The organism is uncultured Rikenella sp., assembly GCF_948810725.1.
GTDB lineage: Bacteria > Bacteroidota > Bacteroidia > Bacteroidales > Rikenellaceae > Rikenella.
In genome coordinates this window covers 1-112,057 of sequence record NZ_CAQIVA010000003.1, presented here as the reverse complement: position 1 = coordinate 112,057, position 112,057 = coordinate 1, and the positions used below count along the sequence as shown (strand labels likewise).

88 protein-coding genes, 2 tRNA genes and 2 pseudogenes are annotated in these 112,057 nt (G+C 56.3%); 45 read left to right on the top strand and 47 right to left on the bottom strand.

Translation table 11 applies throughout. From position 1 onward, the window contains the following. Nucleotides 1–816 precede the first annotated feature (816 nt). Complete coding sequence (locus Q9S52_RS02965; protein ID WP_297831567.1) at nt 817–1,044, bottom strand: hypothetical protein; 228 nt, start codon at nt 1,042–1,044, stop codon at nt 817–819. A 155-nt stretch (nt 1,045–1,199) separates the two neighbouring features. Then, nucleotides 1,200–2,354: a Wzz/FepE/Etk N-terminal domain-containing protein gene (locus tag Q9S52_RS02960; protein ID WP_294592214.1), complete on the bottom strand. Its 1,155-nt coding sequence runs from the start codon at nt 2,352–2,354 to the stop codon at nt 1,200–1,202. A 170-nt stretch (nt 2,355–2,524) separates the two neighbouring features. Between Q9S52_RS02960 and Q9S52_RS02955 the strand changes: the two genes are divergently transcribed. The 4 genes from Q9S52_RS02955 to recO all read left to right on the top strand — a co-directional run bounded on the left by Q9S52_RS02955 (nt 2,525) and on the right by recO (nt 6,464). Beyond that, complete coding sequence (locus Q9S52_RS02955; protein WP_304708112.1) at nt 2,525–2,800, top strand: hypothetical protein; 276 nt, start codon at nt 2,525–2,527, stop codon at nt 2,798–2,800. Further along, nucleotides 2,797–4,656, top strand: coding sequence for an amidophosphoribosyltransferase (locus tag Q9S52_RS02950; RefSeq protein ID WP_304708111.1), 1,860 nt, complete (start codon nt 2,797–2,799; stop codon nt 4,654–4,656). The genes Q9S52_RS02955 and Q9S52_RS02950 overlap by 4 nt, the downstream gene beginning before the upstream one ends. Before the next feature lie 76 nt (nt 4,657–4,732). Beyond that, on the top strand, nt 4,733–5,623 hold the full coding sequence (rfbA, locus tag Q9S52_RS02945; RefSeq protein ID WP_297623539.1) for a glucose-1-phosphate thymidylyltransferase RfbA: 891 nt from the start codon (nt 4,733–4,735) through the stop codon (nt 5,621–5,623). Nucleotides 5,624–5,669: 46 nt separating this feature from the next. Then, entirely contained in the window at nt 5,670–6,464 is a 795-nt protein-coding gene (gene recO, locus Q9S52_RS02940) for a DNA repair protein RecO (RefSeq protein ID WP_300828549.1), read from the top strand. Nucleotides 6,465–6,548: 84 nt separating this feature from the next. Here the strand turns inward: recO and Q9S52_RS02935 are convergent, their stop codons facing one another. Beyond that, nucleotides 6,549–7,064, bottom strand: coding sequence for a peroxiredoxin family protein (locus Q9S52_RS02935; protein ID WP_370648983.1), 516 nt, complete (start codon nt 7,062–7,064; stop codon nt 6,549–6,551). A 598-nt stretch (nt 7,065–7,662) separates the two neighbouring features. On the opposite strand from Q9S52_RS02935, the gene Q9S52_RS02930 reads away from it, so the two are divergent. Beyond that, the gene (locus Q9S52_RS02930; RefSeq protein ID WP_304708110.1) at nt 7,663–10,737 is read left to right on the top strand and encodes a protein O-mannosyl-transferase family; all 3,075 of its coding nucleotides are present in this window, start codon (nt 7,663–7,665) and stop codon (nt 10,735–10,737) included. 1,221 nt (nt 10,738–11,958) lie between these two features. Here the strand turns inward: Q9S52_RS02930 and Q9S52_RS02925 are convergent. The 7 genes from Q9S52_RS02925 to dprA form a co-directional block, all read right to left on the bottom strand. After that, nucleotides 11,959–12,156: a hypothetical protein gene (locus tag Q9S52_RS02925; RefSeq protein WP_297830897.1), complete on the bottom strand. Its 198-nt coding sequence runs from the start codon at nt 12,154–12,156 to the stop codon at nt 11,959–11,961. A 73-nt stretch (nt 12,157–12,229) separates the two neighbouring features. Next, on the bottom strand, nt 12,230–12,427 hold the full coding sequence (locus Q9S52_RS02920; RefSeq protein WP_304708109.1) for a hypothetical protein: 198 nt from the start codon (nt 12,425–12,427) through the stop codon (nt 12,230–12,232). A 526-nt stretch (nt 12,428–12,953) separates the two neighbouring features. Further along, the gene (locus Q9S52_RS02915) at nt 12,954–13,112 is read right to left on the bottom strand and encodes a DUF4295 domain-containing protein (protein ID WP_083377613.1); all 159 of its coding nucleotides are present in this window, start codon (nt 13,110–13,112) and stop codon (nt 12,954–12,956) included. Between the two features lie 5 nt (nt 13,113–13,117). Continuing rightward, entirely contained in the window at nt 13,118–13,300 is a 183-nt protein-coding gene (gene rpmG / locus Q9S52_RS02910) for a 50S ribosomal protein L33 (protein ID WP_294591950.1), read from the bottom strand. 25 nt (nt 13,301–13,325) lie between these two features. Continuing rightward, on the bottom strand, nt 13,326–13,559 hold the full coding sequence (rpmB, locus tag Q9S52_RS02905; RefSeq protein WP_294591952.1) for a 50S ribosomal protein L28: 234 nt from the start codon (nt 13,557–13,559) through the stop codon (nt 13,326–13,328). A gap of 63 nt (nt 13,560–13,622) precedes the next feature. Further along, nucleotides 13,623–14,639 (bottom strand): NAD-dependent epimerase/dehydratase family protein, encoded by a 1,017-nt coding sequence (locus Q9S52_RS02900; protein ID WP_304708108.1) that lies wholly within the window; start codon nt 14,637–14,639, stop codon nt 13,623–13,625. A gap of 5 nt (nt 14,640–14,644) precedes the next feature. Then, nucleotides 14,645–15,736, bottom strand: a complete 1,092-nt coding sequence (gene dprA, locus Q9S52_RS02895; protein ID WP_304708107.1) for a DNA-processing protein DprA — start codon at nt 15,734–15,736, stop codon at nt 14,645–14,647. Between the two features lie 225 nt (nt 15,737–15,961). Here dprA and Q9S52_RS02890 point away from each other — a divergent pair, with 225 nt between their 5' ends. Next, on the top strand, nt 15,962–16,663 hold the full coding sequence (locus Q9S52_RS02890; protein WP_304708106.1) for a helix-turn-helix transcriptional regulator: 702 nt from the start codon (nt 15,962–15,964) through the stop codon (nt 16,661–16,663). Continuing rightward, nucleotides 16,651–17,214 (top strand): response regulator transcription factor, encoded by a 564-nt coding sequence (locus Q9S52_RS02885; protein WP_304708105.1) that lies wholly within the window; start codon nt 16,651–16,653, stop codon nt 17,212–17,214. The genes Q9S52_RS02890 and Q9S52_RS02885 overlap by 13 nt, the downstream gene beginning before the upstream one ends. Before the next feature lie 73 nt (nt 17,215–17,287). Here the strand turns inward: Q9S52_RS02885 and Q9S52_RS02880 are convergent, their stop codons facing one another. The 3 genes from Q9S52_RS02880 to dxs all read right to left on the bottom strand — a co-directional run bounded on the left by Q9S52_RS02880 (nt 17,288) and on the right by dxs (nt 20,454). Further along, complete coding sequence (locus tag Q9S52_RS02880; protein ID WP_304708104.1) at nt 17,288–17,698, bottom strand: D-Ala-D-Ala carboxypeptidase family metallohydrolase; 411 nt, start codon at nt 17,696–17,698, stop codon at nt 17,288–17,290. Between the two features lie 12 nt (nt 17,699–17,710). Continuing rightward, on the bottom strand, nt 17,711–18,103 hold the full coding sequence (locus tag Q9S52_RS02875) for a hypothetical protein (RefSeq protein ID WP_304708103.1): 393 nt from the start codon (nt 18,101–18,103) through the stop codon (nt 17,711–17,713). 404 nt (nt 18,104–18,507) lie between these two features. Continuing rightward, nucleotides 18,508–20,454, bottom strand: coding sequence for a 1-deoxy-D-xylulose-5-phosphate synthase (gene dxs, locus Q9S52_RS02870; protein WP_304708113.1), 1,947 nt, complete (start codon nt 20,452–20,454; stop codon nt 18,508–18,510). Between the two features lie 34 nt (nt 20,455–20,488). Here dxs and Q9S52_RS02865 point away from each other — a divergent pair, with 34 nt between their 5' ends. The 10 genes from Q9S52_RS02865 (at nt 20,489) to Q9S52_RS02820 (ending at nt 36,473) form a co-directional block, all read left to right on the top strand. Beyond that, nucleotides 20,489–21,274, top strand: a complete 786-nt coding sequence (locus tag Q9S52_RS02865) for an OmpA family protein (RefSeq protein WP_304708102.1) — start codon at nt 20,489–20,491, stop codon at nt 21,272–21,274. 389 nt (nt 21,275–21,663) lie between these two features. Beyond that, complete coding sequence (gene mfd, locus Q9S52_RS02860) at nt 21,664–24,981, top strand: transcription-repair coupling factor (protein WP_304708101.1); 3,318 nt, start codon at nt 21,664–21,666, stop codon at nt 24,979–24,981. 299 nt (nt 24,982–25,280) lie between these two features. Further along, nucleotides 25,281–26,021: a type III pantothenate kinase gene (locus Q9S52_RS02855; protein ID WP_304708100.1), complete on the top strand. Its 741-nt coding sequence runs from the start codon at nt 25,281–25,283 to the stop codon at nt 26,019–26,021. Then, nucleotides 26,002–27,327 (top strand): hypothetical protein, encoded by a 1,326-nt coding sequence (locus Q9S52_RS02850; protein WP_300730478.1) that lies wholly within the window; start codon nt 26,002–26,004, stop codon nt 27,325–27,327. Before Q9S52_RS02855 ends, Q9S52_RS02850 begins: the two co-directional genes overlap by 20 nt. 168 nt (nt 27,328–27,495) lie before the next feature. Continuing rightward, entirely contained in the window at nt 27,496–28,824 is a 1,329-nt protein-coding gene (locus Q9S52_RS02845; protein ID WP_297626439.1) for a lipopolysaccharide assembly protein LapB, read from the top strand. Between the two features lie 50 nt (nt 28,825–28,874). Continuing rightward, a complete protein-coding gene (gene lptC / locus Q9S52_RS02840; RefSeq protein WP_297626442.1) occupies nt 28,875–29,531 on the top strand; it encodes an LPS export ABC transporter periplasmic protein LptC in 657 nt (218 codons plus the stop codon). Between the two features lie 9 nt (nt 29,532–29,540). Beyond that, the gene (locus Q9S52_RS02835; RefSeq protein ID WP_297626445.1) at nt 29,541–30,803 is read left to right on the top strand and encodes a hemolysin family protein; all 1,263 of its coding nucleotides are present in this window, start codon (nt 29,541–29,543) and stop codon (nt 30,801–30,803) included. Between the two features lie 133 nt (nt 30,804–30,936). Then, entirely contained in the window at nt 30,937–33,003 is a 2,067-nt protein-coding gene (locus tag Q9S52_RS02830) for a SurA N-terminal domain-containing protein (protein ID WP_304708099.1), read from the top strand. Between the two features lie 134 nt (nt 33,004–33,137). Beyond that, nucleotides 33,138–34,406 (top strand): dicarboxylate/amino acid:cation symporter, encoded by a 1,269-nt coding sequence (locus Q9S52_RS02825; protein ID WP_304708098.1) that lies wholly within the window; start codon nt 33,138–33,140, stop codon nt 34,404–34,406. Between the two features lie 12 nt (nt 34,407–34,418). Next, the gene (locus tag Q9S52_RS02820) at nt 34,419–36,473 is read left to right on the top strand and encodes an alpha-L-fucosidase (protein ID WP_304708097.1); all 2,055 of its coding nucleotides are present in this window, start codon (nt 34,419–34,421) and stop codon (nt 36,471–36,473) included. A 76-nt stretch (nt 36,474–36,549) separates the two neighbouring features. On the opposite strand, the gene Q9S52_RS02815 is transcribed toward Q9S52_RS02820, so the two are convergent. The 5 genes from Q9S52_RS02815 to Q9S52_RS02795 all read right to left on the bottom strand — a co-directional run bounded on the left by Q9S52_RS02815 (nt 36,550) and on the right by Q9S52_RS02795 (nt 42,334). Then, nucleotides 36,550–39,483 carry a hypothetical protein gene (locus Q9S52_RS02815; protein ID WP_304708096.1) on the bottom strand — a complete coding sequence of 978 codons (2,934 nt, stop codon included), beginning with the start codon at nt 39,481–39,483 and terminating at the stop codon, nt 36,550–36,552. Between the two features lie 21 nt (nt 39,484–39,504). After that, nucleotides 39,505–39,846 (bottom strand): translation initiation factor, encoded by a 342-nt coding sequence (locus Q9S52_RS02810; RefSeq protein WP_304708095.1) that lies wholly within the window; start codon nt 39,844–39,846, stop codon nt 39,505–39,507. Between the two features lie 20 nt (nt 39,847–39,866). Continuing rightward, a complete protein-coding gene (pheS, locus tag Q9S52_RS02805; protein ID WP_297831030.1) occupies nt 39,867–40,901 on the bottom strand; it encodes a phenylalanine--tRNA ligase subunit alpha in 1,035 nt (344 codons plus the stop codon). Nucleotides 40,902–40,927: 26 nt separating this feature from the next. Further along, the gene (gene panC / locus Q9S52_RS02800) at nt 40,928–41,752 is read right to left on the bottom strand and encodes a pantoate--beta-alanine ligase (RefSeq protein WP_300726553.1); all 825 of its coding nucleotides are present in this window, start codon (nt 41,750–41,752) and stop codon (nt 40,928–40,930) included. A 195-nt stretch (nt 41,753–41,947) separates the two neighbouring features. Continuing rightward, complete coding sequence (locus tag Q9S52_RS02795) at nt 41,948–42,334, bottom strand: DUF805 domain-containing protein (protein WP_304708094.1); 387 nt, start codon at nt 42,332–42,334, stop codon at nt 41,948–41,950. Between the two features lie 212 nt (nt 42,335–42,546). On the opposite strand from Q9S52_RS02795, the gene rnr reads away from it, so the two are divergent. The 3 genes from rnr to Q9S52_RS02780 are packed head-to-tail and all read left to right on the top strand — an operon-like array spanning nt 42,547 to nt 46,223. Further along, a complete protein-coding gene (rnr, locus tag Q9S52_RS02790; RefSeq protein ID WP_304708093.1) occupies nt 42,547–44,967 on the top strand; it encodes a ribonuclease R in 2,421 nt (806 codons plus the stop codon). Between the two features lie 24 nt (nt 44,968–44,991). After that, nucleotides 44,992–45,939, top strand: a complete 948-nt coding sequence (locus tag Q9S52_RS02785) for a tyrosine-type recombinase/integrase (RefSeq protein ID WP_304708092.1) — start codon at nt 44,992–44,994, stop codon at nt 45,937–45,939. Next, a complete protein-coding gene (locus tag Q9S52_RS02780) occupies nt 45,936–46,223 on the top strand; it encodes an HPF/RaiA family ribosome-associated protein (RefSeq protein WP_294592002.1) in 288 nt (95 codons plus the stop codon). Before Q9S52_RS02785 ends, Q9S52_RS02780 begins: the two co-directional genes overlap by 4 nt. 1,432 nt (nt 46,224–47,655) lie before the next feature. Here Q9S52_RS02780 and Q9S52_RS02775 read toward each other — a convergent pair. Beyond that, entirely contained in the window at nt 47,656–47,805 is a 150-nt protein-coding gene (locus tag Q9S52_RS02775) for a hypothetical protein (protein ID WP_300726561.1), read from the bottom strand. A 143-nt stretch (nt 47,806–47,948) separates the two neighbouring features. Here Q9S52_RS02775 and Q9S52_RS02770 point away from each other — a divergent pair, with 143 nt between their 5' ends. The 8 genes from Q9S52_RS02770 to Q9S52_RS02735 all read left to right on the top strand — a co-directional run bounded on the left by Q9S52_RS02770 (nt 47,949) and on the right by Q9S52_RS02735 (nt 57,043). After that, nucleotides 47,949–48,401 carry a dCMP deaminase family protein gene (locus tag Q9S52_RS02770; protein WP_294592469.1) on the top strand — a complete coding sequence of 151 codons (453 nt, stop codon included), beginning with the start codon at nt 47,949–47,951 and terminating at the stop codon, nt 48,399–48,401. 71 nt (nt 48,402–48,472) lie between these two features. Further along, nucleotides 48,473–49,486, top strand: coding sequence for an aldehyde dehydrogenase family protein (locus Q9S52_RS02765; protein WP_304708091.1), 1,014 nt, complete (start codon nt 48,473–48,475; stop codon nt 49,484–49,486). A 434-nt stretch (nt 49,487–49,920) separates the two neighbouring features. After that, nucleotides 49,921–51,465 carry an acyl-CoA carboxylase subunit beta gene (locus Q9S52_RS02760; protein ID WP_304708090.1) on the top strand — a complete coding sequence of 515 codons (1,545 nt, stop codon included), beginning with the start codon at nt 49,921–49,923 and terminating at the stop codon, nt 51,463–51,465. Between the two features lie 475 nt (nt 51,466–51,940). Next, nucleotides 51,941–53,425 carry an acetyl/propionyl/methylcrotonyl-CoA carboxylase subunit alpha gene (locus tag Q9S52_RS02755; RefSeq protein WP_304708089.1) on the top strand — a complete coding sequence of 495 codons (1,485 nt, stop codon included), beginning with the start codon at nt 51,941–51,943 and terminating at the stop codon, nt 53,423–53,425. Between the two features lie 33 nt (nt 53,426–53,458). Then, nucleotides 53,459–53,998, top strand: coding sequence for a biotin/lipoyl-containing protein (locus Q9S52_RS02750; protein ID WP_294592477.1), 540 nt, complete (start codon nt 53,459–53,461; stop codon nt 53,996–53,998). A gap of 78 nt (nt 53,999–54,076) precedes the next feature. Continuing rightward, nucleotides 54,077–55,981 carry an excinuclease ABC subunit UvrC gene (gene uvrC, locus Q9S52_RS02745; RefSeq protein WP_304708088.1) on the top strand — a complete coding sequence of 635 codons (1,905 nt, stop codon included), beginning with the start codon at nt 54,077–54,079 and terminating at the stop codon, nt 55,979–55,981. 55 nt (nt 55,982–56,036) lie between these two features. Then, nucleotides 56,037–56,110, top strand: a tRNA-Ile gene (locus tag Q9S52_RS02740). Between the two features lie 522 nt (nt 56,111–56,632). Then, entirely contained in the window at nt 56,633–57,043 is a 411-nt protein-coding gene (locus tag Q9S52_RS02735) for a lipocalin family protein (RefSeq protein ID WP_304708087.1), read from the top strand. Between the two features lie 483 nt (nt 57,044–57,526). Here the strand turns inward: Q9S52_RS02735 and Q9S52_RS02730 are convergent. From Q9S52_RS02730 to Q9S52_RS02655, 16 genes and pseudogenes are all read right to left on the bottom strand, one after another. Continuing rightward, nucleotides 57,527–57,604: transfer RNA gene (locus Q9S52_RS02730), tRNA-Val, on the bottom strand. A 118-nt stretch (nt 57,605–57,722) separates the two neighbouring features. Next, nucleotides 57,723–61,208 (bottom strand): AsmA-like C-terminal region-containing protein, encoded by a 3,486-nt coding sequence (locus Q9S52_RS02725; protein ID WP_304708086.1) that lies wholly within the window; start codon nt 61,206–61,208, stop codon nt 57,723–57,725. Between the two features lie 486 nt (nt 61,209–61,694). Beyond that, on the bottom strand, nt 61,695–61,979 hold the full coding sequence (locus Q9S52_RS02720; RefSeq protein ID WP_304708085.1) for a helix-turn-helix domain-containing protein: 285 nt from the start codon (nt 61,977–61,979) through the stop codon (nt 61,695–61,697). Nucleotides 61,980–61,995: 16 nt separating this feature from the next. Further along, the gene (locus tag Q9S52_RS02715; RefSeq protein WP_304708084.1) at nt 61,996–63,588 is read right to left on the bottom strand and encodes an RNA-binding domain-containing protein; all 1,593 of its coding nucleotides are present in this window, start codon (nt 63,586–63,588) and stop codon (nt 61,996–61,998) included. 33 nt (nt 63,589–63,621) lie between these two features. Further along, nucleotides 63,622–64,587 (bottom strand): DNA-processing protein DprA, encoded by a 966-nt coding sequence (locus Q9S52_RS02710; protein ID WP_304708083.1) that lies wholly within the window; start codon nt 64,585–64,587, stop codon nt 63,622–63,624. Nucleotide 64,588: 1 nt separating this feature from the next. Further along, nucleotides 64,589–65,266, bottom strand: coding sequence for a phosphoribosyltransferase (locus Q9S52_RS02705; RefSeq protein ID WP_304708082.1), 678 nt, complete (start codon nt 65,264–65,266; stop codon nt 64,589–64,591). Between the two features lie 153 nt (nt 65,267–65,419). Beyond that, complete coding sequence (locus tag Q9S52_RS02700) at nt 65,420–65,872, bottom strand: HAD family hydrolase (RefSeq protein ID WP_304708081.1); 453 nt, start codon at nt 65,870–65,872, stop codon at nt 65,420–65,422. A 14-nt stretch (nt 65,873–65,886) separates the two neighbouring features. Next, complete coding sequence (locus tag Q9S52_RS02695) at nt 65,887–67,671, bottom strand: AAA domain-containing protein (protein ID WP_304708080.1); 1,785 nt, start codon at nt 67,669–67,671, stop codon at nt 65,887–65,889. 7 nt (nt 67,672–67,678) lie between these two features. Then, nucleotides 67,679–71,905, bottom strand: a complete 4,227-nt coding sequence (locus Q9S52_RS02690) for a sacsin N-terminal ATP-binding-like domain-containing protein (RefSeq protein ID WP_304708079.1) — start codon at nt 71,903–71,905, stop codon at nt 67,679–67,681. A gap of 137 nt (nt 71,906–72,042) precedes the next feature. Beyond that, nucleotides 72,043–73,446, bottom strand: coding sequence for a MobV family relaxase (gene mobV / locus Q9S52_RS02685; RefSeq protein ID WP_304708078.1), 1,404 nt, complete (start codon nt 73,444–73,446; stop codon nt 72,043–72,045). Between the two features lie 206 nt (nt 73,447–73,652). Further along, nucleotides 73,653–74,714, bottom strand: coding sequence for a DUF6371 domain-containing protein (locus Q9S52_RS02680; RefSeq protein WP_304708077.1), 1,062 nt, complete (start codon nt 74,712–74,714; stop codon nt 73,653–73,655). Between the two features lie 134 nt (nt 74,715–74,848). Further along, a pseudogene (locus tag Q9S52_RS02675) lies at nt 74,849–76,275 on the bottom strand (DUF3987 domain-containing protein). Then, nucleotides 76,268–76,621: a helix-turn-helix domain-containing protein gene (locus Q9S52_RS02670; protein ID WP_304708076.1), complete on the bottom strand. Its 354-nt coding sequence runs from the start codon at nt 76,619–76,621 to the stop codon at nt 76,268–76,270. Before Q9S52_RS02670 ends, Q9S52_RS02675 begins: the two are co-directional and overlap by 8 nt. 216 nt (nt 76,622–76,837) lie before the next feature. Beyond that, nucleotides 76,838–77,986 (bottom strand): annotated as a pseudogene (locus Q9S52_RS02665) (DUF6043 family protein). 55 nt (nt 77,987–78,041) lie between these two features. Further along, nucleotides 78,042–79,373 carry a site-specific integrase gene (locus tag Q9S52_RS02660; RefSeq protein ID WP_304708075.1) on the bottom strand — a complete coding sequence of 444 codons (1,332 nt, stop codon included), beginning with the start codon at nt 79,371–79,373 and terminating at the stop codon, nt 78,042–78,044. 13 nt (nt 79,374–79,386) lie between these two features. Continuing rightward, nucleotides 79,387–80,685 (bottom strand): site-specific integrase, encoded by a 1,299-nt coding sequence (locus tag Q9S52_RS02655; RefSeq protein WP_304708074.1) that lies wholly within the window; start codon nt 80,683–80,685, stop codon nt 79,387–79,389. 290 nt (nt 80,686–80,975) lie between these two features. On the opposite strand from Q9S52_RS02655, the gene Q9S52_RS02650 reads away from it, so the two are divergent. Further along, nucleotides 80,976–81,788 carry a hypothetical protein gene (locus Q9S52_RS02650; protein ID WP_304708073.1) on the top strand — a complete coding sequence of 271 codons (813 nt, stop codon included), beginning with the start codon at nt 80,976–80,978 and terminating at the stop codon, nt 81,786–81,788. 126 nt (nt 81,789–81,914) lie between these two features. Here Q9S52_RS02650 and pgk read toward each other — a convergent pair whose 3' ends face one another. Next, entirely contained in the window at nt 81,915–83,174 is a 1,260-nt protein-coding gene (gene pgk, locus Q9S52_RS02645; RefSeq protein WP_304708072.1) for a phosphoglycerate kinase, read from the bottom strand. A 150-nt stretch (nt 83,175–83,324) separates the two neighbouring features. Between pgk and Q9S52_RS02640 the strand changes: the two genes are divergently transcribed. Genes Q9S52_RS02640 through rfbC form a run of 3 tightly spaced genes read left to right on the top strand, consistent with a single transcriptional unit; the run spans nt 83,325 to nt 87,240 of the window. Next, nucleotides 83,325–84,389 (top strand): acyltransferase, encoded by a 1,065-nt coding sequence (locus tag Q9S52_RS02640; protein ID WP_304708071.1) that lies wholly within the window; start codon nt 83,325–83,327, stop codon nt 84,387–84,389. A 52-nt stretch (nt 84,390–84,441) separates the two neighbouring features. Further along, nucleotides 84,442–86,664: a GDSL-type esterase/lipase family protein gene (locus Q9S52_RS02635; RefSeq protein WP_304708070.1), complete on the top strand. Its 2,223-nt coding sequence runs from the start codon at nt 84,442–84,444 to the stop codon at nt 86,662–86,664. Between the two features lie 9 nt (nt 86,665–86,673). Continuing rightward, entirely contained in the window at nt 86,674–87,240 is a 567-nt protein-coding gene (gene rfbC / locus Q9S52_RS02630) for a dTDP-4-dehydrorhamnose 3,5-epimerase (RefSeq protein ID WP_304708069.1), read from the top strand. Between the two features lie 88 nt (nt 87,241–87,328). Here rfbC and Q9S52_RS02625 read toward each other — a convergent pair whose 3' ends face one another. Beyond that, nucleotides 87,329–87,778, bottom strand: a complete 450-nt coding sequence (locus Q9S52_RS02625; protein ID WP_304708068.1) for a cupin domain-containing protein — start codon at nt 87,776–87,778, stop codon at nt 87,329–87,331. Nucleotides 87,779–87,991: 213 nt separating this feature from the next. Here Q9S52_RS02625 and Q9S52_RS02620 point away from each other — a divergent pair, with 213 nt between their 5' ends. Then, nucleotides 87,992–88,372 (top strand): helix-turn-helix domain-containing protein, encoded by a 381-nt coding sequence (locus tag Q9S52_RS02620; protein ID WP_304708067.1) that lies wholly within the window; start codon nt 87,992–87,994, stop codon nt 88,370–88,372. Nucleotides 88,373–88,993: 621 nt separating this feature from the next. On the opposite strand, the gene Q9S52_RS02615 is transcribed toward Q9S52_RS02620, so the two are convergent. The 5 genes from Q9S52_RS02615 to Q9S52_RS02595 all read right to left on the bottom strand — a co-directional run bounded on the left by Q9S52_RS02615 (nt 88,994) and on the right by Q9S52_RS02595 (nt 94,293). After that, nucleotides 88,994–89,152 (bottom strand): hypothetical protein, encoded by a 159-nt coding sequence (locus tag Q9S52_RS02615; protein WP_297626546.1) that lies wholly within the window; start codon nt 89,150–89,152, stop codon nt 88,994–88,996. Nucleotides 89,153–89,334: 182 nt separating this feature from the next. Continuing rightward, nucleotides 89,335–91,572 carry a DUF4838 domain-containing protein gene (locus Q9S52_RS02610; RefSeq protein ID WP_304708066.1) on the bottom strand — a complete coding sequence of 746 codons (2,238 nt, stop codon included), beginning with the start codon at nt 91,570–91,572 and terminating at the stop codon, nt 89,335–89,337. Between the two features lie 28 nt (nt 91,573–91,600). Further along, on the bottom strand, nt 91,601–92,251 hold the full coding sequence (locus Q9S52_RS02605; RefSeq protein ID WP_304708065.1) for a WbqC family protein: 651 nt from the start codon (nt 92,249–92,251) through the stop codon (nt 91,601–91,603). A gap of 8 nt (nt 92,252–92,259) precedes the next feature. Continuing rightward, nucleotides 92,260–92,586: a hypothetical protein gene (locus Q9S52_RS02600; protein WP_304708064.1), complete on the bottom strand. Its 327-nt coding sequence runs from the start codon at nt 92,584–92,586 to the stop codon at nt 92,260–92,262. Nucleotides 92,587–92,850: 264 nt separating this feature from the next. Beyond that, complete coding sequence (locus tag Q9S52_RS02595; RefSeq protein ID WP_304708063.1) at nt 92,851–94,293, bottom strand: arylsulfatase; 1,443 nt, start codon at nt 94,291–94,293, stop codon at nt 92,851–92,853. 74 nt (nt 94,294–94,367) lie between these two features. Here Q9S52_RS02595 and rdgB point away from each other — a divergent pair, with 74 nt between their 5' ends. Genes rdgB through frr form a run of 3 tightly spaced genes read left to right on the top strand, consistent with a single transcriptional unit; the run spans nt 94,368 to nt 96,312 of the window. Continuing rightward, the gene (rdgB, locus tag Q9S52_RS02590) at nt 94,368–94,967 is read left to right on the top strand and encodes an RdgB/HAM1 family non-canonical purine NTP pyrophosphatase (protein ID WP_304708062.1); all 600 of its coding nucleotides are present in this window, start codon (nt 94,368–94,370) and stop codon (nt 94,965–94,967) included. 27 nt (nt 94,968–94,994) lie between these two features. Next, a complete protein-coding gene (gene pyrH, locus Q9S52_RS02585; protein ID WP_297626563.1) occupies nt 94,995–95,720 on the top strand; it encodes a UMP kinase in 726 nt (241 codons plus the stop codon). A gap of 28 nt (nt 95,721–95,748) precedes the next feature. Further along, nucleotides 95,749–96,312 carry a ribosome recycling factor gene (gene frr, locus Q9S52_RS02580; protein WP_294592504.1) on the top strand — a complete coding sequence of 188 codons (564 nt, stop codon included), beginning with the start codon at nt 95,749–95,751 and terminating at the stop codon, nt 96,310–96,312. A gap of 370 nt (nt 96,313–96,682) precedes the next feature. Here the strand turns inward: frr and Q9S52_RS02575 are convergent, their stop codons facing one another. Then, nucleotides 96,683–98,983 carry a patatin-like phospholipase family protein gene (locus Q9S52_RS02575; protein WP_304708061.1) on the bottom strand — a complete coding sequence of 767 codons (2,301 nt, stop codon included), beginning with the start codon at nt 98,981–98,983 and terminating at the stop codon, nt 96,683–96,685. A gap of 84 nt (nt 98,984–99,067) precedes the next feature. On the opposite strand from Q9S52_RS02575, the gene Q9S52_RS02570 reads away from it, so the two are divergent. The 4 genes from Q9S52_RS02570 to Q9S52_RS02555 all read left to right on the top strand — a co-directional run bounded on the left by Q9S52_RS02570 (nt 99,068) and on the right by Q9S52_RS02555 (nt 102,185). Continuing rightward, nucleotides 99,068–99,805, top strand: coding sequence for a peptidylprolyl isomerase (locus tag Q9S52_RS02570; RefSeq protein ID WP_304708060.1), 738 nt, complete (start codon nt 99,068–99,070; stop codon nt 99,803–99,805). Between the two features lie 27 nt (nt 99,806–99,832). Further along, on the top strand, nt 99,833–100,186 hold the full coding sequence (gene panD, locus Q9S52_RS02565) for an aspartate 1-decarboxylase (protein ID WP_297626569.1): 354 nt from the start codon (nt 99,833–99,835) through the stop codon (nt 100,184–100,186). A gap of 144 nt (nt 100,187–100,330) precedes the next feature. Further along, nucleotides 100,331–101,269 carry an NAD-dependent epimerase/dehydratase family protein gene (locus Q9S52_RS02560; RefSeq protein ID WP_304708059.1) on the top strand — a complete coding sequence of 313 codons (939 nt, stop codon included), beginning with the start codon at nt 100,331–100,333 and terminating at the stop codon, nt 101,267–101,269. A gap of 31 nt (nt 101,270–101,300) precedes the next feature. Then, a complete protein-coding gene (locus Q9S52_RS02555; protein WP_304708058.1) occupies nt 101,301–102,185 on the top strand; it encodes a hypothetical protein in 885 nt (294 codons plus the stop codon). Here Q9S52_RS02555 and murF read toward each other — a convergent pair. From murF to Q9S52_RS02535, 4 genes are read right to left on the bottom strand one after another with little or no spacing between them, the layout of a single operon-like run. Beyond that, nucleotides 102,180–103,586, bottom strand: a complete 1,407-nt coding sequence (gene murF, locus Q9S52_RS02550) for a UDP-N-acetylmuramoyl-tripeptide--D-alanyl-D-alanine ligase (protein WP_304708057.1) — start codon at nt 103,584–103,586, stop codon at nt 102,180–102,182. The two genes, Q9S52_RS02555 and murF, sit on opposite strands and share 6 nt — an antisense overlap. Beyond that, complete coding sequence (locus tag Q9S52_RS02545) at nt 103,552–104,655, bottom strand: mannose-1-phosphate guanylyltransferase (protein WP_304708056.1); 1,104 nt, start codon at nt 104,653–104,655, stop codon at nt 103,552–103,554. The genes murF and Q9S52_RS02545 overlap by 35 nt, the downstream gene beginning before the upstream one ends. A 55-nt stretch (nt 104,656–104,710) precedes the next feature. Then, complete coding sequence (gene ung / locus Q9S52_RS02540; RefSeq protein ID WP_304708055.1) at nt 104,711–105,376, bottom strand: uracil-DNA glycosylase; 666 nt, start codon at nt 105,374–105,376, stop codon at nt 104,711–104,713. A gap of 11 nt (nt 105,377–105,387) precedes the next feature. Continuing rightward, a complete protein-coding gene (locus Q9S52_RS02535; protein ID WP_294592659.1) occupies nt 105,388–105,561 on the bottom strand; it encodes a helix-turn-helix domain-containing protein in 174 nt (57 codons plus the stop codon). A 118-nt stretch (nt 105,562–105,679) separates the two neighbouring features. On the opposite strand from Q9S52_RS02535, the gene Q9S52_RS02530 reads away from it, so the two are divergent. The 5 genes from Q9S52_RS02530 to Q9S52_RS02510 all read left to right on the top strand — a co-directional run. Further along, on the top strand, nt 105,680–108,523 hold the full coding sequence (locus tag Q9S52_RS02530; protein WP_304708054.1) for a pitrilysin family protein: 2,844 nt from the start codon (nt 105,680–105,682) through the stop codon (nt 108,521–108,523). A 10-nt stretch (nt 108,524–108,533) separates the two neighbouring features. After that, nucleotides 108,534–110,336 (top strand): U32 family peptidase, encoded by a 1,803-nt coding sequence (locus Q9S52_RS02525; protein ID WP_304708053.1) that lies wholly within the window; start codon nt 108,534–108,536, stop codon nt 110,334–110,336. Nucleotides 110,337–110,508: 172 nt separating this feature from the next. Continuing rightward, nucleotides 110,509–110,898 carry a 30S ribosomal protein S12 gene (gene rpsL / locus Q9S52_RS02520; RefSeq protein WP_294592653.1) on the top strand — a complete coding sequence of 130 codons (390 nt, stop codon included), beginning with the start codon at nt 110,509–110,511 and terminating at the stop codon, nt 110,896–110,898. A 119-nt stretch (nt 110,899–111,017) separates the two neighbouring features. Then, nucleotides 111,018–111,494, top strand: coding sequence for a 30S ribosomal protein S7 (gene rpsG, locus Q9S52_RS02515; RefSeq protein WP_294592651.1), 477 nt, complete (start codon nt 111,018–111,020; stop codon nt 111,492–111,494). 21 nt (nt 111,495–111,515) lie between these two features. Beyond that, nucleotides 111,516–112,057 (top strand): GTP-binding protein (locus Q9S52_RS02510; RefSeq protein ID WP_304708052.1); only part of this gene is annotated, 542 nt, incomplete at its 3' end.

Below are 112,057 nucleotides of genomic sequence, written 5' to 3'. Positions count from 1 at the left end.
TCCCGTCCACGGGACGTGGGGCCCGCGCGGCCCGAGCGCAGTACCCTCCCTTAGGACAGCCGCGCGCCTTGCCTTAGGAGGGAAATCGTCAAAATGTGTTGGCATATTTTGACAAGATTCCCCCTGGCGCGCGAACAAACTTGTCCCCGCGCAAAAACACCGTCGCCCGCCCGCGTAAAGAGGGATTTCACTCGTTTTGCGGTGAGCAAAATCGAGATGAAATCCCAGCGGGCGACGGCAAATGCGGCGGAGCGAAAGCGGAGCCGCAGTGAGGCTGACACGGGGCGGAGAATTGGGGCGGTGCTTTGGGCCAAGAGCGACAAGGCCGGACTCGACAGACTGGGCGGTGAACGAGGCACTGCTCCTGCGACTCGCAGAGTCGCGCGGGCCGAAGCCTCCGGTCGCGGAGGGACGCACAGCGTCTTTTGCTGCCAGCCTCTACCCTAAACCCCGCAGGCTTAACCCGCTAAGACAATTGCATTTTTACAAGCTCGGTTGCGTTTCTGCTGGCGGCGACCCGCTTTAACCAAGAGCGAATAGCGCGATTCCGTGAGGAATCACCGTCCTCGGCGAGAGCGACGCATTAGCGGCGCGAGGGGGGCGCGCCGAGGACGAATGGGCTGTGCTTTTGCAACCCTTTTGGGTCGCGCGGGCCGGACGCCTGCCCACGGGCGGCCCGCAACACGCCGCTCGCGCGTCGAGAGTTGCCGTTCCTCCCGGGCGTCCGGCCTACCAAGGTTAAAAAAAGTAGGGTAGAGGCTGCCTGTTTTGGGATTAGGGCAGAGGCTGCCATTAAAAGACGCCGTGCGTCCTCGTTTATTCCGAGAGGCACCGCAACTGAAGACCATAGGCACGGCTTGTTGTACTTCCAGGAACCAGTCCCATTACATGAAAATGTAAATACATACTGCGATAATCGATAGCAGTGGAAGCCCAACTGTATCCATCGCTCCCCACCACGACCAGCGTCCCCAATCGATCGTTGGTGCCATTCCCGCGGTAGCCCGGGGCGGTGAGTTGAGCTCTTGCGGCTCTTTGGGTCACGCGGGCCCGCTCATGCCCTCCGGACGGTCGCAACTAACGCCCGATCCACCAGATAGACCGAAAACAATTAGCGCGATTCCGTGAGGAATCGCGCTATTCTATATACAGTAAGGATGATGAACCCCGCTTTGATACCCGCAGTGAAAATTGCCTGTTTATGCCTGAAGCTCTGCAGAGTTCAAATCCGTATCTGTGCCTGCCTCCGAAGCCGAGACCAGCAACGACTTTCCGACCACAATCCCGGTTGCGATAAATGCACCCAGAAAAGCGAAACCCACCAGGAACAACATTTTGTTCGGAGCCGCCGGACGATCCGAAACGATAGCCGGCTCGACCACCGTTGCAATCGGCGTCTCCTCCTGCAACTTGATCTTCGTCACCTCCACCTGCGACGCCGTCTGATTGTAAACATTATACGCAATCTCCCGCTCGTTGCGCAGCCGCTCGATCCGCGTCCGGAGCGCCTCCGAACTGATCGTCCGGTTCTGATCCACCGCCGCCACCAGCCGGTCCTCCGCTTCGTAGTATCGTAACTTTGCCTCCGCATTCTGACGGATATTCTGTTCCAGATCGTTGCGCGTCTTTTGTGTCCGGTAAGCCGTCATGTATCGTTGGAGCTTCATCACCAACGAGTCCGCCACCACCGCCGCCACCAGCGGATCCTGCATCGTCACCTTTACCTCCAGCATCGACGACTTCTTGTCCTCCTCGACCTGCAACATTTTGTTCAAAGCCCCCACGAAAGAGCGGTAAGGCGTCGGCAAAAAGAACAAATCGACCGAATCCAAAGCCGGTAATGCCTCCTCTTCCGCCTTGTCCCGTCCGATCGAAGTCACCCAGCCGATCGCCTGCCCCGGGAAAGCCGTGATGTACTTCCACCACGCCCGTTTTTGATGCTCCGTCACATAATCGAACAGCGACATCTGCACCCCCGTCTCGCCCTTCGGTGCCGAGAGCGTGACCGGAATTTCGGCGAACTCCAACAGAAACGGCGTGCTCCGAACGATTTCCGGGAAAATAGCCGCCGTAATCCCGTCATTCCCCGCCCCCTGGCTCAGGTTGATCCCCGCCATAGCCGCCAAACCGGCCATCCCGCCTCCCGACTGGGAGCCGTTTTTGCTCTCCGGAGCCAGTTTGATGGTGGTGACATAGCTCTTCGGAATGCTGAACCCGATGATGAGCCCTGCCGCCCCGCCGATCAAGGCATATTTCACGATACGTCGCCGCGCGTCCCACACCCGACGGAGCAGATCCAGCAGGTCGATCTCTTTATTGTTGTTTGTTTCCGGAGCAGTCGTTCCTTGAGTCATGATTCTCGATTGAAGAAGATAACGATACGATACTGCAAAGATAACATTTTGTGCCGTACTGTTGCCTGTCCGGCGCGGAGAACGGGGAAATCCGCCGGCCCCGGGGCGAAGAAAATTCCTGCGGATCGGAGCGACCGGAGCGGAAAAAAACTACCTTTGTCCTCGCCGTCATGATTCGAACGACCGTTATACCGTCCGTTTTGCGGGGCGCTGCCTTTTTCGGTGCCTCCCTCGTCGCTATGCGCCGGGCCGACGACATCAACAACATCGAATCGGAGGGGCGATACCTTGTTCCGGAGCTGCAACAGGCTTCGGAACGCGAACATACGACGAATCTCGACCCAAGAGGACATAGTTGCATTGCTGCGCTATGTCCTCTTGTCGTATTCCGGGGGCGGTCGAAAACGAAAAACGAACCGATCCGGCATAAAAAACAGACGAAATGAGCGACAGAATCAAACACGAATGCGGCCTGGCGATGGTGCGGCTCTTGAAACCCCTCGACCATTACGAACAACGCTACGGCACCCGGTGGTGGGGGCTGAACAAACTCTACCTGCTGATGGAGAAGCAGCGCAACCGCGGGCAGGAGGGGGCCGGGATCGCCTCCGTCAAGCTCCATGCCGAGCCCGGTGAAGAGTATGTTTTCCGCGAACGCGCCGTCGGGGCTGGGGCCATTCAGGAGCTCTTCGACGCCGTCCGGCGCGACCGGGAGGCCCACCCCGAACTCGAACCCTTCCTCGGCGAGGTCTGCATGGGGCACTTGCGATACAGCACCACCGGACGATCCGGCATCTCGTACACCCACCCCTTTCTGCGGCGGAACAACTGGCGGTGCCGCAACCTCGCGCTGGCCGGTAACTTCAACCTGACCAACGTGGACGAGGTCTTCGACCATATCGTCGCCCGCGGCCAGCATCCCCGCCACAATGCCGATACCTTCATCATGCTCGAACAGCTCGGCTACCTGCTCGACAGCGAGGCAGACCGGCAGTATCGGCGCTGCAAGGAGATGGGGCTCTCCGGGGCCGCTTTGAACGAGGCGATCGAGGCTCGCATCGACTTCGAACGGATTCTCGGCGAGGCCTCCGAGCTGTGGGACGGCGGATATGTGATCGGCGGTCTGACCGGCAGCGGCGATATGTTCGTTTTGCGCGACCCGCACGGGATTCGCCCTGCTTTCTACTACCTTTCGGACGAGGTGGTCGCGGTGGCTTCCGAACGGCCCGTGCTGCAAACCGCGTTCGACATCGAGACCGAGCAGGTCGCCGAGCTGGAGCCCGGCGAGGCGTTGATCGTCACCAAATCCGGCGAACGGCGCATGGCCCGCATCCGGCCGGCGGAGCGACCGACCCCCTGCTCCTTCGAACGCATCTATTTTTCGCGGGGCAGCGACCGTGACATCTACCGCGAACGCAAAGCGTTGGGACGGCTGCTGGTGCCCGAGGTGCTGGAGCGCGTCGAGTCCGATTTCGCCCACACCGTCTTCTCGTTCATCCCGAACACCGCCGAGGTGGCCTATATGGGGATGGTCGAGGGGCTCGAAGAGGCGTTCAACCGACAGAAATGCCATGCTCTGCTGGCTGCGCGGGCGACGCTGACCGAGGCCGAAATCACCGACATCATGGCGATGCGCGTGCGGCGCGAGAAGCTGGCCCTGAAGGATATCAAACTCCGCACGTTCATCGCCGAGGACGCCAGCCGCGACGACCTCGCGGCGCATGTCTACGACACGACCTACGGAACGATTCGGGCCGGCGTGGATACGGTGGTGGCGATCGACGACAGCATCGTCCGCGGCACCACCCTGCGGCGCAGCATCGTTCACATCCTGAGCCGGCAACGGCCCCGGAAGATCGTCATCGTCTCCAGCTCGCCCCAGATACGCTATCCGGACTGTTACGGGATCGACATGTCGAGCATGGGCGAGTTCATCGCCTTCAACGCAGCCGTCGAGCTGCTGCACGAGCGCGGCCTGGCCGGGCGGATCGACGAGGTCTACGCCGCCTGTCGGGCGCAGGAGGGGTTGCCGAAGGAACGGATCGTGAACCACGTCAAACGGATCTACGAGCCGTTCACGGATCGGGAGATCGCCGACCGGATCGCCCGGATGATTACGCCGCCCGGCTGCCCGTCGCCCGTGGAGGTGGTCTACCAGACGATCGAAAACCTCCACCGGGCCTGCCCGAACCACGCGGGAGACTGGTATTTCTCGGGCGATTATCCCACGCCGGGGGGAAACAGACTGGTGAACCGCGCCTTTATCGACTGGTACGAGGGGCGTGGCCGCGGAGACCGATAGGGCGGATCGGGTCGGGCGCGCAACCCATCGAAATAAACCGTACCTTTGTACGAACAATCAAAACCCTTCGACGCGAATGAAAGGTATCGTACTGGCCGGAGGCTCCGGCACACGCCTCTACCCGATCACCAAAGGGGTCAGCAAACAGATGCTCCCCATCTATGATAAACCGATGATCTACTATCCGATCTCGGTGCTGATGCTCGCCGGGATTCGGGAGATTCTGATTATCTCGACCCCGCACGACCTGCCGGGGTTCCGCAGGTTGCTGGGCGACGGGTCGGACTACGGCGTGCGGTTCGAATATGCCGAACAGCCCTCGCCGGACGGGCTGGCGCAGGCTTTCATCATCGGTGAACAATTTATCGGTTCGGACGCCGTTTGTCTGGTGTTGGGCGACAATATCTTCTTCGGGCAGCGCTTCTCGGAGATGCTGCACGAAGCGGTGGCGGCCGCCGAAGATCCGACCGCGCCGAAGGCTACGGTTTTCGGCTATCGGGTGAGCGATCCCGAGCGGTACGGCGTGGTCTCGTTCGACGCCGAGGGCAATGCCGAGACGCTGGAGGAGAAACCGAAAAACCCGAAGTCCAATTATGCCGTGGTGGGGCTCTACTTCTATCCCAACCGGGTGGTGGACGTGGCGAAGCGGATTAAACCGTCGGCCCGGGGCGAGTTGGAGATTACCACCGTCAATGAACGGTTCCTGCGGGACAGCGAGTTGAAGGTGCAGCTTTTCGGCAGGGGATTCGCCTGGCTCGACACCGGGACGCACGACTCGCTGAGCGAGGCGTCGACCTTTATCGAGGTGATCGAAAAACGGCAGGGGCTCAAAGTGGCTTGTTTGGAGGGGATCGCCTATCGGAACGGGTGGATCACGGCGGAACGGCTGCGGGAGATTGCCGAGCCGATGGCCAAGAATCCTTACGGGCAGTACCTCTTGTCGCGCATCGAAGAGGATCGGCGATAGCCGTTTCCGCCCCGGATCGAAACCCTTTTGACTGAAACGAAAACCGATGGCCGAAGAGACTCCCCGCGCATTTCCGCCCAACGTGCCGGCTCCGCCGCTGCCGCGCAAGGGACAGAAAGCGAACGTGCCGCGCGGCCGTTACAAGGCGCGCGGCATCGTGCTCCACGCCATGAAGTACGGCGACCGCAAGCTGATCGTCCGCATCTTTACGGCCGCTTACGGCCGACGGAGCTACGTGGCCAAACTCTCGGCGCAGAACGGAACGCGGGGATTCTTCCAGCCGCTCTTTATCCTCGATTTCGACGCGTGGGCGGGGCGCAGCGAGATGCACAACATCGAACAGCCCCAGCTGGGGGTGGCGCTGAGCCAGATGCCGTTCGACATCGTCAAGAGCTCGATCGCGCTGTTTCTCTCCGAACTGCTCTACCGGCTGATTCAGGACGACGAGCCCGATCCGGGGCTCTATCGTTTTGTCGAGGAGGCGATCACCGAGCTGGACGACATGGAGGAGGGGGTGGCCAATTTCCACCTCTGGTTCCTTGTGCGGCTGACCGAATACATGGGGTATGCGCCGCGGGACACCTATGCCCCGGGCTACTCGCTGGACTACCGGAACGGGCTCTATACGGCGGATCCGCCGGCCCACACGCTGGTGATGCCTCCGACCGAGGCGGCGCTGTTCCACACCCTCAACGCGTGTCGACCGGAGGAGCTCGGAGCGGTCGGGCTGGCGCGCGAACAGCGGGTGGCGCTGCTGGAACGGCTGATCGACCTCTACGGTTACCATACGGACGCGATCTATAACGTCAATTCATTGCGGATTCTCTCCGAAATCTTTTGACAGGACTGAAAACAGACGGGTTCCTGAATCGGCCGCGAAGGCCGATTCAGGAACCCGGTTCCGTCTTGTTTCCGTCCGGTGGGGCTATTTCAGGTATTCGGACAGCGTCCGGTCGATGGCCTCTCCGCGCAGGCCGCGGGCCACGATCTTCCCGTCCGGCCCGAACAGTACGATGTGGGGAATACCCCGCACTCCATAAAGCTTCCCGGCGGCATTGTTCGTGTCGATCATCTGCGGCCAGGTGATGTTCAACTCTTTCACGGCTTTGCCCAGGTTCTCGGGCTTGTCCGCCACGAAAATTCCCAAGACTTCCAGCCCTTTGTCCTTGTATTTTTTATAGGCTTGCGCGATCACGGGCGTTTCCTTGCGGCACGGCCCGCACCACGAGGCCCAGAAGTCCACGAGAACGTATTTCCCGCGTCCGACGTAGTCCGACAGTTTCACGGTTCGACCGGCGCTGTCCTGACCTTCGAAGTCGGCGAAAGTGGATTTGGCCGCGGTTGTTTTAGCGGCTTCTTTGTCCTGCTGCTGCGGAACGAGGGCGTGTGCGGTTGCGGCGCTGGCCATAACCAGTAGCGCCGTAAAAATCCATGTTTTCATAAAATCATTTTTTTTGTTTACGTTTCGAAGATAATCATTTCTTGCCATTTCTATTCTTTGCCCCGGATAGAACCGTACCTTTCTTGAAAGAAAGGTACCCAAAGAACTTTCGTGATAGCTACGCTACTCCTTAGGCTCCGCAGTCCTCAGTCTTCGTGAATCTGTCGGGCTGGGTTTTCTCGGCGGGGCGCATATAATGCGAGTATTACCCTAATGCGCCCGCACCGGAAAACCCCAGCCCAACGAACAAACCGAGATTTGGGCCGCCGGCAGCTTTAGGATGCGTCAGCTCCGTCTAAAGTTTGGCTACGCGTTGCCTTCGGCTTCCTCGTGCTATCTCGGCATAGCCCGTAAACGGTCTCTGCTCTCGGAACGCTACTCGGTTCCTCCTTGCACCTCGGCCATTCAAACAAGTTTGATGGCGCTCGGTTGCAGCGTCGGTTTTCTGGTTCTCTTTGTTCACAAAGAGAACAGTACCCTCCTGCTCAATGAAAATATATATAGTCAATGAAATCGTCTGTCAGTGAATCGGTAAAAAAAGATTAACTTAGCCACCGCAAATAGCATACCAATCACCCATTTGAAAAAGAGAGAGTCAATGAGCAGTTTTGGTAAACGCAGCCTGTGGGGCGGCTGGATCGTTTTCGCGATCGCCAGCCTCACCTATCTGCTGACCATGGAGCCCACCGCCAGCTTGTGGGATTGCAGCGAATTCATCGCCACCAGTTATAAACTCGAAGTGGGACACCCGCCGGGAACCCCCTTCTTCTTTCTTATCAACCGGTTGGGAGCGATCTTTGCCGGTGATCCGACCTTGGTGGCCGGGGCGATTAATGCCCTTTCGGCCTTGGAGAGCGGCCTGACCATCGCCTTCCTCTTCTGGAGCATCGCGCATCTCGGGCGGCGCATGTACCGCAAAGAGGAGAACGAACTTACCGACGGACAGAGCTGGGCCGTGATCGGTGCCGCAGCGATCGGATCGTTGGCCTATACCTGGACCGACACCTTCTGGTTCTCGGCCGTCGAGGCCGAGGTGTACGCCTTGTCGTCGCTCTTTACAGCCGTTGTTTTCTGGGCCATTCTCAAGTGGGAGAACGTTGCCGATCGGCCGGGGAGCAACCGCTGGCTGGTGCTCATCGCTTATCTGATGGGGCTCTCCGTGGGGGCGCATATCTTGAACCTGCTGGCCATCCCGGCACTCGTCTTTATCTACTACTTCAAGAAATTCCCCGGACGGCCGAAAGCCGAACTCTGGAAACCGGGCGCCATTTCAGTCTTGCTGACCGGCGCATTCTATATCCTCACCCCTACGGTGGTGTCGATCGGGGCGTTCGTCGACCGGATCTTCGTGAACGGATTCGGACTGGGAGTCAACAGCGGACTCGTGACATTCGTGGTGCTGTTGTTGTGCGGCCTCGGCTGGGGCGTGTGGCGGACCCAGCAGCGCGGACAGGTCGGGTGGAATACCATTCTGCTCTCCACGGCCATGGTGATCGTCGGCATCTCGACCTACGGCATCGTGCTGATCCGCGCCGGTATCAACCCGCCGATGAACAGCAACAACCCGAGCAATCCCTATGCGCTGCTTTCGTTCCTCAACCGGGAGCAATACGGCAGTCGGCCGCTCATTTACGGCGAGAGCTACGCCTCGCCGGCGGTGGCGTCGAAATACAGCGACTCCTATTTCGTAGACGAAGAGGGCAAGTACCGACCGATGTCTACGGTGGTCGGGTTCGAGTACGACGGGAAGACCAAGATGCTCTTCCCGCGCATGTACAGCGCCGAGGCGAGCCATGTGCAGGAGTACAAACGATGGGCGGATGTCAAGGGACGGAAAGTCCGGACGGAGGAGGGGAAGATGGTGACCGTGCCGACCTTCGGCGAGAACCTCAAATTCTTCTTCGCCTATCAGCTCAATAACATGTACTGGCGGTACTTCCTCTGGAACTTCGTGGGGCGGCAGAGCGATATCCAGAACCACTCGATCATCGACGGGAACTGGATGAGCGGTATTCGGCCCCTCGACGAGCTCTATCTCGGGCCGCAGGACAATCTGCCGTCGGAGGTGGCGGCCAACCGGGGGCGGAACACCTACTACTTCCTGCCGTTTATCCTCGGGCTGATCGGCTTCTTCTATCAGCTCAAACGCGACGGGCGGAACTTCCTGGTGGTTTTCCTGCTCTTCTTCATGACCGGGCTGGCCATTATCCTCTACCTGAACCAGACGCCGTTGCAACCCAGAGAGCGGGACTATGCTTATGCGGGGTCGTTCTATGCCTTTGCGATCTGGATCGGGCTGGGCTTGCTGTGGGTCTACGATCTGTTGCGCCGCAAGGCATTCAAGACCGACGGGCGGCTGGCGGCTGCCGTGGCGTTCGTGATTTGCGCGTCGGTGCCGACCGTACTGGCGGTGCAGAACTGGGACGACCACGACCGGAGCCATCGGTACGTGGCGCGCGATATGGGGTATAACTACCTGACGAGCGTGCTGCCCAACGGGATTATTATCGACTACGGGGATAACGATACCTTCCCGTTGTGGTACAATCAGGAGGTGGAAAATGTGCGGCCGGATGTGCGGGTGATGAACTCGTCGTACATTGGCGGCGACTGGTATATCGACCAGATGCGGATGAAAGCCAACGATTCGGAAGCGATTCCGCACTCGCTGCCGCGGGAGAAATACTATGGCGACGCGGTGGGGCAGTTCCTGATCCGCGAGGTGGACAAGCCGGACGGCACGCCGTGGACGGCGCAGGAGGTGATGACGGTGGTGAACAGCAACGATCCGCGGACGCGGGTGGTGGTCGATCGGGACGGGACGATGATGGACATCGTGCCGGCGCGGCGTATTGCGATTCCGGTCAACAAGGAGAATGTGCTTCGGAGCGGGGTCGTTCGGCCGGAAGATGCGCATCTGATCGAGGATACGATCTATCTGGAGATCAATCCGAACAAGTCGGTGTTGTCGGCGGGCGAGATGGTCTTTCTCGATTTGCTGGCTTCGAACGACTGGACGCGGCCGATCTATTTCACTTCGCCGGCCGATCTCTTGAAGTGGGGGTTGGTGCATTACGGCGGCGGACAGGGGCAGGCCTGGTCTTATCTCCAGCAGGATGGGATGGCTTACCGGCTGGTGCCGATCAAGTCCCCGATCGAACGGTCGTTCGGCATCGGACGGATCGATACGGAGACGCTGTACGACAACCTGATGAATCGTTATCGGTACGGCAATATCGGTGATCCGCGGGTCTATGTGGATGCGTTCGTTACGAACACTTTTGCGGCGTCGCAACTGCGTTCGTCGTTTGCCCGGTTGGCCAACGCGCTGACGGAGCAGGGCGATACGATCCGGGCGGTCGAGGTGTTGGATCGGGCGATGCGCGAGATGCCGCTGGAGCAGTTGCGGATGGACGATATGGTGCCTTATCTGGTCGAGGCGTACTACAAGGCGGGGGCGTATGACAAGGGGAATGCGCTGGCGAGACAGTCGGCGGCGATTCTGACGGAGTATGTGGATTATTACGACAGATTCCGGGGGGCAAAGAAGGCGTTGGTCGAAGAGGAGGCGTTGGATCGGTTGCGGACGCTGTATAGTCTCTATCTGATTGCAGGGCAGCATGGTCAGGAGGAGATCGTGGCGTTGTGCGAGCCTTATTTCGGCGGGTTCTGATTTCCGGTCTCCTGATGTTTGTCGGTCGCCTTGAAGATTGCTTCAAGGCGACCGACTGTTTTATTCGGGGCGATTCTGTCGTTTAGCGCGCGAACGAAGAGTTGGGCCGAGGCTGGTAGTTGAAATGCGCAAGCATTTCCCGTCCACGGGACGTGGGGCCCGCGCGGCCCGAGCGCAGTACCCTCAAACTAAACCGCGCGCCCCGCCTAAAGAAGCGATTCAACTCTTTCGGCGGTGAGCCGAAAGAGAATGAATCGCGCAAGGCGCGCGAACAAATCGACTCTGCCGAAAACTCCGTCGCCCGCCCGCCTAAGAGGGTATATTCTGCCGGATTGGCACTCGGCCAATCCGGCAAGAATTGCCGCGGGCGACGAAGAAATGCGGCCGGAGCGACAGCGGAGCCGCAGTAAGGCGGACGCAGGGCGGAGAATTGGGGCGAACTTTGGGCTGAACTTGTTGGCTGTGCTTTAGTCCGAGAGCGAATAGCGCGATTCGTAGAATCGCCGTCCTCGGGCGCAGCGACGCCATAGCGGCGCGGGGGAGGCGCGCCGAGGACGAATGGGCGGAGAGTTGGGTTAAACTTTTGGTCGGTGCTCTTGCGACCCTTTAGGGGTGCCGTCCTGTTCGCCCAAGCCGAGAGATTTGGGTGTGGATTGGGCGGTGGTTTGGGATGAGTTTTTTCGACCCTTTAGGGTCGCCGGCCTTGTTGCCCAGCGGCGAAGCCGCTCGGGGGGGATGGACGACAGGTCGAAACCAACAGAATGGGGCGACGAATGAGGCCGTGTAGTTGCGGCTCACAGAGCCGCGCGGGCCGGAGCCACCCCCGGCGTAGGGCCGCAACTCGTGATCCTCGTTCGGCCCCCGCTGGCTCCGTCCGCCAAAGTCGACCCAGTTAGAGTAACTCCAGCCCCTTGCCCCCCGCGAGCGGCACCCCCGTTTATTCCGAGAGGCAACGCAACTGAAGACTGTGGCCGCGATCGTTCGTTCCGTTGGAAGGAAGCCATGATACACTGAAGTTTAAACTCCGACCAATGTGTCTGATATAGCCAGATGTCCAGTTGTATCCGTCATTGCCAACGGCACGGAATAATCCATCGTTCCGGTTGCGGTAGCCCGAGGCGTGCGCGCGGTTCAGTGATCTGCAAAATCTGAATAGGAAAGCCGGGCCCAAGCCCGGGTTCTAAGTCCCCAATCGGTTCTGTCAAAAGCTCTCCGGCCCGTTTATTCCGAGAGGCAGCGCAACTGAAGACCGTTGGTTCGTCCACTGGTATGGCTGAGACCAAGGCCTGTGGCGGTGGAGTACAGATACAAACCGCTGATGCTTTTGGTGGAGGCAGACCAGATGAGTCCGTAGTTGCCGATGTTTGTCGTTATGCCTTCGCCGCTGCGGAAGCCCGGGGCGGGCCGCCTCGATTTCAATTTAAGTTAGGGTAGCGGCTGCCCTTATTTTTAGGGTAGACCCAGTTTTTTGCCCACCGCGTGCCCGCGGCGTTTATTCCGAGAGGCAACGCAACTGAAGACCGTAGGCGCGGTGGCTCGCGTAGCTGGGATTGAACATCCTCGGTTCCGAAGCCAAATACCGCACCGTGATGTCGCCCGTCACCGGCGTACACGCCCAACTGTATCCGTGGCTGCCGACGTACCACAATCCGCCCTCGCCGCAGCCGCGGTAGCCCGGGGGATGTCGCACAATTCAGTGATCCGCAAAATCAAAATAGAAAAGTGGGCCCAAGCCCGGGTTCTAAGTCCCCAATCGGTTCCGGCGAAAGCCCTCAGCCCCGTTTATTCCGAGAGGCACCGCAACTGAAAACCGTGGCCGCGGCTGTCGGAGTAATTCGGGTTTAGATACTGTGCGTGAAAACTTAGATGCAGGCCGTTAGGGTTATTGATCCCGGACGCCCAACTGAAACCATTGTTGCATACTCCGCCAGTTATACCTTCCCAGCCAGCCCGTCCGAAATCGCGGTAGCCCGGGGCGGGGTGCGGGAGTGGGCCGCATATCGGTGAAAGACATTGGACGCAGATGATCTAAAAAAGCGGTGCCGGTTCCGAAATTCAAATTTCGGAACCGGCACCGCTTTACGCCGTTCTAAACCCCTCTGACGGCGTAAACGACGTCTCGTAAATGGTTTCTTTTCTTTACATCGCATTCTCTCTCCTCGACGATCGAGATAAGGAGATGCAAAAATGCGGAAAAGGAGGAGAAAATATCTGGACTACTTCTTTGCGAAGAAATCTTTCACCTCTTCGTTCGGAACGATCTCGGTTTTGAACGTATAAGCTCCGGTCTTTTCCGACTTCACCATTTTGATGCATTTGGTTACGTTCTTGCCGTTTGCGGCGGTTTTGAGCGTAGCGACTACTTTCTTTGCCATGACGATTATTTAATTTCGCGGTGAACGGTCACGCGTTTCAGAATCGGATTGTATTTCTTGCGTTCCATCCGATCCGGCGTATTTTTCTTATTCTTGGTGGTGATGTAACGGGACATACCCGGCATCCCGCTCTCCTTGTGCTCGGTGCACTCCAGGATCACCTGTACGCGGTTTCCTTTTTTAGCCATTTTTTTCGATCTCTCGGACTAACGGTTAGTAAATCTTCGGCAGCGCAGCAGCGTTTTTCAGCGCTTTGCTCAAGCCGTTCTTGTTGATGGTACGCATAGCAGCCGCCGAAATTTTCAGCGTCACCCAACGATTTTCCTCTTCGAGGAAGAATCGTTTGCTCTTCAGATTCGGGCTGAACGTGCGCTTGGTCTTCTTGTTCGAGTGCGACACGTTGTGTCCGCCCTGCGCCCCTTTCCCGGTGATTTGACAAACTTTCATTGCTTTTCAGGTCGGTTGAATGAATAAAACAGAGTGCAAATTTCGGTATTAAAATTCGAATTATCAAATTTTTTCGGTCGCGAGGGCGATTTGGGGCCAGAGTTCCGACAGTTCGGTGTAGCGGAACGGAACGGCGTTCAGGATGGCGGAGCCGTCGACAGGGGTGTGGGGGGCGATGACGGCGCCCATGGAGGGAAAGAGCGGAACGCTCGTTTTCAGCAGCCAGCGGGGCACGCGAAGGGTGGGTTCGGAGCGCCCGACGGCCTGGGCGATGGCTCCTAAAAAACGCCGGAACGAGAGATTTTCGGCTGACAGGATGTATCGTTTTCCCCAGGATTCGGGATTTTCGGCCAGCAAAATCATGGCGCGTGCCACGTCGGTGGCGGCGACGAAAGCGGTTTCGCCGTCGAGCCAGAACCGGTTGGCCCCTTTGCGGGCTGCCCGAAAAAGACCGTTCAGCCAAAAGCAGGTTTCCGGGGCCTGGAGGCCGACGATGACGGCCGGATTGACGATCACGACGGGCAGTCCGTGTGTCGCGGCGCGCCAGACTTCGTTCTCGGAGAGGAATTTGCTCCGGGCGTAGGGCGATGCGCCGGCGAGGTTCTCCATAATCGCCCTCTCGTCGATCCGGCCCGAGGGCCCGGGGGCGTGTCCCAGCGCGGCGATGGAGCTGACGTGGACGAACAGCGGACGGGGGGGGGGCGATGGCATTTCGAGGGCGGTGGTGGCGAGGTTGTGGGTGATTTCGACGTTTCGGCTCACTAATTGTTCGCCGTTGTGGGCCGAGCCTACGGCGACTTGGGCCGCGCAGTGGAAGATCGTGTCGGGGCGGCAATCGGCCAGGGTTTGCCGACAGTCGTCGATATATTCCAGCGCGGCGACTGATTTCCGGTATGGCTCTCTGTCGAGTTTTTCGTGCCGGAGGAGCCATTCGAGGCGGTTCCACGAGGTTTCGGAATGCGCGACGGCTGTAATTTCGCAGCGTTCCGCTGGGTCGACCGACCGGTTGCGGCGCAGCAGTTCGGCGATCAGGTGACTGCCCACCAGTCCGGTGGCTCCGGTGACGAGGAGGTTTTTCATGGCGGTCAGATTTTGTAGTAGCATTTATAGGGGTCGACGGCTACGAGGCCTTTGGCGCGGAGCTGGCCCACGAGGCTCGATGCCTCCCACAGGGGTACCTGCCACAGGTCGGCCAGGGTCTCGGCATCTAACCGCTGTCGTTCGGGAAAGGCTTCGTAGGCCACCCGCTGCCGCTCGGTGAGTGCGGAAAGGGAGGGGGCTTCGGTGGTTGCCCGTGGCGGTTCGGCCGACCAGTTCAGGGTGTCCCACACGTCTTCGGCGCTCTGGTACAGGATGGCTTTGTTCGACCGGATGAGCATGTTCGTCCCTTCGCTGGCCGGTGCGTCGATGGGGCCGGGAAGGGCGAAAAGTTCTTTGTGGTAGCTGGATGCGATGTCGGCGGTGACTAACGAACCGCCGCGGGCGGCCGATTCGACGACGATGGTGGCGGCGCTCAGCCCGGCGATGAGCCGGTTGCGGCTGAGGAAGTTGCTGCGGTCGATGACGGTGCCGGGCGGCATGTCGGAGACGATGGCGCCGCCGGATTCGAGGATCTGGCGGGCGAGGTAGTAGTGGCTCCGGGGTACGATGTCGTCTACCCAGCCGGCCATAATGGCGACGGTGCGGAGCCGGTATTTCAGGGCGGCGACGTGGGCGGCTTTGTCGATGCCGAAGGCCAGACCGCTGACGATGACGGTGTCGGAGCTCCGCAGGGAGAGGTCGCGAACGACGCGTTCCGTGGCGGCGATGCCGCCGGGTGTGGCGTTCCGGGTGCCGACGACGGATAGCCAGTGGCCGCTGTTGAAGTCGATGTCGCCGCGCACGTACAGCACGCAGGGGGCGTCGGGACATTCGGCGAAGGCGCGGGGAAAGGCGTCCATTTCGTTGGTCAGTACGCGGACGCCGGTGCGTTCGCAGAGGTCGAGCACGCTCCGGGCACGGGCTTCGCTGGCGTGAGAGGCGACGCGCTGGGCCAGACGCAGGGGCAGACCGGCGCTCATCAGCTGCTCGATGTCGGCTTCCATAACGGCGGCGGCGCTCCCGAAGGTGTCGAGCAACTTCCGCATGTGGCGGCTCCCGATGCCTTCGACCAACGACAAGGCTATACTCTGTTTCATCTCGTAAAGATAACGATATTTCTGCCTGTCGTTCTTTGAGCCGGATAGAACCGTACCTTTTCTTCATAAAAGTTTACCTTAAGGTTTCCTCCTTGCGCCTCGGCCATTCAAGTAAACTTGATGGCAACTCGGCTGCTGCGTCGGTTTTGATGCCGCTTTTTCCAAAAAGTGGCAGTTCCGTCCTGTACCAAAAAGCGTCAGGGGAAAAATCGTTATCTTTACGACATGGCACTATTGACAAGCGACACCCCGTTGAGTTCGGCACTGGAGCAGCATCCCAGTCTGATCCCCCTCGTGAACCGGTTCGGCATTCGGCTCGGGTTGGGCGATCGGACCCTCGCCGCCGTGTGCGACGAACATCGGCTCGATCCGGAATTCATGCTTCTGCTCATGAATACCTACCTGTTCAACGAGTATTTTCCCGAACAGCGTCTCAAATCGTTTCACGTCAGCCGAATCGTCGATTACCTGAGCAAAACCAACGCCTATTATCTGCACTACCAGCTGCCCAACATCGAGCGGCACCTCGCCCGGCTGATCGCCGGCGGCGGCGAAAACGGCCAGCTCGCTTTGCTCGGTCGGTTCTTCGAGCGATTCAAGGAGAGTTTGATCGCCGCCATCGACTACGATGCCGATGTCTGGTTCCCGTATTGTGCCGCTTTGAGCGCAGGGACGGTGCCGCAGGGGAGTGTGCCGAGGCCGTGCCCGGCGCCTCAGACCGCTGCGGACGAAGAGGAGGATCCGACCGTCGGGCTGCTGCGCGACCTGCGCAGCATCATGGTACGCCACCTGAGCGGCGAATACGATGACAATCTGGCCTATGCCGTCATCTTTGCCATCGGGAGCATCGAACGCGACATCCGCCAGCACAACCGCATCCGCGACCGCATACTCACCCCTTTGATCGATGCCTTATGCCGCGCGTAGCCGTTGTCTTGTCCGACCTGCTGCAACGCGCAGGGCTGGCGGCCCTGCTGGAACGCTATTTCGCCCCGGTGGAGGTCGAATGTTTCGCCGCCGTGAACGACGCTTTGCGCGAGGAGAGAGCCTTCGACCTCTATTTTACAGACAGTGCGGCGTTCGCGACCGAAGTCGATTTTTTTCTGACCCATCGGGCGCGCTGCGTGATTCTCGCGCCGCAGGAGAGCGGCGGTGGCGGCTGCGAGGCGCCGTATGTCGTATCGCCCCGCGGCACGCTGGAGGAGGTGGTGGAGCAGATCGGGCGACTCTGGCGAGACGACCGGTCGGAGGACGAGAAATCTTCGACCGACCTCTCCGGACGCGAGGTCGAGGTGCTGCGTCTGGTGGTCAGCGGAGCGATCAACAAAGAGATTGCCGACCGGTTGCACATCAGCCTCAATACCGTCCTGACCCACCGCAAAAATATTACCGCCAAACTCGGCATCAAAACGGTTTCGGGACTGACCCTCTATGCCTTGATGCACGGCTATATCTCGGCGGACGACATGCCGCTTTGAGGTGCGGAACGTATAAAACGAGAGGCTCGACTGAATGGTCGAGCCTCTCGTTTTGCTATGGGCTGAGGGCGGTTTACAGATGTAACACCTGTCTCCGGTTCGCCCCGCGGCGGTAGGAGATATGTACCCAACGGTAGCGGGCTTCGTCGATCAGCTGGTCGAATTCGATCGTTCCGGCCCGTTGCAGCTCTTCGATGCGGCGGAAAAACCGTTCGTTGGCTGCCGGAGCGCCCACGCTCAGGTCGGCTGCCTCGCCCCGCATGTGTTGCGACGTCGCGACACCGCCCACCGCTGCGTTCAGCTCCGGCGACCGGTAACCGCTATTGATCGTCACGGGAGCTCCCCACGCGGCTCGGATCGGGTCGAGCAGCTCCTCGATCAGGATTTGCAGTCGACCGGCCGCCTCGTTCGGCGGTCGGTTGTCGATTCTCTGGGCTGCCGCCGTCGCCGAACGGCACAACTCCTCTACCGTAAAATACTTCATACCTTTTTATAGTTAATCGTTGCGCCGTTTCCGGCCCGTGAAGCGGACGACCGGGGCGAGTCGTCCGTCGGCGGAGCGTTCGTACAGGATGTATGACTGTTCGCTTCCCGGGCCCTCGTCTGCGTGCAGAAACCATTTGTCGGAGTACCGGAAACGGAGCCGATTCGCGCCATCGAGCGTTATCTCCTGCGGGCGGAGGTTCTGGATCAGGTCGATCGCCTCGTCGAACGAAGCCGGAAGAACGACCGGTCTCGACAGGGTGTCGGCTGCGCGGAGCGTTTGTCGCAGGGTCTCTACCGCGACGGCCGGAGAGGAGGGGAGGGTTCGGCGCGTCAGGGGGGTGTGGCCGGCGCTCGGGAGGAGGGGGAGGGCCAGGAGGAACAGGCGCAAAATAGCGGATCTCATCGGAATTCGACAAATAAAGGGTTAAAGGTTGACACGACTTTTATTCGCGACGTTCCGTTGCGTTTCGGCGACCTTTTCCAACTCGCCGAGGGCTTGGGCCGAGGCTTCGCGCATCAGGACGAGCCGGCAGCCGCAGCACGGACAGACGAAATCCCGACCAGGATCGAGCAGCGATTCAGGTCGGCGGGGATCAGGGTGGAGCAATCGGGGCAGGGAATGCCGGTCGGACGGCCTGGGTGGGTGAATCAGGGGCTCGCGGTGCGGAGCCTCTGTTGCGAAGATAGAATCGGTCTCTGCTGCGGGCTGCGGGCGGTTTGCGAATGGCTCGTTCGGGTTTGCGAGGGGACGAAAAAAGGCTTCGGAAAAAATTCCGAAGCCTTTTTTTGTTGAGGATACTAACGATACTAATCCGCCGCCGCAAAACCCTTGATCCGTTCCGCCAGGGATTCGGCATCGATGCCGCACGCCCGCCGAAGCTCGCCCACCGCTCCGTGTTCCACGAACCGATCCGGCAGCCCCAGCCGCACCACTTCCCGCACGGCCCCGCCCAGCTGGTTCCGGTCGGACAGAAACTCCAACACCGCCGAGCCTACGCCCCCCGCAATCACCCCGTCCTCGACCGTCACCACCCGTCGATAACCCCGCGTCGCGATCCGCAGCAGCAACTCCTCGTCCAGCGGCTTGGCGAACCGTAAATCATAGTGTGCCACCGCAATCCCCTCTCCGGCCAAAGCCTCCACCGCCATAGCCGCCTCCAGCCCGATCGCGCCGATGGAAAGTATCGCAACATTCGCGTTTTCAGGCTCGTTCAAAACACGTCCTTTCCCCACTTCTATACGCGAAAAGGGTGCCCCGAGCACTTCCCCCGCCGCAAAGGCCCCGCCCCGCGGATAGCGGATCACCCACATCCCATTGTTCGCCAGCGTCGCCGTGTACATCAGGTTCCGCAACTCCATGGCATCGATCGGCGCCGCGATCGTCAGCTCCGGAATCCCCCGCAGCAGAGAAAGGTCGAACGCCCCGTGGTGCGTCGCTCCGTCTTCCCCCACCAGCCCGGCACGATCCAGGCAGAGCACCACCGGCAGCCGCTGCAAAGCGGCGTCGTGGATGATGTTGTCCACCGCCCGCTGCATGAACGATGAGTAGATGTTGCAGAACGGCACTCGTCCCGCCGCCGCCAGCCCCGCCGAAAAGGTCACGGCGTGTCCCTCCGCGATCCCCACGTCGTAGGCCCGATCCGGCATCCGCTCCATCAGCAGGTTCATTGAACAGCCGGTCGGCATTGCCGGTGTAATGCCCACAATCCGCTCGTCCGTCTTCGCCAGCTCGACCAGCGTGTGGCCGAACACCTCCTGGAATTTCAGCGTTTGCATGCCGGATTCGGCTTTTGCGGCGGCAAACCGTTCGCCTGTCTCCGGGTCGAACTTTCCGGGTGCGTGCCACTCGGTCTGATCCCGCTCGGCCGGCGCATACCCTTTCCCCTTGACCGTCAGCGTATGCAGGATCTTCGGCCCAGGCAGACTCCGCAGGTCGCGCAGCGCCCGCACGAGTGCCACGACGTCGTTCCCGTCCACCGGTCCGAAATATCGGAAATTGAACGATTCGAAGAGGTTGCTCTGGTGTAGGAAGAACGATTTGGCGCCATTGACGATCTTCTGGATCATCCGCCGCAGCCGCGGTGTCCGATCCAGCGCGCGCCAGGTCGTATCCTTGAACCAGTTGTAGTGGCGCGAGGTGCTGATCTCCAGCAAGGCCTCTTTCAGTGCCCCGACGTTCGGGTCGATCGAGATGCGGTTGTCGTTGAGCACGACCAGCAGGTCGTTCGCCGGATCGGCTCCGGCGTTGTTGAGCCCTTCGAAAGCCAAGCCGCCGGTCATCGCTCCGTCGCCGATCACGGCCACGCACTTCGCTCCCCCGCCCGTCTCGGTCTGCATGCCCCGCAGCAGTCCCAGCGCGGCCGAAATCGAAATGGAGGAGTGTCCCGCTCCGAAAGCGTCGAACGGGCTCTCGCTCATCTTCGGAAAACCGCTGATGCCGCCCAGCTTGCGATTGGTGTGGAACCGATCCCTCCGCCCGGTGATGATTTTGTGGGCGTAGGCCTGGTGTCCCACGTCCCAGACGAGTTTGTCGTTCGGGGTGTTGTAGACGTAGTGGATGGCCACGGCCAGCTCCACTGCTCCGAGGCTCGAGCCGAGGTGCCCCGGATTGGTCGATACTTCGCGGATGATGAACTCCCGCAGCTCGGCGCAGTAGGCCGGCAGCTCGTCGATGGCGAGTCGTCGCAGGTCGGCCGGCGAGTCGATCCGGTCGAGGTAGGTGGTGGCTTGCGTCTTCTTTTCGGCTGTGGGCATAATCACAAAGATAGAAAATTTGTACCTTCGCCTTATGAAAAAAGGAAAAATAGTCGGGGCGGCGATGCTCGGGGCGGTGGTGGTTATGTGGGGCGGGGTGTCGTGCGTCTCGATGAAGAAATACCGCGAAACGCAGACAAGGGCGTTGAGGTGCGAGACGGGGAGCGCGACGCTCCGGGCGGAGAACGAGCAGTTGCGGGAGCAGCGGGCGGCGCTGGAGGCGCAATATCAGGCGCTGGACTCGACGCACTATGCGGAGGGGTTGACGAATGCGGAGCTCCGGACGCTGCTCAAGGAGCGGACGAGGATCCTGACGGAGGTGAGGACGCTGTTGGGCGAGGCGCTGCGCGATTTCGACAGCGAGGGGCTGACGGTCTCGGAACGCGGGGGGATGATCTATGTGTCGGTGGACGAGAAGCTGCTGTTCGAACTGGGAAAGGCGGAGGTGTCGCCGGCGGGCGAACGGGCGGTGATGAAGGTGGGCGAGGTGCTGGCGCGTAATCCGGCGATCCGGATCATGGTGGAGGGGCACACGGATAATCTGCCGTATCGCTCCAAAGAGGGGGATCAAATCATCGATAATTGGGACTTGAGTGTCCACCGGGCGACGGCGGTGGTGCGCATCCTGCTGCGGAACCGGGGGATTGCGCCGAAGCGGATCACGGCGGCGGGACGCAGCCAGTATGTGCCGCTGGTGGGGGGAACGGATCCGGAGGCGAGGGCCCAAAACCGACGGACGGAGATCATCCTCACGCCGGACATGGATCGGCTGTCGGAGTTGCTCGAACGAGCGGGACGCATGACGGACGCGACGCGATAAATTTTCATTTCTCGGTTTTTGCCCCGGAGGGTACTGTTCTTTTTAACTTCACTGCGCTCGTTTTCCTCCTCGCCGCTCGGCAATTCGCAAACTTTGTTTGCATTGCTCTCACTGGCAGCGTCGGTTGTGAACAAAAAGAACCAGAAAAACTTCAGAGCGCATCCCTGCGGGATGCGCTGGCCGTACGAGGCGGAGATAACCCGTGGTCGTCCCACCGGGACGACCTCTGCAAAAGTCTTTTGGGTACCTTTTGCCCGAAGGCTTCCTCGCGCTAACTCGGCATAGCCCGCAAGCGGTCTCTGCTCAAGTAACGCTGCTCGGCTCTTCAGAAAAAGAACAGTTCACTCTAGGGCAAGTACGGACAATCAAAAAGATAATCATCACGAAAGATGACCATAGAGCAGTTAGTGCAGCGGATCGACGAGAGTGCCTCGCAAGTCGAGTTTCGGGAACGGTACGAGAGCGAGCGCACCTTGCGGATTCGGGGGGTGGCCGGGTCGTTGCTCGCCTTTGTTGTCCGCGGCATCGCCCGGCAGAAAGGCGGCATCCATCTGCTCGTTGCCGACGACCGCGACGACGCCTCCTATCTCTGCAACGACCTTATCAACATCGCCGGGGAAGACTTTCCCGGTGCGATACTCTTTTATCCCACCGCCTATAAACGCTCCGTCCAGACCCGGCGCGAAGACCCCGCCGGGATCGTCCAGCGCACTGCCGTGCTGACCGCCCTCGCCGGGAGCTGCGAATCCGGCAAACCCCTCATCGTCTGCACCTATCCCGAAGCCCTCATCGAACGAGTCGCCGACCGGCAGAAACTCGCCGAAAACACCCTCCGTGTGCGGAAAGGAGAGCGGATCGGCATGGACGAACTCGAACGACAACTCGTCGATTATCGGTTCGAGCACGTCGATTTCGTCGCTGAGCCCGGTCAGTATGCCCGACGCGGCGGGATCATCGACCTCTTCTCGTTCGGCGACAACAAACCCTACCGGATCGACTTTTTCGGCGACGACATCGAATCGATCCGGCTCTTTAACGTCGGCACCCAGCTGTCGACCGAAACCCGCGACGAGATCGAGATCGTACCCAACCTCAAAAATCCGGAATTGGCTGAAAAACGCGTCTCGCTGCCGGAGTACATCGGCCCCGGAGAGGTGACCTTGTGGATGACCAACCCCGTCCACTTTCTCGGCCGGCTCGACCAGATTCGGACGAAGCTCCTCGGCGAGCTCGACGAGCCCTCCGCCATCGACAGCCAGGTGACCAGCCGGAAACAGTTCGTTGCCGAGACCCAGGCCTGGCGGTGGATTTCGCTGAATGTCCATGCGCCCGAGCGGGTGGCCGGGGGAGCCGATATCGACTTCGGAGCTTCGCCCCAGCCCCAGTTCAACAAAAACTTCGAACTGCTCGCCGACGATATTCGGCGAGGGAACGACGAGGGGAGAACCACCTATATCCTCACCGAGAACCGAGCCCAGATGGAGCGGCTCGAAAACGTCTTCGACTCCGTGGGGCTCGAACATGTGGGATACGGCCATGTGCCGCTCACCTTGCACGGAGGGTTCGTCTTGCCCGCTCTGCACCTCGCCCTCTACACCGACCACCAGATTTTCGACCGTTACCACCGCTACACCGTTCCCAATGAGATCGACCGGCGCGAGAGCATGACCGTGGCCGAACTCAATGCGTTGCAGGTGGGCGACTACGTGGTGCACATCGACCACGGGGTGGGGAAATTCGGTGGGCTGGTGCGGAGCACGACCAACGGTGTGGTGCAGGAGTTTATCAAGCTGGTCTACCGCGATAACGACATCCTCTTCGTCAATGTCCACTCCCTGCACCGGATCAGCAAATACAAGGATAAGGACGCGCCGGAACCGAAGATTCACAAACTTGGTTCGGGGGCTTGGCAGAAGCTCAAACAGACCGCGAAAAGCAAGGTCAAGGACATTGCCCGGGAGCTGATCGCCCTCTATGCGCGGCGGAAGGCGAGCCGGGGATATGCCTACTCGCCCGACGGCTTTCTGCAACAGGAGTTGGAGGCTTCGTTCCTCTACGAGGACACGCCCGACCAGCAGAGCGCTACGCAGGCCGTGAAGGAGGATATGGAGCAGGCGGTGCCGATGGATCGGCTGGTCTGCGGCGACGTGGGGTTCGGGAAGACCGAGATCGCGATTCGCGCGGCCTTCAAAGCGGCTACCGACGGGAAGCAGGTGGCGGTGCTGGTGCCGACTACGGTTTTGTCCCTCCAGCATTATCGTACTTTTTCGCGGCGGCTGAAGGACTTTCCGGTGCGGGTCGAAAATTTTTCCCGGGTCAAGACGACGAAACAGACTCGCGAGATTCTCGACGACCTGGCGGAGGGCAAGATCGATATTATTATAGGTACCCATCGGTTGTTGGGCAAGAATGTGCGCTTCAAAGACCTCGGGCTGCTGATCATCGACGAGGAGCAGAAGTTCGGGGTGGCGAATAAGGAGAAGTTGCGGCACATCAAGGCCAATGTCGATACGCTGACCCTGACGGCGACGCCGATTCCGCGGACGTTGCAGTTCTCGCTGATGGGGGCGCGCGACCTGTCGATTATTAATACGCCGCCGCCGAACCGGCAGCCGGTGGCCACCGAAGTGGACGTCTTCGACGAGGAGATCGTCCGGGAGGCGATCGAGGCGGAGCTACATCGCGGCGGACAGGTCTTTTTTCTCCACAACCGGGTGCAGAGTCTCGGGCGGATGAAGGAGCTCATCGAACGGCTCTGTCCGGGGACGCGGGTGGCGGTGGGACACGGCCAGATGCCGGCGGCCGAGCTGGAAAAGATCATGATGGACTTCATCTACGGCGAATACGATGTCCTGCTGGCGACGACGATTATCGAGTCGGGGATCGACATTCCGAATGCCAATACGATGATTATCAACGATGCCCATCTGTTCGGGCTCTCCGACCTGCACCAGTTGCGGGGACGGGTGGGGCGGACGAATCGCAAGGCGTATTGCTACCTGCTGATCCCCTCGGAGGAGCGGGTGACGGGCGAGGCGCACCGGCGGTTGCGGGCCCTGGAGGAGTTTTCGGACTTGGGGAGCGGTTTTCATATCGCCATGCAGGACTTGGATATTCGCGGTGCGGGTAATATTCTGGGGGCGGAACAGAGCGGTTTTATCGCGGACATCGGGTTCGAGACGTATCAGAAAATTATGGCGGAGGCGGTGGCCGAGTTGCGTGAGGAGCAGGGATTGGAGCCGGATGTTTCGGCGATCGACTGTGTGATCGAGACCGATTCGTCGGCCCATCTGCCGGACAGCTACATCGGGACGACGGCGGAGAAGATTCGGCTCTATCGGGAGCTGGACGGTATCCGGACAGAGGAGGCGTTGCAGCAGTTCATTGCGCGGCTGACCGACCGGTTCGGCGAGCCTCCGTCGCCGGTGCAGGAGCTTTTCGAGGTGGTTCGGCTGCGGCGGGTGGCGGAGGCGAACGGTATCGAACGGATTGTGCTCAAGGGTGGGCGGGCGACGCTCTATTTCGTGGCGGACGAGCGGTCGGCGTTTTACAAGAGCGATCGTTTCATGACGTTGTTGCAGGCTGTGGCGGCTTCTCCGGCGCGGTTCAAGCTCAATCAGTCGGGCAATAAGTTATCTTTGTCTGTCCGGGAGGCGAAGTCGGTGATGGCTTTGCGGCGTGCGCTGGAGGGGCTGGCCGGCTGTTGAGGGGCGGTTCTTCGAACCGCAAGAATATGAAAAGGGGCAAGCCCGGGTTCTAAGTCCCCAATCGGTTCCGTCGAAAGCTCTCCTGTCCGTTTATTCCGAGAGGCAACGCAACTGAAGACCGTAGCCGCGATTGTGTGAGTCGCCTGGATTGAGATATGCCGCGTAGAAGTTCAGGAACACGGCGAAAGTCCTGTTAACGGTCGAAGACCAGCTGAACCCCAGGTGACCGACATACGCCGGTGTCCCCTTGTCGTAGCCGCGGTTGCCCGGGGCGGGACTGTCCCGAACTTGAGATCATTATGAATTTAGTCATCGACATAGGAAATACCTTTGCGAAAGTCACCATCGTGGATCGCGGCGAAATCGTCGCCCGGGAGACACAACCGCAACTCGAGCGCGATCTCCTCCTGCGCTTGCTGGAGCGGCATCCGGAGACCGACCGTGCCATTCTTTCCACCACCCGGCTGGCCGACTCCGCCACAGAAGCGTTTATCGAACGGCAAGTCGGCCGACTGATTCGCTTCGGTGCGCAGACCCCCGTGCCTCTGCGAAATGGCTATGCCACCCCCGAGACCCTCGGAGCCGACCGGATGGCCGCAGCCGTGGGAGCCTGGGGTCGGGCTCCGGGACGAGAACTGCTCATCTTCGACTTCGGGTCTGCCATCACCATCGACCGCGTGAGCGCCGCCGGCGAATACCTTGGCGGCAACATCTCGCCCGGCATGACCATGCGGTTCGAAGCCCTCCATCGGCTGACCGACCGGTTGCCCCTGTGCGGCGCTCCGGCCGGCGAGACAACCCTCACCGGACGAACCACCCGACAGGCCATCGAAAGCGGCGTCGTAGTCGGTATCGTGCACGAAATCGAGGGGTACATCGACCGCATCGGAGCGCAAAATCCGGATTTGGCCCTCTTTTTTGCCGGTCGGGACGCGAATTTCTTTGCCGACAAAGTAAAAAAGCCGATATTTGTGACTCACGACCTCGTGATCGAGGGACTCAACCGAATACTCGAATACAATGCCCAACTCAATAGTTAGGAGAGCGAGATACGTTGCGATCGTCCTGTTGCTGAGCATGTTCGGCGGAGGCATGATCTCTGCGGCATATGCTCAGATGAGCAGCCTGAACACCTTTTCGCCGTACACGATGTACGGCATCGGCGACCTGGCGGTCGGCGGGAGCGCTTTCAACCGACCGATGGGAGGCGTGGGGGTCGCTTTTCGCACGCCGTATCGCTTCAACTACCTCAACCCGGCGGCGCTGAGCGCCATTCCGCGGCAGTCGGCCCTCTTCAACTTCGCCGGCGAGGGGAAAAATATTTATGCCAAAAGTCCGAATACTTCCACCTCGTACAACACCTTCAATATCCATGACCTCGGGCTGGCGGTGCCGCTGGGGAAGGGCGTGGGGCTCGGATTCTCGCTGACGCCGGTCAGTTCGGTGGGGTACACCAGCCGGTTGGTGGAACGGAGCGCAGACATTACCCAGAATGTGGGGAGTACCATTTATAACTATGCGGGCGACGGGGGGATCACGCAGGTCTCCATGAATCTCGGGGTACATGTGGCCAAAGGGCTTTCGCTCGGGGCGGCCATGCACTACTGGTTCGGGGATATCGAACGGCAGTACAACGTCGTGGTGAACGACTACACCTCGTCGACCATCTATCGCAACATCGTCTCGTCGGAGAACAAGAATATCAGCAAACTCTTGTTTACGCTGGGGGCGCAGTATACCTGTCGGGTCGGAAAGCAGAACGCTTTGACCGTCGGAGCGACGTATCAGCCGAAAGTGAAGGCTACCGTGCGGGACAGCCGTTTGACCTTGTCGCACAACTCGGTGATGGTGGATACCATCTACTCGGCCCGGAGCCGGACGAAGATGGATATTCCGGCCAAGTGGGCGGCGGGGATCGCGTTCCAGGGGCCGAAACTGACCGTCGCATTCGACTACAACCGGCAGGACTGGGCCGGCGCGTTTGCCATTCCCGAGGGACAGGAAATTTCACTCGGCGTGTATCAGGACTTCCGACTCGGGTTCTCCTATACGCCCGATCAGTTCGATATTCGGAACGCCTTGAAACGGTGGACCTATAAAGCGGGGGTGCGGTACGGGGACAGCTACCTGACGATGCGGGGGAATCGCCTGCGCGATGCCGCGGTTTCGGTCGGGGTCGATTTCGCCCTCAAACGCGGTACCTTCTCCAAGGTCGGGATCGGCCTCGAATACGGCGAACGCGGCTCGTGGGCGAAGGATATGGTGCGCGAACGCTACTTCAATTTTACCGTCGCGCTGAGCCTCTTCGGGAACGATTACTGGTTCGTGCGGCCGAAATACAATTAATATTTGCAAAATTCCGCCGGAACTCCGAACTTTATAGTCCGTTTTTTCCGTTAGCTTCATGAGCCGGGAGAGGCTTTGCGGCCCCGACGGAACGTTGTTTACCTCAGTTTGTTTATTTCCGGTTCGCCTCTTTTGCCGGGGCGGACGAAACCAAAACTAACCGCAACCATGAAAACACGAGTTTATTCCCTGATCGCTGCTTTCTGCCTGCTGGGCGGGGCGGTCGGCGCACAGGACTTCCGCGAGGATCCCAGGTACGGGAGCGATCCGGCATCGCGGGAGCAGAACGTGCGCATCCTCAACTTCTTCAACGACGCTTATAAGGCCAAGGAGTACGGACAGGCCACGGTCTATCTGCGCCAGTTGATCGAAAACGCTCCGAAGGCGACCCAGAACCTCTATATCCGCGGCGTCGAGATCTATAAGAGCAAGGCGCTCGGGGCGCAGAGCTTGCAGGAACGGAAAATGTATGTGGACAGCATCCTCTGGTTTTTCGACAAACGGATCGAAGCTTTCGGCAACCATCCGCAGCGCGGCGAAGCTTATCTGCGGGGGGAAAAGGCGAAAGCCTTCCTCGCTATGATGCCGGCCGACCGCGAACGGCTCTTTCAGTTCTTCCAGGAGGCTTTGCATGAAAAACACCCGCTCAATCCGGGCTTGGCGGTGACCTACTTCAACTCGGTGGTCGAAAGCTACCGCCTCGACGATGTGACGCCGGAACAGGTGATCGATATTTATGAGCGGCTCAGCCAGCGGCTGGCGGGGTGCGAATCGCCGGAACGCGCCGAGGCGATGAAGGCGATCGACGACCTCTTCGCGTCGAGCGGGGCGGCCAATTGCGAGACCGTCGAAAAAATCTATCGGCCCAAATACGAAGCCGATCCGGGGAATGCCAAACTGATCGAAACCATTCTCGCGCTGCTTCGGCGCGGAAACTGCTCCAGCGACTTCTACCTGACGATGCTGGAGAAATACTATGCCGCCAATCCGCGGCCGGACGTGGCGGTGCAGCTCGCTTCGCTGTTCCAGGAAAAACAGGAGTTCGGAAAGGCGATGGAGTACCTCCGTATCGCCATCGACAACGAGACCGATCCGGCACAGAAGACCAACTTCATGTTGCAGGGAGCCGGGATGGCGCTCTCGTCCAGCTCGTATCGCGAAGCGGCCCAGTTTGCCCGTCAGGCTATCGACAACGATCCGAATAACGGGCTGGCCTACTTCATCCTCGCATCGGCTTATGCAGGCGGGAGCGGCAGTGCGTGCAGCGGATTCGACCGGCAGACCGCTTTCTGGCTCGTGGTCGACAACTTGGTACAGGCACGGCGCTTGTTGCCGGCGGATGATCCGCAGCAGTCCACGATTTCGCAGATGATCGGAAACTACAGCGCAAACTTCCCGAAGACGGAGGAAACCTTTATGCGCGGGCTCAATCCGGGGGACTCGTACACCGTCAATTGCGGCTGGATCAGCGGCCGGACGGTGGTGCGGGAACGGTAATCCGTCTCTACGGGATGCCTTTCTCTTTGCACGACTTGTGTTCGATGCTTATGAACGAAAATAGAGACCGACCGACCTTCTGTCGGAGCGGGCGAGTGCTTGCCGCTGCTTTTTCAGCGGCAAGCATCCTTTTTTTCGCCCGGTGCGGAAACAACGAACCGACTCCGACGGTGGACGATCCGGAAAAGACGCCTACCCAAATCAGTCATAACCACAGGATCATCAACTCGATCGACGGGCGCAGACAGTATCGCATGGAGACTCCCCTGCTCGAACGGTACGAGTTGGCCAAGGAGCCGTTCATGGAGTTCCGCGAGGGGATCAAAGTCGAAACCTTCGACTCCGCTTTGCGGGTCGAGAGCGATATCGTGGCCGACTACGCCCGCTTCAACGAGACCCAAAAACTGTGGGAGGCGCGCGGGAACGTCATCGCGCACAATTACGAGGCAGGAAAGGAGCCGCGGACGCTCCTGACCGAGCGGCTCTTCTGGGACCAGACCGCCAAGAAGATATACAGCGATACGATCGCCCGGGTGATCGACGGCGGGAGCGTGCACGTCGGGCGGAACTTCGAAGCCGACGAAAATTTCGAGCGGTGGAGCTTCCGAAATACCGTCGGGCAGATCGAAGTCGATGCTGCGGCCATGCGCGACACTTCTACGGTTGGTTCTGTACCGGTGGCGGCGGACACTTCGGCTACTAAATAGGCATTTTTCATGGGAACAACCATTCTCGTCATACTCATCGCCCTGCTGCTCTCGGCCTTTTTTTCCGGGATGGAGATCGCATTCCTCTCCTCGAACAAGCTGAGGCTCGAAATCGAACGCAAACAGCACCCGACCTACGGGCGGATCGCCAGCCTCTTTCTCAAGGCGCCGGGACAGTATATCTCCACCATTCTGGTCGGGAACAATATCGCGCTGGTCGTCTATTCGATCTTCATGAGCCTCCTCTATACCGCTATCGCCGGGCGATCCAACTACGCGGCCGAGACTTTGATCTCGACCCTCATTATCATCTTCACCGCGGAATTCTTGCCCAAAGCGGTGGTGCGCGCCAATCCGAACTTCTACCTTCGGACGTTCGCCGTGCCGCTCTACGTGTTTTACATCCTCTTCTATCCGATCTCGAAATTCGCCACCCTGCTCTCCACCGGCCTGTTGCGGCTGATGGGGCGGCGCGTGGAAGAGACCCCGCAGATCACGGAGTTCGGCAAGGTCGATTTGGCCACCCTCGTCGAGGAGGCGGCCGTGGGCGAGGAGGGCGACGCTGCGGAACGGGAGGACAGTGAACAGCGCGTGAGGCTCTTCCAGAACGCCCTCGACTTCTCGGAACAGCGCGTGCGGGAGTGCATGGTGCCGCGCACCGAGATGGAGGCCATCGAGGTCGGCGAAGGGGTCGACGACCTGCGCCGGATGTTCGTCGGCACCGGATTCTCGCGCCTGCCGGTCTACGACGGGACGATCGACAACATCATCGGATATGCCAACCTGAAGAGCCTGTTCGACGGGCCGAAGACGATCCGGGAGGTGTTGCAGGAGACCTTGTACGTGCCCGAGACCATGTCGCAGCGGAAGCTCCTCGAAGCCTTTACCCGATCGAACAAGTCGCTGGCCGTCGTGATCGACGAGTTCGGCGGCACGGCCGGGATGGTCACCCTGGAGGACTTGCTGGAGCAGATCTTCGGCGAAATCGAGGACGAACACGACGCCGATCATCTGGTCGAAAAGGAGGTCGCCCCCGGCGAATACGTATTGGCGGGACGGCTGGAGATCGACCACCTGAACGAGACTTACGACCTGAGGATTCCTGAGTCGGATCGCTACGAAACCTTGGCGGGGTATATCCTCGACCGCAGCGAAGACCTGCCCAAACCGGGGGATACGTTGCGCGCTGACGGACTGAAGATCAAGATACTCCGGACGGGGCACGCCCGCATCGAACTCGTACAGCTCGTCCGGACGGAAAAGGCCAGGTAGGGCGAGGGCGCTTTTGCCGCATACGACGCACACTGTTACGTATGTCGAAAAAAAACAGTACATTTGCCCCATTATATCGGCGTGCGCGGCGCGGCGTCGTTCCACAAGCAAATAAAAAAGAGAATATAACAGCATGGTAACTCTCAACACCCTCAGAAACAAAGGCGGCGTGCTGCTCGCGATTGTGATCGGCGTCGCGTTGCTGGCTTTCGTGCTCGGCGACATGTTCACCTCGGGGAGCACCCTGATGAACAGCTCGAAGATGAACGTCGGGACGATCGACGGCGAAAAAATCTCGATGCAGGAGTACGGACACGCTATCGACGAACTCACCGAAGTACAGCGGATTACCACCGGACGCGAAGGCTCCAACGAAGAGCAGAACGAGATGATTCGCGTGCAGGCGTGGGATCTGATGATCCGGAACAAGGCCTTGAAACCGGCGCTGGCGGAGGTGGGGCTGACCGTTTCGGACGAAGAACTGGTCGATCTGATGAGCGGTGCCAACCCGTCGCCGATTCTGGTCCAGATGTTCGGCGATCCGCAGACCGGGCGGTTCGAACCGGCCATGCTGCGGCAGCTGCTGGCCAATGTCGAACAGGATCCGACCGGCCGGTTGCAGATTTTCTGGAACTATTTGCAGGGCGAGGTGGCCGACCAGAGCCTGATCTTCAAATTCAAAACCTTGGTGGACAAGGCGGCTTACGTAACGGGCTTCGAAGCCGAACGCATGGCGGCCTTGGAGGGGGAAACGTACGGGGTGGATTACCTCGTGAGCCGGTACGAATCGGTGCCGGACAGCACGGTGACGGTGAACGATGCTGCGCTGAGGAAATACTACGACACGCATCGCGGGATGTTCCGGCAGCAGGACTCGCGCGAGATCGAATACGTCACCTTCGAAGCGCTTCCTTCGCAGGAAGACTATGCGGCGGCGGAAAAGAACGTCCGCGAGATGGCGGACGGGCTGCGGACGACCGGTAATGTGCGTCAGTTCGTCTCGATGAACTCGCACAACCCGTTCGACGCCAGATACTATAAGGCCGGGGAGTTGACCGGCGAATTGGGCGCGTTCGCTTTCGGGGCGGGGGCCGATGAGGTGTACGGGCCGGTATTGAGCGGCGACCAGTGGACGATGGCCCGGGTGGCTGATGTGCAGACCATGCCGGACAGCGTGCGGTTGAGCAGCATCGTGATTCCGGCGGAACCGAAGGCTTTTGTCGACAGTTTGTTGAACGCTTTGCAGCGCGGGGCGGACTTTGCCGCTGCGGCGCGGGCCCACTCGGTCGAAGCGCAGCAGGTCGACGGTGACGGCGACCTCGGGATGATGGATCCGCAGGTGTTGGCTCCGCAGTTCGCGGATGTCGTGAAGGAGATGAATGTCGGCGATATCCGGACGGTGACGACGCCGGAGGCGATCTGCATCCTGAAAATGACGGATCGCAAAGGGATGGCACGCCGGGTGCAGCTCGGGGTGCTGAATTACAATGTGGAGGCGAGCGAACAGACTCGGAATCAGGTTTATGGCGAGGCCAATAAATTCGCTACGGCAGCGGCTGCGGGCGGATTCGAGAAGGCGGTGAACGACGCCGCGCTGGCTAAGCGGGTGGCGACTATCAGTTCGAACGACCGGACGGTCGGCGGGATCCAGCAGTCGCGCGAGCTGGCCCGGTGGGCTTTCAATGGCGAACAGGGCGAGCTGTCGGACGTCAAAGAGTTCGGTAACTATTTCGTGGTGGCGACCATTACCGGGGTGCGGGAAAAGGGAATCGCACCGTTCGAACAGGTGAAAGAGGACTTGAAAACTTTGGTCGTGCGGGAGAAAAAGGGTGAAATGCTGGCGGCGAAGATGAAGGGGGCAGCTTCGGTGGCGGCCTTGGCTTCGACCTTGGGGGTGGATACGCTGCACAACGACGATATCAATTTCGGCGGATTCATGGCTCCGGAGGTCGGTTTCGATCCGGCATTTACCGGCGGGGTGTCGGGGATCGGCAAGACGGGGGTGGTTTCGAAACCTATCGTCGGTCGGATCGGGGTGTATGCGGCTCAGATCACCGGTCAGCGGAAAGCGGCTCCGATGGATGTGGCGGTGGAAAAGGCTCGTCTGGCGGCGGAAGCGCAGCAGAGTGCGTTTATGGCCGCTTACGAAGCGTTCCTCGACTTGTGCGACATTCAGGATACGCGCTACCGGTTCTATTAATCGGTGTGAATTTGTCCCGGCTCGCTTCTATGAAGTAAGAAGGCTTAGTCTTTTTACAGATTGTATCGCATATATGTCGGCCTTACGCAGCATCGACCGCGTAAGGCCTTTTTTACAGATATACGCCTCATCGAATGAAATTCAGTGCCATTCCTTTGTATGCCCGAATCCTGCTCGGGATGATAGTCGGGATCGCGATCGGTCTGTTGGCCGTTCCGTGCGGTTTCTCCGGTCTGGTGACCGACTGGGTGAAACCTTTTGGCGAAATTTTCATGCGCCTGCTGAAATTTATCGCCATTCCGCTCGTGATGGTCTCGCTGATTAAGGGGGTGGGGAGCCTCGGCGACATCGCCTCGCTTTCGAAAATCGGTTTGCGGACGATCGGTATCTATATCTGTACCACCGTGTTGGCCATTGCGGTCGGGCTGGTGCTCGTCGAGGCGATTGCCCCGGGGAAGATCGTAGGGGCGGATAGTGCGGCGGCTATGGAGGCGGATTATCGGGCGGCTGTCACGGAACGCAGCGTCCAGGCCGAGGGGATGGCCGAGGTGCCGCCGTTGCAGTTTCTGGTCGATATCTTTCCGGACAACTGGATCGGAGCGATGGGCGATAACGGCCGGATGTTGCAGATTATCGTGATCGCGGTGCTGGTCGGGGTGGCGGTTCTGTCGGTGGGACGGGAGCGGACGGAACCGTTCATGAAGCTGATCGACGCGTTGGATGCGATTCTTCTGCGACTGATCGACCTGATTATGCGGTATGCGCCGATCGGTGTGGCGGCTTTGATGGCTGGGATGGTCGCCGACACGGCGGGGAATTTGGAGCTGCTCGGGGCGTTGGGGCTCTATGTGGTGACGGTGGTGTTGGGACTTTTGTTGATGATTTTTCTGTTTTATCCGTTGCTGGTTCACTTTTTCTCGAAGATTCCCGTGCGGAAATTCCTCCGGACGATGTCACCGGTGCAGCTGTTGGCTTTCACTACCAGTTCGAGCGCGGCGACGCTGCCGCTCAATATGGAGCTCGTCGAACGGAAGTTGGGGGTTTCGCAGCGTGTCACCTCTTTTGTCTTGCCGATGGGGATGACGATCAATATGGACGGTACGAGCCTGTATCAGGCGGTGGCGGCGGTGTTTATCGCTCAGGTGCTGGGGATTGACCTGACGGGGGTGCAGTTGCTGACGATTGTGGCGACGACGACGCTCTCGTCGATCGGGACGCCGGGGGTGCCGGGCGGGAGTATTGTGGTGCTGTTGATGGTGTTGTCGTCGGTGGGGATTCCGCCGGAGGGGCTGGCTCTGATTCTGGGGCTCGACCGGCCGTTGGATATGCTGCGGACGGTGGTGAATGTCACGGGCGATGCGACGGTGGCTTCGATCGTCGATGCCGGTACTTCCAATGACTAATCCGTTTCAATTATGAAGATCGTAACAAAACTCTTTTTTGGCCTGATGGCCTGTGCGTTCGTCTCTTGTCGGGATACCGTCCGGGCACCGGAACCGATTTATCCGGTGCCGACTCCGGCCCAGGTCGCCTGGCAAAAGATGGAGACCTATGCTTTTGTCCATTTTGGTCTCAATACCTTCAACGACCTTGAATGGGGCTACGGGGATACGCCGGCTGAGACTTTCGACCCCACCGATCTCGATGCCGAGCAATGGGTACGTATTATTCAGGCGGCGGGTTTCAAGGGTATCATCCTGACAGCCAAACATCACGACGGTTTTAATCTCTGGCCGAGCAAGTATACGGAGTATAGTGTCAAGAACTCGCCGTGGCGGGAAGGGAAAGGAGATATGGTGCGCGACCTGGTCGATGCCTGCCGCAAGTACGGGCTTAAATTCGGGCTTTATCTCTCGCCTTGGGATCGCAATCATGCCGAATATGGCGGGCCGGAGTATGTCGAATATTTCCACAATCAGGTGCGCGAATTGTTGAACGAATACTGTGACAGTGTCGAGCTGTTCGAATACTGGTTCGACGGGGCCAACGGCGGCGACGGTTACTACGGAGGGGCACGCGAGAAGCGGTCGATCGATCCGACGACCTATTACCGGTACGAACAGGCGGTCGAGTCCATCCACTCCAAATTTCCGGACGCCATGATTTTCGGCGGTACGGAACCCACGATCCGTTGGGTCGGCAACGAAGAGGGATGGGCCGGCGAGACCGACTGGGCTCCATATAAAGTAGGTGATAACCCGCATTACGGATCGCCCGACGGTACGCAGTGGTTGCCGGCCGAGTGCGACGTATCGATCCGCCCCGGATGGTTCTATCATCCGCGGGAAGACCATCAGGTGCGGACGCTATCGCATCTGGTAGATATCTATTATCGTTCCGTGGGCCGAAACGCGACTCTGTTGATGAATTTTCCGGTGGCGTTGGACGGTCGGATCCATTCCTTGGATTCGGCTCGTATTATGGAATGGCGACAGGCATTGGACGAGCAGTTCCGAACCGATTTATTGGAGGGTATCGTACCTGCGGCGAGCGATATACGCGGTCGGAAATTCGGTGCCGAGCGGATGACGGACGGTCGATGGGAGAGCTATTGGGCTACATCCGATTCGGTGACGACGGCCAGCGTCACATTCCGATTCGACACGCTTACGAATCTCAATCGTCTTCTCTTGCAGGAGTATATCCCGCTCGGGCAGCGTGTGTCGCGGTTCGGTATCGAGTATCTCGACAGTCTCGATAACTGGCGACCGGTCGAGACGCCGGATACGATGAGCACGATCGGTTACAAACGGATCATCCGGTTTGCGAGCGTGGCGACGAAAGGGGTGCGGGTGAATTTCCTCCAATCGCGGGGGCCGCTTTGTATCAATAATATAGAGGCCTATCATGCACCGGTGTTGATGGTCGAACCGACGATTCGGCGGACGGGACAAGGTGTGGTGTCGATTGGGGCGGTTCCCGGTGCCGAGATTCGGTATACGACGGACGGAACGACGCCAACGCTTGTGTCACCCGTGTATCGTGAACCGTTCGAATGGGCTGCTCCGGGAGAGGTGCGAGCCATAGTGATCGATCCGGTGTTGGGCACGATCAGCCCGGTTGCCACACGGAAATTCGATATTCCGACGGCTGCGTTTCGGGTTGTTAAACCGGCTAAACCGCGGACTGAAGTAATCTTCGACGGGAATCCAACGACAGTCTGGTATTTGTCGCTGGAGGAGGGCCGGGAGTTGATTTTCGATCTGGATCGCCCCCGTATGCTGACCGGCTTGACCTATACGCCCGATATGAGCCGTTGGGGAAGCGGGCCTGTCTCGAAGTACCGGATTTATGTGGATGGACGGAAGGTCGCAGCCGGTGAGTTTTCCAATATCAAGGCGAATCCGGTGGAACAGACTGTCGTTTTCTCGGAGCCGATTTCGGGTCGCCGGATTCGTTTCGTTGTGGAGGCGACGGCGGACGAGGCGCCGCAGGCGGCGTTTGCCGAAGTGACGGTTTTGACCGAGTAAACAGTCGGAGTTGAGGTAAATGCACGCCCTGTAACGATTTTTCGTTGCAGGGCGTGTGTTGTGTTTGATACAGGGGTTAGAAGCTCAACGAAAGCCCCGCTCCGAAATAGAAATCGGCATTCGACGGCGAAGCCAGCGTGAATTTGACTGTCGCCGGCATCGTCGAACCCGCTACATTCACCTCGAACGCGATATCGCCGCCATACGACCAGATGTTTCGTCCCTGCGTCCGGCCTCCGTCGGCGAAATAGAGACCCCGGCTCGCATCGCCGAACAGGTTGAGCCAGATGCGTTTGAAGTAGATCAATCCGTTGATCCCCCCGTCCGGATAGCAGACCGGAAAGGTGTAATCCACCGAAGCCGCCCCGTAATACTTAGCCGCCCATCCGTTGTAAGCGCCGCGCGGAAAGAGCGGTTTTTGTGCGAAGCCTAACTCCGCCTCCGTCTGATAAGCCGCCCCAGCTCGTATCGTAAAGCTGTGATTCCGCAGCAAACCCGGCAAATAACCCCGCAGATAGAGGCTGTACAACCGTCCGAATCGGTTGTTGAACGCCCCTGTCACATCTGCCCGCACCGCATAGCCCAACCGCGGCACGATGCACCGTGTCGAAGCTCGTCGGTTGTCGCTCCACCACAGCGAAGCCTGATATTTCTGATACCCCCGGGTCAGCGTGAAACCCGTGTCGGTGCTGCGATAGAGCAGCGTATTGTAGTGCGTGACCGAGAACGACGGCTGGAAGAGCCGCAGGTGACTCCCCCCCGAGAAACGCAGCGGCACGGCGATCGTCCCGCGCAGGTGGAGGTAGTTTTTCAGCCCGCCCGGCACGTAGATGCCGACTGCCCGATCCTCCGCCGAGGCATAAACGCCCTGTTTCCCACCCCCGTATTCCACCTCGGCCGTGATCTGCATCGGCAGCCCCGCATACGTCCACGACGTATGCAACCGGTCGTTTCCCTGCATCCGCCCGTAGGTCGCCGTCCCGTAGCTGTCGCCCATCACGCTCTGGAAAAAGAGACTCGCTCCAAAGCCGATCGCCAGACCCCGCTCGTCTGCATTGAGCAGGTCGTCCATATCCGCCGTCACCGGAGCCCAGCTGTGGACGTTGAACCACCGCAGCGCCTTGTTGTATTTCCGCACCTTATGCGTCGTCACAGAGTCGTCCATCGGCAAGGCGCTCATCGTCGGCACCTCCCATGCCGGTGCCGGAATGTTCAGCAGATTCTTCGGCAGCCGCCGTCGAACGACCGTATCCTGCACGGCAGCGATGCCGGTTTTGGCGATCTGGTAACCCGCTGCGGTGTAGGTGGTAAATAGTACCTCGCCGCGCGAAGCGTCCCCCGCCGGCCCGTAAGCTCCGAACCGCGAAGTCGTCATCCGCCGTTCCGGATAGCCCGCCTCGGTCAGGTCGATCGTATGGATTTCGTCTTTTCCCGACTCGATGGAGCTGAAATAGAGCCGCCCCCGACCGTCCGACGTCAGCCCGCTAATCGTCGTCATCGACGGTTCCGTCACCTCTTCCATTGCCGTGAATCGCCCGGTCGACACCGATATCCGCCGCAGGTGCATCCCCCGCTCGCCCAGGGCGATGAAGGCCAGCGTCCGGGTCGAGTCGTCCCAGGCCACGCCGTGCACCGTGGTCAGTCGTTCGAGCCGCAGTCGGTCGATCTCCCGGAAATCCGTCGCCGCGTGCAATACCAGATCGCTCCCCCCCAAGCTGTCCGGCGACACGGTGACGATGAACGGCCGGTTGTCGGCCGTCAGGGGCGTGACGAAATAGTTGGCCCGCCACCGTCCGTAAGTGTGCCGCCGGCCCGTTGTCAGGTCGAGGCTGCGTACCACCGAATAGGTCTTGTACTCCCACACCGGATGGGGCTTGAATTCCGTCCACCACAACGTGTTTCCCGCCACCGTCGGCCGGCTCGACGGCGGAGCGATCCACCGCAAAGTCCGTTCCCGATGCCGCCGTTTCGTGGCGGTCGTGTCGAGCATTACGAACCGCGTCGGCGTGTCGTAATCCGTCTTGGTGGCCACCACTCCCAACGGCGTGGAAAGCGGGTCGGCATAGGTCGTGAAGCCGCTCTTCCGTCGCGCCGGAGCAGTCAGCGTCCGGTAGCTGTTCGGCACCGCCGAGTAAGGTTTCCAGTGGGTGTACAGGTCTCCCAGCGCCCGGCGGCTGATGTCACTCAGATGGGCGCCGTAGTGCCGTTTCAGGTAGAGGCGCATCGGCACGATCAGAATGGGCCACTTGCCCGCATATTCCACCGCCCGGCTCCACACCTCCGGCCCGTAGTATCGTTCGCCCGCCGCCACCAACTGGTAACCGTATTCGTATACCCCCGGCACATACCGCCGGTAGGAGCCGGCGTTCCACACATCGCTCCGGAGCCGGACGTTCGCGCTGTCGGCCGCGAATAAAGCCCGCATACCGACCGTAAACGACGGCTGATAAGCTCTCCCGAACTCCGAGTATTGCGTCTCGGCCAGCGTCGCGTCTCCTTCGAGGTACCAGGTGGGGGTCACCAGCATCCCCACGCACGTCCCCGCCTCGCCGAAGAGCCATGAAGCGATGCGGGTCAGTCCGCTCCGCAGCGAGGAGAGCTGTACCACGTGCCGGCTCTCGTGCACGGCCAGCTGCTTGAGCCACGGATCGGCATAGATGTCCCCGCCGGCCGGAGCCGTGGTCATGAGCTCCATCCGTTTCGGGGCCCAGACGACTTCGCCGTTCGAGTAGAGGTTTTCGGTGTGTAAAATGATGGGGATTCGCTGCGGCGCGCGTGTGAAGCCGTGGGTGATGGTCGGCGCGATAGAGTCCATGAAACCGGCCAGCGCCGTCGCCGTCGGCGCATAATAGTCGGGGTAGACGAGTTTATAGGTCGGACTTTTGATCTGTCGCCACCGGAGACCGGCCGGGCCGCGTCCGTTGTAGTAGAATTGCGCCTGTGCACCGAGCGGCAGCAGGGTGAGCAGCAGCAGAAAGCGGCCGAAGAGCGGACGGAACAGGCGGGACATAAGAATAAGAAGAGGAAAGGGTCAGATTTTACGGGCCTTGTATCCCGCCTCGGTCAGTATGCCGACGATTTTGTCGCGAAAGTCGCCTTGTATGATGATCTCTCCCTCCTTGGCCGACCCGCCGACGCCGCACTTCTGTTTCAGGAACCGGCACAGCTCTTTCAGGTCCTCCTCCGTGCCGACGAAATCGGCCACGACGGTCACCTGTTTTCCGCCTCGGTTCCGGCGGTCGAGGGCTACGCGCAGCCGCTGCCTGCCCGGCGCGAGCGTCTCCTGCTCCGGAGCGGCGTCGGTGGTGTATTCGAAGTCGGGATTGGTGGAGTAGACCGTGCCCAGGCGCGCTTTCCAGTCGTTGCCGCTCATAGGATCAAGAGTTTTTCAGGTTAGAATACCGGTGTGAACTGCCGCAGGAAGCGGAGGTCGTTTTCGAAGTAGAGCCGCAGGTCTTTGACGCCGTATTTGAGCATGGCGATCCGTTCGACCCCCATCCCGAACGCGAAGCCCGAGTACTCCCGGCTGTCGATGCCGCACGCCTCCAGGACGTTCGGGTCGACCATTCCGGCTCCCATGATTTCGAGCCACCCGGTGTGTTTGCACACCGCGCAGCCCTTGCCCCCGCACAGATTACACGACACGTCCACCTCGGTCGACGGCTCGGTGAAGGGGAAGTAGGAGGGTCTCATCCGGATCTCCGACTTTTCGCCGAACATCTCCTTGGCGAAGTGGAGAATCGTCTGTTTCAAGTCTGCGAACGAGACGTTGCGGTCGATATAGAGCCCTTCGACCTGGTGGAAGATGCAGTGTGCCCGATACGAAATCGCCTCGTTGCGGAAGACCCGTCCCGGACAGATCACTCGGATCGGCGGCCGCTGGTTCTGCATCACCCGCACCTGGATCGACGAGGTGTGCGTCCTCAGCAGGATGTCCGGATCTTTTTCAACGAAGAAAGTGTCCTGCATATCCCTCGCCGGATGCTCCGGCGGGAAGTTCAGAGCCGTGAAGACATGCCAGTCGTCCTCGATCTCCGGCCCGTCGGCCGGTACGAAGCCGATGCGGCCGAAAATGTCGAGGATCCGGTTCCGTACCAGCGAAATCGGATGGCGCGTTCCGACCCGTTCCGCCGTCGCCGGTCGCGTCATGTCCATCTCCGCTCCATCTCCCGCCCCTGCCGCCAGCGCGGCCTCTTCCAGAGCCGTTCGGAGCTCCTCGATCCGTTGCGCGGCCGTCGTCTTCAGCCGGTTCAACGCCTGCCCGAGCGTCCGTTTCTCTTCGGCGGGCGCGCTTTTGAACGCGTCGAACAAGGCCGTAATGCTCCCCTTCTTGCCCAACAAACGGATGCGGAAGGCCTCTACCTCGGCCGGCGTTTTCGGCGCGAAAGCCTCCACTTCGGCCTGCAATGCTTCTATCTGCGCTATCATAATCGTTTTCTTTGATTGTCCGTAGGTTAAATCGCGACGTTGTCGATCAGCCGCACCGCCCCCGCCTGCACCGCGACGAAGCAGCGCAGGTCGCCCGACGAATCTCCCCACTCCGTCGCCGGCTGCAAGGTATCCGCCGTCGCGATTTCGACATATTCCGTCTTCAGCAACGGGTTCGCGTCGATTTGTTCGGCGATCCTCCGTTTGGCCTCCGCCACCGAAACAGCCCCCCGCAAGCTCCGGGCCGCCTCCGAAAGCACCTCATAGATGTGCGGCGCCGCCGCCCGGTGTTCCGGCAGGAGCAACGCATTGCGCGAGCTCCGCGCCAATCCGTCCCTGTCCCGCACGATCGGACAGCCCGTAATCTCGATCGGCAGCCCCAGCTGCGCCACCATGTGGCGGATGATCGCCAATTGCTGGAAATCCTTTTCGCCGAAAAACGCCCGGTTTGGCCGGACGATCTCGAAGAGCCGCGAAACCACCTGTCCCACCCCGTTGAAGTGTCCCGGCCGGTGTTCGCCCTCCATCACCCGATCCAGCCCGCCGAAGTCGAACACCCGCGTATCCGGTTCCGGATAGATTTCGGCTACCGAAGGCGCGAAAACGAAATCGACGCCCGCCTCTTCGAGCAGTTCGAGGTCGGCCGCCTCGGTGCGCGGATAGCTTTCGAGGTCTTTCGGGTCGTTGAATTGAGTGGGGTTGACGAAGATGCTGACTACGGTGGTGTCGCACGCTTCGCGACAGGCCTTGACCAACGAGAGGTGACCTTCGTGCAAGGCGCCCATCGTCGGTACGAAACCGACGGTTCCGGTGTATTCTGCGAGCTCCGACGCCCGCCTGCAAAGTTTCATTTTTCTGAGATATGGCTTGAAAACGACCGCGCGCGGTACCTGGTCGCGCGCAGCGGAAACAGACAAAAATACGGATTATAAACGAGACCGAAAAATTACGCCTCCGCACCCGGTGAAGATTCGGGTACGGAGGCGCAAAAAAGAGAGGGAACTCAGTGGGAGAGCATGTCGCTCTCTCCGGGTTCCGGACGGTCGTTAGGCGTTTTTCGGATTGGCGCCGAACCGGTTTTCGCCCGGCTGGCTGTCCTGAGCCTGCCAGATGATGTACAGGATGGTACCTACCACCGGAATGAAGCTGATGAAGAACCAGCCGAAAGCCCGACCGGTGTCGTGCAGACGGCGCGAAGCCACTGCGAGGTTCGGAACCAGCACGGCGAGGCCGAACAACGGGCCGATGAACGGAATGAAGGTCAGGACATAAGCCAGAATGCAGTTGAAGAGCGTCGGCCACCAGAATTCGCTCCGCCGTGCCCGGCCTGCGAAGTTGGCGTAGTTGGTCCAGAACAGCTTGTAGCACTCGATGGCGCCGTTCGGGTGGATGTTGCTCGTAGCAACGGTGTTGTTTTCGTTGATGTTTTCCATAGTGAATGGTATTTGATGTGTGAAAAATCTGTCGCAAAAATAGTGATTCTGTCAGAAAGTCGGCAGAAAACAAGGATTTAATTTTTGATTCGGACTCACATCTCTTTCGTATCGGGCCGAAAAGGGCTCTTTTTTCGGGAATTTCGCGCCGCGCTGTCCCGGCCCCGTGAATAAATCACTATCTTTGAGCCGCATAATTTACGTAAGAATAGATGTTAAAGAAACTGAAAAAGAAATTGGGGCTTCGCGGCGGTAAGGGCGGAGCTCAGGCGGTGCGGCAGGCGAGGGGCGAGGAGCGCCCGAATGTGCCGGAGGTGGCGGTACGGGAGATCAAACGGATGTTGTTCGAGGCTTTTTCCGACCATCCGTCACGGATTTACGACTCGAAAATGGCGGCCAAGCAGATCGGCATACAGGGCAACGACGGGCGGAAGATGGTGCACGACCTGATGCGCGAGATGGCGGCCGAAGGGGTGTTCGAAAAGGTAGGGGCGGGGCAGTACCGACTGGTGCGGAAGCAGCTGCCCACGAAGACCGGGCGCGTGGATATGACCGCCAGCGGGATGGCCTATATCATCGTGGACGATGCCGCCGAGGGCGAGAAAGATATCATCGTCGAGCCGCGCAACACCCACCATGCGCTGCACGGCGATCGGGTGCGGGTGGCCATTATCGGTCGTCGGCGCGACGGACGGATCGAGGGCGAGGTGGTCGAGACGCTGGAGCAGGGCAAACGCACGTTCGTCGGGCGGATCGAGATTTCGGAGAAGTACGCTTTCGTGATTATCGACTCGCGGACGATGCCGGCCGACATTTTCGTGCCGCTCCGATCGATCAATGGGGCGGAGAACGGGCAGAAGGTGATTGTGCAGATCGTCGAATGGCCCGAGACCTCGAAAAATCCGACCGGCGAGGTGGTCGACGTGCTGGGAAATTCCGGGGACAACAACACCGAGATGCATGCCATTCTGGCGGAGTACGACCTGCCGTATCACTTCCCGGAGGAGCTGGAGCAGGCCGCCGACAAGATCAAAGCGGGGATTACGAAGGCCGAAATCAAGCGGCGCAAAGATATGCGGGGCGTGGCGACCTTCACGATCGACCCGGCCGACGCCAAGGACTTCGACGACGCGCTCTCGATCCGGCGGCTCGAAAACGGAAATTGGGAGGTCGGGGTGCATATTGCGGACGTGACGCACTATGTGCGGCCGGGCGATGCCATCGATACCGAGGCGGTGGAGCGGGCGACGAGCGTCTACCTGGTGGATCGCACCGTGCCGATGCTCCCCGAGGCTTTGTCCAACGACCTCTGCTCGCTCCGTCCGAACGAGGAGAAACTCACCTTCTCGGCCATCTTCGAACTGGACGACGAGGCTAAGGTGCTGAACGAGTGGTTCGGGCGGGCCGTGATCCTCTCCGACCGGCGGTTCGCCTACGAAGAGGCGCAGGCGGTGATCGAGGGGCGGCCGGAGACGCAGAACGAGCCGTTGCGCGAACAGATCCTGACGCTCGACCGGCTGGCCAAGAAACTGCGGGCGGAACGGTTCCGGAACGGCTCGATCGGGTTCGAACGCGACGAGGCGAAGTTCGTGCTGGACGAACACGGGAAACCGCTCAGCGTATACTTTAAAGAGATCAAGGACTCGAACCAGCTGATCGAAGAGTTCATGCTGCTGGCCAACCGCAAGGTGGCGGAGTTCATCGGGCGCAAGCGGCCGGGGCAGCGGACGGAACGGACGTTCGTCTACCGCATCCACGACAAACCGAACGAAGAGAAGCTGGCCAACTTCAAATCTTTCATCACCCGTTTCGGCTACAATTTCAAGGCTGAGAAAGGGAAGGCGGTGGCCAAGGAGATGACCAAACTGCTGGCCGACATCAAGGGGAAGAAGGAGGCGAATTTAGTATCGACTCTCGCTATCCGGTCGATGGCCAAGGCGGTCTACTCGACCACTAATATCGGACACTATGGTTTGGCGTTCGATTACTACACCCACTTTACCTCGCCCATCCGGCGCTATCCGGATATGATGGTGCACCGCCTGTTGCAGCACTATCTGGACGGCGGCAAGTCGGAGGACAAGGAGACGTACGAAAAGCTGTGCGACCACTCGTCGGCCATGGAGATTCGGGCGGCCGAGGCCGAACGGGCGTCTATCAAATACAAGATGGTCGAGTTCATGGAAGATAAGGTGGGGCGCGAGTTCGACGGCTCGATCTCGGGCGTGACCGATTGGGGAATCTATGTGGAACTCGCGGAAAACAAGATAGAGGGGATGGTCGCCTTGCGGGATATGTCGGACGACTACTACGCGTTCGATGCCGAGAACTATGCCGTGGTGGGACATACCACGGGGCGGCGGTTTACGTTGGGCGACGAGGTGCGGATTCGGGTCAAGCGGGCGGACTTGAGCCGCAAGCAGCTCGACTTCGAGATGGTCGGGACGATCGACTTCCACACCCGGAAACTGGATCGGCTGCCGGAACCGGCCGCGTCGGGCGACGGTCTGGGCGCTTCGGCGCGCGAGGCCAGACGGGCGGCGCAGGGGGGCGGTTCGGCGCGCAGCGGCTCGTCGCGGAAACGGCGGGGAGGCGGCAAATCGCGTTCGCGGGGCGGACGCTCGAAGGAGTAACCATCGGGGAGAGGAGAGAGGGCGATGTCGGACGCTATCGAACGCTTCGGACGTTACATGGCCGCCGAACGGCGTTGTTCGCCGGCGACGGTCGATATCTACACCCGCGACCTGCGCGGTTTCGAGGCCTATCTGAAAGCGGCGGCCGATTCTTCCTCTGCGGCCGGATTCGATCCGGCCGCGGTGACTTTGGCCGATGTGCGGGGGTGGGTGATGCGCGAGGTCGAGGCGGGAACGGCCGTCGGAAGCGTCAATCGGAAAATATCGACCTTGCGCTCTTTCTTCCGCTATCTGATGCGGGAGGGGATTGTGGCTTCCAACCCGGTGCGCGAGATCAAGGCGTTGCGCGGGGGGCGGCGGCTGCCGGTCTTTGTGGAACAGAGCCGGATGACGCAATTGGTGCGGGTGCTGGAGGAACCCTCGGAAGAGTTTCCGATCGAGCGCGACGCGGCAGTGATTCTGTTGCTTTACGGTTGCGGTTTGCGGCGTTCCGAGCTGGCTTCGCTGACGTTGGGGAGTATCGACCTGCGGGCCGGGACGGTGCGGGTGATGGGAAAGGGGGCCAAGGAGCGGATCGTTCCGATTTTGCCGGAGGTGGCGACACGTTTGGAACACTATTTGTTGCTCCGGGCGAAAGAAAAAATTTGCGAGTCGGCGGAAAATTGTCTATTTTTAACCAACAAAGGACGGGGCCTTTCGGCGCAGGGGGTGTATGGCATCGTGAGGAGCTACCTCGCGGCGGCGGGGGTGCAGGGGAAGCGGTCGCCGCACGTGTTGAGGCACACTTTCGCCACGCATCTGATGCAACACGGCGCTTCGGTGCGGGTGGTGCAGCAGCTCTTGGGACATGCTTCGCTGGCGGCGACGCAGATTTATACCCATAACACCATCGAATCTTTGAAGAAGACCTATAGTCAGGCCCATCCGAGGGCGATGTCAAATATTCAGAAAACGAAGGAGGATAAAGTATGAACATTCAGATTCAATCCGTGAAATTCGATGCCGATCAGAAACTGATCGATTTCGTGCAACATAAGGTAGGTAAACTGGATCGCAAGATCGATAACAGTACGGGCGCCGAAGTGACGCTCAAACTGGACAAGGACGACGCGGCGGGAAATAAAGTGGCGATGGTGAAGTTGGCGATCCCGGGTCATGAATTGGTGGCCGAGCGGCGCAGCAAGTCGTTCGAGGAGTCGATCGACCTTTGCGTGGACGCGATCAAACGCCAGATCGAGCGTTACAAGGATAAGTAGGTCGGTTGGGCTCGGTCGAGATTGTCGTGAGTTTTGGGGTAGAGGCTGGTAGTTGAAATGCGTAAGCATTTTCCGTCCACGGGACGTGGGGCCCGCGCGGCCTGAGCGCAGTACCCTCAAACTAAAACGCGCGCCCGGCCTAAAGAAGCGATTCAACTATTTCGGCGGTGAGCCGAAATAACTGAATCGCGCAGGCGCGCGAACAAAAAACGGGGCAAGGAATTGGGCCCAGGCTGCCTTAGCGATACGTAGTATCGCTCCGTCCCTCCGGTGCGCCCATCGGGCGTTTTGTTAGGGTTGTCTTTGCTTTACTAACCGACCGCCGCCCGCGCAGGGCAGTTTCAGGCGGGACAAAGCTCGACCGCGCGCCAACGCCTTAACAGGAAAATCATTCAAAAGCGATGTTCGCTTTTGAATCAGAGAAAACGCGGCGGAGCGAAAGCGGAGCCGCAGTGAGGCGGACACGGGGCGGAGAGTTGGGCTGTGCTTTTTGCCGCGCTTTAGGCTGAGAGCGAGTAGCGCGATTCCGAGAGGAATCGCCGTCCTCGGCGAGGGCGACGCTTTAGCGGCGCGTGGGGGGCGCGCCGAGGACGAACCCAACGGATTGGGGTAATAAAGAAAATGTTGCTTTTGCGGTTTGTAGAACCTCCGGGCCTGTGCGCTGGGCCTTCGGCCCACCCCCGGAGCGCGCAGCCCGAAACCAAAATAGGGCGGTGCTGGTGGCGGAGTTCTTGCGACCCTTTGGGTCGCGCGGGCCGAAGCCTCCGACCGCGGAGGCCCGCAACTCACGTTGCTTTTGGGCCCCGCAGGCTTCAATCGCTTGAACTGAGAGCGGGTAGCGCGATTTCAGAGGAATCGCCGTCCTCGGAGCGCAGCGAACGCCGAAGGCGGACGCCGGGGGAGGCGCGCCCGAGGACGAACTCAACGGATTGGGGCTGTGAATGAGGTGTTGCTCTTGCGACCTAAAAGGTCGCCGGCCTTGTCGCCCAGGCGCGGAGCGCCTCGGGGGGGGATGGGCGACAGGCCGAACACGAGAGGTTAGGGTTGTAGATTGGGCGGAACTGTTGGCTGTGCTCTTGCGGCTCGTAGAGCCGCGCAGTTCGCCGCCACCCCAAGCGGCGGACTGCAACTCGACGGGGCTCGTTGCACTCACCGCTGGCGGCGACCCGCTTAAACCAAAAGCGAATAGCGCGATTCAGAGAATCGCCGTCCTCGGCGAGAGCGACGCAATAGCGGCGCGAGGGGGGCGCGCCGAGGACGAATGTTACCAAATTAGGTCGAGCTCTTGCGACCCTTTGGGTCGCTCGGGCCGGCCGCCTCTCCCTCGGGAGGTCCGCAACCCGCCGCTTGCGCGTCGAGAGTTGCTGTCCTCTTGGGCTCCGGCCGCATACTTTCGGGTAGAGGCTGCCATTAAAACACCCTGTGGGTGCGTTTATTCCGAGAGGCAACGTAACTGAAAACCGCGTGCCCGGTTCGCCGTATGGCTGGGATCGAGACTCGCTTCGTAGAAATGCAAGTATACCCCGTTGATACCATTGACCGTAGACGACCTGCTGTATCCGCTGCTGCCTACGTTGCGCAACGCACCCTCGCCGCTACCGCGTTAGCCCGGGGCGGAACAGTCTGTTTGCTGTCGGATTGAACAGCCCGTCCGGCTATTCTGACCCGAATCGACCTCAGACTCGAATAAAAGATTACGAAAAACGCACAGCACGTTCTTTATCTATGGGATATAAGGAACAGAAACAGCGGCTGCTCGACAGCCGGTATATCCGCATGGCCCGGATATGGGCCGAGAACTCCTATTGTGTTCGGCGACAGGTCGGGGCATTGATCGTGCGCGACAAGATGATCATCTCCGACGGCTATAACGGCACCCCGCAAGGGTTCGAAAACGTGTGCGAAGACGACGCCACGGGGCTGACCAAACCTTACGTCCTGCATGCCGAGGCCAATGCCATTACCAAAGTCGCCAAGTCGAACAACAGTTCGGAGGGATCGACCTTATATGTGACCGCTTCGCCGTGCATCGAGTGTGCTAAACTGATTATCCAGGCGGGGATTCGGCGGGTGGTGTTTTGTGACGACTATCACTCCGCCGATGGAGTGGAGTTGTTGCGGCGTGCCGGTATCGACGTCGTGCAGGTGACGGAACTGGGTGACGCAGAGAAAGCGTAATTCGCATGGAGCCTCCGGAACAAATGCGTTCCGGAGGCTCGTTGTTTTTCGTGATGTTGGAAAAGAAAAAGATGGAAAATAAGCATATCGCCCCCTTGATTGAGCTGGCCTCCCGATTCGAAGGCGAGGAGTGGAGGCGGGCGGTCGATGAGGCCGGACGGGAAAACGAGTGGTTCACTCCGCGCCAGATCGAGGCGGCTGTGAGGGCTTTGAGGAACGATTTGTTGCGTCCCGAACAGCTTCGGGCTTGGCTCGATCGGTATTCTTTGGCCGAACCGACGGGGAAGTCGGTGGGGATCGTGATGGCCGGAAATCTACCGCTGGTCGGGTTTGCCGATCTGGCCGCTGCCGTAGCGGTGGGGTGTCGGGTGTGGGTCAAACCTTCGTCCAAAGATCGGGCGTTGATGGGATATGTCGTCCGCGCGTTGCGACAGAACGGCTGTGAGGTCGAACTCCTCGACGCTCTGCCGGCCGGGGCGACCGGATGGGACGGGGTGATCGCCACCGGGAGCGATGCGACGCGCGATCGATTTGCCCGACAATTCGCCGGGCTGCCGGTGCTGCTGCGCGGTGCACGGCAGAGTGTGGCGGTGCTGAACGGCGCGGAAAGCGATCGGGAGGTGGAGGGGTTGAGCGAAGATTTGTTTCTTTATTGGGGGCTGGGGTGTCGGAGCGTGGTGCGTCTGTTCGTGCCGCAGGGGTATGACAGGACGCGATTGGTGGCCCGTTTGGCTGCTTGCGACCGGGAAGTGCATCCGAAATACGAGGCTTGCTATCGCTATGCGCGTGCGATGGCGGCGATGCGGGGCGAACGGGTGGTCGACGGCGGCTCGTTCCTGTTTCGGCAGGTGGGAATAGAGGTCGGGCCGACGGTGCCGAAGGTGGGGGAGGTCTTTTGGTCGGAGTATCGTTCGGAGGCGGAGGTAGCGGATTGGCTGGAACGGCATGAAAGCGCGTTGCAGTGTGCGGCGGGAGCGGTTCCGGAGGCGTTTCCGCGCAGGGTGCGTTTGGGTGAAACGCAGCATCCGGGGTGGACGGACTATGCGGATGGGATCGATACGGTTCGGTTTCTTCTCTCTCTTTGACGTGGGGTTCGCTGGGGGGCGAACTGGGTTGATGTTTTTATATGAACCATTCCGGAAAAATTTGGTTAATTTTGTCGCGTGTGAAGGCAATGGATTATTCGGTCTTTGCCCTGTATAGAACTGTTCTTTTTCTGAAGAAAAAGAACCAAAAAGACTTTCGACGGATGCTAACGCATCCTCCCGCTGCCGGCGGCCCAAATCTCGGTTGGTTCGTTGGGCTGTGGTTTTCCGGCGTAGCGCGCTAATAATGGGCATAATACCCTAAGCGCGCTCGCCGAGAAAACCCAGCCCGACAGACTCACGAAGACTGAGGACTGCGGAGCGTAAGGCGTAGCGTAGCTATCATGAAAGTTCTTTGGGTACCTTTCTTTCAAGAAAGGTACGGTTCCATGCGGGTAGATACGGAATAATCAAAGGTTAAAACGAGACAGATTATGGGAAAAGCATACGAAAAATTTTTGGCCCGTCAGGCCGCCCTTGAGAAACAATACGACACCAAATATTACGAAAAGCAGCACAACCGCGGGAAACTGACCGCCCGTGAGCGGATCGAGTTGCTGTTCGACGAAGGCACCTTCGAAGAAGTGGACGCATATGCCACCCCTGCCGCCGGCGGAGGTTTCGGTAAGTCTACGACCGCTTTGGGAGACGGCGTGATTGCCGGGTACGGTACAGTCGGCGGCAAATCGGTGTATGCTTTCTCGCAGGATTTCAATGTGTTGGGCGGATCGCTCGGATCGGTGCACGCCGCCAAGATCGTTAAAGTGCAGAGCATGGCCCTCAAGACCGGATCGCCGCTCATCGCCTTGATCGACTCCGGCGGAGCGCGGATCCAGGAAGGGATCACCAGCTTGAACGGCTATGCCAATATTTTCCGGCAGAACGTGCTGGCCTCGGGCGTGATACCGCAGATTTCGGCTATTATGGGGCCGGCTGCGGGGGGCGCTGTTTATTCGCCTGCTTTGACCGACTTCATTTTCATGACCGAGTCGACCAGTTATATGTTCGTCACCGGGCCGGACGTGGTGCGGCAGGTGTTGAACGAAGAGGTGACCGCAGAGGAGTTGGGGGGCGCTTCCGTGCATTCGACCAAGACCGGGGTCGCCGATTTCGTCTTCAGCGACGACGAGAATACTATCAAAGGGATCAAGATGCTGCTCTCGTTCCTGCCGGCCAATAACATCGAGAATCCGCCGTTTATCGGCACCGACGATCCGGCGGATCGGGCTGAAGAGGCTTTGCTGGATATCGTGCCGGACGACCCGGATAAACCGTACGACGTGTTGGAGGTGATTCGGATGATTACCGACCACGGTCGTTTCTTCGAAGTGGGGGCGGGACATGCGCGGAATATCGTGACGGGGTTGGCGCGGATCGGCGGCTATGTCGTCGGGCTGGTGGCCAACCAGCCGCAGGTGATGGCCGGGACGCTCGATATCGACGCTTCGGTGAAAGGGGCGCGGTTCATCAACTTCTGCGACAGCTTCAATATTCCGATCATTACGTTCGAAGACGTGCCGGGGTTCCTGCCGGGGACGGATCAGGAGCATGCGGGGATTATCCGACATGGGGCGAAGTTGCTCTACTCCTACACGCGGGCGACGGTACCGCGGATTACGGTCATCCTGCGGAAGGCTTACGGCGGGGCTTATATCGTGATGAACAGCAAGGGGGTCGGCGGCGACTTCTGCTATGCGTGGCCGACGGCCGAAATTGCCGTGATGGGGCCGGAGGGCGCTACGGCGATCCTCTACCGAAAGGAGCTGGCGGAGGCCGAAGACCCGGTGGCGCTCAAGAAGGAGCTGTCGGCGAAGTATCGCGACGAAATAGCCAATCCGTATGTGGCGGATGAAAAGGGTTTTATCGACGAGGTGATCGACCCGCGGGCGACGCGTTCCAAGATTATCAATGCGCTGAAAACGCTGGAGAAAAAATCGGTCAGCCTGCCGAGACGGAAACATGGCAATACACCGCTTTAATAACCGTTCGTTTACTGTGTCTACCCGCCTGGAACTGCCGCTTGTTGGCTTCGCGTTGCTTTCGGCTTCCTCGTGCTACCTCGGCATAGCCCGTAAACGGTCTCTGCTCTCGGTACGCTACTCGGTTCCTCCTCGCCGCTCGGTAATTTGCAAACTGCGTTTGCATTACGCTCGCTGGCAGCGTCGGTTGAAAGAAAGCGGCGCAAAGAACTTTCGTGATAGCTACGCTACTCCTCAGGCTCCGCAATCCTCAATCTCTGCGATTACTTTTGGGTCGGGGCAACGGCGCGCTTAAATAAGAGTTAAACCCTATGCGCGCCGTTTGCTCCCGGCCCAAAGAAGAGTACGAGAACAGGGGCGCCGGCAGCGGGAGGATGCGTCAGCATCCGTCTAAAGTTTTTCTGGTTCTCTTTGTTCACAAAGAGAACAGTACCCTCCCGGATAAGTACAGAAACGAACGATAAAGAAGAGTTTTATGATAAAATCGTTACTGATAGCCAATCGAGGCGAGATCGCCATTCGGATTTGCCGGACAGCCAAACGGATGGGGATCAAGACCTACGTGATTCGCACCGTCAAAGAGCCCAACGCCGTTTATTTGGACTTTGCCGACCAGGTGCTCGACTTTCCCGAGACCGACGGCACCACCCCCGAGTTTCTCGATATAGACAACCTCGTGAAACTCGCCGTGGACAATAAAGTTCAGGCTTTGCATCCCGGGTACGGGTACCTGTCGGAAAATGCAGAGTTCGCAGAGAAATGTATCGATGCCGGCGTGAAGTTCGTCGGGCCGCCCGCCAAGCTCATCAAGGACATGGGCGACAAGATCATCGCCAAGGAGATTGCCGCGAAAAACGGCGTGCCGATGCTTCAGGGGAGCGAAGGGAGCGTCAAGGATGTCAAGGAGGGGGTGAAGATCGCCAAGAAGATCGGCTATCCGGTGATTATCAAAGCCGCATCGGGCGGCGGCGGGCGCGGGATGCGGATCGTTCACAAACAGAGCGAGATGGAACGCATGTTCCACGCCGCTTCGTCCGAGGCGCAGAGCGCGTTCGGCGATCCGTCCGTCTTTATCGAGAAATACCTCGAAAACCCGAAACACATTGAGTTTCAGGTCGTAGCGGATGCCCACGGGAACGTCGTGCACCTCGGCGAACGGGAGTGCTCCGTGCAGCGCAAGCACCAGAAACTCCTCGAAGAGGCCCCGTCGTCGGGGATCGATGCCGCATTGCGGAGCAAGATGGCCCGCGTGGCGGTGAAGCTCGCCAAAGGGGCGGGGTATGAGAGCTTGGGAACCGTAGAGTTTTTGCTCGACAAGAACAAAAACTTCTACTTCATGGAGATGAACACCCGGATCCAGGTCGAACACCCCATTACCGAGGCGATTACGGGGCTGGACTTGGTGGAATTGCAGTTGCGGATCGCATCCGGCGAGAAGCTGCCCATCAAGCAGAGCGACGTGAAGCTCGACGGGTGGGCCATCGAGTGCCGGATCAATGCCGAAGACGTGCAGGCCGATTTCACCCCTTCCATGGGGACAATCAAACAGCTGCGCTTGCCCCAGGGGGACAACATCCGGATCGACACCGGGATTGTGCCGGGGTCGGAGATTACTCCGTGGTTCGACTCCATGATCGCCAAACTCATCGTGCACGGAAAGGATCGCAAGCAGGCTATCGAACGGGCCTTGTCCGCTTTGGAACGGTTCCATATCAAGGGCGTGAAGACCTCCATTCCGTTCTGCAAGGCCGTGCTCCACAACGAAGCCTTCCGGAGCGGAGATTTCGACACCTCGTTCATCGAAACGAAACTCGAATCGCTCGTCTACCGCGAACCGGACGAAGAGCTGATGGCTGCGATGCTGGCTCTGTACCAGTACACCCACGAAACCGTGCCCGATGTCGGGCCGGAGACCGGAATCGACCCGTGGGTGCTCAACCGACGGATCCGGAACTTGTAATTCTCCGTCCATTTCTCTTAGGCTATTCCAACTATGACACCGAAGAAAACGACCAATACGACCAAACTGATCGCCCTCGACACGAACACCAACGCCGAGTACGAATTTTCGGTCAAAGACAACTACGAATACCGCTATCAAAAGAAACCGATCCGGATCGACCTCGTGCGGGAAGCGGACGGAGTGAACGTGCTCTCTTGTAATGGATTGCGCTATCCGTACGAAGTGACGCGGCAGAGCGCCAATACCTATAATATCATCCTGAACGGCGTCAGCTACTCGTTCTCCGTCGAGACCCCCTTCTCGCTCAGCCGGAAACGCATGCTGGCCGCCAAGGCCGGCTTGTCCAAGAAAGAGGTCATCAAGGCACCGATGCCGGGCAAGATACTCGACGTTTTCGTCACCGAAGGGCAGGCGGTGGGGAGCGGCGAGGCGCTGCTCGTGCTGGAGGCGATGAAGATGCAGAACACCATCTCGACCCACATGAAAGGGACGGTCACCAAAGTGACCGTCGTACCGGGAAAGACGGTCGGGAAAGACGACGTGTTGATCGAAATCAAGGCCGAACACTGATCGGCCTTGATCCTCTGAGGGGGTGGTCTTGCGGCGTTCAATAAATCTGCGGAAGATTCCGTTTACCGGGGAGGAGAGATGACACACGAACAGACCACCGAACAACACGTCCGGGAAAAGGTCGCTCTATTGCCGGAGGGGCCGGGCGTATACCAGTTTCTCAACGCCGAGGGAACCATCATCTACGTCGGAAAGGCCAAGAACCTCAAACGACGCGTGAGTTCCTACTTCGTCTCGCGGGCCGACCACACCCGGAAAGTGCAGGTCATGGTGCGTCAGATCGCCGACCTGCGCCACATCGTCGTCGGGAGCGAGGCCGACGCCCTGCTGCTCGAAAACAACCTCATCAAAGAGCTCCAGCCCCGCTACAACATCCTGCTGAAAGACAGCAAAAGCTATCCGTGGATCGTCATCAAAAACGAACCCTTTCCACGGATATTCTCCACCCGTAAATTCATCAAAGACGGCTCCCTCTATTTCGGGCCTTACTCCTCGGTGAGCATGCAGCGCGCCGTGCTGGAGCTCATCCGGGGGCTCTATCCGCTGCGCACCTGCAAACTCAACCTCGCGCCCCAGGCGATTGCCCGGGGTACCTATTCGGTTTGTCTGGAGTACCACATCGGGAACTGCAAGGGCCCTTGCGTGGGGTTACAGAGCGAGGAGGAGTATATGGCGAATATCGCGGCGGCCAAGAATATCCTGCGGGGCGACCTGCGGCCAGCCGAAGCCTATTTCACCGCCGAGATGAAGCGGCTCGCCGAGGGGCTGCATTTCGAACAGGCGGCGCGGGCGAAGGACAGGCTCGCCTTGTTGGCCGACTATTCGAGCCGATCGGTGATCGTCAGCGCCACCCTGACCAACCTGGAGGTGGTTTACGTGCTGCACGACGAGGGGACGGCCTTTTGCAACCACATGCGCATCGTGCGGGGAGCGGTCGTGCACTCCTTCACTTTCGAGATGCGGGGGCGGTTGGACGAGTCGCCGGACGAGCTGCTGACCTTCGCTCTGGGCCAGATTTTTGGCGAGGAGCGGGAGGAGGGGATACCTTTGCCGCGGGAGGTTATCGTGCCGATGATGCCTGACGCCGAGCTCTTTCCGACGGTGAATTTCACGGTTCCGCAGCGGGGGGATAAACTCGAATTGCTGCGTTTGGCCGAGAAGAATTGTAAAATCGCCCGGCTCGAAAAGTTCAAGCAGATCGAAAAGACCGATCCCGACCGGCACACCGATCGGATCATGGCCCGGATGCAGAAAGACCTCCGGCTGCCGGTCGAACCGCGATATATCGAGTGTTTCGACAACTCGAACATTCAGGGAACCAATCCGGTGGCCTCGTGCGTCGTCTTCCGCGACGGGAGGCCCAGTCGGAAGGAGTATCGCCATTTCAACATCAAAACGGTGGTCGGAGCCAACGACTTCGCCTCGATGGAGGAGGTGCTCACGCGGCGGTACGGGCGGTTGCAGGCCGAGGGGCAACCGCTGCCCGACCTGATCGTGATCGACGGGGGGAAAGGGCAGCTCTCGTTCGCTTTTGCGGCTTTGGAGAAGCTGGGGCTGCGAGGGCGGGTCTCGGTCGTGGGGCTGGCCAAGCGGATGGAGGAGGTCTACTACCCGGGCGATCCGCTGCCGCACTATTTGGACAAGACCGGCGAGTCGCTGCGCATCCTGATGCACATCCGCGACGAGGCGCACCGCTTCGGGATTACGTTCCACCGCCAGAAACGGTCGATCAACTTCCTGAAATCGGAGCTGGAGAACGTGCCGGGGCTGGGCAAAACCTCTATCGACCGGTTGCTCAAGAAATACCGGACGCTGGCACGGATGGGACGCACGCCGCAGGAGGAGCTGGCGGAGTTGATCGGCGCGGGGCGGGCGAAGATTCTGACGGACTACCTGCGCGGTCGGGGAGAGGCTGCCGGCAGCCTCTCGTCGGAGGAAGAACCGGCGCCGACTGCGGCTCCGGATTTGGAGATTGGCCGGTAATGATATACTTTTGCACAGATATTTTCTGATGCCGCTCTTCGGAGTGGCCGGGAAAGGGCCCATAGCTCAGTTGGTTAGAGCAGCGGACTCATAATCCGAAGGTCGTGGGATCATGCCCCTCTGGGCCCACAGCACTCTATTTTCGCGTCGCTTTCTTGTTTAGAGAGCGACGTTTTTTTGTCCGATAGGTACGGTGTCTTTTTCAGACAGCGACAGTTTTCTCGCTTTTCAAGGCATGTAGCGGCCCAGGCTACGATAAACTCTTTTGAATTTCTGTCTTGATTTTCATCGCTTTTTGACCGAAATTTGTCCTCGCAATACCCCGCAGAGTGTTGTTTGCAGCAAAACATTTTCTATCTTTGTCCGTGTCGGGACTCCGGGTTCCGGCGGACATATTTCGATGAAAGTGTTTAGCTTTTATCCTTGGCAGGAAATCTGGTAAATTTCAAAAACGCAAGGATAGCAATAACACTCGTCACTTGTATTAAGTGCATCTCATTCTGAGGTTGTACTCTATACAGGTGTGGGGTATTGTTTATTTGCGTTTGGGCTTACCAGAGCCTCCTATCGGATAAACTAACGACTCCACACTTTCTTCTTTTTGCAAAAATGGCATCCGGGAGTCGGGGTGCGCCGAAAAATCAAAGTTTTATGAAAAAACTCGTTTATGCGATGCTCGCTTTGTCGCTCGTAGCTTTTGTGGGGTGTAAGAAAGACAAAGACAAACAGAAGGAGGTGACGGTCGAAAACCTCGTCGGCACCTGGGAGATTTACAAAACGTACGACGACGGTGAGTGGGATACCGAATGGGGCGTTGCGGTCGGGTATCAGAGCATTCTGAAAATCAATGCCAATGGTACCGGGACGATGGAGACCATCGAGGAAGAATATAGAAATACGACCTCGTTTACCTACAAGATGGCCTCCTCCGGCACGATTACGATTACCACTTCGTACGGCGATACGCGGCAGGTGAAAGTCAAGTCGCTGACGGACAAGGAACTCGTCTTGGAATACAGCGAGTATGGTGCGACGTATGCCGAGTACTATAAACGCAAGTAATTAGCACTGGGTTTTGATGTTTTGTTGAAAGCGCGGGGATCGATTCTTTGCCCGGAATCGTTCCCCGCGTTTGTTTTTTCGTGGTCTGTTGTAGAATTTAGATGGCGTATTGGCCGAAAATAAAGTGCGGTATGTTCATTGGGAATCAGCTTGTTTAGGTAATTGTTCCCGTTTCGGATTTTCGCGCTTCCGGTGTGTTGCCGTCTGAAAGCTGTTTTGGAGGATCGAATAAAAAAACACGCCTCGAAAGAGGCGTGTTTTCAACTGTCAGATGTTTGTGGGAGCTGAGGGATTAACTTCGTTCCGCTCGTTTTTCCCGAGCGGCTCTGTGAATAACGACCAAACATCCGATCGGTTGAGAATCAATCCGTACCGGTCTTGTTTTTTATTTGCTTTTCCCGCACGCCAGCAGAGCTGTCAGCGGCGAAGCAAATAAAAAAACACGCTTCTTTAGAAGCGTGTTTTTCAACCGAATCGACTGTTTGGTGGGAGCTGAGGGATTCGAACCCCCGACCCTCTGCTTGTAAGGCAGACGCTCTGAACCAACTGAGCTAAGCTCCCCCTGCGTTGATTGCGATACAAATGTACGGCTTTTTTCCGATTCTCCAAAAACAAGGGGGCTTTTTTTGTGATTTTTGCTGAAATTTTCGGCAAGTACCTGAAAATCAAAGCGAAAAAATCAATCTTTTTGCTCGAATGTTTTGAGGGCCGCCGAGTCCGCCGCATTCAGCGAGTCGGCCGGCGGCAATATCTCTGTCGGAGCGGCCATTTCCGGCGTGATGCGCAGCGAACTGTCGCTCGCGCTCCGGGCGCCGCGGACGAAGACGTCGCGGATGTAGTTACGCAGGTTTACTCGTGTCGTTTCGATGATCGCTACCCGTGTCGGCAGGTTCGAATCTTTGTATCGCGCCCGCGTGATCTTGAAGTCGAAGTCGTCGAGGTTGCCGAAGATGTCCACGCCGATCCGGAACGGAATCGGCGATTTCAGCACCGAAATGTGGTAGTTGAAGGTCATGTCCATCTTGTGCACTCCGCTGACGGCAGCCCGGTAGCGGTCGATTTCGACGACGAACGGAAAAATCTCGATCTGCGAGTCCCGCACCAGAAACTCGGCCGAGATGTGGTCGATCAGGTTCCGTTTCTTGTTCTTGAACATCAGCATCTTCGAGATCTCGGTGAAGGTCTCGCCGTCCAGCAGCACGAGGCTGTCGCCCGAGATGTGGCACGCGGCATCCACCGTCGGAAGGAGGATGTTCATCGCGCTGTCGATTCGTGTCGTGGCCGCCAGCTGGCAGTCCACGACGCCCGAGAACGACCGGAGCATCGGCATCAGGGTGTCGATCGACGGGATCAGTTCGATGAGCCGGGCCACCTGCATCTGCTCCATCTCCAGATCGAAGCCCGCCTGGATATCCTCCGGCGTGCGGGTCGAGTAGAGGCCCGTCATCCGCAGGTTGCCCGCATTGCTGCGCATGGTCAGGTCGGAGAGCTGCAACACCCGGTTGCGGGCGATCACCTCGCCGGAGAGGCTGTCTAACCGCAGGTTGGCGTACATCCCCCGGTGGATCGTCAGGTCGAAGCGCATGTCGATGTTGCCCGGAATCACCAGCAGCGCAGTGGCTGCGGTCGTGTCGGCCGACTGAAGGATGCGTTCTTCCAGCTGGTCGTCGCTTTCGGTTTCGGCGACGCCCCCCTGGGCTACCAAGGCCGAACCGGCGTTCGCTACACGGATGATTTCGTTCAGGTTGAGTGTGTCGGCCGTTACTTCCAGGTCGCCTCGAATCCGACCGCGACCCAGCATGGCGCGCTTCAATCCTGAAATGTTACCGGTCAGCACGGCCTGCGATTCGCCGGCCTTGACGAAGGTGCGTTTCAGGCGAATCTCGTCTGTATTGAACGCGAGGTCGATGTCGCGCAGGGTGGTGGGCAGCGGGAAGTAGGGGGTGACGATCCGTCCTGATCGGGCCCGGATCGCTCCGTTCAGTTGCCATCGTCTCAGGGCGTCGCCCAGCTCCGACGAGACGCGCAGGTCGATGTCGTTGTCCGCAAATTCGTCGGTTGGCCGCACTTTCCCGCCGCGCAGTCTCCGGGTGTGGGCGAACAGCGAGTCGCGCGGCACGTCGGGATAGAGTCGTTGCAGCGAGTCGAGCCGGTGGGTGCGTCGTTGGAGTCGGGCGGTGTCGGGCCGGTTGAGGGTGGCCGACAGGGTGACGTTGCTGCGGGTGACGGAGAAACGTCCGGTCGGTTGGCGGAGCGAGAGTCGCCGGGCGTCTGCCTGAAATGCCAGCTGCGGAATTTTCGGGTTGTCCCGGGCCGGCAGGATGCTCCAATGCGAGTCGAGCCGCCGGCCGATGACGGTCATCGAGTCGCCCAGTTCGATGCGCAGTCCGGCAGCCGAGAGTGTCCCCTGTGACGGATGTACCGTCGTGGTGTCCCGCACCAGATTTTTGGTGGCGGTGGTAGCGTGTATCTTGATTTTTTGTCCTTTGATGCAGAGATCGTCCCCCATATCCAGGTCTACGGTGTCCAGGCTGAGGGTCGCGCCGATCGCTTCGGTGCCGTCGGCGATCAGCGAGTCGCTCGCGGCCAGTCCGGTGCCCATTCCGAAGCGTCCGCCGTCTACGGCCAATCGAAATCGGCGGCTCGGCATGACGACGATCAAATCGTCCATCGTCAGGTGTCCTCCGACTCGTGCCGCGCCGATCCGGCCTAAGTCCAACTGGCTCAGTCGGGCCCGGCCGTGCAGGTCCATGGCAATTCGTCCGGCGAGGGTCGATCCGTCCTGTGCCGGGAAGTGGCGGCTCAGGTAGTCCAGCGAGAGGTCGCCTTTCACTGCGCCGTCGAAACCGGCGTCGCCTGTCAGGCGGTCGAGGTCGCCGTGGGCGTCTAACCGCATGCCGATGCCCGAGACCTTGAACTCCCGCAGTTCCACGCCCGTTGAGTCGGGGTGTTGCGGTCGGAACCGGAGGGTGGCGTCCAGAGCCAGCGTGTCGATCCGGCTGCCGTAGCGGTCTTTGACGTAAAAAAGGTAGCCGGCGGGCATGCGGTAGTCGGCAGTGACGTTCGGCAAGGTGCGGGTGGCCGGATTCCAAGTGCCGTCGATCCGAAGGTCGAGGGCGGCGGCGAGGTCGGTTTCGTAGTCGCGCGCGAGGGGCAGAACGGAGGTGGGGATCAGCCGCAGCAGCCCGGCGATGGAGAGCCGCTGGCTCTCTACGCCGAGCTCTGTTACGATGCTGTCGCCGCGGAAGATGGCCTGCCCGGCCGCCGTGACGAGCATGTCGTTGAGTCGCAGGTCGAAACGGCTCACGTTCAATTCTCTGCGATCCGGGCCGTCGAAACGGAGGGCTGTCCGCAGTTGCAGCGAGTCGAGTCCGTCGAAATCGCTGAATCGGATCGTTTTGGCGTCGAGCCCGACGCGGAGTCCTTCGCGCCGTCCGCCGTCTGCCGTGAGGCTGTCGATCCGCAGTCCGGCGGTTTCGTTGCCGAGGGTCAGCTCGGCGGTGCAGTCCCGCAGTCGCAGCCGACGGATTTCGTTCCGGAACAGGTCGGTCGAGAGCTGTCCGCGGATGAAGAAGCTCCGCAGGTATACTGTTCCGGCGATGCTGTCGGGGCGGCTGTCATAGACCAGATGAAGCCCTTTGCGCACGGAGATGCGTTCGATGTCGATCTCGAAAGCGTCGCCGTCGGTGGTGTCGGCCTCCTGAGCGGTGGTGTCGGCGTGGTAGATCTCCCAGTTGGCGGTGCTGTCGGGCGCTACATAGGCGTGGAGGTGGGCGGCCTGGAGGGCGATGCGCCGGATGTCGGCCTGTCCGGCGGCGAGTTTCCAGGGGTTGAGCGAGACGGCGAACCGGCCGATTCGGGCCAGGGTGTCGGCTTCGGCGGGCAGGGTGCGTCGCACGGAGTCGGGCAGCCGGTCGAAGGCGTGGCTGACGATTTCGGTCTCGTGCAGTTCCAGTGTGACGTAGGGAAAGTCGCGGAAGAGGGCGACGCTGACGGTGTCGAACCGCACTTGGGCGTCGAGGTAGCGGTCGCAGAGCCGGGTGACGAGGGGTGTCAGCCGTTTCGGGGTGAGGAGCAGGGCGGCTGCGCCGATGGCGAGGCCGAGGAGCAGCACGAGACTGGCGAGGGGGATGAATATGAGTTTTTTGACTGTCTTCCGTTTCATACGGACAAAGATACGAAAACTTGGCGGCAGGTGGGGCGTGGTTCGGGGGCAAGGTACACTGAACATAGTTCCAGGTCAATAGCGGATTTTCGGAAAGTTTCACCGACCTTTGCCCTCGCAATACCCCAAAAAGAGTGTTCGCAGCAAAACATTTTTTATCTTTGTCGGTGTCGGGAGCGATCCCGGCGGACATATTTCGATGAAAGTGTTTAGCTTTTGTCCTTGACAGAGAATCTGACAGTTCACTAAAGCACAAGGATAGCAGTAACACTCATCACTTGTATTCGTGTACCTCGTTCTAGGCGTATATCTTATACAAGTGTGGGGTATTGTTTATTTGTGCTTGGGTTTTGTCAGAACCTTCTGTCAGATAAACTAACGACTCCCACACTTTGAACCGAAATGTAGAACATATAACCCTGATAATCAGTAATACAACAACGGGAACTTTATGAATTGATACCATAGAGTTCCCGTGTTTTGTTATTACAATGCGATGCTTGATTGAGCTACTTTGATTGCATCTGACTTTAATTCTTCTTCATCCTCCACTGCATCGAGGACTTTATCTGCGACCCAGAGAGTGAGAAGCTCTTTTTCGTCAATGTTGAAATAGTTAGCTATTTGAATAACTTGTGTACGTTTTGCACGTCTATCACCTCTTTCGATTTTTGAAAACATCGGGGTGTCAATCTCAAGAATGGAGGCCAATTGTCTTTGTAGCACTCCATTCTCCATTCTTAATTCTTTTATCTTTTGTCCTAACAGCATCTTTATCTCAATTTTACTATTTACCTATAATTTCCCAATATCCAGACTTATCTGACCCAATTCGCTTAATGATATTTTCCTCTTGAAGTCGTTTTATCGTCTGGGCAACCCATCTTCTTGAATAACCAGTTAGATTTGCTAAGTCCGTCATGGTTGCTCGTGGGTTGTTACTTATTTGTTCTATAATTTTGAGTGCACTTTTCGGTGCAGTTTGCAGTGCACTTTCGAGTGCAGTTTGCAGTGCACTTTCTGGTGCACTTTGTAGTGCAGTTTTTAGTGAACCTCGTTTAGAAGCCTTTAATGAACCGTCTTTATGTGCTATGTCTGCGATAATATTACCTGCAGCTTCATGACAAGGAATGGTTATTCTAAAAAAGGTTCGTTCATCATCAGTAACGACAGTAGCTCTTGGTGAACCATTGTTTTCCAAAACATTTTGAATTGTTGGAATACCTGTACTACGACCTTCTGTCAAATCCAATTCCTTAAGATATTCACCGAGTCTGCGATTACGATAACGTTTAGATACTAAGATTTCGCATCTTGAAATATCGGCAGCAGATATACTTCTATCGGGGCCACCGACATTCTGTATGGTGATTCCTTGAGGTTCTACAGTGATAACCACTGGCTCCCATTCACGATAATCCCTATGATAGAGTGAGTTTGTTACACTCTCTTCCAATGCTTGATATGGATAAGTGACAAACTTTTGACTTCTACTACTATCCTTGGGTTTTATCACCGTCTGCATAACAAGCATACGATTCAAGTATTCCAATGTTCTGTCAATTATCTGTGTGATGGAACCCTTAATTACAGGACCTTCATACAAATTGTTTGGATTATTCAATCGTCCTTCAGGGAAATATACAACTTCAACTTGTGTACGCTTAAAGAATTTACTTGGATCTTCACAGAACATCATAGCTGCTATATTTCTAAGCATACGATTTTCCTTTGGACCGACATACAAATCCATTTGTTCCAAAATACTTTCGAGAGGTTTTGTATATAACTCATTGGCAAGTTTACTACCTACCTTCACTAAATATTCCCGTAATAGCAGCGTTGAAATATCTTCAATTTTAATATCTGGATTACCACGTTCGTCAAATGGCACACGACTTGCCAATTCGCGCAGTTCGTCAAGGACTTCACCCTTGGCTATGATACTACTCGTACCACTACGAACATAAAAATACTCCTTTGTATTACTCTTGGCAGTTACGTTTTCCGGTATAGAATATGGACGGTTTATTCCTGCAGGACACCATATCACAAGCACATACTTTCCATCTACCTCTTCAACACTAGTGCGAGGCATATAATAAGGAGAAATCTTGTTGTTGTAGCCTACCATATCCTGAAGAATGCCATCAATCTTTTCTGTAGGCACACCTTCAACTGGACGAATAGCGACTCCAGTTGCTTCATCTGTATCAACTCCAACCACGATATAGCCACCTCCAAGGTCGTCGAAGTCATTGGCGAAAGCACATACGCTATGGTATATGCTCACTGGATTCCAACCCTTTTTGAATTCAATTCGGTTGGATTCTATCTTCTGCTTATTCAGCAGGTCGTTTATGTTAATTGCAAGTGCCATATATTAAATAATTTTAACTCCACATAATGCATATTAATAAAAAAGGAAACTGCTATTATCGTCTTTCTTCTTTAGTTCATTTATAATGATATCGTAATCTTGTAAAGAATGAATGGGAATTAACTTCTTTATACAAATGGATGTGTTTTTTTTAACGTCACACATCTTGGCAACACCTTCTAAACCTAGCATATCAAAAGTTCGATTTGCAGAAAAATTTATGTCTGAATCATATTCTTTATTACCGGTAAAAGAAATATAACCAACGATTCTATTAAGTTTTGAAAAAGCTTTAATTGTATATTTAGAACCACCGTCAATTGAACTTTGAATAAGTATCAAGGCCGAAGACAGACCAGCTTGAATCCGACTCGCTTTACTGCCAGAAAACTGATCCTCTTTTCTATCAGGTTCGACCTCGGAAATTAGCAAACCATCTTCTTTTAAAACTTTTTCAGCTAACTCGCTTGTTATCTTAGATGATGTATGATGGAAATTTAGTCCTCCAGACAATATCCCTATAGTATTTCGGAATACTGTATCTCCATTTTCAACTGAGTGTCTATCTATACCATCGACAAGACCATTACAAAGAGCATTGTTAATAGAAAAGTGCGCACCAACTTTATTTGCAATATTATTTGCTAGAGTCGTAGATTTTCTTGTCCCTATTAATGATATTATATCCTTATTTAGCAATGACATGTTTCCTCGCAGATATAACACTGCAGGCGGATTGCTTAGTTCTCGAAGTTTACTTGGGTATTCAGTATGATATATAGGGAGTATGTGAATGTCTAAATCTTGACATCTTTGTATTACCCTATCAGCCCACTCCAAGTGTTCAGAAACTAATTCCTTCGTGATTTTATCATTGATTTTTACAAGATAATTTATAATCTCATCTGTATTATTTGAGTTGAATACTGAAACATTCTTTTTTATAAAAGCATCAGCTATTCCAGGAATCTTGCTTAAAGCTAATAATATCCGTATCATATTAATCTATGTTTTCTATATAACCACATCCGTCTCCACCAAATTGCGGTGGTTGGCATGAATAAAATTTAGAACCTTTTCTCCTGTTAGTTTTAATTACTAAAGGTTTTCCGCATCTTGGACAGATTTTATCATCTAAAACCAATAGTGACATATAGAACAATGTCACAATCAAAATATTTCCAACGTTTTGTTCTTCTAATTTCTTCCTAATTTCAAAAGCTGTTGCTCCTGTAGTTAATTGATCGTCCAAAACTATTATATTTTTTCTTTCTAAAGAAACGTCAGAATTCTTTATGTGAAGATGAGAACGAATGAAAGACTGTCTTGCCTGGTAGTCTTTTTCGTTTCTAAGAGATGAAGTCATATTTTCATCCCATTCAAACAACTTTACTTTAGGTATAGATGTGCTTATTAAATCAAATATTTCTTTTAACTTGTTAGGAGGGGTTGTTGAAGACTTATCTGACACATAGGTAAAATAATCCCACTTATAAGAATTAATTTGTTGTAGCCCTTGTAAGTAGTTCTCAACACCTTTTGCCATAATTGCTAAATCTTCATTTTTCCTTTGGGGATTATCTATCTGATAATACAAATCGGCTTTTGAGAATTTGTCGCAAGAACCGTTTTCTTGTCTAGCCAAGCACCGAAAGGCAACAATCCGTTGATGTTCCATATCTCTATAATCCCAAAATTTGACAGATTTACACGTGATTCTACCAATAGATGCGGCTTCGATGGATAATAAATTCCCCTGTCTGTTTGAGATAATATTTAGAAGTTCTTGATAACTTTTCGTAATAAATGTCGGGCCATATTTTATAATACTTCAATAATCACCGATACCATCAGTTTCCGAGAAATCACCTTCTGTATATAACTGAATATACGAAGTAAGTATTTTTAGTTTACGTCCTAATTGTATATCTAAAACGCTATCGCCAATAATCATAAAATCTTCTTTATTAGTTTTATATAAATTATCAAGATTTACATCTGATTGAATGAATGATAACGTCTTTGCAGTATTTGGTTTGTCTGCTAAATATAGATATTCTACATTAAAATAGTATTCAACAATAGGACGTACATATTTGGGATGAGAATCAGACAGGATAATAACTCTATGTCCTTGATTTTTCAATGTTGAAATAAAATCTACCGAACCATGGAACAAAGGAATTTGAGTTGGATTAAAATCCCGCACCCCATCTTTAAATTCTTTGTACTTCACATCAGCTGTGTGAGTTAATGTGCCGTCTAAATCTACAAAAACTATCATTTTTAGATTTATTATTAAGACGTTAATAATTTATCAATATTACTCTCGATAATATTTTTATTTCCTAAACCATGTTCTGTGTCAGGTATATATATACTCTTTTCTTGTTTCAGCATTTCTAAATACTTTCTTACATTCTTATTAAGAGTGTAACAATCTAAGACATACTTATCTACAATGATGATAGTGTGTTCTTTTGCACGACTTGTAGCAACATTGAACAGATGTGGTTCTAGAGTTCTAATGTAGGAATAGTCCGGTACAAAAAAAATTGTTATATCCGTTGTCAATCCTTGTACTCTAGCAACTGTATCTACTATAAGATTCTTTTTGCTTCCTACTTTTTGAGTTATAGCCATCTGTAGGGCGCGAGTCGTCTTTTTCATACAAGATAAAACGGCAATGTCTTTATTCGGAGAATCATTTAATATACTTGCCACAATGTATGATGCCATATCTATTGCAAATTGAGGAGTACTATCACCAGATGGCATATCTGTTAGAATAAGGGTAGGTCCTCCTTTATTGCTCAATATTTTGCACATTGACGGCAAATCATTAAATCTTTTAGATTCATTAGACACAAGAGAGTCGTTGTAGAAAACACCTGTATAGTTCGCACTTCTTTGTCCAAATCTATATGTTGTAGTCAATTGATAGATTGGGGATGAACTATTATCTGCCAATAATTTTAGTCCTTCTACCAAAGGCTTGTAATTACAAAATTTAATTCTATCTTGATTCAATATGACTATTGGAGGTAATTGGTGGATATCACCAACCCATAAATTCTTTTTACCAATTTTGCGACTTGCTGCAAACATGGGAAGTATAGCTTGGCTTGCTTCGTCCATTATAACAAAATCAAAAGGTTGTTCAACTGTCAAATCTGCCGCATATCCACTTGTGATGAAATAAGTGGACATCACCAAACATCCAGGCATTGGAGCAATAGATTTGATTGTTTCCAAATCTTTGATTTCTCTCAATTCATCAATTGTGATATTTGTTTTAAATATCTTGTGACTATGTAGTAATGGTTTGACTGCAGGCTTTTCTGCAATTTCCATTAAGGCTCGATTGGTTAAGGCTGTAACTAATACTGAATGCCCCTCTGCACATAGTCTTGCACAGAGTTCTGCAATCATATATGTCTTGCCAGTTCCAGGAGGACCTTCCAAGATCATTGTGTCCGTCAATGTCATCTGTGAATACACAAAGCCGGAAACATTATCTTGTTTTATAAGGATTGGCTCCCAATCTTTTGTCTGGTAGTTAGCATCAAGTACAGAAGCAACTCCTTTGCTATATTTATCCTCTACAACCTTTTGTAAGTTCATAACATAGTCAATAGGAGGACGTTGTGGAGCAAAGGTCAATACGATATTTGGTGTCTCTTTGATATAATTTGCAAAATCAACACTTACCTTTGAGAAACCTACTAAAGAATATCGAGGATCATTGGCTGGAGAATGCCAAATACACACGCATTCGGTAGAATTATATCGTGCGTTATACAAATCACGATATGTCTTGTCTCCCCAATTACGGTAATCTTGTAATTCTGGTGGAAGAACCATACATACTAGGAAATCACCCTTTCTCGGTAATGCGCGCGAAATAGGGAATTTCATTATCATTTCTCCATCCTTAAAAGAAATGAACTGAGCCACATACATCTCCTGGCTTGTTTTAAGCAAGGAGATGGCTGTGGTTAAGTATGTCTTTTTGAATTCCTCTGTTTCGGCTTTAAGCTCATCTTCGAGGAATTGCCAATGCTTTTTTCTATCGATATTCATTATTCAGTTAATCAATAAATGATGTACCAACTGATGGTGCCTGTGTATCATTTGCAGGTGCATCGAATATGTCGCGTGCGTTACCTTCATTAACAGCTTCCATTGCAAGAGAATAACCAACAGTACTTCTTACAAGAGGTATGTTCCTTCCATAATTGTACATGTTAGCAATTTGAGGAATGTTTTGATCACACACCTCTTTAATAGACGTAATACATTTGCCTAGTTGCTCAGGAACATAGTCAAATGGGAGAGGATCCTTGAATCCCTGTGGCATGTTGTTACCAAAGTCAAAGCTCAATGTTGAATACTGCTTACCAACTGCGGCCAGTGTGAGCAATGCAGCTCTATTCTCGTTTGACATGTCATTGCTGATTGAAATATTGAAATTACGTACAGGAAGAGCATACAAAGGAATACATTGCAAACCTGTTACTGTGAGGACAAACAGCATAGAACCCTTCTGAGAAAGCAGTTGCCAGTCATACCAGTTCAGGTCAAAGTATCGATACTGAGGACCCTTGTAACTGTGTACAACAATAGGAATCATATTACCATGACAATCGGAGATACCATAGAGCTGGCTATATGAATGTCTTGCAATTTTCTCTTTGTCAAATTGTAAGCCCAAATCATATTTTTCATCCAATTCTCTGAAATACTTAACTACAGCACCTTTGGCTTCTTCAACATAGCGTTCAATCTCCTCCAGAGAAAGACCTGCATATTGAGTCTGATCTGCTCTTACGATATGAGTATGACCTTCGAAATCCACAACTTCTTCAATTTCATGGGTCTTAGGTACAATGACAATATCAGTAGAATCTTCTCCTCCAACAGGTGTCTCTTCACCTCCAGCAGATGCTTGCTCGCTTGCAAATTTGTTGATAATATCCTTAACTTGGTCAAGTTTATCAGGTGGACAGTTCTTTAAGACTGCATTAAGATTTTTCAAGTCCTCGACAGACGTTTCTACAAGGAAATCCTTAACCGCTCTGATTTTTTCATCTCCCTGTTGTACGATTGCACCTACGAGATCCATTGTGTCACCTTCTCCCAAAGACCACACGATAAGAGAGTTCTTTGTTTCTTTGAAGTACTCCATAATATCTTCAAGTCCTGCAACATTATTGCAGAGCTTACCGATAGTAAACACGAGTGAACGAAAATCGTTATCTTGTTTATTACCATCATACTCTCTAATCTTAGTATCAATAAACTCACCTATTTCTGAAAGAGTGATAGGTTCAGTCTCTAAGTATGAAGCATATTGTGAGTCCAAAGTGAATAGAGATTCTCTAAAGTCATGATTAACATGACAATTAGTTGCGGCAATGTCCTTAATCTCAGAAGGTATATTGTCATCTCTTCTAACATTCTGGAATTTACAGAAATTATTGTTCTGATTGAGCCATATTCCAATGCCAGAATCTTTATCTGTTATAATGCTCCAATACTTCTTGCCCTTATAGCTATGCAGAAAATCAATCAAAGAATCAATCCGGTGAGTTAATTCGGCCACACTGCAACTAGCAAATGCGCTGCTGAGTCCTTTGAAATTCTGTATATTTACGGAATAAGCTATTCTATTGCATATATACTTGATGTAAAACTCTTGTGCAAAACCCCAGTTGAATCCAGAGTGATTCTCTACATATTTTGCTTCGCCAAACGCATGGTCAGATATGTTTTTTGCAAAATTATAAAGTTTCTTCTCTTCTGGCTCACAGTTTTCTTGACGAATAAGAATTGATATTGCATGACGAGCAATAGCTTCCTTGGTGCTATCGTTTGTTTCGTCAAATCTCTTTTTTGTATATTCGTATATATCCTTTATTGACAACGGATTCTGCTGCTCATACCCCTTAATGGTTCTATGAATTAGCTGGTGACGATATACATCAATAGAATTTGATGGATTATAAGCAACATTTGCCAAGTCTTTGAAATACTCAGGAATATCATTGTCATAACGCAATTCTGAAAGCTTCTTCAGGTTTAGCTGCTGATTTGGGAAAACAACCTGCTCCTTAATCAAATCGCCATGAGAATGGTCGCGATAGAATTGGATGTATTTATCCAGCCAAGATAATGTTTCATCATTAGTCTTTGCTGTTGTAAAGAAAGAAGATGCAACATTTGCTACAGTACTCTTAGAAGATATACCAGTATAACTATTGTTGAACCAATAATTATCAGACTCTTTCCACAAATCCAATTCTGTTGTATCAACAAGTGTATATTGGCTCATTGTTCTATATGCCGAACAGAATTCATAAATAGATTTTCTGTTGTTAAGCACAGTTGCATCTGCGCTATTTGGATATAAAGCCAAAATACTATATGCCACTTTTGAACGTACGTCAAGATATGAACCATTCTTATAGATAGTGGTTCCATTTTTGACATAATCATTCAACTTATCGATCATTTCTTTCAAGCTGAAAGAGCGAAGTGTATTTCCAAATACAGTGGCTTCAACATCTGCATCCATCAGCACATGTTGTACTGTAGCGTTGTCTTGGTTTACAGAGTTGTATATATCTTTGAGTATAGCTGGAATACGAGAACTATGGTCTGAATAAAGTTCCTTCAGTAGTTTAAAGTCACCTCGCTGATTTGGAATGATGGCATAATTGTCGAACTCAATGAGCATATTTTGATCAACGAGGAACTTGTAAACCTTATTAAGCCAAGTAAGTGTTTCTTCACGTGTTTTGCCTATCTTTGAAGAAAGAGCACTTAAAGTTTGAAGATCTGATAAATCTTTCAAGAAATCTTCTTTTTCATACTTTAATTTAGAACCCCATGCCTCATATTCAGGACGAACTACCTCAAGCCATCCATGAAGATGCTTGAGCACAGGCAGAACGCCACGACCAATGTATTGGCCATGTAACAAGTTATAGAAAGTTTCATTAACCTCCTTTGTCGATGTAGGCGTGAATGAAGGAACAGACAGGTTCACCAGCAAATCTGTTCCATTGTCTGTTTCAACAAGTCTTTCCTGGAGTAGTTGTCTTCTCCAGTTAGTTTGCAGATTCTTGATCCAAGGTGCAGCTACGCTTTCGCTGTATTCTTCTGAAGATTTAGGGATTCGAGAAGATGCCAACAAATATCTGTTGGTTGCATTCTTTGAAATCAGCCATTCGTTAAACTTCAAAACTGCATCGACAGCCTTATCAACGATAATTCTATTCACAACACAGTTTGGATGGTCTGCACTATTGAGAAGGAGTCCATTACGTCTCTCTGTAGGATTGAACTCAAATCCATTAAGAGTGTAAGGGAAATAGAATTTTTCCGAACCAATCAGAGGAAAATCACGATACAAAACAGGCTGTCTGCTGTCTCGTTTGATAATTTCGTAGATACCATCCTCTATGTTTACTTCTGTTGTAAGAGCTACCTCATCGGTTATGTAACTCAGATATTTCTTTGTAATATCATCAATTTTTACAACTGACAACTGAACATTGTCCCCAAGAGAGGTCGAATCGCAGGTGTAAACCACATTAGTGCCTTTTACACGATCAATTACACGTACTTGCTTAATCTTCTTGGATTGAGTAACCAACGTAATTGGCATTGTATTTATCAGGTCTTCAAGACCGGCAACAGCAGATTCCTGTTTCTCCTGTGTGGTTAAATGATATGTGAATACAGTATCAAATGACTGTTCTGTTCGATTTTGCTCATAATTGTTGACAACCTCATAAGCTGTTTCGATATGACGAAGCTCTTCAAGGGTTGTTTCTATTCTTGGAAGCAGATCCTCTGAACGATAACCACTTCTATCAAGTACAATTTTAAAGCGTCTATCAATACCCATATATCTAACAATACCCTCTACATCAATGATGTCAGATAACAAGTGGGTACAGATAAATCCAGTACCAAACTTGCCAGTCTGCCCTTCAAGATTCTGTGAATCCTTAGAACTTACTTGCTGAACAAGTCCGGTAATATTCTTTGTGCTGAAACAATCTCCATTGTGTCGGAACTTCAGTGTGTCTTGTGATACAAGCTCTATTTCTACAGAAACTTTTCCAAAACAGTTTGGAACGTCTTTAGCATTCTGCAAAAGCTCCCATACCCAACGCTTGGCGGAAGCAGATGGGTCTTCTCTAATTTGTGAAAGTAATTGCAAAATCTTATCAGCAGTAAGCTTATAATTGTTATACGCAATTTCGTCATCTACTGTCATTGGCTTATTTGTATCCTTCATATACATATTGTTGTAATAAAATTGAATTGTCAGATTTTGAACACAAATTTATAAAAGGATTTGCAGATTCACGAAGAAAACTCCAAAAATCTGCAATTCTCATTTGAAAAAAGTTCGTTTTCTTATTCGTTTGCGGTCAATTGTTACCGTTTTCGTCTAGGGGTAGTCATATTACTATCATTCTTTTTCTCTCCCCAGGGCATATCAGATGATGAACCACCGCCACCTGTGCCAACATGAGTTTGTGCCGGGCCACCAGAGAGCATCTCAAATGTAGCCCCGAGCAGTTGAGCCTGAATCTGACTCACTTGCTCAAATGGCTCAAAGATTTCATTGACCAGTTCATGGTCTGTAAGTTCGCCATTCAGATACTTTTGTATAACTGGATTATACCACTCAAAATACTTCGCATCCTCAAAGGTTTCATTTCCCACCTGAGTCCGAATGCGAAGACTTGGGATGTTTGAATACCGAGGCGACATACGGATACCTGTAAGCGTTGCACCCGATGAGAGGCGATAGCGATGTGGATTGGCTTTTCTGTCAAGAGCATCAATACGCTGTTTTTGTTTTTCAATTGTCGCTTCGTGAGCAATATTCTTTCGTTCTGCAACCTCGGCACGCTTGATAGCCTTGTTAATCTCTGCCATATAACCATTGCGGTATTTCGCCAATTCAACCTTATGTTGCTCCTTGAGTTGTAGGTATTTCTGCTCTAATAGAGTAATCCGTTGCTGTAACTTTTCTATCTGCTTATCCTTATCCGAGAGTTGTTTCTTTGCTTCGGCCAATTCTCCTGTACCGAAGAATGACAATATCTTGGAACGTCCCTCACGTGCCTTTTCAACTTCAGCCTGCAATCTTTCTATATCATCTTCGTATTTCAACATCTGCTCACGATAGTATTGGCCGTTAGTCTTATGACGTGCAGTAGAACCCACAACGCCACGCTGCAAACCGAATGGCTTCATAGCAATGGCATAGGTGTTCTGATATTGGAACAACTTACCGCGAGCCATCACATCATCTGTGGATAATCGTGGTCCGCTTTTGGTTGCATATTTCTTTTCACCCTCACGCTCCTTGCGTTTACGTTCTGTGGTCACGATAGGTACGATGGTGGCATGAAGGTGGGGAGTCTTCTCATCCTTGTGCAGCACACACGATACAAGATTCTCCTCACCGAATGTATCTTTGAGCCATGATAAATTTGCCTTAATCCATTGATCAAGTTTACCATCATGTTGTAGTTTCATCATCTGCTCATGTGTTCCTGTCAATATGATACGTATAGCCATAGTCTGATTCTTCCCGACCTTGCGATGCAGACCTGCATGGTCTATACGATACTGAATAGCCTCGGTTCTGTTGGCAACCCCTTGCGGAAATTTTATCAGTTCCCGATTCAGATGTGTCCGCTTCGCATCGGCATTATCCGGCACATATGTTTTACCCTTTGCATCCTTTCTCTCTATGTGGCATGACATACCGCTGTCACTACCACTGCCACGCTGGAGGTGGCATACTGCATATTGAATATTACTCATTGTGATTTGTTTTTTAGTTAAACGATGGATATATAAAATGCCGTTACCATAATACTGCTGTCTATACAGTAGGGTCTTCAAGAACTTATGGGGACTTTTTCATTCTGCCACATCGGAGGTGGCCAAGATGAAAATGCCCTAATAAGCTACGGGATTTTACAACCCCTTTTTACACAGACAGCAAGCTGTCTGATTCTTCCATCGCTCTACTCCTGTCCTGCATCCACAAGTTCCAAGTCGAATGTATCTATCAAGGTATGCAATGCAGGATTGCGTTCCACTATCCTTGCAAGAACCATCTGCGGCGTATCTTCCATCAGGAGGAAGTCGGCAATATCCAACCCGGCTTCGCGCTGCCTGTCGGTCGCCATCTTCTCCAACAGGTCGGAACAAGTGACACGCTTGCAAATGGAGTGAAGCATCGCTGTCTTACGTTTCCATTCCTCTGTTGCTTTCAGGTCGGGAAACAAAATCACCTCACGCCCACACAACACCTGCATAGCTTTGCTGTTGAAACTGCCGTGCATTCCACCTGTGGCAAGCCAGACGAAATCCGGAATGAAAAGGGCGGCAATCAGTGCTGTCTTCTCGCTTTCTACAATGGCAACAGTACTTGCCGGAATTGAAGTTTCGGACAACAGGTGTTCACCGAACAGGCACTGCTTCATGTGGAAATCCGGAACCCTCTTAACCGAGTGGACCCAATTTACCTGATTGAACGGATGCTTGATTCGATGCCCGGTCTTAGCATCATAACCCATAATCTTGCCTGCCCGCACATTGCCGTTGATGTCAATCTGCCAGAAAACGGTTGCCCCGTTCCACATCTTGGATGTCCCGACCTTATAAAGATTGAACAGCCTGTCAGTCTTCTCCTTGCCTGCCACTTTGGTTAGATATCGGTATAAAGGGTTGACGTCAAACTTCTGCATGGACTGGCTAACCCAATCAGAGGGAAGATAAGAAGTCTGTGGTGCAGAACCAGATAATGGCATCGCTATTGGCTTGACGGCTCTTGATGGGGTGTCGCTTCTGTTGTTTTGTTCAATCATGGTTTCTTTGATGGTTGGATTATCCTGAAAATACTCCTTCGGGGTATAATGGTAGCCGCAACTGTTGATATGGTCGCATCTGCCTACATGGTTAGGGAATGTAATTTGCGCATTCCCGTCAACATATCGGGTAAAACAGGACTTTCTGCCGCACTTTGGGCACACTTTTTTACTGCCCGGTCTGTATTTTTGAAGATGGAATCTGTACTCACTCATAATGCTTTCGTTTTTGATTACTGCAAATCCAAAACGCCATTTGCAGTCTGCAGTCCTTGCAGTTTTGCAGGAAAACATCGTTTTCAGAGCCCCAAGACTGCAAGACTGAAGAAACTGCAAGCTGCAACGCGGGGTCATTCATTGCAGTTTTGGGTTGATGGTTCATTTTCGTTTATGGAATATTTACCGGATCCATACACCATTTTCTCGTAATGCCCGGCTTTGGACTTTTTCAAGAGCCTGCTGTGACACAACTCCCTGAGATAGTTCATCACCGTGCGCTCGCTGATGTTCGCAGTTCCTTACCGACCGCTATGGCCGTTTTCGTATCGAAGATATCGGGCAGCAACGACAACAATACTTTGGGAGGCTCTTCACAGGTATTGTCTGCCACGAAGGAACGGATGCGTATGTATGAATCCTCGAAATAGTCATTCAGCCGGATAGCGGCTTTCACCGACACCGGATCCACAAACTGCAGGTGGCTTTCATCAGAAGCATACCGCAGGACTTGGATAATCAGAGCCAGCCGTGCCACGTGAGCCGGATGTTTCATCTCCCGGCTGTCAACATCGGCATCGTCCTCTATCCGGTTGATGCGTCCCACTTTTTCGTTCCACCAGGAGAAGAAATACTCTTTGGCTTCTCTGTTCATGGAAAGCATATGGGCGGCGTGTTCTTCCATTCCGTCTCCTTCCGTTTCTGTATCATAATCCAAGGCAAACACCTTGTCCAGTATCTTTTCCCAACGTTTTGCAGCCAAAGAGGTCTTTTCTCCGTCATCATCCCGGTTTGTCCATTTTGACACTTCCCGGGATTTGGGAAGCACGAACAGGATACGGTCAAGCAGTCCGTTTTCCTCGAATCCTTTTTTGAGAAGTTCGTGAATACGTTTGGTCTGTGCAGTCCCGATGATGTTGATGCACGGGCGTTCTATATGTATAGGAGTGGAATTGCTTACCCTTATTACATCCAAGGCTCCGCCACTCCATGCGGTCAGCAATTGCTCTATGAGCTGCCCGTTCGTGTAGCGGTTGGCGGAATTGAACATGCCCATGATCTCGTCCACCAGAATGGCAACGCTCCGAGGATTGCTGTTATGTGTCTGTAGAAGCGATTCGGGTGTGAAGTCGGATACGATGGTACGGTGAAGAACAGGTTTCTTTCCGTTTTCTCCTGCCGCTTTCCATGCTTCCACTTCTGCCTCATACGCCTTGAAAAGGGCATAGTCATGTTTACGGATTGGACGGTATGCGGCTTCCAGCGGTGGGGTCTTGCCTAGTCCGGGACGGCCCACCAGAATGATGTACAGTGCGCCGTTGCTCTGCCAGTCGCTTTTGATACGGATACGGTAAGTACCGCCCAAGGCTGTCGATGCTGCCGACAGCATGGACGTCGCGATGAACTCAATCATGTAGTTCTTGTATTTGGTCATGTCAAGTATAACGGACTGTACGGCCTGAGGGAATGCATCCAAAGGGAAATCTGTGTCTTCGGTATGCTCTGCCTCCATGCGGATTCGGTTACACAGTTCAAGCCGGCTGTTTTTCATGTCAGCCATTTTTCTTCTTGCAATAGAACGTTACACTTTCGGACTTGCCCCCTGTCTGCACGCGGTGTACATCCGATTGGGCATACATATTCTTGTTGCCTACCTTGACAGGCACGAGGTAGCCGCGCTTCGCCCACAGGTTGAGCGTGCCTTCGCATACGTTCAGCAGTTCCCGGACTTGTTTCGTGTTGAGATAGACTTCTTCCGCTTCACGCTGCATTACAGCCTTCTGCTTTTCCTGCTGTGCCAGGATGGTACGCTGTACGATGGATTCGGCAAACATCTTGAGGTCCGAGGGAGTAATTTCCAATTTTACATTAGCTCCCTGTTCGACCAGAGTTTCTATGGTAATCATAAATGTCAGTTTTGAAATTTATCACGACCATCTGTAAAAGTTCCCTGATGCCTCACTTCCGATGGCTTGTAAAAGAGAAGCACCGCCAACCTTCGGGGAAAGGATTGACGGTGCAAAAGTATGTATGAATTGAAACTATTTGATATATAATGCTTTGTCTCAAATTGTCATGACGATTTAAGACTGCATGACAATATAAAACAGCCTTATTTTACCTTATTCCGCAATATCTGTTTCTTCATCTGTTCTGATAATGCCTCTGATTTCCTCTGCCAATGTCCGGAACAGTTCCCGGTTTTCGTCACTTTCTATAAGTGGTGCGGACTGGTCTTTCCCGTCCTTGATTATGTGCCTTGACGTTTTCAGGGACCCGACGGCCTGTCGTATGGCACTCTCGCTCTTCAAAGACGGCAAATCCGGAATTTGCAGGGTCAATCCAACGCTGTATTCTTTGGCGGCATGCATACCATCCACCAGCCGCAATTCTTTCAGTACATAGTACGGCAATGCCTGATGGACGGCACTCCTGTTAATGGAAACAAAACTGCGGAGACATTGCAGGACCCCCGTTTTATTCTTGCAATTAAGATAATCTATAAGAGGTCTTTCCTGTATCTTTTTCCTTCCGGCTGTACGCTGTACCTTTGATGTTGCATCAATGCCGGAATCTGTTGATTCCGCGCCACCAACGTTACTGTCTGTATCGGATTCCATTTCGGCTGTTGCGGATTGCAAGGCCCATTCACCGATGCGATTTTCTTTAACGGCTTCGTTCATGGCGAAATATTCGTCCCAGTCGGTACGGGTACGGAAACCACTTTTGATGGAGACGCTAATGATTTGTCGGGTAACAAAAGAACAGCTTTGTCTGTCCGCTTCGTCTGCTTCCGGACTCCCTGCCTGTTTGCTGACCATGCTGACCATCGTCTCGAAACTCTTTCCGTAGTACAGCCAGCTCAACACAAGAGGTGCTGAAAGGATAATGCGCGGTTCTTCGGGCTTGCTGCTGAAAATGGATTTTATCCTGTCCCATAATGTGGCCGGAGCTGTATCATGCAAAGGATTACTCCCCTCCCTCTGTTCATGGTATAACTCCACTATCCGCTTGGGTACTGCATCCTCTTTGAACATGAGGTCTATATTCTCAAAATTCCCTTTATTGTCATCATCCCAACATAACTCTCATTCAGTCTTGATTCTGGGCAGTTGTCTGAATATGGCCTTACAGATGTCAAGGTACTGCCTCTCGTCCCCGTTTGTCATCAGTCGCGCGAAACGGTTGTATTCCTCTCTGTGCGTATTCTTCCAATGAAGGATATCCGCCTTGAACTGGTCGTATGTCAATTTTCGTTCATCTATATTCATAGTGTATTATATTATTACAAAGTATAAAAGGGAATATTAGAAAAGAGGGAAACGGTCAATCCAATAGGTTTACCAGTTCCTTTTTCATATCGTCATCAATCTTGCGGTATCGTACAAAAGCCCGGCTACCTTCCGAATGCCCCGACATGGAGGCGATCAGGTTCGGGTCTTTGACCTGCTTGTATAAGTTGCCTATAAAAGTCTTTCGTGCCGTATGGGTGGTTGCCACCTCGTATAGAGGCCGTGCCACATCCTCGCGTGTCTTCGGGTCGAGGACTCTCACCATGCGGTCTATGCCCACATATTTGAGAATCTCCTTTATCTTCTTGTTGTAACCGAAATGAGAGAACCGGGGAAGTAATGCGTCTTCCAAGTCCTTATATCTCTCCAGTATGTCCAAAGCCTTTTGGTTGAGCGGAACTCTGACTGTATTGGCGTATTCCATTTTGGTCTTCTGTGGAATATATTCCATACATCCGTCCACGACATTGGCTTTGGTCAGTCTGTTCAGGTCGCTGACGCGGCAACCGATCAGGCACTGGAACATGAATATGTCCCGATAGACCGGCTGGGTGGCCCCAAGGCCGCTCAGGTCGGCATAGTACACCCTGTCCCTCTCTTCTATGGTCAGATAAAACGGGTCGCCGTACATAGGTTGGGTAATCTGGTACTGGTCAAACGGATTGTTTCTTGTCAGCCCGCGCTTGATGCACCACTTGATAACCGTCCTTATCCGGTAAAAATAGCCTGTAATGCTGTTCTCGGAGCGGATCTGCTCGTATTTCTGCTTTTGCACGTCCTTGTAGAACAAAGGGTATTGTCCGGCAAGATTATGTTCCTCCTGCAGCCAGCTCTTGAACTTCCGCAAATCATCGGCGGTAACCGTGTCAACACACAACTTAAAGCCCCTGCGGTGCAGCACTTCATGCTGGAAACGCTCGTAACGGCTTATCTTGTCTATATTACCAAGATGGTGCTTGTAGCTGTCGTCCGCCAAAGTGTTTTCTGCGATATACCGGCTGATCTGATAGACGAGATGGTATTCTTCGGCTTTGTTGCCGCCCCTTGCGTTGATGTCGGGATGGTGGTATTCCTCTATCAGTCCTTTCAGCCAGTTCCCGTCCACACCACGGTGGTACTCCTTTGTGATAAGGTGGGTGATTTGCTGGATGTCCCTGTCAAAGTTCATCCGCTTCTCTTCCGATACCAGAGTCACACGGGGCTTGTAACCCTGTTTCTCCGCGCTCCAGTGATTGGGGCTGATGGAAAGCTCGCTTGCCGCTTTTATATCGACTCCGCCAATATCCCGGACACGGAAATAGACACGTGCCAGATCCGTCACGTTGTTTTTGGCCGATGTCTTTCTGATGAATGCCGTTACTTTCATGTATAAGTCCTCCTTAGTTTATCATTTCTACCAGTTTTCGCTTCATGTCATCGTCTATGGTGCGGTATCGCCTGAACGCCCGGCTTCCTTCCACGTGTCCCGACAGGGAAGCGATCAGATTCGGATCGGGGACCTGTTTGTACAGGTTGCCTACAAAGGTCTTGCGTGCCGTATGGCTGCTGGCGACTTCATACAATGGTCTTTGCACGGTATTATATCCGTGCGTGTCAAGGATGGTGACCATACGGTCAATGCCGCAATGCTTCAAAAGTTCACGTATGCCCAGATTATAGGTATGTATGGGCTTGAAAGGAAACAGCCTGTCCGCGTTTGCATCATAGCGTTCCAGTATCTTCAAGGCCTTTTTGTGCAAGGGGACTCTGACTGTCTTTGCCTGACACTTTTTCGTTTTCTGTGGCATATATTCCAGAAAGCCGTCCTTGATGTTTTCCCTTTTCAGCCGGTAAAGGTCTCCGACACGACAGCCGATATAGCAGTGGAACACGAATATATCCCGGATGACCGCCAGTTTAGGACTATCATTCAAATCCGCATCGTACAGGACATTCCTTTCCTCCGAAGTAAGGTAGAACGGGTCCCCGTATGTCGGTTCCTTGCAGCCGTAGAGTGCATACACCTCGTTGTCGGAATACTTCATCCTCTTGCACCAGTGCAGGAATGCACAGAAGAAGTTCATGATGTTGATGACGGTCGTGTTGGAGAGAGGCTTGGGCTTGTGGTTGATAAGCATACGGGGAACATAGAACTCAGGATGCTCCTGGCGCAGCAGGTACTCATTCGCGACATAATCCCGGAAACCGTTCATCTGTTCCAGTGTGACAGTCTCCACAAAGAGTGTGAAGTCACGATTGCCCAGTATTTCACGTTGGTAGTCGTGATAGCGGGACATCTTGCGCTCGAAACGTATGATATGCTCTTTGGTTCTATCAGCCCCTTCGTACTTCTCCAAATATTCATGAACACGATAGAGCAGAGTTGGATGGTTGCGTTCGAAGGCGCGTGCAGGATACAGCACATCTTCGATAACCTGCTTCAGCCATTTGCTGTCCGCCTTGTCCGAAAAGGTCTTCTCCACTTTCTCGATGATGGCGGCAATCTGCTCAGGCAGGCGTTTTTGGTCGGTGGCAGGTACGGCTGTCGTGCGTTTATAACTTAGGGTATCTGCATCCCAGTACTTGTCATGAACTGTAAGAGACGAAACCACCTTTATATCCACATTCTTCTCACGGACACGGAAGCAGATGTTCGAGGTCGTAAAGGAACACTTTTTCAGATAGACGGAAACTTTCATCGGCAATGCGTTTTTGGTTCACATCGCAAAGGTATATAAATTCCCATATATGTTCCCATATATCCCGAAGAAACTTGAAACGGATTAAAACAAATTAAGAAGTCAATCCCGAAACTGATACCACATAAAGCACTGTAAATTAGTGGTTATATTTTCTCTTGTTATGCTTTTCTTTTCATTTTCGACTTTCCCAATCCGTTATCAAAACATATATTGCAGTTCCGCGATTTTCTTTTTTCTACACACCCTGTCTTTCGCGGAGCCGGAGGGGCGATATTTTTTCGAAAAAGATGAAAAAACTTCTTCTCTTGTGTGTCGTGTCGCTTTTTTCGAGCATCACACTTGCGCAGAACACCAATTTACAAGACGTCATCTATCTGCAAAACGGCTCGATCATCCGTGGGACGATCATCGAACAGATACCTGGCAAATCGTTGAAAATCGAGACACGTGACGGCAATATTTTCGTCTATCAAATGGATGAAATCAGTAAAATGACTCGCGAGCAAACGCAGAATCGGTACGGTGTAGCGAATCGCACATTGAGGTTTCAGGCTAAGCCGAAAGGGTATGCCGGGTTTGTGGAAGCCGGATACGGTTTCGGAGTTGGTAGATTGAGTCCTGACCTATCAACAGAATATAGAGCTGCTAACCGTTTTGAAATCGATATAATTAATGGTTATCAATTCAATCCGTATTGTTTTGTGGGATTAGGTGTCGGATTTAATATTTTTACCAATGCAGAGAAAAATTCAATAAGCATTCCCGTTTTTATTCAAGGAAGGTTCAATTTATTGGACAAACATACATCGCCGTTTTTTGCACTGAATATAGGATATAATATTGATACCCGAAGAGGAGAAGTTCACAAAAAGTCTTCATATGGAACTACGACAATCACGTATCCAGGAGGAATCATGTTGGAACCGACAGTAGGTATTGCACACCGACTTTCGAACAGAACTTCTATCACATTTGGAATCAGTTATTCTTTGATGCAATTCAATAATAAAGTTACATACGAATATTATGACGAAACCGAGACTGAAAAGGTAAGAAATCGCCCCCAAGCAGTCAGATTGAAGTTGGGCATTACATTTTAAAAGTAGTCTCATCAAAATCTGGGTGGGAGTTTCCGTCAGCAGCGTAAAAATAGCTCGGGCGAGTGTCTTATATAAATGACACTCGCCCGAGCTATTTTACAGGAAGAGCCAGAGGCTCTTAAACCGTTATTTCCGAATGGCAGCTACCCCCGGCAGCTCCTTGCCTTCCATGTATTCCAGCAAGGCCCCGCCGCCGGTCGAAACATAGCTTACTTTAGTCGCCATCCCGAACTTGTTGATGCAGGCCACCGAGTCGCCGCCCCCAATCAACGAGTAGGCGCCTTTCGCCGTAGCCTCTACGATCGCCTCTGCGATCGCTTTCGACCCGTTGGCGAAGGTGTCGAATTCGAACACCCCGACCGGCCCGTTCCACAGGATGGTCTTCGATTCGCCGATCACCTGACGGAATTTCGTTTCGGTCTTCGGCCCGATGTCCATCCCTTCCCAGCCGTCCGGAATGTCGTTGGCCGGGCAGATCTTCACGTTGGCGTCGTTGCTGAACGCGTCGCCGCACCGTGCATCTTCGGCCAGAACCAGATTCACGCCCAGTTTCTTGGCCTTTTCGATGATCGCCAGGGCGGTGTCGAACTGGTCTTTTTCGCAGATCGAGTTCCCGATTTTGCCTCCCTGTGCCGCCATGAAGGTGTAGGTCATCCCCCCGCCGAGGATCAGGTTGTCCACCTTCTCCATCAGCGATTCGATGATGGTAATCTTGGTCGAGACTTTCGAACCGCCCAGAATCGCCGTAAACGGTTTCTTCGGAGCCTGCAACACGCTGTCGATCGCCTTCAGTTCCCCCTCCATGATGTAGCCGAACATCTTGTCGTTCGGGAAGAATTCGGCGATCAGCGCCGTCGAAGCGTGTGCCCGGTGCGCTGTCCCGAACGCGTCGTTGATGTAGCAGTCGGCATACGAAGCGAGTTTCTTCGTAAACTCTTTCTGTGCTTCTTTCACCTTCGCTTTGGCTGCTTTCTTGTCGTCGTCCGTGGCGTCTTCTTTCAGGCCGCGCGGTTTCCCCTCTTCTTCGGCGTAGTAGCGCAGGTTTTCGAGTAGCAGTACTTCGCCCGGCTTCAAAGCGGCAGCTTTCTGTGCAGCGTCGGCTCCCATGCAGTCGCCTGCGAATTCGATCTTCTGGCCCAGCAGTTTTTCGACGGTCGGGATGATGTGTTTGAGCGAGTATTTCTCTTCCGCGCCCTTCGGCCGTCCGAGGTGCGACATGAGGATGACCGAACCGCCCCCGGCCAGCACCTTCTTGATGGTCGGAATCGCCGCCCGGATACGGGTGTCGTCCGTCACGTTGAAGCTGGCGTCCAGCGGCACGTTGAAGTCTACGCGGATAATCGCCCGTTTGCCGGCGAAATCGAAAGTGTCGATTGATTGTTGCATGGTTTGTTTATGATTCGTTTTACGTGAAAGCGTAATCGGTTTCATCGACAAAAATAGGGATTATTTCGGATTATCGTGCAGAAATAATTGCGAAACCTTGTGCGCGGCGGCCGGATACGGTGGCGGTCGAACGGACGGAAAAGCGTAATTTTGGGGCGGACATTTCTCGGGCACTTCGGTATGCGCAATCCTTATATCAGTTTTCTCCAGGCTTTCGGCATCCTGCTGGTGGTGGTCGGCCATGCCTTTCCGACTGACGGGCACGATGCGGGGCTCTACCGCTGGATCTACAGTTTCCACATGCCGCTGTGGATTTTTCTGTCCGGTTATCTGCTGCGGTATACCGCAGCAGGATCCGGTTGCACCGCATCCGGCTCTTCTTTGGTAGACATCCCGGTCGGCGCGTTCGTCGCCAAAAAGGCGAGGCGGCTGCTGGTGCCCTATTTTCTGATCAGTACGCTGGTCTTTTTGCCCAAGGTGTGGCTGAGCCGGTGGGCGGTGAAGCCGGTCGAGCTGTCGTGGGACGCCTATTTCGAGATGCTGCTCGTGCCGTCGAAAAACGTGATCGTCTACTATTGGTTTCTGCCGACGATCTTTCTGCTGCTGGTCGGGACGGTGCTGGCCGCTCGGGGGTTGAGGCGGCTGGGAGTCGGCGACCGGGTGCCGCTGTGGGGCTGGGCGCTGGCGACGCTGGCGTTGTCGGTCTTCAATCCGTTGGACGGCGTCGGGTGGCTCAACCTGAGCGGGGTGGTCAAGTCCGGCTTTTTCTTCGTGCTGGGCATCGTCTATTGCGCGTATCAGCGGGAGATTGACGAGGGGCTGGCGCTCGGCAGCCTGTGGGCGTTGGCGGGCTGGGGCGCGACGTCGGTGCTGGCGACGGCGACCGGTTACGGGGCGGTGAATCCGTTGGCGGAGCGGCTCACGGCGGTTTGCGGCATCCTGTTCGCGTTGTCGCTGGGGCGGTTCTATCTGCGGAGCGGATGGCGGTTTCTGGCGCCGCTCGACGGGGCGACGTATGCGATTTTTCTCTTCTCGTGGTTCCCCCAGTCGGCGCTGCGGGTGGTGCTCTACGACTGGGCGCATCTCGATCCGTGGATCGGCGTGCCGGTCAGCACGGCGGCGGGAGTGGCGGTGCCGTGGCTCGTGTGGCGGGGGCTGCTGTGGGCCAAGCGGTGGCGGGTGGGGCGGATTTTGGCGGCGGGGTGCGGGCAGTAAGGGATTTTTAGCTACCTTTATAAGGTCTTAAACAACGAAAATGAGTCGTTCGATGAAGAAAATTTGTCTGATTCTTTGTGCTTTGCTGGTTGTTTCCGGGGCGAGCGGCGCCCGGAGGCCTGCTGCGGTGAAACCGGCGCCGGTGCGGGTGGCGTGTGTGGGGAACAGCATCACTTATGGCATGCTGGTCGAGGATCGCGAGCGGAACTGTTATCCGGCGGTGCTGGGGCGGATGCTCGGGGCGGGATACGACGTCCGCAATTTCGGCCACAGCGGCGCCACGCTGCTCAATAAGGGGCACAATCCGTACACCAAGACGAAAGAGTATGCCGAGGCGATCGCTTTCCGGCCGGACATCGTGGTGATCCACCTCGGTATCAACGACACCGATCCGCGCAACTGGCCGAACTTCCGGGACGAGTTCATTCCGGACTACGCGGCGCTGATCGAGAGCTTTCGCGAGGCGAATCCGGCGGCGAAGGTCTACATCTGCCGGATGACGCCGATCCCGCACCGTCACCGGCGGTTCAAGGCGGGGACGCGCGACTGGCATCACCAGATTCAGGAGGCGATCGAGCGGGTGGCGGCGTCGCAGCGGACGGGGTTGATCGACTTGGAGCCGGTCTTGAAGGATCGGCCGGAGCTGTTGCCGGACGCCGTGCATCCGAATGTGGAGGGGGCGCGGCTGTTGGCCGAAGAGATTTATCGCGCGCTGACGGGTGATTGCGGAAAATTGCGGATGTCGCCGGCCTATACGGATCGGATGGTGCTCCAGCGGGGAGTGGTGACGCGGATCGGCGGCCGGGCGAATGCCGGCCGGCTGGTGACGGTGACGGTGGCCGACACGGTGCGGCGGGCGAAGTCGGGGCGGTTGCGGTTTGGACAGATCGCTGCCTCGGACACGGTGACGGCGGGTGCGGACGGATGGTGGGAGGTGCGGTTGCCGCTGGAGGAGCCGATGCTCTCGGGGGTGCTGGCGATCGCGACGGAGGATACGGTGGCTCTGTATCGGGATGTGGCGGTGGGCGAGGTGTGGATCGCGGCGGGGCAGTCGAACATGTCGTGGCCGGTGGCGCGCGCGGCGGAGCGGGCGGAGGCGAGGCCCACCGACCGGATTCGGCTCTTCCGGGCCGATCCCACGTTTGCCGATGAGCGGGGGCGGCTGGACAGTACGGAGCTCGCCCGGCTGAACCGGTTGGATTATATCCGGAATCCGCAGGGGTGGGTCTCGGGGAGCGATACGGCGGCGGTGGAGGAGTTTTCGGCTGTCGCTTGGTTTTTCGGACAGATGCTGGCCGACTCGCTGGGGGCGGGAGTGTCGGTGGGGTTGATCGAGATCTCGCTGGGCGGGGCGCCGGCCGAGGCGTTCGTCTCGCGGCGCATCTTAGAGGACGATCCGGCGCTGGTGGATGTGCTCTACGACTGGCGGAACAACGAGATGGCGCAGGATTGGGTGCGGGGTGTGATCCGGGGCAATCTGGAGGGGGTGAAAAATCCGTTGCAGCGGCACTTCTTCGAACCGGCTTACCTGTACGAGAGTCGGGTGGCTCCGCTGGCGGCGGGGTACGATGCCGAGGGGGTGATCTGGTACCAGGGGGAGAGCAATGCGCACAACGCGGAGTTGCACGAGAGGCTCTTTCCGGCGGTGGTGAAAAGTTTTCGCGAGGCGTTCAATCAGAACTTCTATGGCAGGCTGATGCCTTTCTATTTCGTGCAGCTCTCTTCGCTGAACCGGCCGAGCTGGCCGCACTTCCGGGAAAGTCAGCGGCGGCTGGAGGAAAAACTCCATGGGTGGGATAATGTTCATATGGTGGTCAGTTCCGATCTGGGGGATTCGACGGACGTCCATCCGCGGCGCAAGAAGCCGATCGGCGAACGGTTGGCTCGGCGGTGTTTGTTTCAACGGTATAGTTATCCGAATCGGTTCAAATCGTTGGAGACGGCGCAGAGTCCCACGGTGATTGACGGAGCGACGCAATATTACGATACGGTGTTTGTCGATTTCAGCCGTCCGTTGGCTACGCTGGACGATAAACCGGTGAGGGGGTTCGAGATCGAGGCTGCCGACGGAAAGTTCTATCCGGCGACGGGGCGGATAGAGGGGCGGCAGGTGATTCTGACGGCGTCGAGCGAAGGCCCCCTGCGATTGCAGGGGACGCCGCCGCGTATTCGTTACGGCTGGCAGCCCTTTACGCGGGCGAATCTCTGCGGGGTGGCGCCGTATCGTATGCCGGTGTCGACTTTTGAAATACGGGTGAATTGTAGCAAACATTAAACAGAATAGATGGCTGAATTTAAAAAGGTGGAGACCCCGATCGAGGGGCTGTTCGTGATCGAGCCGACGGTGTTCGGCGATGCGAGGGGCTTTTTTATGGAGACCTATGCCAAACGCGATTTCGATGCGATGGCGGGCAGTCCGGTCGATTTCGTGCAGGACAACCACAGCAAGTCGCGGCGCGGGGTGTTGCGCGGGCTGCATTTCCAGACGCGGCATGCGCAGGGCAAACTGATCCGGGTCGTGGCAGGGGCGGTTTATGACGTGGCGGTGGATTTGCGGGTCGGGAGTCCGACCTACGGGCTGTGGCACGGGGTGGAGCTGTCGGCGGAGAATAAACGGCAGTTCTATGTTCCGGCGGGGTTTGCGCACGGCTTTTTGACGCTGGCGGACGATACGGAGTTCCTCTACAAGTGTACGGACTACTACCATCCGGAGTTCGACGGCGGGGTGCGGTGGAACGATCCGCAGATCGGCGTGGACTGGCGGCTGGCGGAGTATGGGTTCGATCCGTCGGGCGAGGGGCTGCTGCTCTCGGCGAAGGATCGGGTGCAGCCGCTGTTGGCGGAGTTGTAGTCTCGGCTTTGTAATAGCATCCCGGGCGATGCCTCGTCTCTGTATTTGCGAGGTGTCGTCCGGGATGCGTTCGTCTCGGCGGGAGCGGTTACCACTCGACGGGGTCGGCGAGGATCTGGCCGTCGGCGGCGTCTTCGGTCGTGAAGGCGGCGCCGCGGTACTGCACGCAAAGCATCGTGAGCGGTTCTGTTCCATTGTTTCGCACGCTGCGCCGGCCGGTGGGGGCGACGCGGACGACGCTCCCTTCTGTGACGGGGAAAATCTGGCCGTCTACCTGAAATTCGCCCGATCCGTGGAGGAAGAAGTAGAGCTCTTCGTGGTTTTTGTGGGTGTGCAGGAATCCCGTTTCCGTCCCGGGCTGGAATACCTGGAACGAAAATTCGCCGCCCGTCGCGTTCACGGCGCTGCCGCCGAACACTTTGCCCGGAATCCTGACTTCGGGCCCCAGTTCGAGCACGTAGTCTCCCAGTTCGTTCAGCTTGCCGATCCGGATCGCGCTGAAATTTTTGCCGGTTGCTGATTTTTCGATCTGTTTCATGGTGGTTGTGGTGTTGGTTCGTGCAACAAAACTATGTGGTTTTGGCATGTCTGTCAAGAAGTTACATTTTTGTCCGATAGTAACTTTTTTATCGCTCTTGCTGATAAAGAACAGGTTGGAGTTCGAAAAATATCGTTTTTTCAGCGGATTGATTAACTTTGATTTTGAAAGTTGCTAACTAAAAGTTAGTATTGGCGTACAAAAGGTTGAATCATGCAGAAAAAGGCGGAAGGAAATTCTTTGATCGAGATGTGTCCGATTCGGAACATCGTTGCCCGGTTCGGAAACAAGTGGTCGTTGCTGGTGGTGGTCTTGCTGAGCGAACGGGAGGCGACGCGGTTCAATGAGTTGTGCCGGTCGATTCCGGACATCTCGTCGCGTGTGTTGTCAAGTACGCTCAAGATGTTGGAAGCGGACGGGCTGGTGAGTCGCACGGTCTATCCGGAGGTGCCGCCGCGGGTAGAGTATCGGCTGACAGAGATGGGCCGTTCGCTGGTTCCGCTTATCGGTCGGCTGACGGAGTGGGCCCAAACGAATATGAAGTCGATCGTCGAACACCGTCGGGTTTACGAGGCGGAGCAGGTTTCGGGTTGAGGGAGTGTGGCTCGTCGGGGTTAACGGTTTGAGGCTGAGGTTGTCGTCAGGCGTTTTGTTAGGGTTGTCTTTGCCTCATTAGCCAGCACGGACAAAGGATTATAGTGCGAAAGAATCCCTCTTTAGGCGGGCGACGGCAACGCGGCGGAGCGCCAGCGGAGCCGCAGTGAGGCTGACACGGGGCGAAGAATTGGGCTATGCTTGTTTTTTCGGACAGGAAAACCGTAGCCGGTTTTCGAGCCGCGCTGGGCCGAGCCGTGGGGCTTGGATTTGGGCTGTGGGTTGGGCCGTGCTTCTGCGACTCGCAGAGTCGCGCGGGCCGAAGCCTCCGACCGCGGAGGCCCGCAACACGCCGCTTGCGCGTCAAGAGTTGCTGTACCTCCCGAGCGTCCGGCCTGTTTTAGCCAAGAGTGAATATTAAGGGTCGGAGCCAGCGTGGCTGGAAACGAGCATTGCGATGTTGCAGGCCTACGCCTGGGGTGGCTCCGGCCCGCGCGGTTCTTCGAACCGCAGAGTGCAAATGGGGATAGGGCGGCCAGTTGCTTGGGGTAGCTTTCGGGTAGAGGCTGCCCTTATTTTTAGGGTAGACCCGGCCCTTTGCCCACCGCGGGCACGCGGCGTTTATTCCGAGAGGCAACGCAACTGAAAACTGTAAGCGCGGTAGTCCGCGCTGCTGGAATAGAGCCACGTCACGCCGAGACGTAAGTTCATGCCGTTGGTGCTGCTGATCGTGGACGACCAACTGTACTCGCTGCCGCCGACGTTCGCCAGATCGCCCAATCGCCCATAATTGCCTGCGTCGCGGAAGCCCGGGCGGGATGTCGAACGACACTCCGATGCGAGTTTGTCCGGGAAATTGTAACAAAAACCGCCCGGCGTATCCGTGAGAAAGATACCACCGGGCGGGTCTCGGAAAGGGAGGCTGAAGAACGCCAGTTTCCGCCTCCGTGCGATGTGGCCGATTATTCTACCACGATTTCATCCATAAACGCAAAAGCCTTTTTGCCTGCCCCCAAGTGCCAAGGCGGGCAAATCCCCACGCCGTCCGTCACCACCTTCACATAACGTCCCTTGCGGCCGACCGCGCTCGAAAAATCGCGCGAACCGATCGCCACCGCCCGATTGACCTCCGGCTGCGCCTCCATACCCGCCTGCGCGTAATCCTTGCCGTCCGAAGAGACATAGAACGTCACCTGCTTCGGGAAGAAAATCCAGTCCGTCAGCACCTGCAAGTAAGTCGTCGTCACCCGGGCGATCTCCTGCTCCGACCCCAAGTCCACCACCGCCTCGAAACGCGGCACGTCCCAACCCAGCCACTGGATCTTGTAATCGTTGCTGCCGTGGAGGCCGTTGGTCAGCACCTTGTCCGCCGAGCGGTCGTATTTCGGATGCGGTGCAGGCGAGAGAGCGACCGGTTTCTCGAAACTCAGGTTCCCGTCCTGCCGCACGATCGAAATTTTGCGCATCATATCGAGATACTCGTCCGGCGTCGTGTGCCACTCCGAAAGGCGCGTCACCCCCTCCTGCTTGCACAGCGCGATGAAATCTTCCAGTTTTTTCGTGTATTCCGGATTCGTTTCCCACACACTGTCCGTCGCTTGTACATAGATACCGTTCGGCCCGTACGGGTCGAGCTTGGTCTGCTCCAGTTCCGCATACCGAAGCGGCTGGCGCGCAATTTTCACCCGTTTCAGGAACTCAGGCTGGTTCGCCACCGCCGCCTCGGCCCGGTCGAAACACGATTCGTAGATCGCCAGATTCTCCGGCGACAGGTAGCTGTCCGCCCCGTCGGTCGGCGCGCCGAAAATCGAAAGCGGTTTGCCGCTCTGTTCCAAATTTTGCGTAATCAGGTTGATATACTCCTTGATATGCCCCCCCGCCGGGCCGTAGTAGCCGTTCAGGAAGTCGTTCATCAGCGAGTCGGCATTGGCCGACGGATTCCACAGCAGTTTCGAGATCAGATAAGCCCGCAGGTCGGCGAACTCGCCACCCACCTCGCGATTCCCCTGCTCGAACATTGCCACCACATGGTTATCCACAAAATATTGGATATTCGGCTGCAACGTATGGAAATTGGGGAACGGGCTGACCAGATTCTTGAACTGGATCACATAGTCCCACACCAGAATATTGTCCGTGAGCTTGGCCCACTCCTCCATGTCGCGCCGGAACGAGGCACTGGTCGAATCCGTGGCGATCGGCTGGCTGCGGTTGCACTCGATGTTGCAGAACATGATGTTCACATTTTCGCGCGGCTTGGTCACCTTCGGCGCGGCCCGCGAATACTGGTAGGCCAGCGTCGAAATCACCTTGTCCGGGAACCGCTCGGCCACGGCGTTCACAAAACGAATCACGCTGCCCGTCGGGCTCCCCTCGATGGAGTCGACCTCGGCGCACAGCGCACACTGGCAGTAGCCGAAGTTATCGTTCGAGCTGACCGACCAATACTTTGCCTCCGGCTTGGCGGCCATCGCCTTGGCCAGATTGTCGCACATGATCTCCAGTACCGCCGGATTCGACAGGCAGGGCTGCGTCGTGGCCCGCTGACCGCTCACCAGCGCAAAATACTCCGGATGAGTCTTGAAATAGGGATCCGCCGGCAGCAGCTGCCCGAAGCTGTGGCACCAGAAACCCCAGTCGGGCTTTCCGCCCGTCGAGTCGTGGCTCAGCTTGTGCCAGTCGATATACCCTTGATCGTTCGTCCCGCGGTAATGGGTGTCGCGGAAAGTGATGACAGGCACCTGCCGGTCGTAAATTCGCTTGGGTACGGTCACTTTCCCCTGCTGCGGAATGACTTCGACCGTGGCCGAGTATTTCCGGCAACCGAGGTAGTCGTCCAGCAGGGTGTACATCCCGTTCAGGGTGCCGCGCGAGGTGCCGCCCTGAATGTCGATGCGGTTGCCGTCCGTGAAGATCACAAAACCGTCGTTCCCCAGATCGGCGTGTTTCGAGGTGTCGGTGCTGAAGACGATCGCGTGGTCGTCGGCAGTCGTTCCGGAGTCGGTCATGATGGGGAGTTCGGCTTGCGAAATTTGCCGGGAATAACCTTGGAAACGCTCGGCGGCGAGCCAGGTGAGGCTGTCGGCATCGGCGGCCACCACGATGCGGTAGGCGCTCCGGCCTTTGTCGGCCAGCTTCAGGGTCTGGCTGCATGAACTGAGCATCAGCGCGGCTCCGAGCAGGGCAAAAATGGATTTCATCGGTAGGGTTTTGAGGTGTTGTTTGGGTTTAGTGTGCGGTGTGAATGCTTGCCCGAACGGCCTGTCCGGCCTGCGGCCCTTCGCAGAAGAGGAGGTCGACGACCGACAGGTTCGGTGAGAACGGGAGCCGGTCGGCGAAGACCTGATAATACTCCGGCGCCGCGAATGTCGGGTCGGGACGCCGGAGGCGCGGTTTGTGCGAAATGATATCCCGAAAATCCCCTGCTTCGGCTGCCGTGTCGAGAGGCACGGGTGCGGTGTAATCTTCCGTAAACAGCAAGGTCTCCGGCAGGCCGAGCAGCCCCAGCAACAGGCGTGTCAGGTCGCCGTTCAGGTCGAAGAGGCGTTCGGGGCGGTAGTTTCGCTCGTTGTAAAACGGGGCGAGTTTTTCGGCATAGTGGTCGAAATAGGGCGCCGCCGCATAGGCCGCCCGCAGCGTGCGCCAGTGTTCGCGCTGCCAGGGCAGGGTGTAGTCGATCCGTACTTCGCGGATGGGCATTTTGGCCCGGTGATCCCAAACGACGGGTACGGTCAGCGTCCGCACGCCGGCGGCGGTCATCACTTCGGCCCGGTTGCGGTAGGTCTGTTTCTGAAAATTCTCGTGGGCTTCGATCCGCGCGCCTTGTGCGAGCTTGCCGAAGTATTGGATGTTTCCTAAATAGGCGGTTGTAACGAGCATCGTTTCGTTTATTCCGAGAGGCAACGCAACTGAAAACCGAGGGCGCGGCGGTCCGAGCGGCTGGTGTTGAGGTACTGCGAATGGAAATTCAAGTCCAGGCCGTAGATGCCGCTCGTGGCGGAAGACCAGCTGAACCCGTGGTTGCTGACGTTGACCAGTGCGCCCGAAGGCCAATCGCGGTAGCCCGGGGCGGGGTACCAGGCGAGCGGGGTTCCCGCGGTGCCGTCGTCCGTTACCTTGTAGAGACGACCGTTGGTGGCTTTGTAGTTCCCTGCACCGTAAGATTCTCCGACAACCCCATCCGAGTAGTACGGGAAAGTCCCTTTTAACGGCACATCGGCGTCCCGCGTAAAGTCAGACCAAGTCCCGTTCGGGCACTGGCTATTGCCCGCTTAGGTCGGGTTCGGCAGCACGCTGGCGGAAATCTTATTCAAAGCGCAAGTCGCTTTGAATGATTTCCTACTCCAGCAGTCGCGCGCGGTTGAGCTTTGCCCCGGCTGGAACTGCCGCTTTCTTGTAAGAAAGCTTTCATGATAGCTCCGCTCCTCCTTAGGCTCCGCAGTCTTTAATCTTTGTCCGTGTGCCGGAAGAGGACTTTGTCAGAAGTTCCACGCCGGATTCTTCGACTGCGTCCGCCCCTTGTCCATCAGCCGTTGCAACTCCAGCACCTTGCCCGGATACTCCGAAGCCACGTTGCGCAGCTCTTTCGGATCGCGCGACAGGTTGTAAAGCTCGTATCGCACCTTCGACGGGTCGCCGGACAATTGTTTGGCATTCAACCGAATCAGTTTCCAGTTGTCGCGGATCACCGCCTGTTTGCCCCCCTCCTCGTGGAACTCAAAATAGAGGTGGTCGTGTTTCGGCTGTTCGCCCTCGCCCGTCCATTCCGGCAACATCGAGATGCCGTCCACCCCTTTCGGCACCTCCGCATCCACGATGTCGCAGACCGTCGGCAGGAAGTCCCAGAACGCTGAAACGTGGTAGCTCACGCTCCCCGGAGCGATGTGTCCCGGCCACACCACGATGAACGGCGTCCGGATCCCACCCTCGTAAAGGTCGCGTTTCGTGCCTCGGAACAGTGAGTTGCTGTTGAAATAGTTCGGGTCGTGTCCCCCCTCGATGTGCGTCCCGTTATCGGAGCTGAAGATGAAAATCGTGTTGTCGAGCTGCCCCGTTTCGCGCAGCTTGGCGACCAGTCTGCCCACGTTGTCGTCGATGCGCTTCACCATCGCCGCGAAAGCCGCCCGCGGCTGTGCCTGTGCTCCGTACCAGTCGCCCTTGAACGGCGTTTCCTGAAACTTGCCCTCGAACGGTTTCATCTCCTCCGCCGGCAGCACCAGTTCGGCGTGCGGAAGCGTCGTGGCGAATTCGAGGAAGAACGGTTTGCCTGCCGCCACGCTCCGGTCGATGAACGACAGGGCGTGCTGCGTTGTCAGTTCGTCGGAATATTGCGTGCCGTCGAGCTCGATTTTCCGGCCGTTTTCGTAGAGCTTTTTCGGATAATAGTGGTGTGCGTCCACCTGTGCCTGGTGGCCGTAGAAGTAGTCGAAACCCTGGTTCCCGACGCCCCCCTCTTCCGGATAGCCGCCGAGACCCCATTTGCCGGTGATCCCTGTAGTATAGCCTTTCGAGCGCAGAATCTCGGCTACGGTCACCTCTTCGGCCGGCAGCGAGTAGTCGTACGTCGTGCCGTCCTCCAACTTTCGACCGTCGTTACCCCGAACCCCTGCGTGCCCCGTGTGTTTGCCGGTCAGCAGCACGGCGCGGCTCGGCGCCGAGACCGTCGAACCGGCGTAGTGTTGCATGAACTGCATCCCGGCACGTGCCAGCGAGTCGATGTGCGGGGTCGGAATGGTGCGCTGCCCGTAAGCTCCGATGTCGCCGATGCCGAGGTCGTCGGTCAGGACGAAAACGATGTTCGGCAGGCGTCGTGCGGCGGTGTCGATCGGCGCAGGGGTTGCTTTTCTCCCCCGTGCTGTTCCGGAGAGCGGCATGGCGGCCGCGGCGGCCATCAAAAGGCCCCATTCTGAAAGGTGTTTCACGTGATTTCGGTTTTGTTAAAGCGGCAATGTAGTAAATTTTCGTTAAATTCGCCTCGTAGAACTCGGATTCGGACATGAAAATCATCTTTGCTACGGGCAATCGGAACAAGTTGAAAGAGATACAGGCGATTCTCGGCGACCGGGCCGAGGTGTCGATTCCGGCGGATCACGGCGTGACGGAAGAGATTCCGGAGGATGCGCCGACGCTGGAGGGAAATGCGTTGCAGAAGGCCCGGTATATTCATGAGCGGACGGGGCTGGACTGTTTTGCGGACGATACGGGGCTGGAGGTCGAGGCGCTGGGAGGCGAGCCGGGCGTCTTTTCGGCGCGCTATGCGGCGGTGAACGGTGCGGGCGAGGGGCATGCCTCGGCGGATAATATGGCTTTGCTGCTCAGGCGGCTGGAGGGGCAGCAGAATCGACGGGCGCGGTTCCGGACGGTGATCGCGCTGATTCGGAACGGCGAGGAGCACCTTTTCGAGGGGATTGTGAACGGCGAAATCACGCTCAAAAAGAGCGGCACGGAGGGGTTCGGCTACGACCCGGTTTTCCGGCCGGAGGGGTATGCGGTGACTTTTGCCGAGATGGCGCCGGAACTGAAAAACCGGATCAGCCATCGCGGACGGGCGACGGCGCGGCTCATCGAGTTCCTGAACGCAGAGGGCGGGGAATAAACGGTACGATTTAATCTTTTCGGAAAGATGGCGAAATACAAAAGAATATTGCTGAAACTCAGCGGTGAATCGCTTCAGGGGAAACAGGGATACGGATTGGATCCGGAGGTGCTGGCTTCGTATGCCGCTCAAATTCGGGTGGTGGCGGAGGCGGGAGTAGAGGTCGGGATCGTGATTGGAGGCGGGAATATTTTCCGCGGAATGACGGGCGTCGGTAAAGGGTTCGACCGGGTGCGGGGAGATCAGATGGGGATGCTGGCGACGGTGATTAACTCGCTGGCTTTGCAGTCGGCGATCGAGAATGCGGGCGGACGGGCCTGTGTGCTGACTTCGATTCCGATGGGGCCGGTGGGGGCGGGAATTTACTCCAAGTTCCGGGCGCTGGAGCTGATGCGCGAGGGGTATGTGGTGATTATCGGAGGCGGAACGGGCAATCCGTTTTTTACGACCGATACGGCTTCGGCGTTGCGCGGGGTGGAGATCGAGGCGGATGTGCTGCTCAAGGGAACGAGGGTCGACGGGGTCTATACGGCCGATCCGGAGAAGGATCCGGCGGCGGTGAAGTATGACCGGATTTCGTTTGCGGAGGTGATCGAAAAGCGTCTCAAGGTGATGGACCTGACGGCATTTACGATGTGTATGGAGAACCGGCTGCCGATCATCGTTTTCGACATGGATACACCGGGCAATCTGGAGCGGGTGTTGGCGGCGGACGGCGCTTTGGCGGAGGTGGGGACGCTCGTGCATAATTAATTTGGAAAATAAATAAGATCGAAAAAATATGGGACAGAAAAGAGCAATCATTGACGCGGCGATGCCGCGTATGGACAAGGCTTTCGCACATTTCGAATCGGAAATCGCGTCGATCAAGGCGGGCAAGGCGAGTCCGAATGTGCTGAACGGGGTGATGGTGGAGTCGTACGGGGCGCAGATGCCGGTCAATCAGGTGGCCAGCGTGACGGTGCCGGATGCGCGGACGATTCTGGTTCAGCCGTGGGACAAGAACTTGCTGGCGCCGATCGAAAAGGCGATTATCAATTCCAATCTGGGGATGACGCCGTCGAATAACGGGGAGACGATTCGGCTCAATGTGCCGCCGTTGACGGAGGAGCGTCGGAAGGAGCTGATGAAGCAGATCAAAGCGGAGGCGGAGACGTGTCGGGTGGCATTGCGGGGGGTACGCCGCGATGCGATCGAGGCGATTAAGAAGGCGATCAAGGCGGACGGTCTGCCGGAGGATGTGGCGAAGGATGGTGAGGATGAGGTGCAGAAGATCGTGGACGGTTTCTCGAAACGGATCGACGAGGTGTTGGCGGTGAAGGAGAAAGAGATTATGACGGTGTAGATGGAGTTGATTTTTAAATCTATGGATAACGGGTGGCTTTGTGCCACCCGTTTTTGTTTATATACTGATCGGGTTTGCTGTGTGGTGATTGGGTAGAGGCTGCCGGTTGTTAGTAGGGTAGTTCCAGCCCATTGCCCACCGCGGGCCCGCGGCCCGTTTATTCCGAGAGGCAACGCAACTGAAGACCGTAGGCACGGTTCGCCGAGTGGCTGGGGCTGAGTTCTGTCGCATAGAAGTGCAAGTACATCCCGCTGATCCCACTGGCCGTAGAAGCCCAGCTGTAACCATAGTCACCGACGTAGCTCAGCGCGCCCGAGGTGCTGCCGCGGAAGCCCGGGGCGGGAGAGAAACCGACAGAGACGACAGACCGTCAGAAACGGTGTGACGAAAAGAGCGTGTAGCCGAAATTGAAGACCAGCTGCCAGTTTTTTCGTCCCGTGCTGTACTTGTTGAGCGTCAGCGACGCCGGCCCGATAAACGTCTGATAGACCAGCGAACCGCCGAAAACGAACTCCGAACGGTGTTGCAGCCGGTTCCAAAACTCGCCCCCCGTCCATCCGTGGTCGTACACCACCTCCTGCGGGACGAATGCAAACGCGTACGATTTGATATAGAGGTTATTGACGATATTGAAAACCGGAATCACCCCCGCGCCGATGTATGAACGCGAGCGGTATTCCGGCATGAACATCGTCCGCATGAGCGGAATCGGTTGAAAAGCCGGCAACGAAAATGCCGTCGCCAGAGGATTTTCGAACTCCGGGTGGTTCGAGAAAGTCGCCTCGCCCAGAATTCCGAACGTAAACCATTTGGAAAACGGGAAATACTGTTCGTAGCGGTAGCGTAGCTCGACCCAATTCCGGTTGTGTCTCCGGAGCGGCGTCGGCACCTCGCCGGAGAGACCCGGCTGGAAATTTTCCAGACCCTCCGTAAAGCGCAGCTGCAAGACATGCTCCTTTCCGAGGTTCGGATAGAGCGTCCGGTTCATCGAACGCTGCTGCACCTCCGCCGAGAGCGTCGCATAGGTGAACCGGCTTTGGTCCGGCTTCTCTATATTGGTGAACACCTGCTGGAAATAGTAATCCTCCGTCACCCCCAGCGCCAGATGGGTGCGGAAAGCCGCGTTTTCGACCATCGGCATCGGAATGGCCAGCGTCGTCACGAACGTGTTGGCGTGTCGCGTCCGGTAACGCCAGTCCCGGTTGCGATAGTAGCGGCTCATGTGGTTCGCCTGGTAGTCGAAATCTTCGTACGAGTAGCTGTAATTGACGAAAAACGGAAAGTTCGTATAGATGTCGTGCCGACCTCCCACCATCACCGAGTTGTAGAAAGTGCCGAAGAACCCCTGAATGCCGTAAGTCGAGACGTTGCGTCCCACCGTCTGGTAGTTCAGCGCCGCGAAACCCTGGTTCAGCGCCGTGGACGAGATGTTCCCCCCTAACGAGAACCGGAGGCTCGCCTGTGTCTGCAACTTGAGCTTCATCCGGAAAAATCCCGTCTCCGGGTTGTAGGTCACCTCCGGGAAGTCTCCCGAAAAGATACCTCCCGCTAAAATCTGCATGTATTTGCGCTCAAAGTAGGCCAGGTCGAAAATCTGGTTCGGCCGCACGCCCAACTGCCGGTAGACGTATTGTGTCTGTTTCGGCGTCAGTCCCTCGATTTGTACTTCGTCGAAAATCAGCGGTTTGATCTTCGATCGGAAGGCCGCGCGTTTGGCCGCGATCTCTTCGTCCGATACCCGGCGCGCGATCCGTTCGCGGATCAGCGGCATCTGGCGCATGGCGTCCTCGTATCCCCGGGCCATGATATAGCTGGCTTTGTCGTAGTCCAGCACCCCCACCTCTTTGAATTTGCGGCGGATCTCGATATCAAGGCTGTCGCGCAGCGAGTAGTCGGTTCTTCCCGTCGCCATGACGCTCATTTGTTCGACGACATTGTCGGCTGTCGGAGCCTCGTAATTTGAGGCGCAGATGCCGCCGATCAGGATATCCGGGTGGAAAGCCGAGTCGAGCGGTTGCCACGGATAGTTGTTGTAGAGTCCGCCGTCGAACAGCACCACGCTGTCCTGAGAGAGCGGTTTGAAGACCAGCGGAATGGTCATCGAGGCCCGGATCGCGAACGGCAGGCTCCCCCGGTCGAAGACGACGGACTCTTTTTCGAACACGTTCGACGCGTTGCACCGGAAAGGTACCATCAGGCTGTCGAAGTCGTTGCCGGCCGCTCCCGAAGCCGGATAGAGCATCCGGATAAACGCCAAATCCAACAGGTAAGGCGAAACCAGGTTCGTAGGGAGCTGGAGGGCCGCTTTTTTCGGCGCTTTGGGGTCGAAACGCACCGACATCATGGTCGGTGTCGGCTCGAACTTTTTGAAATAGTAGTTGTTGTCGAGGTCGGTGCTCTTGGCGGACAACCAGCGTTGGACGCTGTCGGTGATGAAAAAACGGATCATCTCGTCCGGCGAATAGCCTGCCGCGTACATCCCTCCGACGATCGCCCCCATCGAAGCCCCCGAGATGTAGTCGATCGGGATATTGTTCTCTTCCAGTGCTTTGAGTATCCCCACGTGGTACAAACCCTTGGCTCCGCCGCCGCTCAGCACGACCCCCACGCGCTGGCCCCGCGCGACGAGTCCGAGCGTCAGAAAAAAACAGAGGATAAGAAATCGTTTCATGATAGCCCGCATTTTACGGGAAATTAATACATTTGTCCGCGAAATTTTACGCCTCGACAGATGACAAAAATAAGCATAAAGTTAGTGAAAATTTTCGGACTCGGGTTGTTGGCTCTCCTTTCGGGCTTCGGCATCGAATCGGCCACGGCGGCCCGGAAACTCGTGGCGGGACAGGGGGCGCACTATGTCGTGAAGATGAAGACCTCGCGCGGGACGGTGCGATTCCGCCTCTACAACGACACGCCGCTCCACCGCGACAACTTCGTCCGGCTGGCCGAGCGGGGGTTCTACGACAACCTGCTGTTCCACCGCGTGATTCGCGACTTCATGATCCAGACGGGCGACCCGCAGAGTATCGAAGGGTCGCAGGTGACGGTCTACGGCGAGAACGACGCGGGGTATAAGCTGGATGCGGAGATCGTTCCGCGCCACTATCATCGTCGCGGAGCGGTGGCGGCGGCGCGCGAGGGCGATGCGCTCAATCCGGAACGGAGGTCGTCCGGGTCTCAGTTCTATATCGTCACGGGGCGGGTGCACAACGACAGCACGCTGACGGCTGCCCGGCATCGGATTGCGGCGGGAGCGGCCGATCCGGCCGGGGCGCAGATTACGCCGCAGCGCGAACGGGTCTATCGCACGGCGGGCGGAGCGCCGCATCTGGACGGCAGCTACACCGTCTTCGGCGAGGTGATCGGCGGGATGGGGCGCGTGGTGAGGATTTCGAAACTGCCGACCGACTCGCAGGATCGACCGAAAAACGAGGATGTATACATCAAAAGCATGACCGTCAAGGTCGTCAAAGACCGGCGCAGAGATCGGTAACAACGGAGGATTCAAAACAGCATTCGTATGCAAATAGAGGTACTGAAATCGAAGATCCATCGCGTGCGCGTGACCGAGGCCAACCTCGATTACGTCGGCAGCATCACCATCGACAAGGCGTTGATGGAGGCGGCCAACATCATTGCGGGCGAAAAGGTACAGATTGTCGATAACCACAACGGCGAGCGGTTCGAGACCTACGTGATCGAGGGCGAGGCGGAGAGCGGTTGCATCTGCGTGAACGGCGCGGCGGCCCGGCGCGTGGCGGTGGGCGACGTCGTGATCATCATGTCCTACGGCATCATGGAGTTCGAGGAGGCGAAGACGTTCCGTCCCAGCGTCGTTTTTCCCGATACCGAGACCAATCGGATCGTTCGGTAGGGACTCTCTCGTTGTCAATGTGTTGCGTTTTCGACCGCCGGGTGCGGTCGGAAACGCTTTTTTCGTGGGAAAAATTTCGGGCCGATCGCTTCGATAATAGAGAAAAACGGATAAATTTGCTTTCCGAAAAACGAAATCGACACTATGAAAAAAATACTCATCGTAGGTGCGGGCGGACAGATCGGTTCGGAGCTGACCGAGCACCTGAGGGGCATCTATGGACAACACCAGGTCATTGCGGCCGATATTCACGGCGATCGCGAGGACAATGACTTCGTACACATCGACGCGCTCGATGCCGAGGCGATGGCCCGGGTGGTGCGCGAACAGCGGATCGACACGATTTTCAACCTCGTGGCGCTGCTCTCGGCGACCGGCGAGGCCAATCCGCAGAAGGCCTGGAGGGTGAATATGGGGGCTTTGATGAACGCCTTGGAGGTGGCGCGGGAGTACAATTGCGCGGTCTTCACGCCCAGCTCGATCGGCGCTTTCGGGCCCGATGCGCCGAAGGACGGGACGCCGCAGGATACGCCGATGCACCCGACCACGATCTACGGGGTGTGCAAGGTGACGGGCGAGCTGCTCGGCAATTACTACTTCCAGCGTTTCGGAGTCGATGCCCGGAGCGTGCGGCTGCCGGGGGTCATCTCGTCGCAGGCGCTGCCGGGCGGCGGGACGACGGACTATGCGGTCGAGGTCTTTTACGCCGCTTTGCGGGGCGAACGGTTCGTGTGTCCGGTGCCGCACGACCGGTTTATGGATATGATCTACATGCCGGACGTGCTGGACGCGATGGTGGGGCTGATGGAGGCCGACCCGGCCCGGCTGAAGCATCGGAACGGATATAACGTGGCTTCGATGAGCTTCTCGCCGGAGATGATCTATGCCGAGATCCGGAAACACATTCCGTCGTTCGAGATGGTCTATGAGATCGACCCGGTGAAGGATGCGATTTCGGACGGGTGGCCTAATCGGATGGACGACAGCGTGGCGCGCGAGGAGTGGGGATGGTCGCCCAAGTGGGGGCTGTCGGAGATGACGACGGACATGCTCGAAGTACTCGGGCGGAGACTGAAGAAATAGGCTCCCGACTGAACGATTAAAGAGCTCGTATATGCCTCATATCAAGTGCGATCGCTGCGGGAAACTGGTCGAAATCCGTTCGGCCTATATGGTTTTTTGCCCGGCGTGTCGGCGCAAGATGGGAAACAGCTATTCGGAGTGGAGCAAACGCCATCCGGAGGCGGATTTCGAGGCCTATGTGAGCGAGATGGCGGTGAGCGATACGGCGATTCGGGGGGCGAGGGAGCAGCGGCGGATCGGACGGGCCATCGTGCGGGGACGGGCGTTCCGGCGGGCGGCGTGGGCGGTGGGCGCCGCGGTGGTGCTGACGGTCTTGGGATTCGTCGGGTATGGGATGTGGAACCGCTATCTGCGGAGCGCGTCGATCGACGCGCTGTTGAAACAGGCGTGGCGGGTCGCTTATTACGAAGATTTGGGCGCGACGCTCAAGTTTCCGTATCCGCTGGAGGCGGTGGCGGAGTTCTCGGCCGATTCGCTCCAGCGACAAAACGACCGGCTGACGGCCGATACGGTGGAGCGGCAGGTGGTGCTGGGGGCGGCGAGCCGGCGTTGGGCCGAGCCGGGGACGGTGAGCGTGACGGCCAGCCGGATCGACTATCGGCCCGATTTCGGGGTGGATCGCGATATCGCTACGCGGCAGATTCTGCTCGATATGTTGCAGGAGAACGGCTTGCAGGGGTTCGAATACTATCGGAACGACTATTCGGTGCCGAACGTGCGGGCGCGGAGCTTGTCGGGGAGCTATCTGTTGGGGGTGGAGCCGTTCGAGTTCAGGGCGCTGATGGCGCAGTACGGACATACCGTCTGGTATTTCATGGTCGCTTATCCGCGGTCGAAGCCGGAGGGGCTGCTGGTGGCCGAGCGGTTTTTTCAGGGAATTCTGATCGACCGGCGGCTGACCGGCGCGACATTATAGCAGCGGGTAGAGCTTCTCTAACGTCATCCCGCGCGATCCTTTGACCAATACTTGTGCGTTCCGAATCACGATTTCGCCGTTTGCGACAGCGGCCATCCATTCTGTCACGTTCGCAAACGCACGGATAATCAGCGGTTTCCTGTCCCTCGAAGCGTTGGAAGCGGCGAGTGCCGCCGAAAATTCCGGGCCGACTACGTAGCAGGTTAAAGCGGCAGATCTGGTCGCAGCTGTCTCGGCAATCCGGTCGATAATCGCCCGGTGTTCTTCTCGGGAAAAATTCCCCAATTCGCGCATGTCGCCGAGAATCAAAATCTTACCTCCTTCGAAACCATCGTCCGGCAACGCCAGAAAGTTGTCTACCGCCGCCCGCATGCTCGACGGGTTGGCGTTGTAGGCATCCTTATATAGCGTGTTCCCCGTCCCGTTTGCTGAACGGCTCACCTGCGAGCGGTTGTTGTCCGGCACATAGGCCGCCACCGCCGCCAATGCCGCGTCGGTCGGAATGCCGAAATAAGCTCCTGCCGCCACCGCCGCCGCCACGTTCGCCAAATTGTATGTTCCCGCCAGATGGGTCTGCACTTCGCCCTCCGCCGTATCCAGCGTCAGCAGGTCGCCTCCGGTCGCAGAGAGGCCGAAAGCCAGCGCCGAATATCCTACGGACATCGCCGGAGAATCTGTCGTAAAGCGTTCCGCCACCAATTCCGCCAGTACCGGATCGTCCGTTGCGTAGAGCGCCGTCCCGCCGTGCGCGGCCAAATAGTCGTAGAGTTCCCCTTTCCCCAAGCGCACCCCTTCCGGGCCGCCGAATCCCTCCAAATGCGCCCGTCCTACGTTGGTAATCAGTCCGATATTCGGTGCCGCGATCTCGCACAAGGCCGCAATCTCGCCCCGGTGGTTGGCCCCCATCTCCACGATCGCCACGTCGTCTTCCTCGGTTATGGAGAGCAAGGTCAACGGCACGCCGATATGATTGTTCAGATTTCCCCGGGTAGACGCTACCCGGTATTTCGTCCCCAAAACGCGGGCGATCAGCTCCTTGGTCGTCGTCTTGCCGTTGCTCCCGGTCAGGGCGATCACCGGCAGGCCCAGCATCTGCCGATGGTAAGCCGCCAGCTCCTGCAATGCCGCCAACGTATCCTTCACCACGAAATATTTAGCCGCCTCCGTCGATGCCGGTTTAATCCCCTTGGGCAACCGGTCGTGCACAACGGCGGCGCAAGCGCCATCCGCTATCGCCTGTACGGCGTAGTCGTTGCCGTCGAAATTCTCGCCTTTCAGGGCGAAGAAGATCGGCGCGGCCAACTCTCGTACAGCCCGGCTGTCGGTGGTCACCACCCCGCCGTTCTCGCAGTAGAGCTCGTAGAGCTCAGACAAACTCTTCCCCAAACCGGTATTTGACATCTTCCACGTAATTTCGGATATTCTGTTCGTTTTCGCGACGACAAATCAGCAGGGCATTGTCCTTTTCCACCACCAAATAGTCCGTCAAGCCTTCGACTATCGCGACTTTGCCGGCCGGGATGTTCACCACCGTCCCCGTCGTTCCGTAGCTCAACACTCCGCCGCCTCCGCAAAAGGCGTTCCCCTGTTCGTCCCGCACGGCATGCTGGTAGAGCGAGCCCCAGGTGCCGATGTCGCTCCAGCCGAAGTCGCCGCAACGGACGTAGACGTTCGGCGATTTCTCCATAATGCCGTAGTCGATCGAGATGTTCTCGCACGACGGGTAGATCGTATCGATGAAAGCCTGTTCTTTGTCCGTCCCGAATCGTCCGGTTCCTCCGGCGAAGGTGGCGTTCATCTCCGGCAGCCACCGCTGGAAAGCGTTCAGAATGCCTCGCACCGACCAGATGAAGATCCCCGAGTTCCAGAAAAATTCGCCGCTCTCGACGAAGACCCGGGCCATCTCGACATTAGGTTTCTCGGTGAAGGTCTTCACCTTCCGCACCTCCGTCCCGGCCGTCTCGTTGTGCGGCGCGGTATCGATCTGGATGTAGCCGTATCCCGTCTCCGGCCGCGACGGACGGATGCCGATGGTCATCAGGTTGTCGGTACCCGAGACGAAGTCGATCCCTTCGCGGACGATCTCTTGAAACTCCGCTTCGCCGGTGATAATGTGGTCCGACGGAGCGACGATCATCGTGGCCTCCGGATTCCGCGCCGCGATCCGGTAGGTGGCATAGGCCACGCACGGAGCGGTATTGCGTCGCACCGGTTCGGTCAGTATCTGTTCGGGAGCCAGCTCGGGCAGGTGTTCCCGCACGAGGTCGCGGTAGAGTTCGCTGGTCACGACCAGAAAGTTGTCGACCGGCACCAGCGGCAGAAAACGTTCAAATGTGCAACGGATAAAGCTCTTCCCCGTGCCGAGCACGTCGAGGAATTGTTTCGGCATCCGGTTCTTGCTGAGGGGCCAGAATCGGCTGCCGATGCCGCCGGCCATGATGACGCAATAGGCGTTCGGGTTCGGATTCATGCGGTTTTAAGACGTTGGGTTTGTTCTCAGTAAAAGCAGCGCGGGATCGGGCGGTTTACCAGACGATCGGCGTCTGTCCCGTCGAGACGAGGTATTCGTTCGCGCGGCTGAAATGTTTGCAGCCGAAGAAGCCCCGGAACGCCGACAGCGGCGACGGGTGCGGAGCGGTCAGGATGCAGTTTTCCGCCGGATCGACCGCCGCCGCTTTCCGCTGGGCGTACGACCCCCAGAGCATATAGACGACATGGTTTTTCCGCTGGGCGATCGTCCGCACCACCGCGTCCGTAAACTCCTCCCAGCCCTTCCCCGCATGCGACGTGGGCGTGTGTGCCTGCACCGTCAGTACCGAGTTCAGCATCAGCACCCCCTGCTCTGCCCACCGGTCGAGTTCGCCCGTCTCGGGATACGGCGCTCCCGTGTCGTCGCTCACCTCTTTCAGGATGTTCTGCAACGACGGCGGAAACTGTGTTCCCGCGGTCACCGAAAAGCAGAGCCCGTTGGCCTGTCCCACGTTATGATAGGGATCCTGGCCGATAATCACCACCTTCAGCCGGTCGGCCGGGCAGCTGTCGAAAGCGCGGAAGATGTTCGCCGCCGGCGGAAAAACCACGTGGGTCTGATACGCCTCCCGCACGAAAGCGGTCAGTTGGTCGAAATAGGGCTTCCCGAACTCCTCGTTCAGCAGCTCCTGCCACGAAGGGTCTATCTTGACGTTTGCCATCGTGCCGATACTTATTTCGCGGCGTAAAAGCAGCGTTTCGGCGACTCGGCCCGACCCTCTTTGACCAGATTCTTGATCGCTTTGTCCACGTCGGCTTTCGGCAGACCGGTCGCTTCGGCGATTTCGGCCGACTTCATCGGCGCCCCGCTCTTTTTCAGCGCTTCGAGTACTTTTTCTTCGTTCATGATCGATGTTTTTGGGGCTCTTTCGGATGAAGAGCGAAAAATCCGAGCGTAAAATTAGAAAAAAAAGTAATTTTAGGACGAATTTGCCGGTGCGCTAAAAACAAAACGTATCTATCATATGAATTTCAAGTTTCGGAACTTTGCGCGGCTTTTGGCGGCGACGGCCGCTGTCGTCGGGGCGGCCGGGGCGTATGCCCAGCGGCCCGCGGCCGGCGAGGCGGCGCCTGTGGACAGCAGCGTCCGGGTCGGCGTGCTGCCCAACGGCATCACCTATTACCTCAAACACAACGACAAACCGGCCCGGAGAGCCAACTTCCACATCTACTACAAGGTGGGGGCGATCCAGGAGACCGATGCCCAGAACGGGCTGGCCCATTTCCTCGAACACATGGCCTTCAACGGGTCGCAGCACTTCCCGGGCAACTCGATGATCGACTGGCTGTCGGGGATCGGCGTGCGATTCGGCGAGAATCTCAACGCGGCGACGGGGCAGGAGCAGACCACTTATATGATTACCGACGTGCCTTTGACCCGGGACGGAATCGTCGACTCGGCCTTGCTGATCCTTCACGACTGGGCCGGGCGGATCACGCTCGACACCGCCGATATCGACAAGGAGCGCGGCGTGATTACCGAAGAGTGGCGACAGGGGAACTCGGCCGGGCGGCGGGTGTTCGAACGGCAGTCGCCCGTGCTGTTCAACGGATCGCTCTACGCCCGGCGCAACGTAATCGGCAATCAGGAGGTGATTCAGGGGTTTGCCTACGACGAGTTGCGGGATTTCTACCGGAAGTGGTACAGGCCCGACTTGCAGGCCTTCTTCATCGTCGGGGATTTCGACGTGGACAGCATGGAGCAGCGGTTGAAGCGGACGATGGCCGACCTGCCTGCTGCCACTGTGCGGACGCCGAAAGCGACGGTGACGGTCGAGGATAACGAACTGCCGCTCGTTTCGGTCGTTTCGGATCCCGAACTGACCGGTACGTCGGTCGAACTGCTCTTCCGCGACGAGCCCTTGCGGGATCGGTACGACGGGATGGAGCGGTTGTGGAACCAGTATGTCCGTTCGCTGGCCGCGCGGATGCTGAGCATCCGGTTCGTCGATTTGGCGCGGCAGGAGGGGGCGCCTTTCCGGAGTGCGGGGTGCAATTACTCCCCGGTCGTGCGGCCGTTCGATGCCTTTTTCGTGGCGGGTTCGGCGCGCGACGGCGAGGCGCTACGCACCCTCGAAGCCTTGTACACCGAGCTCTGCCGGGTGCGGGCCAACGGTTTCGTCGCGTCGGAGCTGGATCGGGTCAAACTGGAAACCATGCGTCAGACCGAGAGCTATTTCGAGAACCGGAACGACCGCAAAAACGGCGAGTTCGTCTCGGAATATATGCGCCACTTCGAGAGCGGCGAACCTTACCTGACTCCGGAGCAGGATTTGGCGATCACTCGGCGGATTCTCGACGCCATCTCGCTGGAGGATGTGAATCGCGTGGCGGCGGAGTGGGTGCGCGACCGCAACAGCGCGGTGCTGATCTCGATGCGCGAGGACGAGAAACACCCCCTGCCGACCGAGGCGGAGGTGAGGGAGGTGATCGACCGGGTGAAAAACATCGCTTTCGAGGCCTATGAGGAGGTGGCGGCGGCGAACGAGCTGATGGACGCCTCGGTTTTGCCGGGGGCTCCGGTGGTGAAAACGATGGCCGGGAGGTTCGGCTCGACCGTCTGGACGCTGAAGAACGGCGTGCAGGTGGTGGTCAAGCCGACGCAGCTGAAAGCCGACGAGGTGCAGATGACCGCTTTCCAGCGCGGCGGAACGACCACGGTCGAAGAGGTGACCGACCTCTATAACCTCGGGATGCTGCCCTCTTATCTGGGGACGACGGGCGTGGGGAACTTCTCGCGCACCGAGCTGGACCGGTATCTGGCGGGGCGCAGGGCCGGGGCGATGCCTTCCGTGGGGTCGTTGTCCCAGGGATTCGGCGGGAGCTGCTCGCCTCGGGATGTCGAGACGATGCTGCAACTCGTATACCTCTACTACACTGCGCCGAGGTTCGAACGCAGCGACTGGAACGTGATGATGGATCGCTACCGTTCGATGCTGCCCGGCGTGACGCAGAATCCGAACTACATCTTGCAGGACAGCTTGTTCCAGACCGTCTACGGGCACAATCCGCGCACCTTCATGCTGATGAGTGCGAAGGTGCTGGACACCGTTTCGCTGGAGCGTACCGAACAACTCTACCGGCATTTCTTCTCCAATGCCGACGGGATGACCTTCGTCTTCGTGGGGAACATCGCGGCCGACTCGTTGAGGCCTCTGGCCGAGAAGTATCTCGGTTCGCTGCCTGCGAAACGCGGGAAGGCGCCGCGATGGGGACGGCATGTCGTGGTGCCGGTGCCGGGCGTCGTGCAGAATATGTATAAGACGCCGCTCGAAAGCCCGAAGGTGACCGCCGTCGAGCTCTATTCCGGCGCGCTGCCTTACACCCTGGCGCGGAGCATCGAGTTGGAGGCGATCCGTTATATGCTGGAGATGCGCTACACCCGGAAGATTCGCGAGGAGCGTGGCGGAACCTATGGGGTGGGCGTCTCGCTGACCTACCAGAAAGAGCCGCTGCCGCGTTTTGCCTACCAGATTTTCTTTGAGACCGACACGGCCAAAATCAGCGAGCTGTTGCCGCTGGTCGGCGAGGAGATTCGGGCCTTGGTGACTGAGGGGGTTACGGCCGACGAGTTGACCCGGACGAAGGAGTTCTTCCTCAAGCGGCATCGCGACGGATTGATTCATAACGGGACGTGGCTCGGCTACCTGACCAGCTGGTACCTGAACGACAACGATCGTTACGACGGTTATGAGGCGGCGGTGCAGGCTTTGACGTCGGAATCGGTGCGGGCCGCGGCTGCGGCGGCTTTCGGACAGGGCAATGTCTGCACCGTGGTGCAGCTGCCGGAGGAGCCGCGCGAAGAGTAAATCGGTATTTATGGAAGTCGAATTGCTGGCTCCGGCCGGAACGGCCGCTATCGGTCGGGCGGCCATCGATGCCGGAGCCGATGCCGTCTATATCGGCGCCGAGCGGTTCGGCGCGCGGGTGGCTGCGGGGAACGCCATGAGCGATATCGCCGGGCTGGCGGAGTATGCCCACGGGTTCGGCGCGCGGGTCTATCTGACGATGAACACCCTGCTGTTCGACGACGAACTTTCGGCGGCACGGGACACCGCCTGGGCGGCCTGCGAGGCCGGGGTCGATGCGCTGATCGTACAGGACATGGCATTTCTGCGGATGGATCTGCCGCCCGTGGCGTTGCATGCCTCGACGCAGACCTTCAACTTGACACCGGAACGGGCGCTCTTTCTCGCCGAGGCCGGTTTTTCGCGCATCGTGCTGGAGCGGGGAGCTTCGCTGGCGCAGATTCGGGCCATTCGGGCCGCCCTGCCCGAGGAGGTCGAACTGGAGGCGTTCGTGCACGGGGCCATCTGCGTCTCGTACAGCGGACAGTGCTACCTGGGACACGCCTTGTGCGGACGGGGAGGCAACCGGGGCGGCTGCGCCCAACCGTGTCGCGCGCGGTATGACTTGTATGACGATCGGGGCGAGCGGCTGGTGCGCGATCGGGCTTTGCTGTCGGTGCGGGATATGTCGCTAGGCGGGCGGCTCGACGACCTGATCGGTGCCGGCGTCTGTTCGCTCAAGATCGAAGGGCGGCTCAAAGAGGCCGATTATGTGGTCAATAATACCGCTTATTACCACCGGCGGCTGGAGGCGCTGGGAGTGGAGCGCGTTTCGGCGGGGCGCGTGACGTGCGATTTTGAGCCCAACCCCGGGAAGAGCTTTTCGCGGGGCTTCACCGCCTATTTTTTCGATGGCAAACAGGCCGGTGTCGCAGCTCCGGAAGCCCGGTCGGTGGGCGAGTCGGTCGGCGTCGTCTCCCGGAGCGACGGGGCGGTTCTGACCTTGAAGTTGAGGCCGGACGTGGCGATTCACAACGGAGACGGGCTCTGCTTCCGGACTCCTGCCGGGCTGTTGGAGGGGTGTTCGGTGAACCGGGCCGAGGGGAGTCGGCTCGTGCTGAACAAGGCGGTCGAGCTGGCGGCGGGGACGGAGGTGTTCCGGAACCTCGACCGGACGTTTCATCCTTCGGCCGTGCGGCGGCTGGCGACCGTTGTCCGGTTTGCGCCTCCCGTGATCTCGGCGGAGGACGAGACGGGGATTTCGGCGGCCGTTTCGCTGCCCGACGGATACGAACCGGCCTCGAATCGGGAGCTGGCGGAACGGAATATCCGTCAGGCGTTTTCGAAGGGGGGCGGGACGATTTTCGAAATCTCGCGCGTGGAGGTGGCGCGGGAGGGCGAGTTGCCGTTCGTTCCGGCGGCCGGGCTGAACGCCTTGCGGCGGGAGCTGCTCGCAGCGCTTCTGGCGGCCCGGCTGGAGGCTTATCGGCGGCCGGAACCTTACGTGCGGCCTGCAACGCCGCCGGTCGTGCCGCCGGGAGTCGAACGGGATTTCCGGGCCAATATCGCCAACGCCGTGGCCGAACGGTTCTATCGAGAGGCGGGATTCGAGGCGGTGGAAAAGGCGCTGGAGGTGCAGACCGATCCGGAACTGACGGGACGCGAAGTGATGCGGACGCCGTACTGCATCCGGCGCGAGCTGGAACTCTGCCTCCGGGAGCATCCTGAGGAGCGGGGGCGGCGGCTTTTTTTGGAGAACAACGGCGTGCGGCTGGAGCTCGAATTCCGGTGCGCCGAGTGCGAAATGGCCGTGATTTATCGCGGTCGAGGCTGACCTGCGCAGGCTGGGAACGCCCGATTTCTCTCCATTTCGGGCTTTCCGATTCGATCGGTCGACGAAAAAATCGCACGCTCATTCCGATGAATGTATTGAAAATCAAAAAACAGTGCGTATCTTTGCAGACCGATTTTGTGTAATTTTTTAAAAAACAAAGAAAAACGACAAAATGCCAACTATCCAACAGTTAGTACGTAAAGGAAGGAAAGACGTGGCGTTCAAGAGCAAAGCTCCGGCTTTGGAAGCTTGTCCGCAGCGTCGCGGCGTGTGCGTGCGTGTCTACACCACCACGCCGAAGAAACCGAACTCGGCGATGCGTAAAGTCGCTCGTGTGCGGTTGACCAACGGGAAAGAGGTCAATGCCTACATCCCGGGCGAAGGGCACAACTTGCAGGAACACTCCATCGTGCTCGTGCGCGGCGGTCGTGTGAAAGACCTGCCGGGGGTGCGTTATCACCTCGTTCGCGGGACGCTCGACGCGGCCGGAGTCGACGGGCGGAACCAACGCCGTTCGAAATACGGAACCAAACGCCCGAAAGCGGGAGCGGCTAAGAAATAGTCCGTTCTCCGTTCCAAGAACAGAACACACACAACCAAACTAATTTCATCAGTCGCCGATCCCCGGACGGAACCCCTCGCGGACAACCGACCGCTTCGCGCGGCGAAACAAAAAGAAAAATGAGAAAAGCGAAGCCTAAAAAGCGAATTCTACTTCCTGACCCCAAGTTTGGCGACACCCAGGTAACGCGGTTCGTCAATAGCCTGATGTTAGACGGTAAGAAGAGTATTGCATACGGTATTTTCTATGACGCCATAGATATCGTAGGCGAGAAGATGAAGGACACGGAAAAGGCTCCTTTGGAAATTTGGAAAAAAGCGCTCGAAAACATCACCCCGCAGGTCGAAGTCAAATCTCGGCGTGTCGGCGGGGCTACCTTCCAGGTACCGATGGAAGTTCGACCGGAACGCAAAGTGGCCATTAGTATTCGCCACATGTTGCAGTTCGCGCGCAAACGCGCCGGTCGGTCGATGGCAGAAAAACTCGCCGCAGAGATCATGGCGGCATATAATGAAGAAGGCGGCGCATTCAAACGCAAGGAAGAGATGCACCGTATGGCGGAAGCGAACAAAGCATTCGCGCACTTCAGATTCTAAACCGGATACAGGACACAGTTTATGGCAAGAGACCTTAAATTCACCAGAAACATCGGTATCATGGCCCACATCGATGCGGGCAAGACTACCACTTCGGAACGGATCCTGTTCTACACCGGGAAAACACACAAAATCGGGGAAGTTCACGAGGGGGGGGCGACCATGGACTGGATGGTGCAGGAACAGGAGCGCGGGATTACCATTACGTCGGCCGCTACGACCGCTTTCTGGAACTACAAAGACAACACCTATCAGATCAACATTATCGACACCCCGGGCCACGTCGACTTCACCGTCGAAGTGGAACGCTCGCTGCGGGTGCTGGACGGAGCGGTGGCTACGTTCTGCGCGGTGGGGGGCGTTGAGCCGCAGTCCGAAACCGTGTGGCGGCAGGCGGACAAATATAATGTGCCCAGGATCGGATATGTTAATAAAATGGACCGGACCGGGGCCGATTTTGCCGGGGTTTGCGCTCAGGTGCACGAACGGCTCGGGGCCAATGCCGTGCCGGTGGTGCTGCCGATCGGGGCCGAAGATAAGTTTACCGGAGTGATCGACTTGGT

Excerpts from the sequence above, each read along its gene's own strand:
- Q9S52_RS02705 (WP_304708082.1), bottom strand. The coding sequence starts at position 65,266 with ATGGAACATCAACGGATTGTTGCCTTTCGGTGCTTGGCTAGACAAGAA.
- Q9S52_RS02765 (WP_304708091.1), top strand. The coding sequence starts at position 48,473 with ATGGAAAATAAGCATATCGCCCCCTTGATTGAGCTGGCCTCCCGATTC.
- dxs (WP_304708113.1), bottom strand. The coding sequence starts at position 20,454 with ATGCCCACAGCCGAAAAGAAGACGCAAGCCACCACCTACCTCGACCGG.
- Q9S52_RS02810 (WP_304708095.1), bottom strand. The coding sequence starts at position 39,846 with ATGAGCGGCAACGACTGGAAAGCGCGCCTGGGCACGGTCTACTCCACC.
- rnr (WP_304708093.1), top strand. The coding sequence starts at position 42,547 with ATGTTAAAGAAACTGAAAAAGAAATTGGGGCTTCGCGGCGGTAAGGGC.
- Q9S52_RS02890 (WP_304708106.1), top strand. The coding sequence starts at position 15,962 with ATGGCACTATTGACAAGCGACACCCCGTTGAGTTCGGCACTGGAGCAG.
- panC (WP_300726553.1), bottom strand. The coding sequence starts at position 41,752 with ATGAAACTTTGCAGGCGGGCGTCGGAGCTCGCAGAATACACCGGAACC.
- Q9S52_RS02530 (WP_304708054.1), top strand. The coding sequence starts at position 105,680 with ATGAATTTCAAGTTTCGGAACTTTGCGCGGCTTTTGGCGGCGACGGCC.
- Q9S52_RS02700 (WP_304708081.1), bottom strand. The coding sequence starts at position 65,872 with ATGATAGTTTTTGTAGATTTAGACGGCACATTAACTCACACAGCTGAT.
- Q9S52_RS02900 (WP_304708108.1), bottom strand. The coding sequence starts at position 14,639 with ATGAAAAACCTCCTCGTCACCGGAGCCACCGGACTGGTGGGCAGTCAC.
- Q9S52_RS02735 (WP_304708087.1), top strand. The coding sequence starts at position 56,633 with ATGAAAAAACTCGTTTATGCGATGCTCGCTTTGTCGCTCGTAGCTTTT.
- Q9S52_RS02635 (WP_304708070.1), top strand. The coding sequence starts at position 84,442 with ATGAAGAAAATTTGTCTGATTCTTTGTGCTTTGCTGGTTGTTTCCGGG.
- Q9S52_RS02660 (WP_304708075.1), bottom strand. The coding sequence starts at position 79,373 with ATGAAAGTAACGGCATTCATCAGAAAGACATCGGCCAAAAACAACGTG.
- rpmB (WP_294591952.1), bottom strand. The coding sequence starts at position 13,559 with ATGAAAGTTTGTCAAATCACCGGGAAAGGGGCGCAGGGCGGACACAAC.
- Q9S52_RS02820 (WP_304708097.1), top strand. The coding sequence starts at position 34,419 with ATGAAGATCGTAACAAAACTCTTTTTTGGCCTGATGGCCTGTGCGTTC.
- pyrH (WP_297626563.1), top strand. The coding sequence starts at position 94,995 with ATGGCGAAATACAAAAGAATATTGCTGAAACTCAGCGGTGAATCGCTT.
- Q9S52_RS02960 (WP_294592214.1), bottom strand. The coding sequence starts at position 2,354 with ATGACTCAAGGAACGACTGCTCCGGAAACAAACAACAATAAAGAGATC.
- mfd (WP_304708101.1), top strand. The coding sequence starts at position 21,664 with ATGACCATAGAGCAGTTAGTGCAGCGGATCGACGAGAGTGCCTCGCAA.
- Q9S52_RS02560 (WP_304708059.1), top strand. The coding sequence starts at position 100,331 with ATGAAAAAAATACTCATCGTAGGTGCGGGCGGACAGATCGGTTCGGAG.
- Q9S52_RS02825 (WP_304708098.1), top strand. The coding sequence starts at position 33,138 with ATGAAATTCAGTGCCATTCCTTTGTATGCCCGAATCCTGCTCGGGATG.
- rpsL (WP_294592653.1), top strand. The coding sequence starts at position 110,509 with ATGCCAACTATCCAACAGTTAGTACGTAAAGGAAGGAAAGACGTGGCG.
- panD (WP_297626569.1), top strand. The coding sequence starts at position 99,833 with ATGCAAATAGAGGTACTGAAATCGAAGATCCATCGCGTGCGCGTGACC.
- Q9S52_RS02720 (WP_304708085.1), bottom strand. The coding sequence starts at position 61,979 with ATGCTGTTAGGACAAAAGATAAAAGAATTAAGAATGGAGAATGGAGTG.
- pheS (WP_297831030.1), bottom strand. The coding sequence starts at position 40,901 with ATGATAGCGCAGATAGAAGCATTGCAGGCCGAAGTGGAGGCTTTCGCG.
- Q9S52_RS02670 (WP_304708076.1), bottom strand. The coding sequence starts at position 76,621 with ATGATTACCATAGAAACTCTGGTCGAACAGGGAGCTAATGTAAAATTG.
- Q9S52_RS02955 (WP_304708112.1), top strand. The coding sequence starts at position 2,525 with ATGATTCGAACGACCGTTATACCGTCCGTTTTGCGGGGCGCTGCCTTT.
- Q9S52_RS02855 (WP_304708100.1), top strand. The coding sequence starts at position 25,281 with ATGAATTTAGTCATCGACATAGGAAATACCTTTGCGAAAGTCACCATC.
- Q9S52_RS02915 (WP_083377613.1), bottom strand. The coding sequence starts at position 13,112 with ATGGCAAAGAAAGTAGTCGCTACGCTCAAAACCGCCGCAAACGGCAAG.
- Q9S52_RS02545 (WP_304708056.1), bottom strand. The coding sequence starts at position 104,655 with ATGAATCCGAACCCGAACGCCTATTGCGTCATCATGGCCGGCGGCATC.
- pgk (WP_304708072.1), bottom strand. The coding sequence starts at position 83,174 with ATGCAACAATCAATCGACACTTTCGATTTCGCCGGCAAACGGGCGATT.
- Q9S52_RS02755 (WP_304708089.1), top strand. The coding sequence starts at position 51,941 with ATGATAAAATCGTTACTGATAGCCAATCGAGGCGAGATCGCCATTCGG.
- Q9S52_RS02620 (WP_304708067.1), top strand. The coding sequence starts at position 87,992 with ATGCAGAAAAAGGCGGAAGGAAATTCTTTGATCGAGATGTGTCCGATT.
- Q9S52_RS02605 (WP_304708065.1), bottom strand. The coding sequence starts at position 92,251 with ATGCTCGTTACAACCGCCTATTTAGGAAACATCCAATACTTCGGCAAG.
- rfbC (WP_304708069.1), top strand. The coding sequence starts at position 86,674 with ATGGCTGAATTTAAAAAGGTGGAGACCCCGATCGAGGGGCTGTTCGTG.
- Q9S52_RS02625 (WP_304708068.1), bottom strand. The coding sequence starts at position 87,778 with ATGAAACAGATCGAAAAATCAGCAACCGGCAAAAATTTCAGCGCGATC.
- Q9S52_RS02710 (WP_304708083.1), bottom strand. The coding sequence starts at position 64,587 with ATGATACGGATATTATTAGCTTTAAGCAAGATTCCTGGAATAGCTGAT.
- Q9S52_RS02785 (WP_304708092.1), top strand. The coding sequence starts at position 44,992 with ATGTCGGACGCTATCGAACGCTTCGGACGTTACATGGCCGCCGAACGG.
- rfbA (WP_297623539.1), top strand. The coding sequence starts at position 4,733 with ATGAAAGGTATCGTACTGGCCGGAGGCTCCGGCACACGCCTCTACCCG.
- Q9S52_RS02770 (WP_294592469.1), top strand. The coding sequence starts at position 47,949 with ATGGGATATAAGGAACAGAAACAGCGGCTGCTCGACAGCCGGTATATC.
- rdgB (WP_304708062.1), top strand. The coding sequence starts at position 94,368 with ATGAAAATCATCTTTGCTACGGGCAATCGGAACAAGTTGAAAGAGATA.
- rpmG (WP_294591950.1), bottom strand. The coding sequence starts at position 13,300 with ATGGCTAAAAAAGGAAACCGCGTACAGGTGATCCTGGAGTGCACCGAG.
- Q9S52_RS02695 (WP_304708080.1), bottom strand. The coding sequence starts at position 67,671 with ATGAATATCGATAGAAAAAAGCATTGGCAATTCCTCGAAGATGAGCTT.
- Q9S52_RS02935 (WP_370648983.1), bottom strand. The coding sequence starts at position 7,064 with ATGAAAACATGGATTTTTACGGCGCTACTGGTTATGGCCAGCGCCGCA.
- Q9S52_RS02835 (WP_297626445.1), top strand. The coding sequence starts at position 29,541 with ATGGGAACAACCATTCTCGTCATACTCATCGCCCTGCTGCTCTCGGCC.
- Q9S52_RS02830 (WP_304708099.1), top strand. The coding sequence starts at position 30,937 with ATGGTAACTCTCAACACCCTCAGAAACAAAGGCGGCGTGCTGCTCGCG.
- Q9S52_RS02875 (WP_304708103.1), bottom strand. The coding sequence starts at position 18,103 with ATGAGATCCGCTATTTTGCGCCTGTTCCTCCTGGCCCTCCCCCTCCTC.
- Q9S52_RS02715 (WP_304708084.1), bottom strand. The coding sequence starts at position 63,588 with ATGGCACTTGCAATTAACATAAACGACCTGCTGAATAAGCAGAAGATA.
- Q9S52_RS02525 (WP_304708053.1), top strand. The coding sequence starts at position 108,534 with ATGGAAGTCGAATTGCTGGCTCCGGCCGGAACGGCCGCTATCGGTCGG.
- ung (WP_304708055.1), bottom strand. The coding sequence starts at position 105,376 with ATGGCAAACGTCAAGATAGACCCTTCGTGGCAGGAGCTGCTGAACGAG.
- uvrC (WP_304708088.1), top strand. The coding sequence starts at position 54,077 with ATGACACACGAACAGACCACCGAACAACACGTCCGGGAAAAGGTCGCT.
- Q9S52_RS02760 (WP_304708090.1), top strand. The coding sequence starts at position 49,921 with ATGGGAAAAGCATACGAAAAATTTTTGGCCCGTCAGGCCGCCCTTGAG.
- Q9S52_RS02885 (WP_304708105.1), top strand. The coding sequence starts at position 16,651 with ATGCCGCGCGTAGCCGTTGTCTTGTCCGACCTGCTGCAACGCGCAGGG.
- Q9S52_RS02865 (WP_304708102.1), top strand. The coding sequence starts at position 20,489 with ATGAAAAAAGGAAAAATAGTCGGGGCGGCGATGCTCGGGGCGGTGGTG.
- rpsG (WP_294592651.1), top strand. The coding sequence starts at position 111,018 with ATGAGAAAAGCGAAGCCTAAAAAGCGAATTCTACTTCCTGACCCCAAG.
- Q9S52_RS02930 (WP_304708110.1), top strand. The coding sequence starts at position 7,663 with ATGAGCAGTTTTGGTAAACGCAGCCTGTGGGGCGGCTGGATCGTTTTC.
- Q9S52_RS02880 (WP_304708104.1), bottom strand. The coding sequence starts at position 17,698 with ATGAAGTATTTTACGGTAGAGGAGTTGTGCCGTTCGGCGACGGCGGCA.
- Q9S52_RS02535 (WP_294592659.1), bottom strand. The coding sequence starts at position 105,561 with ATGAACGAAGAAAAAGTACTCGAAGCGCTGAAAAAGAGCGGGGCGCCG.
- mobV (WP_304708078.1), bottom strand. The coding sequence starts at position 73,446 with ATGAGTAATATTCAATATGCAGTATGCCACCTCCAGCGTGGCAGTGGT.
- Q9S52_RS02950 (WP_304708111.1), top strand. The coding sequence starts at position 2,797 with ATGAGCGACAGAATCAAACACGAATGCGGCCTGGCGATGGTGCGGCTC.
- Q9S52_RS02780 (WP_294592002.1), top strand. The coding sequence starts at position 45,936 with ATGAACATTCAGATTCAATCCGTGAAATTCGATGCCGATCAGAAACTG.
- Q9S52_RS02850 (WP_300730478.1), top strand. The coding sequence starts at position 26,002 with ATGCCCAACTCAATAGTTAGGAGAGCGAGATACGTTGCGATCGTCCTG.
- dprA (WP_304708107.1), bottom strand. The coding sequence starts at position 15,736 with ATGAAACAGAGTATAGCCTTGTCGTTGGTCGAAGGCATCGGGAGCCGC.
- Q9S52_RS02815 (WP_304708096.1), bottom strand. The coding sequence starts at position 39,483 with ATGTCCCGCCTGTTCCGTCCGCTCTTCGGCCGCTTTCTGCTGCTGCTC.
- Q9S52_RS02725 (WP_304708086.1), bottom strand. The coding sequence starts at position 61,208 with ATGAAACGGAAGACAGTCAAAAAACTCATATTCATCCCCCTCGCCAGT.
- Q9S52_RS02555 (WP_304708058.1), top strand. The coding sequence starts at position 101,301 with ATGCCTCATATCAAGTGCGATCGCTGCGGGAAACTGGTCGAAATCCGT.
- Q9S52_RS02845 (WP_297626439.1), top strand. The coding sequence starts at position 27,496 with ATGAAAACACGAGTTTATTCCCTGATCGCTGCTTTCTGCCTGCTGGGC.
- Q9S52_RS02680 (WP_304708077.1), bottom strand. The coding sequence starts at position 74,714 with ATGAGTGAGTACAGATTCCATCTTCAAAAATACAGACCGGGCAGTAAA.
- Q9S52_RS02610 (WP_304708066.1), bottom strand. The coding sequence starts at position 91,572 with ATGAAATCCATTTTTGCCCTGCTCGGAGCCGCGCTGATGCTCAGTTCA.
- Q9S52_RS02655 (WP_304708074.1), bottom strand. The coding sequence starts at position 80,685 with ATGAAAGTTTCCGTCTATCTGAAAAAGTGTTCCTTTACGACCTCGAAC.
- Q9S52_RS02795 (WP_304708094.1), bottom strand. The coding sequence starts at position 42,334 with ATGGAAAACATCAACGAAAACAACACCGTTGCTACGAGCAACATCCAC.
- recO (WP_300828549.1), top strand. The coding sequence starts at position 5,670 with ATGGCCGAAGAGACTCCCCGCGCATTTCCGCCCAACGTGCCGGCTCCG.
- lptC (WP_297626442.1), top strand. The coding sequence starts at position 28,875 with ATGAACGAAAATAGAGACCGACCGACCTTCTGTCGGAGCGGGCGAGTG.
- Q9S52_RS02650 (WP_304708073.1), top strand. The coding sequence starts at position 80,976 with ATGAAAAAACTTCTTCTCTTGTGTGTCGTGTCGCTTTTTTCGAGCATC.
- Q9S52_RS02750 (WP_294592477.1), top strand. The coding sequence starts at position 53,459 with ATGACACCGAAGAAAACGACCAATACGACCAAACTGATCGCCCTCGAC.
- Q9S52_RS02690 (WP_304708079.1), bottom strand. The coding sequence starts at position 71,905 with ATGTATATGAAGGATACAAATAAGCCAATGACAGTAGATGACGAAATT.
- Q9S52_RS02575 (WP_304708061.1), bottom strand. The coding sequence starts at position 98,983 with ATGAAACGATTTCTTATCCTCTGTTTTTTTCTGACGCTCGGACTCGTC.
- murF (WP_304708057.1), bottom strand. The coding sequence starts at position 103,586 with ATGTCAAATACCGGTTTGGGGAAGAGTTTGTCTGAGCTCTACGAGCTC.
- frr (WP_294592504.1), top strand. The coding sequence starts at position 95,749 with ATGGGACAGAAAAGAGCAATCATTGACGCGGCGATGCCGCGTATGGAC.